Source organism: Mesomycoplasma molare (assembly GCF_024918955.1).
GTDB classification, from domain to species: domain Bacteria; phylum Bacillota_I; class Bacilli_A; order Mycoplasmatales; family Metamycoplasmataceae; genus Mesomycoplasma_A; species Mesomycoplasma_A molare.
Genome location: NZ_CP103423.1, coordinates 346,029 through 461,371 on the forward strand (window position 1 = coordinate 346,029; position 115,343 = coordinate 461,371).

The 115,343-nt window shown below is 24.0% G+C and carries 101 protein-coding genes, 2 tRNA genes, 1 other RNA gene and 1 riboswitch (2 of these 105 cut by a window edge); of the genes, 79 read left to right on the plus strand and 25 right to left on the minus strand.

The genetic code is table 4. From position 1 onward, the window contains the following. Positions 1-194, plus strand: a transfer-messenger RNA (tmRNA) gene (ssrA, locus tag NX772_RS01620); it begins 185 nt to the left of the window's first position. Between the two features lie 22 nt (positions 195-216). Here the strand turns inward: ssrA and NX772_RS01625 are convergent. After that, positions 217-465 (minus strand): hypothetical protein, encoded by a 249-nt coding sequence (locus NX772_RS01625; protein ID WP_027123664.1) that lies wholly within the window; start codon positions 463-465, stop codon positions 217-219. A gap of 228 nt (positions 466-693) precedes the next feature. Between NX772_RS01625 and NX772_RS01630 the strand changes: the two genes are divergently transcribed. The 15 genes from NX772_RS01630 to NX772_RS01700 all read left to right on the plus strand — a co-directional run bounded on the left by NX772_RS01630 (position 694) and on the right by NX772_RS01700 (position 14,849). Next, positions 694-1,476, plus strand: a complete 783-nt coding sequence (locus NX772_RS01630; RefSeq protein WP_240532013.1) for a DeoR/GlpR family DNA-binding transcription regulator — start codon at positions 694-696, stop codon at positions 1,474-1,476. A 9-nt stretch (positions 1,477-1,485) separates the two neighbouring features. After that, a complete protein-coding gene (locus NX772_RS01635) occupies positions 1,486-1,908 on the plus strand; it encodes a Dps family protein (RefSeq protein ID WP_027123662.1) in 423 nt (140 codons plus the stop codon). A gap of 117 nt (positions 1,909-2,025) precedes the next feature. Further along, complete coding sequence (rpmF, locus tag NX772_RS01640; protein ID WP_027123661.1) at positions 2,026-2,220, plus strand: 50S ribosomal protein L32; 195 nt, start codon at positions 2,026-2,028, stop codon at positions 2,218-2,220. A gap of 109 nt (positions 2,221-2,329) precedes the next feature. Further along, positions 2,330-3,589, plus strand: a complete 1,260-nt coding sequence (gene glyA, locus NX772_RS01645; RefSeq protein ID WP_027123660.1) for a serine hydroxymethyltransferase — start codon at positions 2,330-2,332, stop codon at positions 3,587-3,589. After that, positions 3,579-4,964 (plus strand): MSC_0624 family F1-like ATPase-associated membrane protein, encoded by a 1,386-nt coding sequence (locus NX772_RS01650; RefSeq protein ID WP_027123659.1) that lies wholly within the window; start codon positions 3,579-3,581, stop codon positions 4,962-4,964. Before glyA ends, NX772_RS01650 begins: the two co-directional genes overlap by 11 nt. Beyond that, positions 4,948-5,445, plus strand: a complete 498-nt coding sequence (locus NX772_RS01655) for an MSC_0623 family F1-like ATPase-associated protein (protein ID WP_027123658.1) — start codon at positions 4,948-4,950, stop codon at positions 5,443-5,445. Before NX772_RS01650 ends, NX772_RS01655 begins: the two co-directional genes overlap by 17 nt. Before the next feature lie 444 nt (positions 5,446-5,889). Continuing rightward, on the plus strand, positions 5,890-6,303 hold the full coding sequence (locus NX772_RS01660; protein ID WP_259429401.1) for a hypothetical protein: 414 nt from the start codon (positions 5,890-5,892) through the stop codon (positions 6,301-6,303). Beyond that, positions 6,287-6,811, plus strand: coding sequence for an MSC_0621 family F1-like ATPase epsilon subunit (locus tag NX772_RS01665; protein WP_036450429.1), 525 nt, complete (start codon positions 6,287-6,289; stop codon positions 6,809-6,811). Before NX772_RS01660 ends, NX772_RS01665 begins: the two co-directional genes overlap by 17 nt. Continuing rightward, complete coding sequence (locus NX772_RS01670; RefSeq protein WP_027123655.1) at positions 6,804-9,191, plus strand: hypothetical protein; 2,388 nt, start codon at positions 6,804-6,806, stop codon at positions 9,189-9,191. Before NX772_RS01665 ends, NX772_RS01670 begins: the two co-directional genes overlap by 8 nt. Before the next feature lie 6 nt (positions 9,192-9,197). Next, entirely contained in the window at positions 9,198-10,721 is a 1,524-nt protein-coding gene (locus NX772_RS01675) for an MSC_0619 family F1-like ATPase alpha subunit (protein WP_027123654.1), read from the plus strand. A 2-nt stretch (positions 10,722-10,723) separates the two neighbouring features. After that, positions 10,724-12,127, plus strand: a complete 1,404-nt coding sequence (locus NX772_RS01680; protein ID WP_027123653.1) for an MSC_0618 family F1-like ATPase beta subunit — start codon at positions 10,724-10,726, stop codon at positions 12,125-12,127. Beyond that, a complete protein-coding gene (locus NX772_RS01685; protein WP_027123652.1) occupies positions 12,120-12,839 on the plus strand; it encodes a PQ-loop repeat-containing protein in 720 nt (239 codons plus the stop codon). Before NX772_RS01680 ends, NX772_RS01685 begins: the two co-directional genes overlap by 8 nt. 87 nt (positions 12,840-12,926) lie before the next feature. Beyond that, the gene (locus NX772_RS01690) at positions 12,927-13,478 is read left to right on the plus strand and encodes an inorganic diphosphatase (protein ID WP_027123651.1); all 552 of its coding nucleotides are present in this window, start codon (positions 12,927-12,929) and stop codon (positions 13,476-13,478) included. A 3-nt stretch (positions 13,479-13,481) separates the two neighbouring features. Then, the gene (locus tag NX772_RS01695; RefSeq protein ID WP_027123650.1) at positions 13,482-14,084 is read left to right on the plus strand and encodes a ribonuclease HII; all 603 of its coding nucleotides are present in this window, start codon (positions 13,482-13,484) and stop codon (positions 14,082-14,084) included. Between the two features lie 61 nt (positions 14,085-14,145). After that, positions 14,146-14,235, plus strand: a riboswitch (TPP riboswitch). A gap of 74 nt (positions 14,236-14,309) precedes the next feature. Continuing rightward, entirely contained in the window at positions 14,310-14,849 is a 540-nt protein-coding gene (locus NX772_RS01700; RefSeq protein ID WP_051542232.1) for a hypothetical protein, read from the plus strand. Positions 14,850-14,861: 12 nt separating this feature from the next. Here NX772_RS01700 and NX772_RS01705 read toward each other — a convergent pair whose 3' ends face one another. Beyond that, positions 14,862-15,680, minus strand: a complete 819-nt coding sequence (locus NX772_RS01705; protein WP_051542230.1) for a Cof-type HAD-IIB family hydrolase — start codon at positions 15,678-15,680, stop codon at positions 14,862-14,864. A 75-nt stretch (positions 15,681-15,755) separates the two neighbouring features. Here NX772_RS01705 and NX772_RS01710 point away from each other — a divergent pair, with 75 nt between their 5' ends. From NX772_RS01710 to NX772_RS01745, 8 genes are all read left to right on the plus strand, one after another. Next, the gene (locus NX772_RS01710) at positions 15,756-19,019 is read left to right on the plus strand and encodes an exo-alpha-sialidase (RefSeq protein ID WP_051542228.1); all 3,264 of its coding nucleotides are present in this window, start codon (positions 15,756-15,758) and stop codon (positions 19,017-19,019) included. A 296-nt stretch (positions 19,020-19,315) separates the two neighbouring features. Continuing rightward, positions 19,316-24,670 (plus strand): PDxFFG protein, encoded by a 5,355-nt coding sequence (locus NX772_RS01715; protein ID WP_027123648.1) that lies wholly within the window; start codon positions 19,316-19,318, stop codon positions 24,668-24,670. Between the two features lie 11 nt (positions 24,671-24,681). Beyond that, positions 24,682-27,747: an ABC transporter substrate-binding protein gene (locus tag NX772_RS01720; protein WP_027123647.1), complete on the plus strand. Its 3,066-nt coding sequence runs from the start codon at positions 24,682-24,684 to the stop codon at positions 27,745-27,747. Position 27,748: 1 nt separating this feature from the next. Then, positions 27,749-28,804, plus strand: a complete 1,056-nt coding sequence (locus NX772_RS01725; protein ID WP_036450426.1) for an ABC transporter permease — start codon at positions 27,749-27,751, stop codon at positions 28,802-28,804. Position 28,805: 1 nt separating this feature from the next. Next, positions 28,806-29,834 carry an ABC transporter permease gene (locus tag NX772_RS01730; protein WP_027123645.1) on the plus strand — a complete coding sequence of 343 codons (1,029 nt, stop codon included), beginning with the start codon at positions 28,806-28,808 and terminating at the stop codon, positions 29,832-29,834. Between the two features lie 7 nt (positions 29,835-29,841). Further along, entirely contained in the window at positions 29,842-31,065 is a 1,224-nt protein-coding gene (locus NX772_RS01735; RefSeq protein WP_036450423.1) for an ABC transporter ATP-binding protein, read from the plus strand. Then, the gene (locus tag NX772_RS01740; protein ID WP_027123643.1) at positions 31,055-32,392 is read left to right on the plus strand and encodes an ABC transporter ATP-binding protein; all 1,338 of its coding nucleotides are present in this window, start codon (positions 31,055-31,057) and stop codon (positions 32,390-32,392) included. Before NX772_RS01735 ends, NX772_RS01740 begins: the two co-directional genes overlap by 11 nt. Positions 32,393-32,395: 3 nt before the next feature. Beyond that, a complete protein-coding gene (locus tag NX772_RS01745; protein WP_027123642.1) occupies positions 32,396-34,132 on the plus strand; it encodes a hypothetical protein in 1,737 nt (578 codons plus the stop codon). 88 nt (positions 34,133-34,220) lie between these two features. Here NX772_RS01745 and NX772_RS01750 read toward each other — a convergent pair whose 3' ends face one another. After that, positions 34,221-35,948 (minus strand): DUF262 domain-containing protein, encoded by a 1,728-nt coding sequence (locus NX772_RS01750; RefSeq protein WP_051542226.1) that lies wholly within the window; start codon positions 35,946-35,948, stop codon positions 34,221-34,223. After that, positions 35,941-38,832, minus strand: a complete 2,892-nt coding sequence (locus NX772_RS01755; protein WP_259429402.1) for a DUF4116 domain-containing protein — start codon at positions 38,830-38,832, stop codon at positions 35,941-35,943. Before NX772_RS01755 ends, NX772_RS01750 begins: the two co-directional genes overlap by 8 nt. A gap of 285 nt (positions 38,833-39,117) precedes the next feature. Here NX772_RS01755 and NX772_RS03985 point away from each other — a divergent pair, with 285 nt between their 5' ends. From NX772_RS03985 to NX772_RS01765, 3 genes are read left to right on the plus strand one after another with little or no spacing between them, the layout of a single operon-like run. Further along, the gene (locus tag NX772_RS03985) at positions 39,118-39,234 is read left to right on the plus strand and encodes a helix-turn-helix domain-containing protein (RefSeq protein ID WP_416388937.1); all 117 of its coding nucleotides are present in this window, start codon (positions 39,118-39,120) and stop codon (positions 39,232-39,234) included. A gap of 59 nt (positions 39,235-39,293) precedes the next feature. After that, a complete protein-coding gene (locus NX772_RS01760; protein ID WP_259429403.1) occupies positions 39,294-39,584 on the plus strand; it encodes a hypothetical protein in 291 nt (96 codons plus the stop codon). Next, entirely contained in the window at positions 39,530-39,748 is a 219-nt protein-coding gene (locus tag NX772_RS01765; protein WP_259429404.1) for a hypothetical protein, read from the plus strand. Before NX772_RS01760 ends, NX772_RS01765 begins: the two co-directional genes overlap by 55 nt. Positions 39,749-40,375: 627 nt before the next feature. On the opposite strand, the gene NX772_RS01770 is transcribed toward NX772_RS01765, so the two are convergent. The 4 genes from NX772_RS01770 to ybeY all read right to left on the minus strand — a co-directional run bounded on the left by NX772_RS01770 (position 40,376) and on the right by ybeY (position 43,879). Next, positions 40,376-42,001: a DUF4116 domain-containing protein gene (locus tag NX772_RS01770; RefSeq protein WP_027123264.1), complete on the minus strand. Its 1,626-nt coding sequence runs from the start codon at positions 41,999-42,001 to the stop codon at positions 40,376-40,378. Positions 42,002-42,154: 153 nt separating this feature from the next. Beyond that, the gene (gene era / locus NX772_RS01775) at positions 42,155-43,027 is read right to left on the minus strand and encodes a GTPase Era (RefSeq protein ID WP_027123265.1); all 873 of its coding nucleotides are present in this window, start codon (positions 43,025-43,027) and stop codon (positions 42,155-42,157) included. 1 nt (position 43,028) lies between these two features. Continuing rightward, a complete protein-coding gene (gene cdd, locus NX772_RS01780; RefSeq protein WP_027123266.1) occupies positions 43,029-43,418 on the minus strand; it encodes a cytidine deaminase in 390 nt (129 codons plus the stop codon). Between the two features lie 2 nt (positions 43,419-43,420). Next, the gene (gene ybeY, locus NX772_RS01785) at positions 43,421-43,879 is read right to left on the minus strand and encodes an rRNA maturation RNase YbeY (RefSeq protein ID WP_036450126.1); all 459 of its coding nucleotides are present in this window, start codon (positions 43,877-43,879) and stop codon (positions 43,421-43,423) included. Between the two features lie 173 nt (positions 43,880-44,052). Between ybeY and NX772_RS01790 the strand changes: the two genes are divergently transcribed. The 5 genes from NX772_RS01790 to NX772_RS01810 all read left to right on the plus strand — a co-directional run bounded on the left by NX772_RS01790 (position 44,053) and on the right by NX772_RS01810 (position 48,403). Next, a complete protein-coding gene (locus NX772_RS01790; RefSeq protein ID WP_259429405.1) occupies positions 44,053-45,714 on the plus strand; it encodes an AAA family ATPase in 1,662 nt (553 codons plus the stop codon). Continuing rightward, entirely contained in the window at positions 45,695-46,969 is a 1,275-nt protein-coding gene (locus NX772_RS01795; RefSeq protein WP_027123269.1) for an LlaJI family restriction endonuclease, read from the plus strand. Before NX772_RS01790 ends, NX772_RS01795 begins: the two co-directional genes overlap by 20 nt. Before the next feature lie 121 nt (positions 46,970-47,090). After that, a tRNA-Ser gene (locus NX772_RS01800) sits at positions 47,091-47,181 on the plus strand. Between the two features lie 3 nt (positions 47,182-47,184). Continuing rightward, positions 47,185-47,270 (plus strand) — tRNA-Leu (locus tag NX772_RS01805). Positions 47,271-47,341: 71 nt separating this feature from the next. Continuing rightward, positions 47,342-48,403, plus strand: a complete 1,062-nt coding sequence (locus tag NX772_RS01810) for a hypothetical protein (RefSeq protein ID WP_027123270.1) — start codon at positions 47,342-47,344, stop codon at positions 48,401-48,403. Between the two features lie 38 nt (positions 48,404-48,441). Here the strand turns inward: NX772_RS01810 and NX772_RS01815 are convergent, their stop codons facing one another. From NX772_RS01815 to NX772_RS01825, 3 genes are read right to left on the minus strand one after another with little or no spacing between them, the layout of a single operon-like run. Further along, positions 48,442-49,254, minus strand: a complete 813-nt coding sequence (locus tag NX772_RS01815; protein ID WP_027123271.1) for an ABC transporter permease family protein — start codon at positions 49,252-49,254, stop codon at positions 48,442-48,444. Beyond that, a complete protein-coding gene (locus NX772_RS01820) occupies positions 49,239-50,162 on the minus strand; it encodes a sugar ABC transporter permease (RefSeq protein ID WP_027123272.1) in 924 nt (307 codons plus the stop codon). The genes NX772_RS01815 and NX772_RS01820 overlap by 16 nt, the downstream gene beginning before the upstream one ends. After that, complete coding sequence (locus tag NX772_RS01825; protein WP_027123273.1) at positions 50,155-51,324, minus strand: ATP-binding cassette domain-containing protein; 1,170 nt, start codon at positions 51,322-51,324, stop codon at positions 50,155-50,157. The genes NX772_RS01820 and NX772_RS01825 overlap by 8 nt, the downstream gene beginning before the upstream one ends. Positions 51,325-51,576: 252 nt before the next feature. Between NX772_RS01825 and glpO the strand changes: the two genes are divergently transcribed. Genes glpO through NX772_RS01855 form a run of 6 tightly spaced genes read left to right on the plus strand, consistent with a single transcriptional unit; the run spans position 51,577 to position 57,054 of the window. Continuing rightward, positions 51,577-52,734 carry a type 2 glycerol-3-phosphate oxidase gene (glpO, locus tag NX772_RS01830; protein ID WP_027123274.1) on the plus strand — a complete coding sequence of 386 codons (1,158 nt, stop codon included), beginning with the start codon at positions 51,577-51,579 and terminating at the stop codon, positions 52,732-52,734. 20 nt (positions 52,735-52,754) lie between these two features. Next, positions 52,755-54,272 (plus strand): glycerol kinase GlpK, encoded by a 1,518-nt coding sequence (glpK, locus tag NX772_RS01835; protein ID WP_027123275.1) that lies wholly within the window; start codon positions 52,755-52,757, stop codon positions 54,270-54,272. Between the two features lie 24 nt (positions 54,273-54,296). After that, the gene (locus NX772_RS01840) at positions 54,297-55,046 is read left to right on the plus strand and encodes an MIP/aquaporin family protein (RefSeq protein ID WP_036450146.1); all 750 of its coding nucleotides are present in this window, start codon (positions 54,297-54,299) and stop codon (positions 55,044-55,046) included. A 37-nt stretch (positions 55,047-55,083) separates the two neighbouring features. Continuing rightward, positions 55,084-56,067 (plus strand): dihydroxyacetone kinase subunit DhaK, encoded by a 984-nt coding sequence (dhaK, locus tag NX772_RS01845; RefSeq protein ID WP_027123277.1) that lies wholly within the window; start codon positions 55,084-55,086, stop codon positions 56,065-56,067. After that, entirely contained in the window at positions 56,058-56,663 is a 606-nt protein-coding gene (gene dhaL / locus NX772_RS01850; RefSeq protein WP_027123278.1) for a dihydroxyacetone kinase subunit DhaL, read from the plus strand. Before dhaK ends, dhaL begins: the two co-directional genes overlap by 10 nt. Before the next feature lies 1 nt (position 56,664). After that, positions 56,665-57,054 carry a PTS-dependent dihydroxyacetone kinase phosphotransferase subunit DhaM gene (locus NX772_RS01855; RefSeq protein WP_027123279.1) on the plus strand — a complete coding sequence of 130 codons (390 nt, stop codon included), beginning with the start codon at positions 56,665-56,667 and terminating at the stop codon, positions 57,052-57,054. 57 nt (positions 57,055-57,111) lie between these two features. Here NX772_RS01855 and NX772_RS01860 read toward each other — a convergent pair whose 3' ends face one another. Beyond that, positions 57,112-57,372 carry a hypothetical protein gene (locus NX772_RS01860; RefSeq protein ID WP_027123280.1) on the minus strand — a complete coding sequence of 87 codons (261 nt, stop codon included), beginning with the start codon at positions 57,370-57,372 and terminating at the stop codon, positions 57,112-57,114. Positions 57,373-57,477: 105 nt separating this feature from the next. Between NX772_RS01860 and NX772_RS01865 the strand changes: the two genes are divergently transcribed. The 4 genes from NX772_RS01865 to NX772_RS01880 are packed head-to-tail and all read left to right on the plus strand — an operon-like array spanning position 57,478 to position 62,746. Continuing rightward, positions 57,478-58,209, plus strand: a complete 732-nt coding sequence (locus NX772_RS01865; protein ID WP_027123281.1) for a leucine-rich repeat domain-containing protein — start codon at positions 57,478-57,480, stop codon at positions 58,207-58,209. A gap of 27 nt (positions 58,210-58,236) precedes the next feature. Continuing rightward, a complete protein-coding gene (locus tag NX772_RS01870; RefSeq protein ID WP_027123282.1) occupies positions 58,237-60,078 on the plus strand; it encodes a P68 family surface lipoprotein in 1,842 nt (613 codons plus the stop codon). Positions 60,079-60,089: 11 nt separating this feature from the next. Further along, positions 60,090-60,911, plus strand: coding sequence for an MAGa7180 family putative nuclease (locus NX772_RS01875; protein WP_027123283.1), 822 nt, complete (start codon positions 60,090-60,092; stop codon positions 60,909-60,911). Further along, the gene (locus NX772_RS01880) at positions 60,911-62,746 is read left to right on the plus strand and encodes a DUF2779 domain-containing protein (protein WP_027123284.1); all 1,836 of its coding nucleotides are present in this window, start codon (positions 60,911-60,913) and stop codon (positions 62,744-62,746) included. Before NX772_RS01875 ends, NX772_RS01880 begins: the two co-directional genes overlap by 1 nt. Positions 62,747-63,069: 323 nt before the next feature. On the opposite strand, the gene NX772_RS01885 is transcribed toward NX772_RS01880, so the two are convergent. From NX772_RS01885 to mraZ, 6 genes are all read right to left on the minus strand, one after another. Further along, positions 63,070-63,669, minus strand: a complete 600-nt coding sequence (locus tag NX772_RS01885) for a hypothetical protein (protein ID WP_051542149.1) — start codon at positions 63,667-63,669, stop codon at positions 63,070-63,072. 1 nt (position 63,670) lies between these two features. Beyond that, on the minus strand, positions 63,671-63,841 hold the full coding sequence (locus NX772_RS01890) for a hypothetical protein (RefSeq protein ID WP_156925612.1): 171 nt from the start codon (positions 63,839-63,841) through the stop codon (positions 63,671-63,673). 386 nt (positions 63,842-64,227) lie between these two features. Next, positions 64,228-65,328 (minus strand): cell division protein FtsZ, encoded by a 1,101-nt coding sequence (ftsZ, locus tag NX772_RS01895; protein ID WP_027123286.1) that lies wholly within the window; start codon positions 65,326-65,328, stop codon positions 64,228-64,230. Further along, the gene (locus tag NX772_RS01900) at positions 65,321-66,532 is read right to left on the minus strand and encodes a hypothetical protein (RefSeq protein ID WP_027123287.1); all 1,212 of its coding nucleotides are present in this window, start codon (positions 66,530-66,532) and stop codon (positions 65,321-65,323) included. Before NX772_RS01900 ends, ftsZ begins: the two co-directional genes overlap by 8 nt. Positions 66,533-66,545: 13 nt before the next feature. Further along, the gene (gene rsmH / locus NX772_RS01905; protein WP_036450134.1) at positions 66,546-67,445 is read right to left on the minus strand and encodes a 16S rRNA (cytosine(1402)-N(4))-methyltransferase RsmH; all 900 of its coding nucleotides are present in this window, start codon (positions 67,443-67,445) and stop codon (positions 66,546-66,548) included. After that, the gene (gene mraZ, locus NX772_RS01910) at positions 67,445-67,885 is read right to left on the minus strand and encodes a division/cell wall cluster transcriptional repressor MraZ (RefSeq protein ID WP_027123289.1); all 441 of its coding nucleotides are present in this window, start codon (positions 67,883-67,885) and stop codon (positions 67,445-67,447) included. The genes rsmH and mraZ overlap by 1 nt, the downstream gene beginning before the upstream one ends. Before the next feature lie 221 nt (positions 67,886-68,106). Between mraZ and NX772_RS01915 the strand changes: the two genes are divergently transcribed. The 16 genes from NX772_RS01915 to NX772_RS01990 all read left to right on the plus strand — a co-directional run bounded on the left by NX772_RS01915 (position 68,107) and on the right by NX772_RS01990 (position 82,449). Continuing rightward, complete coding sequence (locus tag NX772_RS01915; protein WP_156925613.1) at positions 68,107-68,574, plus strand: hypothetical protein; 468 nt, start codon at positions 68,107-68,109, stop codon at positions 68,572-68,574. Then, positions 68,555-69,238 carry a F0F1 ATP synthase subunit A gene (locus tag NX772_RS01920; RefSeq protein WP_051542150.1) on the plus strand — a complete coding sequence of 228 codons (684 nt, stop codon included), beginning with the start codon at positions 68,555-68,557 and terminating at the stop codon, positions 69,236-69,238. The genes NX772_RS01915 and NX772_RS01920 overlap by 20 nt, the downstream gene beginning before the upstream one ends. Positions 69,239-69,261: 23 nt before the next feature. After that, positions 69,262-69,543, plus strand: a complete 282-nt coding sequence (gene atpE / locus NX772_RS01925; protein ID WP_036450137.1) for an ATP synthase F0 subunit C — start codon at positions 69,262-69,264, stop codon at positions 69,541-69,543. 15 nt (positions 69,544-69,558) lie between these two features. Further along, a complete protein-coding gene (atpF, locus tag NX772_RS01930) occupies positions 69,559-70,119 on the plus strand; it encodes a F0F1 ATP synthase subunit B (protein WP_027123292.1) in 561 nt (186 codons plus the stop codon). 2 nt (positions 70,120-70,121) lie between these two features. Beyond that, on the plus strand, positions 70,122-70,679 hold the full coding sequence (locus tag NX772_RS01935) for a F0F1 ATP synthase subunit delta (protein ID WP_027123293.1): 558 nt from the start codon (positions 70,122-70,124) through the stop codon (positions 70,677-70,679). Further along, positions 70,680-72,242, plus strand: coding sequence for a F0F1 ATP synthase subunit alpha (gene atpA, locus NX772_RS01940; RefSeq protein WP_259429406.1), 1,563 nt, complete (start codon positions 70,680-70,682; stop codon positions 72,240-72,242). Further along, positions 72,242-73,102, plus strand: coding sequence for an ATP synthase F1 subunit gamma (gene atpG / locus NX772_RS01945; RefSeq protein ID WP_027123295.1), 861 nt, complete (start codon positions 72,242-72,244; stop codon positions 73,100-73,102). The genes atpA and atpG overlap by 1 nt, the downstream gene beginning before the upstream one ends. A gap of 10 nt (positions 73,103-73,112) precedes the next feature. Further along, complete coding sequence (atpD, locus tag NX772_RS01950) at positions 73,113-74,513, plus strand: F0F1 ATP synthase subunit beta (protein WP_027123296.1); 1,401 nt, start codon at positions 73,113-73,115, stop codon at positions 74,511-74,513. A gap of 1 nt (position 74,514) precedes the next feature. Further along, positions 74,515-74,889: a hypothetical protein gene (locus tag NX772_RS01955; protein WP_051542152.1), complete on the plus strand. Its 375-nt coding sequence runs from the start codon at positions 74,515-74,517 to the stop codon at positions 74,887-74,889. A gap of 93 nt (positions 74,890-74,982) precedes the next feature. Further along, the gene (locus NX772_RS01960; protein WP_027123297.1) at positions 74,983-76,089 is read left to right on the plus strand and encodes a hypothetical protein; all 1,107 of its coding nucleotides are present in this window, start codon (positions 74,983-74,985) and stop codon (positions 76,087-76,089) included. A 117-nt stretch (positions 76,090-76,206) separates the two neighbouring features. Beyond that, on the plus strand, positions 76,207-78,111 hold the full coding sequence (locus tag NX772_RS01965) for an ABC-2 transporter permease (RefSeq protein WP_240532007.1): 1,905 nt from the start codon (positions 76,207-76,209) through the stop codon (positions 78,109-78,111). Next, positions 78,111-78,821, plus strand: coding sequence for an ABC transporter ATP-binding protein (locus tag NX772_RS01970; protein WP_027123299.1), 711 nt, complete (start codon positions 78,111-78,113; stop codon positions 78,819-78,821). Before NX772_RS01965 ends, NX772_RS01970 begins: the two co-directional genes overlap by 1 nt. Continuing rightward, on the plus strand, positions 78,799-79,851 hold the full coding sequence (locus tag NX772_RS01975) for an aromatic motif membrane protein (protein WP_027123300.1): 1,053 nt from the start codon (positions 78,799-78,801) through the stop codon (positions 79,849-79,851). Before NX772_RS01970 ends, NX772_RS01975 begins: the two co-directional genes overlap by 23 nt. Continuing rightward, a complete protein-coding gene (locus tag NX772_RS01980; protein WP_027123301.1) occupies positions 79,841-80,683 on the plus strand; it encodes an aromatic motif membrane protein in 843 nt (280 codons plus the stop codon). Before NX772_RS01975 ends, NX772_RS01980 begins: the two co-directional genes overlap by 11 nt. A 9-nt stretch (positions 80,684-80,692) precedes the next feature. After that, positions 80,693-81,628, plus strand: a complete 936-nt coding sequence (locus tag NX772_RS01985) for an aromatic motif membrane protein (RefSeq protein WP_027123302.1) — start codon at positions 80,693-80,695, stop codon at positions 81,626-81,628. 2 nt (positions 81,629-81,630) lie between these two features. Continuing rightward, on the plus strand, positions 81,631-82,449 hold the full coding sequence (locus NX772_RS01990; RefSeq protein ID WP_027123303.1) for a hypothetical protein: 819 nt from the start codon (positions 81,631-81,633) through the stop codon (positions 82,447-82,449). Positions 82,450-82,481: 32 nt separating this feature from the next. On the opposite strand, the gene NX772_RS01995 is transcribed toward NX772_RS01990, so the two are convergent. The 3 genes from NX772_RS01995 to NX772_RS02005 are packed head-to-tail and all read right to left on the minus strand — an operon-like array spanning position 82,482 to position 85,592. Continuing rightward, positions 82,482-83,252 (minus strand): MAGa3780 family membrane protein, encoded by a 771-nt coding sequence (locus NX772_RS01995; protein ID WP_051542153.1) that lies wholly within the window; start codon positions 83,250-83,252, stop codon positions 82,482-82,484. A gap of 3 nt (positions 83,253-83,255) precedes the next feature. Beyond that, positions 83,256-83,954: a glycerol-3-phosphate 1-O-acyltransferase PlsY gene (gene plsY / locus NX772_RS02000; protein WP_027123304.1), complete on the minus strand. Its 699-nt coding sequence runs from the start codon at positions 83,952-83,954 to the stop codon at positions 83,256-83,258. A 12-nt stretch (positions 83,955-83,966) separates the two neighbouring features. Next, complete coding sequence (locus NX772_RS02005; protein ID WP_051542155.1) at positions 83,967-85,592, minus strand: TrkH family potassium uptake protein; 1,626 nt, start codon at positions 85,590-85,592, stop codon at positions 83,967-83,969. 71 nt (positions 85,593-85,663) lie between these two features. On the opposite strand from NX772_RS02005, the gene NX772_RS02010 reads away from it, so the two are divergent. From NX772_RS02010 to tsaD, 21 genes are all read left to right on the plus strand, one after another. Then, positions 85,664-86,353, plus strand: coding sequence for a potassium channel family protein (locus tag NX772_RS02010; RefSeq protein ID WP_036450140.1), 690 nt, complete (start codon positions 85,664-85,666; stop codon positions 86,351-86,353). Positions 86,354-86,426: 73 nt separating this feature from the next. After that, positions 86,427-86,561, plus strand: a complete 135-nt coding sequence (locus NX772_RS02015) for a hypothetical protein (RefSeq protein ID WP_259429407.1) — start codon at positions 86,427-86,429, stop codon at positions 86,559-86,561. 86 nt (positions 86,562-86,647) lie between these two features. Beyond that, the gene (locus tag NX772_RS02020; RefSeq protein WP_027123307.1) at positions 86,648-87,976 is read left to right on the plus strand and encodes an ABC transporter ATP-binding protein; all 1,329 of its coding nucleotides are present in this window, start codon (positions 86,648-86,650) and stop codon (positions 87,974-87,976) included. Position 87,977: 1 nt separating this feature from the next. Next, positions 87,978-88,826, plus strand: coding sequence for an ABC transporter permease (locus NX772_RS02025; RefSeq protein ID WP_027123308.1), 849 nt, complete (start codon positions 87,978-87,980; stop codon positions 88,824-88,826). Next, a complete protein-coding gene (locus NX772_RS02030) occupies positions 88,819-89,652 on the plus strand; it encodes an ABC transporter permease (protein ID WP_027123309.1) in 834 nt (277 codons plus the stop codon). The genes NX772_RS02025 and NX772_RS02030 overlap by 8 nt, the downstream gene beginning before the upstream one ends. Continuing rightward, positions 89,639-91,351, plus strand: coding sequence for a type 2 periplasmic-binding domain-containing protein (locus tag NX772_RS02035; RefSeq protein ID WP_051542157.1), 1,713 nt, complete (start codon positions 89,639-89,641; stop codon positions 91,349-91,351). Before NX772_RS02030 ends, NX772_RS02035 begins: the two co-directional genes overlap by 14 nt. A 173-nt stretch (positions 91,352-91,524) precedes the next feature. Then, complete coding sequence (pyk, locus tag NX772_RS02040; protein WP_027123311.1) at positions 91,525-92,949, plus strand: pyruvate kinase; 1,425 nt, start codon at positions 91,525-91,527, stop codon at positions 92,947-92,949. A gap of 226 nt (positions 92,950-93,175) precedes the next feature. Beyond that, a complete protein-coding gene (gene mip, locus NX772_RS02045; RefSeq protein WP_051542159.1) occupies positions 93,176-95,419 on the plus strand; it encodes an Ig-specific serine endopeptidase MIP in 2,244 nt (747 codons plus the stop codon). Then, entirely contained in the window at positions 95,409-96,857 is a 1,449-nt protein-coding gene (locus tag NX772_RS02050; RefSeq protein WP_156925614.1) for an MSC_0624 family F1-like ATPase-associated membrane protein, read from the plus strand. Before mip (NX772_RS02045) ends, NX772_RS02050 begins: the two co-directional genes overlap by 11 nt. Before the next feature lies 1 nt (position 96,858). Continuing rightward, on the plus strand, positions 96,859-97,392 hold the full coding sequence (locus NX772_RS02055; protein WP_027123313.1) for an MSC_0623 family F1-like ATPase-associated protein: 534 nt from the start codon (positions 96,859-96,861) through the stop codon (positions 97,390-97,392). Between the two features lie 3 nt (positions 97,393-97,395). Continuing rightward, positions 97,396-98,328 (plus strand): MSC_0622 family F1-like ATPase gamma subunit, encoded by a 933-nt coding sequence (locus tag NX772_RS02060; protein WP_027123314.1) that lies wholly within the window; start codon positions 97,396-97,398, stop codon positions 98,326-98,328. Further along, positions 98,321-98,797: an MSC_0621 family F1-like ATPase epsilon subunit gene (locus NX772_RS02065; RefSeq protein WP_027123315.1), complete on the plus strand. Its 477-nt coding sequence runs from the start codon at positions 98,321-98,323 to the stop codon at positions 98,795-98,797. The genes NX772_RS02060 and NX772_RS02065 overlap by 8 nt, the downstream gene beginning before the upstream one ends. Beyond that, positions 98,787-100,925: an MSC_0620 family F1-like ATPase-associated subunit gene (locus tag NX772_RS02070; RefSeq protein WP_027123316.1), complete on the plus strand. Its 2,139-nt coding sequence runs from the start codon at positions 98,787-98,789 to the stop codon at positions 100,923-100,925. The genes NX772_RS02065 and NX772_RS02070 overlap by 11 nt, the downstream gene beginning before the upstream one ends. A 1-nt stretch (position 100,926) precedes the next feature. Then, positions 100,927-102,459, plus strand: coding sequence for an MSC_0619 family F1-like ATPase alpha subunit (locus tag NX772_RS02075; RefSeq protein WP_027123317.1), 1,533 nt, complete (start codon positions 100,927-100,929; stop codon positions 102,457-102,459). Between the two features lies 1 nt (position 102,460). Then, complete coding sequence (locus NX772_RS02080) at positions 102,461-103,843, plus strand: MSC_0618 family F1-like ATPase beta subunit (protein ID WP_027123318.1); 1,383 nt, start codon at positions 102,461-102,463, stop codon at positions 103,841-103,843. Positions 103,844-103,864: 21 nt separating this feature from the next. Continuing rightward, on the plus strand, positions 103,865-106,399 hold the full coding sequence (locus NX772_RS02085) for a putative immunoglobulin-blocking virulence protein (RefSeq protein ID WP_051542161.1): 2,535 nt from the start codon (positions 103,865-103,867) through the stop codon (positions 106,397-106,399). A 23-nt stretch (positions 106,400-106,422) separates the two neighbouring features. Beyond that, positions 106,423-108,729, plus strand: coding sequence for an Ig-specific serine endopeptidase MIP (gene mip / locus NX772_RS02090; protein ID WP_408605426.1), 2,307 nt, complete (start codon positions 106,423-106,425; stop codon positions 108,727-108,729). A gap of 245 nt (positions 108,730-108,974) precedes the next feature. Beyond that, positions 108,975-109,061, plus strand: a complete 87-nt coding sequence (locus NX772_RS03990) for a hypothetical protein (RefSeq protein ID WP_465223510.1) — start codon at positions 108,975-108,977, stop codon at positions 109,059-109,061. 59 nt (positions 109,062-109,120) lie between these two features. Further along, positions 109,121-109,483, plus strand: a complete 363-nt coding sequence (locus tag NX772_RS02095; protein WP_259429339.1) for a hypothetical protein — start codon at positions 109,121-109,123, stop codon at positions 109,481-109,483. A 943-nt stretch (positions 109,484-110,426) separates the two neighbouring features. Further along, positions 110,427-110,618 carry a hypothetical protein gene (locus tag NX772_RS02100; RefSeq protein WP_027123553.1) on the plus strand — a complete coding sequence of 64 codons (192 nt, stop codon included), beginning with the start codon at positions 110,427-110,429 and terminating at the stop codon, positions 110,616-110,618. A 130-nt stretch (positions 110,619-110,748) separates the two neighbouring features. After that, the gene (tsaD, locus tag NX772_RS02105; RefSeq protein WP_027123552.1) at positions 110,749-111,702 is read left to right on the plus strand and encodes a tRNA (adenosine(37)-N6)-threonylcarbamoyltransferase complex transferase subunit TsaD; all 954 of its coding nucleotides are present in this window, start codon (positions 110,749-110,751) and stop codon (positions 111,700-111,702) included. A gap of 122 nt (positions 111,703-111,824) precedes the next feature. Here the strand turns inward: tsaD and NX772_RS02110 are convergent, their stop codons facing one another. The 4 genes from NX772_RS02110 to NX772_RS02125 all read right to left on the minus strand — a co-directional run. Next, the gene (locus tag NX772_RS02110) at positions 111,825-112,877 is read right to left on the minus strand and encodes a hypothetical protein (protein WP_027123551.1); all 1,053 of its coding nucleotides are present in this window, start codon (positions 112,875-112,877) and stop codon (positions 111,825-111,827) included. Positions 112,878-112,886: 9 nt separating this feature from the next. Then, positions 112,887-113,540, minus strand: coding sequence for a LemA family protein (locus NX772_RS02115; RefSeq protein WP_027123550.1), 654 nt, complete (start codon positions 113,538-113,540; stop codon positions 112,887-112,889). 111 nt (positions 113,541-113,651) lie between these two features. Then, positions 113,652-115,046 (minus strand): YbhB/YbcL family Raf kinase inhibitor-like protein, encoded by a 1,395-nt coding sequence (locus tag NX772_RS02120; RefSeq protein WP_027123549.1) that lies wholly within the window; start codon positions 115,044-115,046, stop codon positions 113,652-113,654. A gap of 119 nt (positions 115,047-115,165) precedes the next feature. After that, a protein-coding gene (locus NX772_RS02125) for a hypothetical protein (protein WP_027123548.1) crosses the window boundary here: on the minus strand, positions 115,166-115,343 show its 3' portion. It continues 548 nt past the right edge of the window; the window shows 178 of its 726 coding nt (coding positions 549-726); the start codon falls outside the window, past its right edge — the gene reads right to left on this strand; the stop codon is at positions 115,166-115,168.

Sequence of the window (115,343 nt, forward strand, 5' to 3'; positions counted from 1 at the left end):
TTTCTTTTTTATTATTCATTATTTTTAAAGGATATGTAGATGGATTTAACTAAAATCTACAGAAATTTTTAGTTAAATAAATTAATATGTTTTTGTTTATTTAAGTATTAATTTATTATTTAAAATAAACTAAACTGTAAACTTCTAATAAAGTTCATGTGTGGACCCGGGTTCAATTCCCGGCATCTCCACCATTTTTTTTATTTTAAAAATGAATTATTGGATTTTAGAATTCATTTCCAATAATTCATTTAAAGTTATTTCAGTATCATAATAAAATATATTTTCATCTCATGCTTTATCGCTTGAGCTTGCTCTATATTTTATAATTTGGGTGTTAGAATCTCACTCTAAAAAATGATAGTAAGTTTTTTTATAACCACATGATAAACTTTCTTCTTCGTCCTTGTTAGATTTGTGTGTAAACACTTTTTTAAATAATTCTTTAATTTCTTCTATTTTCATGACATCATTATAACATTTTTAATAAAAAATGAATATTAAAGCAAAAAAATAGCAAAAAAATGACTTTTTTAGTTTTACAATAAGATAAAAAATTAATTTTTTATATTTTTTATTTATTTTTTTAGCAAATTTTATTTTTTGTATTATTTTATTGAAAATAAATTTTAACACTTAAAGTGATATAATTTTAAATTATTAAAGTAATTATTCTAATATAAGTGAGGTAAAATGGAAGAAGTTAGAGGTAAAAAAATAATGTCTTTTCTAAAGCAAAAAGAGATTAACGAATATATTAGAGCAAAAAAAGTTTTAAAACCTATTGATATTGAAGAAAAATTTAATTTAACAAAAAGTACAACTAGAAGATATTTAATAAAATTAGAAGAAGAAGGATATATTAAAAGACCTTTTGGTGAAGTTATATATAACGAAAAAAAAAATCAAATTGATAAGTTAGCTATAGAGGAAGTGAAAAATAATCCTGAAGAAAAAAGAAAAATAGCAGAAACAGCTTCAGTTTTAGCAAAAGATTACTTAAATATTTATGTTGATGGTGGTTCTAGTTGTTTTTATCTTTTAGAATTTTTAGATAAAAGTGCTAACATTTATACTAATTCTATCTACAATGCTATGCATGCAATAAATTTAGGTTTTAAAAGTGTTTTTATGATTGGTGGACAAATTAAAAATAAAAGTCTTTCTACAATAGCGTTGGATTTAAATACAATTAAGAATTTTAAATTTCAAATTGCATTTTTAGGAGTTAATGGAATTGATGAAGAAGGGAGACTAACAACAACCGAAATTAACCAAGGGATAATGAAAAAACATATCGCTCAATATTCAGATTTAGTAGTTGTACTTGCGACTGAAGAAAAATTTGGTTATGGAACTTTCTATGATTTTACACCCACTAATAAAATGGTATTAGTTGTTACCGATTATACTAAAAGAAAAGACTTTGATGGTTTAAATTTAATAGTAGTTAAAAAACCAGAAATATTAAAATAAAGGAGAAATATGACAGAAGTAAATAGCTTAAAAAAAATACAATCTAGTTTACAAGTTTTTTATCAAAAAATAAATAATATTCATTGAAACATAAAAGGATTAGAATTTTTTGAAATTCATGAAGAAACAGATAAACTAAAAGAAGAAATTTTAGAATTTGTAGATCAAATAGCTGAAAAAATAGTTATGAAAGATCAAGATGCGCTAGGTAGTTATAAAGAAATTTTAGAATATTCTTTTATAAAGGAAATTGAATCAAGACAATTTAACTATAAAGAATCTTTAGAAATTCTAATTGAAGATCTAATAAAAATATTAGAATTTTCTGAAAATATAGAATGAAGTGCAAGGGTGCAACCTATATTTGACGAAGTTTTATTAAGTTTTGATAAGTGATTATGACAATTTAAAGCAATGAATAAAAATAATTAATTTATTTTATTTTTTGCATTTTTAATGTAAAATATTTATATTAAAAATATTTCAAATAATTAAGTAAAAATAAAATATATTTTTTAATAATAGTTATCATTACAATGGGAGGTAGAAATGGCTATAGTTCCAAAAAGAAAAACTTCTAAGCAACGTAAACACAAAAGAAGAACTCATGATGCTTTAACAGTTCAAAATTTAGTTAAATGTGCAAATTGTTCTAATGGAATCCAACAACACAGAGTATGTAGATTTTGTGGTTTTTATAAAGGACAAAAAGTTCAAGGTTTTACTGCATTAAATGATAGATAATATTTTGAATATAAATTTGTATAAGTAGAATATTAAAATAAAATTAAGGTATTTAACCTTAATTTTATTTTTTAAAGTAAAATTATATAAATAAAAGAGAGGTGATGATATGTATAAAAAAATTTCTTTAATGGATAAAGAAATAGAAAATGCAATTAATAAAGAACTTTTTCGTCAAGAAGAACATATAGAATTAATTGCTTCTGAAAACTATGTATCTGAAGATGTTTTAATGGCTACAGGAAGCATTTTAACAAATAAATATGGAGAAGGGTATCCGGGAAAAAGATATTATGATGGTTGTGAGAATGTAGATGCTGTAGAAACGCTAGCAATCGAAAGATTAAAAAAAATATTTAATGTAAAATACGCAAATGTTCAACCCTATTCAGGTTCTACAGCAAATGCTGCTGCAATAGCTGCGCTAGTTGAACCTAATGGCAAGATCATGGGGATGTCTTTATCCTCTGGTGGCCATTTAACTCACGGATATAATGTTAATTTTTCTGGTAGATTTTATCAATCTTTTTCTTACGATGTAGATGAAAATGGACTATTAAATTATGATAATATTTTAAAACTTGCCAAAGAAATAAAACCAGATCTTATTATTTGTGGTTATTCTGCTTACTCTAGAGAAATTGATTTCAAAAAATTTAGAGAAATAGCTGATGAAGTTGGTGCTTTTTTAATGGCAGATATTGCGCATATAGCAGGATTAATTGCTGCAGGCATGCATTCTTCACCGGTTGAATACGCTGATGTAATAACTTCTACTACTCATAAAACATTAAGAGGAGCAAGAGGTGGAATAATTATGACAAACAACGAAGAAATTTCTAAAAAAATTGATCGTTGAATTTTCCCGGGTTATCAAGGTGGTCCTTTATTTCATTCCATCGCAGGAAAAGCTGTTGCATTTAACGAAGTACTACAACCTTTTTTTAAAATTTATGCTAAAAATATAATTAAAAATTCAAAAGCATTTTCTAATCAATTCCAAAAATATAATGTAATTATTATTTCAGGAGGAACTGATAATCATTTATTTACAATTAATGTAAAACAATCATATAACTTAACAGGTAAAGAAGCTTCTTCAATCTTACAAAAAATAAATATTACTGTTAATAAAAACACAATACCTAACGATACTCAATCACCTTTTATTACCTCGGGTATTAGATTAGGAACAGCAGCTATGACTTCAAGAGGTTTTTCTGAAAATGAATTTAAAATATTAGCAAATATTATTAATGAAGCTCTAATAAATCATAAAGATGATAATAAACTAGAGGAATTAAAACTAAAAGTAAAGGAATTAGCAAACAAGTTCCCTATAAAAAAATCTTATTGAAATGAAAAATAAAACATTATTAGTTGAAGAAAATTATTTAGTAAAAAACGTATTATTTCAAAAACAGCAAAAATTTTTTTTGATTTTTAAAATAATAATATTACTAATATTTGCTATATATTTCAATATCAATTATGTAAGTTACGTTAATTTAATCAACATAACAAATAATTCTTTACCAACAAAAATTTATTTTTCATTTATTTACAGTTTCTTGAATTGATTAGCTTACTACTTTTTATTTAGAACTTATATAATTTTTACAGAAAATATTATAAAAATAAGATATTTTCTTTTTTGAGTAGTTTTATATATTTTCTTATCGTTAGTTTCTTTTATATTTGGATATTTTTTAATGTTTTTCAAAAATAACATAATAACAGAAAGTGAATTTAAGCAATATATTATAGTTATTTTGTGAATTATATTTTCGATTTTAGTCATTAATCTTTCATATGTTATTTTTAATTACATGTTAAATAAAAAATTCGAATGAAAAAAGAAATATAAAAATAAATGAATCTTAATTTCCTTTATAAGTAAATTTATTTATTGAATCTTTGCATTTAAAATATATAGTTCGTTGATTTTGTTTTTAGATTCCAATGAAAACATTCTAGATTTTTACGTAATTGACTTTTGAATAAATCATTGAAATTTAAAAGATTTAATTATAAAATTATTATGAATTATTTTTTTCGGAATAACATTTTTTCCGTTTGCTATTACAATGATAAACTTTTGAGAAACAAAGAAAAAAGTTAGAGACATTTCAAATTTAATTTTTCAAATTTCTTTAGAAACTCTATTTTTTTCAATCATTTGATTTATAATAAAGTTTAATGAAAAAATAAAATTATCGTTTTGAAATTATGTTTTTTTATTTTTTTGTATTTTAATTATCTTAGCGTTTTTAATAAAGTTATTTAAAAAGAACAATAAAACAACGAATTATTTTTTAAATGTATTTATGGTTTTGTCGCTTTTTATAATTTGAACGCTTTTTTACTTAATAAATATAATCTACGATTTAGATTCTAAAAAAAATATTGAAGGTTTATATTTAAGTGATGTTAATTTAATATTTAACTCAATTACATCTTTTTTTATCATTTTTTTCTTCTCTGTAAAAAAGAAAAAAATTGACAAATATAATAATATTTTTATTAAAGGATTTATAAGTATTTTACTAACGATTTTGACTTTTTTGTTTTATCTAAAATCAAATAATCTTTTTCTAGCTATTAATGATTTTTTAAACATAGATATTTTATTATATTCTATTATGTTGTTTTATATTAGTGTATTTTTATTAATAAATTCTTGAAACAATTTCTTAATTTTTAAAAATTTAAAAGTAGGTAAAAAAAATGAGATGAATATTTAAAAAAAATAAAGCCAAAGCAATTAGAAGAATTTTGAAAAAAGAAAATAATATTTTTTGAATTCTTAACGATTATAAAGAAATAATGAAGAAAATCGAAGTAGCTTCAATAAAAGATATAGCTAATGAAATTAAATTGTTTTTAACTCAACAGGAACAAAAGGAATTTGAAAATTTTATTGAAAGTATAGAGAAAAAAATCAAAGATTTACAAAGTTTAGATTTTGATGAATTTAAAATAACTTGATTGAAAAAAGAAAAGATAATAATTCCGGTGCTAAATTCAGAAAAGAATATTGAACAAGAAAGAATTGAATTAAAAGAAAATTTAGATTTTTTAAATATGTTTGAAAAACTAAAAAAAATAATAACATTTATTTTAAATGGTGAAAAATACTTTTTACTTTCCGATGGACTTCTTATAGTTAAAGAAAATGAAAATTATAAACTTTTATTTAATGAAACTAAGGTAACAATTATATAATGAAAAAAATTATGATTTAATTTTAAAAGATATCAAAATCTATATTCTATATTAAAAATATCAAGATTAAATACTATCTCTGAAATTTTTAAAATTAATAATAATTTTGAAAAAAAAATATCTTATATTTTCGAAATAAAAAAAGCTATAGAAAAGATTGAAAATAAACATAAAATTGAATCTTCTTTTTATAAAAATAAGAAAAATAAAAATAATAAAAAACTTTGAATCTATATTTCGGAACCTATTGAAATAAAAACTATAAATTACAATAAAATAAATGAATTATTAAAAGAAAAGATAGACAAAAATAAAGATAGAATAATAGTTATAGGGGAAATAGCTAACGCATTCGCTAATAAGGAAAATTTACAAGTAATTTTTAGTAAAAAAAATAATTTAAATAGTGAAATAAAATTTCAGATAGAGCAAATAATTATAAATTTGTTTTTAAATAAAGAAATAGACGAGGTATTTTTTATTTTAAATACAAATAGAATAAAGAATTGAATTACCAAAGTTATTCCTATGGATGAATTTGATTTCCAAATTAACAACTATAACATAAATGAACAAATTATATACAAGGATGAGCAAACTTTATTTCCAGATATTTTAAATATTCTAGAAAATTTATTTTTTAACTATATAAAATTAGTTGTAAATACTTTATTTGAAGAATCTATTTTTTTTAAATACAAGCAAAAATTGCTTTATGAAACAAAAAAAATGAATGAATTAGAGCAAAAAATATACTCAGTTCAACTTGCTAAAAAAGAAGAAAAACGAAAAGAATTAACAGAAGAAATAATTTTAATTTCACAATATACAAAGGAAGAAAATGATGAAAAAATATAGATCATTTCTAAAAAATAAATTTTTCTTTTTTAAGAAGAAAAAGCATTTTTTTGATCTAACAATAAATTTTTCTAACGGCGAAAAAGTTGTTTTTTCAAACAAAAGATTAAATATTTTTCTTTTTGAAGACAAGAATTATTTTAGTTTAAAAAAAAATATTTTTTCCTCTTTTAGTAATTGTATAATTAAAATAATTGATCAAAATAAAAGCATAAAAAACATTTATTTTCTAGTTGAAAAAATAATATTCTCATCAGATAATAAAGAAGCTAATTTGATTATTTTAGGTAAAGAAAAAGAACTATTATATTTCGATAAAAATAAAAAAATAAAACAAGAATTATTAAAAGAATATAAAGAAATTAAAGTAAATTATAAATATTTTTTATCAAAAACTAAGTTAGGTTTAGAATTAGAAGAGTTATATGATTCAAAAAATGTTTTTACTAAATATCAAGAATTAAAAATGATGAAAGGTTTAAAACTATATTATAAAAAAAATGACTAAAAAAATCTTTTCTAAAAAAACGTTTTTTAAAAAAATAGGACTAATTATTCCATTATCAGTCTCAATTTTTAGTTTTGTTTCTATGTCGGAAAACGCTTCTGTTGAAGATGAAAATGATTTAATAAGTTATAAAGAAAAAATAAAAACAAATATTGAAAATAGTTTAAAAAATAAAATAACATCTTTATATGAAGAAGCAAAAAATTCTCATAATACTAATTTTCCTACAAAAGAAAGTTATGAAAAGTTGAGATTTTATGAAAATTTAAGTAAAAATTTTTCATTAGTAAAAAATTCTTTTGAAGGTTTTTTTGAAAGAGATTTTCAATTCTTAATAAGAAAAACCTACATAAGTTCAACTTCCGGTGATCCTAATAATATAAATGACGAAAACACAATAATAAACACTTTAACCAAAGAAGAAAAAAAAGAAATATTAAATGATTATGAATTAAGAATTATTAATATTTATATTGTTTTTGATTCTTGATTAAAAAATCAAGAAAATTTTCCTATTTATGGGGAGGATTTTTCAATTTCAGATAAAGAAATTACAGAGATTGAAAGAAATAAACTTATACAACTATTATTTAAAATGGAAAATAGAATTAGAAATTTTTCTTCTGAAAATTTTATCGCAAAAGCTATTAGAGATAAACTAATAGAACATAGAACTAGAGATAGAAAAATAATTAGAGAAGAAAGTTTAAAAAGTGAAATGGCTTTCGGAAAAATATCAATAAAAAAAGAAGCTTTAGAAAAAAATGCTTTTCTTTTAAAAAAAAGTGATATTTTTATCGAAAATAAGAATAACTTATTAATATATTCAGATAATTTTAAAGTCGTCTCTATTAATGAAACTGAATCTACAGAAGGAAAAATTTTAGAATTAAAAACGACTGCAAGATTAAATAATGTTCACATAGAATTATCAGAAACCTTTGAATTTGATTTTAAATTTAATGATTACTTTAATTTATATTTAAATAGAATAAATGAAGATATTAAAAAAAATAAAACAATTTATTTAAAAAAAGAAGCAGAAAATAAATTATTTAAAGATTTAACTATCGAAGATTTTTATCATATAAAAAGCGAAGAAAATGATTATGATTTAGAAATTAAATCAATAGAAAAAGTAGAAGGTAATGAAGACTTATCTAAAGCAAAAATTAATTATAGCATTATCAAAAAATTTACTGAAAATGACTTTGAAGTAGTTAAACCAAATCTTATTGAAAATAAAATATTTGAAGACGCTATTATAATTCAAAATATAAGAACAAAAAAAGATTTAAATTTAGATCAGGCAAAAGAATTAAATGTTATATTGACTGATAAAGGAAAAAAAATAACAGCTTCTCAAGCTAAATATTTTACGCCTTTAGAACAAATTGCTTTTATTGAAGGTGATAGACAAGGGTTTATATATAAAATAAAAAATATTAGAAAAAAAGAAAATACCGATGGGACGATAGGGATAGTAGAAATAGAAATATCAAACGGTATAAATTCTAAAAAATACCAAAAAGAACTTGAAGGATTTTTAAATGAAAATTCGGCACCCCCTTTAAATGGAGAAAATAATTTAAGCGAAGAAGAAAAAAATGAAATTTATTCAAAACTTGTAGAAAATCAACCAGAAATATTTTCAAAATTTTTAGATAGCTCTAAATTTAAAAATTTATCAGAAAAAGAGAAAAATACTTTAGCAACAGCGGCGTTATTATTTAAAAATTTTTATTCAAAAGAAAATCTGGAAAAAATAATAAATAACTTATCTCAAGATGAAGAATTTGAAAAACTATCAAAAGAAGAAAAAGAATTAAAAATCAAAGAAGCTTTTAATTCAGAAATTTTAGAAATGATTATGGAAAATAAAGAAATTTTACAAAAATCATTCGATCTTTCTTCGGATAAAAAAATCGAGAATATAAAGGAATTGTTTGAAGATACTTTAAAAATTGATTCAAGTATTTCAAATGATGTAATAAATAAAATAAAAGAAGATAAAGAAAAAATATTAGATAATTTAAATAATTTAGAAGATAAAGAAACTATAAAAAAAATAATAGATAGCATTTATAAAATAAATGAAGAAGAAAGAAAAATTCTTTTTGATAATGGAAGCTCGTTTTTAGAAAATATAAATCCTTTCAAAGTTAAAAATATAAAAAATAAAGTAGAACAATCGATATTATGATCTATTTTAGCTATTTCAAGCACTACATTGATTACTACAATTACTTCTATTGGTGTTTTAATTGCTAAAAATAAAGCAAAAATAAAGAATAAATTATCTCTGTTTTTATCAATGGGAATAGTTTCGGGTGTTATAACAACTTTTGTTATTGTAATTTTATTAGAATTGTTGAGGTAAAATAAAATGAAAAAAAATAATCCTATTATAAAATCAATAAATAATTCCTTAATTGAAGTTGAAGGAGAGTTTGATTATGCTCAAAATCAATTTTTTAAAATTAACAACGACACAAATGCTTTCTTATTAGATGCTTCAAATAAGAAAGCAAATTTAATTATTTCTAATACTAATTCGAAAATAAATATAAACACAGAAATTGAAACATATTCCTTTGAAAGTATTGAAACAAAAGAATCGTATTTCGGAAACATAATTGATATAAACGGAAATTTATTAAATAAGGAAGAAATTAAGTTTGATTCTAAGGAAGATTTTTCTTATGGCCAAAGTAAAATATTTTCTACTGCAAGAGACATAAAATTTAGAGAAAAATTAAACACACCTTTAAAAACAGGATATTTTGGTATAGATTTATTCACTCCTATAGGAAGAGGGCAAAGACAATTAATTATAGGTGATAGAAAAACAGGAAAGACTTTTATTTCCTTATCTTCTTTAATAAATAATAAAAACGAAGAAAATGTTAAATTTATTTATGCATCTATTGGTCAAAAACAAAATTCTGTTTCAGAAGTATTTAGTATTTTAAAAAAGAATAATTGTTTATCAAAAACAATAATTATTCATGCTAGTCCTGATAATTCATATGAACAATTTTTACTACCTTATGTAGCAATGGCTCATGCTGAAAATTTAGAAAAAAACAATTTTGATGTAGTTTTAGTTTTAGATGATTTATCAAAACATGCAAATATTTATAGAGAAATTTCTTTACTAATTAATAAACCTGTTGGAAGAGAAGCGTTTCCTGGGGATATCTTTTTTATGCATTCAAAATTATTAGAAAGAGGTGGAAATTTTAAAAATTCTGGAAGTATAACTGTTTTACCAATAATTGAAACTAATTCTGGAGATATAACTTCTTTAATTGCATCTAATTTAATTTCTATAACAGATGGGCAAATTATTACAAATGCAGAATTATTTAATTTAGGAATAATTCCAGCAATCAACTTTTCAATTTCTGTTTCTCGTACAGGTGCATCTGTACAAGATTCAAGAACTTCAAAAATATCTAAAGAAATATATAAAATTTATAATACTTATCTTAAAAATAAAAATTTGACAGATTTGAATTTTAACATTTCAAAAACCTTTTCTAAAATTTTAAATCAAGGGAAAAATATAGAAAAATTCTTGATACAAAAAGATTTTGATTCTCTCTATAAAAATTCAGAGTTAATTTTAATTTCACAAATAATAAAGTGAGATATTTTAAATTGAAGCGATGAAAACAAAGAGTTAATCAATTTTATTTTTAGATGATTTAAAACAAATTGACTTTCAAAAAGCTTTCTAGATAACTATATGAAATGTGAATATGTAGATGAATACATTTGAAAAGAATATGTAATTCATTTATTTAATAGTTACTACGAATTTAAAAATATAAATAGAAAATTAAAGAATGAATTATTTTTTAGAAAAATTAGTAAAGAAATGATAAAGAAAGTTTTAGGAGAATAATGATAAAAGGCAAAATTATTAAAATATCTAGCGATATTATTGAAGTGCGATTTTCTAACGAGATAAAAATTGAATTAGAAATTGGTAAAATTTTGTATGATGAAACGAAAGATAATCTCCTTTTAATAGAAAAAATAATTTCTGAAAATCTAATAAGAGCAATTATAATAAGCTCCAAAAGCAATTTATATATTAATCAAGAATTGATTTTAGCCAATAGTAAATTAAAAGTTCCAGTAGGCGAAAATACAAAAGGTAATATTTTTAACATAAAGGGAGAATCTTTAAATAATCCAAATTTACAATTTGAATTTATCGATATGGATTCTACAATAAATAAACAAAATTTCAAAAATACAGAAAAAGTTTTTTTAGAAACAGGAATAAAAGTAATTGATTTTTTTACACCTATATTTAAAGGTGCAAAATTAGGTATTTTCGGAGGAGCTGGTGTAGGTAAAACTATACTAATGAAAGAATTGATCTTTAATCTTTCAAATAATAAAACAAATTCAGATAAAAAAATAACACCTATTTTTATTGGTTCAGGAGAAAGAATAAGAGAAGGTCAAGAATTATTAGAGGAATTAAAAGAAGCTCAATTTTTAGACAAATCTATTGTTTTTATTTCGCAAATGAATGAAACTCCCGGATCTAGAAACAAAATAATACCATACGGAATAACTGCTGCAGAGTATTTGCGCGATAATAATAAAGAAGATATTTTATTATTTATAGATAATATCTATAGATTTATTCAAGCCGGAAATGAATTGTCCGCTTCTTTAGGAAAAAAACCATCTTCTGCAGGTTATCAACCAACATTAAATTCTGAAGTTGCATATATAGAAGAAAGATTAAACCAAAATCAAAATGGAAGTATCACTTCTTTTCAAACAGTGTTTTTACCAATGGATGATATAAATGATCCTGGTTCAACAGCTGTATTTAGTCATTTAGATTCTGTTTTGGTTTTATCTAGAGATATAGCTTCTAGTGATATTTTCCCAGCTTTTGATGCATTGAATTCAAATTCAAATTTAACAACTGTAGAAAATATAGGAGAAAAACACTTTCATGTTTTAAGTGAAACTAAGAGAATTCTACAAAAATATAATGAATTAAAAGAAATAATATTGATTTTAGGAATAGAAAACTTAGATTATGAAAATTGAGTAATAGCTAAAAAAGCATTACAATTAATCAACTTTTTTTCTCAAAAATTGAATGCTGCATCGAATTTTATTAAAGAAAAAGGGGACTTTGTTCCTTTAAAAGATACAATTGAATCTGTAAAAAAAATAAATGAAGGTCTCTATTTGAAAAGAGATCCTGAAGAATTTTTTTATATAAAGTCAACAAATGAATTATTAACAGATGAGGAACTAGATAAAAAAAATGCATAGTTTAGTTATTATTCAAAATATAGTTGGTTTTATAGCATTAATTATCACACCTTTTTCGACATTGCCTCAGTTATATAAAACTTTTAGAGAAAAAAAAGTAGGAACCATAAGTTTTAGTACTTTTTGAATTCTTTGGATAGGTTTAATATCATGATTTTTTTATTCTATTTTTCAAAACGAAACTTCAATTTTTCTATTTTTATCTTCATTTTTAGATTTAAGTTTACTAAGTAGTTTGCTTTTTTTATTATATAAATATTCCAAAAATAAGCATTACATCTCAATGACTATATTTTTAGTAACAATTTATTTTTTCATTGTTACTATAGGAATATTAAAAATAAATAAAATAGTAGAATTTAGTAACTCAATTATTAACAGCATATTAATAAACATCGGTAGTTTTTGTATTGCTTTCGCTTCTCTTCCGCAAATTATTAAAATTTTTTGAAAAAAAGAAATTAAAGGGATCTCACTCTTTTACAAATCGCTGGTTTTTTTAGTTGAATTATCTTGATTTATTTATTGATTAATTGCAGGATTATTAGGCATATGAGATATTAATGAAGGAGTTTCTGTTCCGTTGCATGAAATGATTCAATTGATGATATGAGCAAGTTTAGCTGTTTTTATAAATCTTTTATTATTACTAATTTTGATTTTTAAAAATTGAGTGACTGCCTTTCTAAATCGACAAAAAACAAAATTTTAATATAAAAATTTTTTAAATAAAATACTTTTAAACTTAAAAAATTGTAGAAATTTCTAAAAAAATATTCTTTGTAATATAATTAAAACTATGAAAAAAATAGTTACAGTTAATATTGAAATCCCTAAAGGGTCAAATATAAAATATGAATACGATAGAGAAAAGCAACAAATGGTTGTTGATCGTATTTTAAGAGACGGTTTTAGATATCCGGCCAATTATGGTTCTTTAAGAGAAGCGTTAGATTGAGACGGGGATGAATTAGATGTTTTAGTATATTCAGAGGAATCATTTGTTCCTGGGGTTGCATTGAATGCCAGAATTATTGGAGCAATGAAAATGATTGATGATGGCGAAACAGATACTAAATTAATTGCTATTCATGAAGATGATTATCGTTTGGATAATATCAAAACGTTAGATGATTTACCTGAATGATGATTGAGAGAAGTGAAAATATTTTTTAGTACTTACAAAAACTGAAAAAGAGAAAATATTACTTCAGTAAGTGGTTTTGAAGGTATTGATTTTGCTATAAATGAATATAATGAATGTGTAGAACTAATGAAACAATACTCACATTTACCAAAAAAAGAATTCATAAAATTAATGAAAGAAAAGCATCCTGAAAAATATCTATAATCAATGAAAAAAGCTTTTGATGATAGTTTTATAAACGAAAATACTAAAATAATTGTTGGTTGTGACGAAGTTGGAAGAGGTTGTATTGCTGGTCCATTAGTTGCTACTTGTATTATTTTAAAAAAAGATTTTAATTCAAAATTAATTAATGATTCTAAAAAAATTAGAAAAGAAAAACATAAAAATATTGTAGAACTTATAAAAGAGAATTCTGTAGAATATCATACTGTTTTTATAGATGAACAAACAATAGATGAAATTAATATTTTAAAGGCTTCCAAATTAGCAATGGAAAAATCTTTAAAAAAATTTAAATCAAAAATAGATTTAGTAATTACAGATTTTATAAAATTAGATACAAAATTAAAACAAATTAATATAACTAAAGGCGATTCTAAATCTTTAACAATTGCTTCTGCTTCTATAATTGCAAAATACACGCGAGATAAATATATGAAAAAAGTAGGAAAAAAATTTCCTGAATACAATTTTGAACAAAATGCAGGATATCCAACTAAATTTCATAAAGAGCAAATAGAAAAATATGGTATAACGCCAATTCATCGTATAAGTTTTAAACCTGTTAAAAAATATTTAGAAAAATAGAAAATTAAAGAATTATAATGTTCTTTATTTTTTTTATTCCAATATGTGATAAAATAAAATTGTTATAGCACAGGGGTGCCAAGAGGCTGAGATTATACCCTATAACTTGATTTGGTTAAGACCAACGAAAGGAGTTGCTTTCTTTTTTTGTTGCGTCTAAACAGAAAGGAAAACGTGACAATTATAAAGAAAATAGTTTTTTCTGCTCTTATCTTATCGCTCATAATGGTGACTAAAATTATTGAATCATTTATCCCTGATTTACCTAATGGTTTAGGAAATATAGCGAAATTAAGTGAAATTACCATACTCTTAAGTTCAATAATTTTTGGACCTATTATTACTTTAATATCGGTTTTAATTTATATATCATTAATTAGTCCAATATTTAGTTCTTTCTTAATTTCCGGAATTTTTTACGTTGAAAAAATAGAATCTAGAATAGGCGTTTATTTTTTAGATTATTTCATTCCTTTAATACTAATTTCTTTAGTTGGGTTAGGTAATAAATTTAAAAATCACTATATTTATCTTTTTGCCTATTTAATGACTTTTTTAGTTCTTATTAGTCATTCAATAAGTGGAATTATATTTTTCAAGGAATATTTAGAACCTATAATAAAAAAAGATATATTTTACTTTTTATTATCGTTTGGATTGAATTTATTAGGTTATATAATATTTTTTGTAGGACTCCCTTTATATATCTATTTAGCTAAAAAATTAAACAAAAATTTTTCAAGCAAATTAAAATCAGGTTTTTAAACCTGATTTTAATTAATTCCCTGAATTATTTTTAGATTTTACTCTATCGACATAATCTCTCAAAGCTAAACCAACACCATTTTGATTATATGTTGATGTATAAAATTTAGCTTTTTCTCTGGTATTATCTCTTGAATTTTCCATAGCATAGGAAAAGTCGCTTATAACTAGCATGGATCAGTCATTTGGACTATCACCGATTGTCATTGAATTTTTAATATCTTCGTTGTAAATATTTTCACTAAATCATTTAGCAGCATTACCTTTAGAAGAATTGTGTGCAGTTATTTCAAGATGATTTTTTTTCATAAAAACAATATTAATTTTTTCATTTTTAATTTCTTCGTAAATTTTAGCAATATTTTCTTCTGAATCAAATAATTCCATTTTAACTACATTTTTATCGGTTTTATCGTTTATTTTAACGTTGGTATCGGAAAATAATGAATAAGCATATGAATATTTAAATTCTAGTTTGGGATTAAAAGTATAATAGTCTTTATCTGTTCAATAATTTAGTTGTGAATTAAATTTTTTTGCCATAGAGATAATTAATTCCTGTGTTTTTAAAGAAAAAGGATTAGTGTAAATATATTTTTTTTCTTGGTTATCAAATATAGCACCACCATTAGAGGTTATTAAGTATCTTACATTTAATTCACTAGCCAAATTTTGATGTCTATCAAAAGCAGGATTTCCAGTTGAAATAACAAATTCTCCTCCTTCTTTTTGAAATCTTAAGATGTCTTTTTTAGTTTCTACAGAAACTTTAAAATCAGGTCCATAAATTGTGCCATCGACATCCGAATAGCATATCATTTTTTTAATCATTATTTTATTATAATAAAAATTATTTATATTTTTAAATTTTAATTATTTTTTAATTTAAAGTGCTAAAATTATTTTGTGAAAAATATTAAAAATAAATTAAATAAAAAAACATCTTTATCTATAATAAAAATTTCCAGTTTACTATTATCTACCAGTTATTTAATTTCTTGTAATCAACAAGTTGTTGAAAATACAGAAAATGTAGATTTTAAAAATGAGATTAAATTTAATAATCCTCAAATTATTGACAAAAAAGAAAATAAAGTTTCTATTTTATTTTATGTTGATTCAACAAAAGAATTTAAAAATAATAATTGGCATTTGTTAATAGAAGATAACAATAAAAATAAATTTACTTCTTATAAACATGAGTTAGTTGAAAAAGAAAAAAAATTAATTTTTTATTTTGAGAATTTAAATTTTAACAGAGAATATATTGTGAGATCTATTTTTGATCAAGTTAATTCTAAAGACTTAAGTAGCAAAAATATTATTTTTTCTATAGAACCCTCTAATACAAAAATAGATTTAGAAAGAGTTTCTATTTCTTTTTTAAACACAAATGAAGTTGGTTTTAAAATTGGAGTACTAAGTGATGATAATTTTAAAATAGGAGAAAAGAATAAAGTAAAATTAACGTTTAGTTATTTTGACGATGAATATAATGAAAAATTTATTTCCATAAATTCAGATTTAAAATTTCAAAATAATAAATATTTTTTACAAGATACTTTAACAAATCTTGTTCCGTCCAAAAAATACACTTTAAGAAGTGCTAATTTTTTAGATAAGCCACTTTATACAAAGTTTAATATTAATAATAGTTTAAGTAATGAAATTAATTTAGGAAACAATGAAAATTTGAATATTAATTTTGTATCTCCTGCTAAGACTGAATTAGGATTAAACTCAAAATTAGATTATGATATCAGAGAGGCATTAATTACTAATTTAGATTCAGAAAAAAACAAAAAAATAGATTTTACTTTAAGTAATATAGCATTAAATAAAATAAAAATCGATTTTAACAATATAAATGATCAAGTAAAAATTAAATTTTCTAAGTCAACTGATAATTCTAAAGAATTTAGTTATGCTAACATTAAAAAATATGACGAAATTAATAAGAGACTTTTTTTCGATGTACAAGGCTCTAAATTAGGAGAAGAATATTTACTAGAAGAAATATTGATTCACGAAAAAGAAGAAGCTAATAATATAGATGAAACAATAAAATTTGATATTTCAAATTTAAATAAAAAACTTTCTATCGAATCTTTACTTTCTTTCAATATTGAAATTGACTTAGATAAATCATTTATTAAAAATATTGATAAATATGAAAAATATTCTTTTATAACTTTGAAAATAAAAAACGAATTAATTAATACAGATATAAACGATTTAATTAACGAATTGTTTTTAAACAATTTTTCAGAAGAAGAAAAAGGTGCTATAAAAAACAAATTACTTAAAATTATTGAAAATAATCTTTTAAAAATTTTAAATAAAAACAATATCAATATTGAAGAAAAAATATTAATTTTAAAATTTGATAATAATGCTGAAGATGTTTTTTATGAAGAAGATAATAATAAAAATTATTTTATAATAAATAAAAATCAAATACAAAATGATAATTCTGATGAAAATTCCGAAGAAATAGTGATTTCTAATTTCGATAATACATACAGTCTTAAAGTTGTAAAAAATCCTTTCATTAGTAATAATGAAATAGGTAAAATTTTAAAGCATGATGGTTTCGAAATTAAAAGATTAAGTAGTGAAACATTATTTGCTCATAATGAAGATAATTCACATTCATATAGAATACCTACAATTTTAAAATTAAAAAATGGAGATATTTTAAGTACTATAGATAGAAGGGTTGATAATGAATCTGATTATAATAATGAAATAACTCAAGTATTTAAAATTTCAAAAGATAACGGTAGAACATGATCAGAAAATAAGGAAATTGTGAAAATGTCTATTCCTAAAAAGAATGGTAAAGGAATAGTTATTGACGGGGTAATGACAGAAATAGATTACTTTGATGAGAAAAGTAATTCTTCAAAAACTAAGTTACATTATATTTTTGACGTTTTCCCAGGAACTAACACTGGAATACCTCATTTATTAGATGGAAATCCATGAATTTATGTTAATGATGTTGCTTATTTAAAATTATGAACAAAGTTAAATAATGGAAATAATTTTGATACTAGAGTTTCTGTTCTTAAGAAAGTAAATAATGAAAATAATTGATTTAGAAGATATATTTTACCCGAAGGAGTTAACTTTAATAGTTCAAATTTTAATGAAAATACTGTTTTAGAAGAGACAAAAACTTATGTAGATTTAAATTATGATCCAGCAACCAAGAGTATTTCTGGATCGGTCTATGAGAATGTAGATTTAGAAGATTTTTCGAATATAGAAAATTTAAAAAATAAAAAAACTAATCATAGTATATTAGATGAACCTAGAGATGCTTTTTATGCTATAGCTAAAAATAGTCATGTTGCAACGTTGGAAAGTTATGATAATGGTGAAACATGAGGAAATCTTCAGTGAATTGATATGTCTTTATCTAAAGAAAGAAAAAACCATAAATTTGTTGGTACTGGTGTAGGTAATAGTATACAATTAAAACATCAAAAGAATCCAGAAAATAATGGAAAAATTTTAATTCCTATGTATTCGGTTTCCAATAAACACTTCTTATACTACATATTTAGTACTGATTTTGGAAAAACATGAAGAAAGTTTGAACCTACAGGATTTAAAGAAAATTTATCTGAATCATCTTTTATAGAAACAGAAGATGGTGAAATTTATTGACTAGCTAGAAATTCAATTTCTTGAGGTAGAGAAGATCATAAAATGTATATTTCTAAAAGCACTGACGGTGGGCTAACTTGAACTAGTCCCGATAATACAACGAATAAGGGTAAAGAAATAATTTTAGGTAAGAATTATGATGGGAATGTATTTAGTGGTTTAAGTTATTTTAATTACAAAAATAAGAAATATTTTATTTTTTCTCTTCCAAAAAATAACATTAGAAGAAATGGAGCATTGTTTATAACAGATGATACATTTTCTAATTTTACAGAGTTATTTAAATATGACAAAAACGAAAGAGAACATTTTGTTTATAGTTACGCATTAGTTACAAAGGTAACAGAAGATTATATAGATTTTGTTTCTGTGTATGAAGCATCAGAAAAATTTAAAATAATAAATAATGGTTTTGATAGAAATAGACCCAATGGGGAAGAAATTCAAATAGATAGATTTAGATTATGAATAACAAACAAAGAATCACAAGCTTAATAAGAAACTAAAATTATTTACATTTTTATTAAAAAAGTGTATAATATTAAAATAAAAAAAAGAAAAGGAAAAAATGAATAAACAAATTAACAATACTATTTGTGTTAAAAAGGGTAATTCAATTATTATGACTACCTTTGTTTATTTATTTGTTTAATTTCTATTAAGTTAAAATATGTTTTTTAAATCATTAAAATAATTTCAAAATCTTTACTTTATAAGAAATTAGATAATAACTAATTTTCAAAAAAAGTAAAGATTTTATTTTTATTTTATTAATTAAGAAAGAAGTGAAAATGTTGAAAAAAAAGTTAAGTTTAACCGCAAAAGTATTAATTTCTAGTGGAATTATTTTAACAAGTAGTGCAGCAGCAATAGGGGGTGCTTTTTTATTTGCTAATCTTTCAGATGAAGTTAATGGTTCAAAATCGAACTTAACTTCTGAAGAATTAAAAAATGATTATTCTAAAATTTATGATAGCGATAGAAATTTAAAACCACAATTGAGTGTTAAAGATCCTTTAAAAAAACAAACAGTAGCATTATTGAATGAGGAAGGGACAGAATTTTGATTTAAAAATAACCCTAATACAAAATATAATTTTGAAGATTTTTTTCAAAAATATTATGAAAAATACGAAGAAAGTTTTATATTAGAAGTTAAATATGGATCATTTTCTTTTTATAATGAATATGTACTAGCAGTAAGACCAAAACAATTTATCGAATTTACAAAATGGTTTTTTACAAACGTTTCTTGAGGACCGGATTTAGTTACTTTAGAAAGCTTTAGATTGGTTCCTGGGGTAGAACAAAATGGTAATGCTATAACACTAGGTTCACACTCTACTTTACATAAGGAAGTAAGTGAAATAAAATTTTTCCCCGATGCTTTTTTTGGTTCACTACCCATTTACTCAGAACTTTCGGGTAGAGGTAATTCTACAGATTCTTTAACTTATTTAGGTTTTAGAAATTTACAAGATAAAAAAACTATAGATGTATTTTTAAAAAGTATTCCTTCAATAAGCGCAATAAAAAACGCTAATTCATCTAGCGAAAACAACGCCTTTCTTTCTTTATTAATACCTTCAAAACTGCTAAATAAAGAATTTAAAGTTTTACCAAATAGAACAGCTGGAGAAAACGGAAGAGGAACATTATTATTTAATAAAGATATAACAGAAGAAGAATATACAAAAATTTTAAAAGAAAATAAATTAAACATTAATAACTTTCCTTTTTCTTCTCTAGAAAAAGCTATTGTAACATCCACTAACTCTGTATTAAATGATTCTAATCCAGTTTTTACATTAGAATTAACATTTCCCAATTTAGATTCAAACAATAAATTAAATTTAAGAATGACAGAGGGGGAAATTAGTAGTAAATGATTAGTAAGTTACTATACTTTAAAATCCGAAATTGATAGAGATATTAAACATTTTTTAGATTTTTATGATGTAACTTCTTATAAAAATAGAAAAATCTTTGAATTTACAGAAAATAATAAAAAGTATTTTTATAAATCTAAAATTGAAGCTTTAAATAAAAATAAAACTCTAAAAAACTATAGTAATTTACCAGAAGATATAAAAGCAAAATTAGTAGAGTTAACAGTTAAAGATATTGACGTTGTTGATGCAAAATTACATATTACATTTGTCAATAGTCAAAACGAAGAAAATACAGTAATATATGACTCTAAAAACATAGATGAATTTGAACAGGAATTTGAATTTTTAAAAGAAGCTTTAGGTTATAAAGGTAGTTTAAACCCTGTTACTATATCATATGGACCTGAAAATCTTTCTTTAAAAGATGAAGACGGAAATCCTATAACAGGACTAGATTCTAGAAATTACCAAGTTTATTATGAAACATATTCAGGTATTATAAAATCAATTACAAAAAAATATCCTCATTTATTAAAGAAACAAAACGGTCCGCATATTGCTAAAAAACTTAATGACAAAGGTTATTATGAATACTCATTAGAGAATGGAGAATTTAGAGGCTTCCAAAGTTCAGATAGAATAGGTTTACCTTTAGTATTAGGAGCAACTTTAGACGATTTTCAAGGAATTTCTATTGACTTTTTAAAATATGTTACTGCCCATGAGTATGGACATCACTTTACTTTAGATCAAAATAAAGCTTTAAATACAGGTGAAAATGCACTAGTTATTGGTGGATTAGGAACAAGATCAGGAATAAATATAGATTCATATTATTCTAAAATCGGTTTAAAAAATTACTTACTAGCAAGAAGTAATCTAGATTTTGAAAGAGTAAATGCTTTTGGTAAACCATCAGAAAAAGGTCAATTTATTAGATTTAAATACATTAAAGATGACGGAAGTGAAGTAACTGAAAGTGATAATGATATTTGAGGAAATGCTAATCCTAAAGCTGATATTTATTCAGTTATAAAAAATAAAGAAAGAAGATTTTTACAAACATTTGAAGGTTTAGAAGAAGCTGCAAAACTAAGAAATGTAAAACTTAGAGATTTATTTTTAGCAAATTCTTTTGATGAACATTCTGGAACACTAAATCCTGAAATAAGCGGTTCTACAAAATCATTTGTTAAAAAAGAAATAGAAATTGATGGTGTTAAAAAAACAACTTATGTTGCTGAAACAGTAACTTTAAAAAATATTTTAAATGAATTAACAGATGGTAAAGGAAATAAAATATCTGATTTAGTAACCTTTACTAGTGATACTACTTTTGATCTAGAAATAGTTAAACTAGAAGAAAAAATAGCAGAAGATGGTACAAAACAAACACTTGCAAAAGAAATAAGAATGTTTAATGCTGATGGAACACCTGTAATCAATATTCCTTTAAATGAACCTTTAGATAAAGCTTCCTTAGATTTCATTAAAGAAAGAACTAATAGTATAAAAACTAGTTTAGAAAATACGGTAGTTACTACTTTCATAAGCTCGGGTTGAAATACAAGCAATTCTTTTTTAGGAGGTACTATTTCTCCTTCATTTAGAACTTTTTTATCAAGTGAATCTGGAAGTATATTAAAATCTAACTTACTAAACAGAAATGATAATTCTGAAATTAATCCCGAAAACAATAAATTACTAGAAGAAAACAATCCAAGAAATTCCAAAGAATATTTATCTATCAATTCTAACGAAGAACTTGGACTACAAGTTAATAATATAATTGAAGTAGCTAAAAATTTTGAAGATAATAGAAGTTCAGGTAGAGCATATGAGGGACAAATAGGAAACGTTTTAACATTTGTGAATGGCTCAAATGATAATTACAATTCAGAAATTAAATTTAGTTTCCCATTAGTTGCCAGAGGACAATCTAGATTTTTATTTAATATGTATCAAAATGGATTAGAAAATAATATAAAAACAGTTTCAGAAAATTTTGATATTCCAGTAAATGGTAAAATTCAAACTAATCCAGCTTATTTATTCGCAAGATTCGGTACTAATATTTTAAATTCGAATCAGTTATTTGAAAGTCCTGAATTTATATTTTTAAATGAACAAAATCAAATTTCATCTAATGATGAATTAAGAAATGCATTTAATAGTAAAAATATAGAAAAAATTAAATCTTTAGTTAATAAAATAGCATTTAATACTCCTTCTAAAAATTTTGAGAGTTCTGAAAACGGAACTAATTTATATTTTGCTTTTTCTAATTCTATATCTGTAATTGAATTAACAACAAATGCTAATAGAAAAGAAAAAACAATAGCATTTAATAATTTAAAAAACTTTTTTGAATTTGCATCTATAGACTTTTCAAAAGCTACATTAGTAAATGTTAAAACTAATTCTTTGACTTCAAAACAGGAACCAACTTTTAATTGAGATATTGAATATGTAAAAACAAAATTTAATTTTGATAAATTTAAAGAATCATTATTAGCCAATGAAAAAGAACAAGCTTCTAAAAAAGAGGAAATTAGAAATGCTTCAGAACAATTCATTGCGAATGAATTAATGAAAAGATTTAGAAAAACTCATTATTTTTTAACAATTAAGGATTTTAATCCTATAAAAGAATTAGTTAATAATCAGGCTATATTTTCAAAAGAATTTGGAATTGAAATGCATAACCCTGATTTTCTAGAAGGTATAGTTTTTGATTTAAATGCTTTTTCTAAAGTTGATCAGGAAATTAAATATGATGCCAATAAATTACAAAGTATTTTAAAAGATTTTATTATAAAAACTTTAGAACACGAAAATAATTTAAGCGAAATTTTAGAAACAATTAATACTCAAGATTTATATAGATTAATCGGTAATATAATTACCTGAAAAAATAACGGAATTGCACAAAGGATAACATTAGGAGAATTAGTTTTCAACTCTTTTAATAATGGAAAACCAAGTACAGATGTTATTAATTATAATTTAACAAGAGTTGAACCATCTATTTCAGACAAATTTACTGATTATATTTACAGTATTGCAGAAACTTTAACAAGAGATTATGTTCAAACAACTTATGTACCAAGTTTTTCTGATTTTGGTAATTTACCAAATTATTTAAAGGGATTAAGTGAAAGTAAAACCGGTTTAGATTATGTAGTTGATGCTACAGAATTAAGAATTTGAAATGAAAGAAAAAACAATTTTGACGTTTCTGCCTCAAGTATTTCTCAAGCTGGTAGAGCAATTAAATTTGAAGAATATATACCTTTAACTAAAAATATTTATATAGAAGCAGCAGAAACAATTGAGCAGTACAGACAAATAATTTCTATATATAGACAACAAGTTCAAGAAATTATGTTAAATTCTTCAGATGGTAGAGATAGAAGTAAAGAAATTGAAGAATTGGACAAAAAAATAAAAGAAATTACAAGCAAAATAAAAGAAGCAACAGACAGAAGATTTGATAAAGTAATACCTATTAAAAATAAAATTTATGGTTCTTATATTAGTAGAAATATAACTCCTAGAGACGATGATAAAACATCATCATACTTTGGGAATTTTATGACTAGAAATAATGGTTACTTTAAAGATAAAGTAGAAAAAGAAAAAATAGGTTTAGAGTTATATGACGATCAAAGAAATGAAATAGTTGACAATACTATAAGATTAAAAGATTTTGATGGTAATAAAATTAACACTAGAGCAAAAGCTTTTTTTGTATCTCAAGTGTTAAATTATGGTGTCGGAAATAGAAAAGTTTCGGGTCTTTTTAGAAATAAAGAAAAAGATGCAGTAGCTTTATATGGTTTTGTCAAAAACGAAGAAGCTAATAAGATAAAAAGAATTAGATTTACAGATATTTTTACAAATGAAGTGAAATATTTAGAAGTGAATTTTAAAGATACTAATAATCTATTTTATTTATCAAAACAAGGAGATATTAATTCAAAAGTAACACTTAATGACTTGGGTTATTCATCTTGGGTTTCTGATTATGGAATTATGGCGAAATATAGAGATACACTATTAAAACCTAAACATAAATATTTTGTCGATTTTGTGGATGAAAATAATAATTTTGTTTCTGAAGTTTCTTTAGGAGATTTAAGTAGTATTTCTGAAAACGGAAAAACAGACTTACAAGCTTCTATCAAGATGTATAAAAACGAAAGTAACAAAACAATCATTGATATAGATTATCAATTTAATATAACAGGTTAGAAAGGAAAAAAATGAATAAAAAACTTAGAAAAATTTTAATTAATTCTAGTGTAATTAATTTGCCTTTATTAGCCTTAATAGTTACTTCTTGTTCTAACTCAACCGAAAATAATTTTGTAGATAAAAAGATTTCTAAAAATTATGATTTTGGTTTAGCCACTGAGCCAATTAATAATTTAAATTATATTCGCTATAAATCTTTAGATAAAGTTTTACCAGCACTAATTGATCCTTTTGCTAAATCAGGACCTAGCGCTAATTTAAAATCAATAATAAATGTAAATGATTTTAATATGGTTATGATAGATACATCAAATACTAAAGATGAAAAAGGTAATGATTCAAATAATTTTAATGATTTCTTTAAATTAAAAAGCGAATTAGAAACAAATGATGGTTATGGTAGAGTAACTGGTTCGTTTTTAAGACTAGCAGATATTGGTTTTGTTGGGGGACTTGGCAAAAGTTCAATAGGTGATTTAAGAAGAAACGCTTCCATATACGCCTTTAGAAGTCCTAAGAATTCTAATAATTATTTTGCTTTTACAGGTTTTGTTAACAATAAACAAAATCTTTGAAGTAATGGAGATATTATAAGTGCTCAGGACTTAAGGGATTATTTAGAGTATATTTTGGATTTAAATACAGGTTCTCAAAGATTAGATCAAGTTCGTAAATATGGAATTAGAAGCACAGAAAGATTTATAAATGCTCAAAAAGATTATTTACAAAAATTTAATAAAATTTATCAAAACCCTTGAGGTCGTAGAAAATATATATTGAATGAAAGAAATGAGTATATTCAAGATCCAAATCAAGAAGTGTGAACATCACAAACCAAAGATAAACAAGGTAATCCTTTAGACACAAAAGAAGTCGAAGAAATAAAAGCCGCTGCATTAGATTTTGGTTTTTATACAGGACAACTCTTTTTAGACTATTCTAATGAAATAATTAATGCCAATTTAAAATATAATCCTAGTTTTAAATTAGCATTGCGTAATGAAAGTCAAAAGTTTAAAATTTTAGTTAATGAAAATGCAAAAGATGAAAAAGATAAATTTCAAGATATTACTTTAGTTCCAAATGTATTTGTGAATCCGTATCAAGAATTTTCACAAACACAAGATAATATTTTTGCTAAATATAAACAATTAGCAGAATCGGAAAATAGTTTTTCTTTGATTTTTGATGAAAACAAAACACCAAGTATTATATATTTAATTGCAAGTATTTATACTAATTTATACCCAGCAAATAGAAAATACATTGAAACTGTTGCTGGCGGAATTGATAAATTTGGTTCAGAACCAAAGAAATTTTTAACAAGTGGAGCATTTAAAATAAATCAAGATGAAATCATATTAGGTCCACAAGGACAAATCGTTTTAGAAAAAAATAAAGATTATTACGATTCTAAAAATACAATTTCTAATAAGATAAAAATCTACTTCTCAACAGATAGAAATACAAATGCTACATTTTTTGAAGATGGTTATATTTCTCAAACATATATTCCAGCTTCAAAAATAAATAAATATTGATCAAGTGAAGAATACAAAAATTATTTAAATAAAAATCAAGGTTATGGAACAATTGCTTATGGTTTTAATTTAGATAATGAAACAAATGCTAATAGTTATATTCAAGATCAAGATTTAAGAAATGCAATTTACTATTCAATAAATAGAGAAGATGCTATAAAATACGTTGGTTGAGACTTTTCATTCCCCGTAAATACTTGAACTTCTTATGGTCAATATAGAACATTCGATGGTAAAAACATTGAAACTTATTTTGGAGATTTAAGTTCGAATGCAAAAAATAATAAAGAATTTCAATTACAAAATTATGACTTTTTAGTTCATTTATCAAAAGGATATACTTTTGAAAAAACAATAAGAGGTGATTTTGCTTTTGATAAAGAAACAGCTCAATATTATCTAGAGCGTTTTAAAAGTAAACACCCTAATTTAAAACAAGTTCATCTAACATTTTTAAACAATTCTTCAGATGAACAAAAAAAAGCTGGACTATTTTTGAAAGAATCAGTTTTAAAAGTTTTAGGTTCATATGTTAATATTGAATTAAAAAGCTTACCAGAAAATACTTTTGCTTCCTTTATAGAAGAAGGTAAATATGACATAATTTATCAAAATTATGATAAATTAGGTGGTTCAGGTGCTCATGATTATGTTTCGGTATTTTTTGCTAATGATGAAATTGATAGCTTATTACAAAAAAATATAGCATTTAAAGAAAATCCTGTAGGTTCTTACACTTATGGTGAATATATAGCTAATTTATTGTTAGATCAAATTGATAGTAAATCATCAAATCAAGAAAAAATTCAAAATATTTTAAATTCTTATTTACTAAATATAGATAATAAATTGAAATCTATTGATGAATTAAATAGCGAATATACTTTATTAAAAAATAAAGAAAACCTTTCCAATTTAGAAATATCATCATTCGCTTCTAAATCTAGTTTATTATTAAGTGATGCATTTGCTAAAGAATTAAATGAAAATGAAGTAAAAATATATAACGCATTTTTCATAAAAAGTGCATTAGAGTATTTTTTAATTAATAATAACAACATTAAAATCAGTCGTCTCAAAAAGATGTACATTAATTATATAACTAACTTTTTTACCGTTGATCAAATTGCAAATATTACCAAAGATACAAAACAAAGATTAAAATTCAATCAATCAATAACTAAAGAAAATTATGTTTCATTAGATTTTTGAAATAAATTTATTGAATTATCACTGCAACTAAATACAGAAAATAGAAATAATTATTCTGATAGAATTTCTGCTTTCTTTTCCGGAAATTTCACTGAAGCTGAATTTAAAGAAGGTTGAACTCAAGAATTAGTATACTTATTTATTGGAGAATTAGAAAAGATTATAAGAGATGGTGCTTTTGTGGTTCCTTTAATGGAAGTGGATACTAATTGAGAAATAACAAAAGTTGCGGGTGTAGATTCTTTATATACATTCGCTTTACAATATGCCTACGATTTCACTAATCCACCATTAGCTGGATTACCTAGAAAGAGAGTTTAAAATGGAATTAATAAAGAAAAAAATAGATAATAAAAAGTATTATTATGATAATAATTTAGTTTATTTTACTAATAATAGAAATAAAGATTTGTCTTTAAAAGACAAGTTTTTAGCTATTGATTCTCCTTTTCTAAAAACCTTTATAAGATTTTCAAAAATTCTCTTAGAATTCTTTATCATTGGATTAATTGTTATTACAATAACTTTCTTTTTAATTAATGCAGTTCCTGGATCAAATACCTTAACAGCTGGTTTAGATGAATCCGCTAGAAAAGCTGTTGAAATTAAATATGGATTAAATTTACCTATTTTCCAAAGATATCTAAACTATTTAGCCGGTTTATTTAAAGGTGATTTTGGTATTTCTCTATCTTTATTTCCAGGTCAAGAAATAAATTCATTTATTTGAGAGAGATTTTATAAATCATTTTTAATTGGAATTTTTTCCGTTGTTTTAACTGTTTCAATTGGGATTTCTATCGGAATATGAGTTGGTAAAAATCCAGGGGGCGTTCTTGATAATGTATCAACCTTTTTAGTAAGTATCTTTTCATCAGTTCCTTCAATAATTTTTGCCTTAATATTAGTATTTTTAGGAAGATTAATTAGATTACCTTATATTTTCGATCATAAAGATTTATTTACATATATTCTACCCGGATTAGCTCTTTCGTTAGGAAGTATTATTGTTTATATAAAATATATAAGAACAGAATTAAATCGAGAACTTAATTCTGTGCATGCTAAATTTGCTTATCTTAAAGGTTTATCTAAAAGTAGATTTGTTTGAATGCATGCTTTAAAACCTTCTTTATTCCCGATAGCAACATTTTTCCCTGCTGTAATTTTTGGATCATTTATTGGAAGTATATTTATTGAACAAATTTTCTTTATTTCCGGTTCAGGAGCGACATTATTACAAGCTATTCAAACAAAAGATTATAATGTAATTTTATTTTTAATTGTTATTTACTCTTTCTTAACAATTATTTCTTATGCTGCTCGTGACATCTTGTATGAAGTTATTGATCCTAGAATTAGAAGAAAGGGAGCTTAAAATGTCACTTTTTAATAAAATAAAACAAAAAATCTTTCAAAAAAATAATGCTAAAAAAGAACTAGATGAAATAGATAGGGAGACCTTAAAATTAGCTCCTAACCCAATGCTGCAACCATTTCAATATCAAGCATGAAAATTAGTCGGTAAAACTTTTGATTACCACATAGATTCGCAATTAAAACCACAATCTAAAAAATTCAAAGAATTTGTTTATCGTTATTCAAATAATTCTTCTGGAGTTTTAGGCGTATTAATAATTTTTGTACTTATAATATTAGCTTTAATTATTCCTTTTACAACTTTAGACCCTAATTTAAGTGATGTAAATAATCGCTCCTTAACATTTAATCAAACCGATTCAAATGGTATTTATCATTTATTTGGAACTGATAGTTTGGGAAGAGACTTTTGAGCTCGTTTATGACACGGTTTAAGGTATTCATTAGCACTAGCTTTTGTTGTAACATTTATTGAAGTATTTATAGGTTTAACTTTCGGAATAATGATGGGTCAATTTAATAAATTTGATAAATTTCTAACTTTCATTATTAAAATTTTATCCGTTGTTCCTACTATATTAATTTTAATTTTAATTACAATTATAGCTAAACCGACATTTTGAGTAATTGCTTTATCACTTTCTTTAACATCTTGAACAGGTATGGCTAACCAAATTCGAGCACAAGTAAAAAGAGCAAAAAATTTTGAATGAGTATCAGCATCAAAAGTTTTAGGAACACCAATTTATAAAATTTTGTTAAATTATGTACCTGTAATTTTACCAATATTAATTACCCAATTAGTTTTTACAATTCCTGGAGTCGTTTTATCAGAAACTTCTTTATCTTTTATAGGATTAGCAATAGAAGATATTCCTACATTAGGTAATTTGATTTCTGATGGACAAAAGGATTTCCCAACTTATTTAAGATATGTTTTTGTGCCTTCTACATTTTTAGTTTTAATTACAACTAGTGTTCAATTAATTGGATCTAGTGTACAAGATTCTTTAAGAAGACAAAGATAGAGGTTTTATGAAAAAGAATTATAAAAGAACATTAAAATATTTTTGGCTTAGAATAAAAAAACAATATTCAAAAATTAAAAAATATCTTTTTAATTTTTTATCTAATAAAAGAAACAAAAAAAGTTTTGATTTAGAAAAAATTCTATCTAATGCTAAATATAAAACTTTAAAAAGTGGGGAAAAATTAAAAATTGCAGCTCAAATTGATGATATTCATTTATCTTTTTTAAACCCAGCAAGACCTGGAGAAAAAAATAAAGTCTTAAGAGGAACTTCTTTAAAAATTTATGAAGGTAAAGTTCATGCGATAATTGGAGAATCAGGATCAGGTAAATCTGTTATTACTTCTTTACTTTATGGTTTACCAGGGAATAATGCAGTAATTGATTCGGGAGAAATAAAACTTTACAATAATAATGTTGAAAAATTTTCATTAAAAGATTGAGAAAAATCGAATTTTAGAGGAAGAATCGTTTCGGCAGTATTTCAAAATCCTATGTCTACATTAAATCCAACAATGAAAGTAGGAGATCAAATCATTGAAGGAATGCTTTTAAACAAAATTGTTAAAACTAAAAAAGAAGCTTATGATAGAGCTGTTGAGTTTTTAAAGTTAACAAAAATAAATGATCCAGAAGCGGTAATGAAACTTTATCCTCATGAAATGTCTGGAGGGATGGTTCAAAGAGTTGTAATAGCAGCTATTGTTGCTTTGGAACCTAAAATTCTAGTAATGGATGAGCCAACAACAGCTTTAGATCCTACAGTTCAAGCTCTAGTTTTAGACGTTGTTAAAAATTTACAAGAGAAATTAAAATTAGCAATAGTTTTTATTACCCATGATTTAGGAGTTGTAGCTTCTATTGCAGATTATATTTCCATTATGTATGCAGGTCAAATTATAGAAGAAGGAACATCAGAAGAAATTTTACGTTATCCACAACATCCTTATACATGAGGACTTATATTAAGTATGCCAGATTTAAATAAAGGAGAAAGACTTTCTACTATTAGAGGAAGCGTTCCTTCTAATTTAAACAATATTAAAGGTGATGCTTTTGCTGTGAGAAATGATTTTGCTTTAGGAAGAGACTTTGAAATTGAACCAGATTTTTATTATGTTTCAGAAACTCATAGAGTTAAATCAGCTCTTTTAGATAAGCAAGCTCCTAAATACAATCCACCAAAAGTTATTCAAAAATTGTGAAAGGAATATTTAAATGAAAAATAGTCAATCATCTGAAAAAACTTATTTAATCAAAAAAAATCCTTTCTTTAAAAAAAGAATAATTAGAAAAAATGTTAAAGGTCTAGAGGAGATGTTGGAACCTAAACATAATGAAGAGATTTTAGCTAAATTAAGAAATGTTGATATTGTTTATGGTTCAGGTAGCAAGGAATTTAAAGCTGTTTCAGATATTAATTTAAATATTTATAAAGGTGAAGTTTTAGGATTAGTAGGTGAATCAGGTTCAGGGAAAAGTACAATTGGAAAAACACTCGTAGGATTAGTTCCTTATTCTTTTGGTGAAATATCTTTATTAGATAAAGTTTTACCTAAAAAAATGACTAGAGGTTTTAAAATTGGTAAAAAACTAAAAGAATACAAAAAAATTGAAGAGTTTATGGTTCAAAAAGTTCAAATGATTTTTCAAGATCCAGCTAACTCATTAAACCCTCATGCTACAGTAGAAAAAATAGTTTCTGAAGGATTAGTTAACTTTAAAAATTCTAAAGAGATATATCTTTTTAATTTTGATCAGGAAGCCAAAAAAACAATTTATGATTTAATAAAAAAAGACCAAAACTTTAATAGTCAATTTTATATTGAATTTGAAAAGGAATTAGATTTTAATATAGCACAAAACTCTTCTATAAGTTATAACTGTCTTTTTGAAAAACTTTTAACTAAATTAGAAGAAGATAAAAAAAATGATTTAGTTCTAAAACTAAAAGAGCTAAAACTAAAAAGAGATAATCTTAGTTTAATTACAGAATCAGAAGCAAAAAAAGAATTAGTAAAAGAAATTTTAAAATCTGTTGGATTAGATGATTCGGTTTTACCAAGGTATCCTTTAGAGTTTTCAGGTGGACAACAACAAAGAATTGGTATATCTAGAGCAGTAGTTTTAAGACCACAGTTACTAGTTGCTGATGAGCCAATTTCTGCGCTTGATGTTTCAATACAAGCGCAAGTAGTAAATATTTTTAATGATTTAAAAGAAAAATATAATTTAACTATTTTATTTATAGCTCACGACTTGCGTATGGTGGAATATATTTCAGATCGAATCGCGGTAATGAACAAGGGAAGAATTCTAGAAATAGGAAAAACAGAAGAGATAATGAATAAATCATTACACCCTTATACTAAAAGTTTATTAGATGCAGTGCCTTCTATTCATGGCAAAAAAGGAAGTTTAATAGGCTATGTGTATGATGCTAATATGCATAAATATGATAAAAATAATCAACCAGAATGAATAAAAATTAATGATGATCATTATGTTTTAGCTACAAAAGAAGAAATAGAAAAATGAAAGAAAGGAAAATATTAATTAATGAAAAAAAGTAAAAAAGCTTTTTTATTATTAGCAGGATTATCTCCTATATTAACTGTTGTTTCATGTCAAGTCCAAGAAACTATAAATTCTAATAATGGATCGAACAACGCTAATAATAATGATAATAATAAAGCTTCAGAAAGTAATGAAGATATTTTAAAACAATTAATAGATGAATTAAATTTAAAAATTTCTTCAAATAAAAAATTAGAATTTCAGTTATCTTTAATAGAAAATAAAGCAAATAAAGAAAAACTTTTAGAAATTCAAAAATCTTTTAATGATTATCTTTCTAATCTTAAGATAGAAACTATTGAAAAATATGCAAATAAACTAGTTGAAAATAAAGAAGCTTTAATTTCTAAATTAAATCAAAGTGAAACTGAAAATAAAATTAATGAATCTAAAAAAGAAATCATTAATGAATTAAATAAACAGAAAGAAAGTGAATATAATTCTAAAAAAGCAGAATTTTCAGAAAAAATAGAAACTACTAGAATTGAATCTAGAAAAGATAAATTAAAAAAAGAACTAGAGAAAGTTTTAGTATACACAGATACCTTTGCTTTTGAAGAATTTTTAAATAAAGAATTAGAATTAGATGCAACAGAATTTGCTAAAATAGAAAAAGCTAAATTAGATCGTTCTAAAATTTTAGCAAAAGCTTATATAGAAATTTTAGAAGAAAGTAATAGACCATCTTTCGAAACTAAACTAGATGAAGCTAAAACAGAAGAAAATATAAATTCTATTATTTCAGAAATTAAAAATTCATTAAATCAAACTGATACAAATGTCTTATCAAGATTTAAGAATGTTATTTTATCATGAATCGAAAAATTAACGGATAAAAAAGCCGATGATAAAATCACTACTTTCGAATCAAAAGCTAATAAAACAAATGCAACATTCGAAAATCATGTTACTACATTAGGTGAGGTAATTTCTAGATATTCAAAAGAATTAGAAACAATAAGAACAAGAGCTTTAACAAGATCTAAATCACTTTCAAGATATGATTCTGAAAAAGGCGCTCAATTTAGTATTCAAGCAGAAGAATTTACTGATAAAACTAGTCTTGAAGAATTTTCTAATAATATTTTAACTGAAATTAGAAAATATAAACCATATATAGAACTAGAACCTTTATATAATCCAGATAATGATCCGAAATTAGAAAATAAAAAACAATTAACATTTGAATACTTAAAGGATTTTTTCATAACATCTGCATATACCTCAACTAGAGTTAGCTCAACTACAACTTTCGCTGATAAAGAGTATAGATTAGAAACTCAAAGAACATCTAGAAATAACCAATTAATTAAATCAGGAAAACCAGAAATAGTTAGAACATATGATTTAACTGCAGAAGATAAACTTATTAGACAAAAATTATTTGAATTAAAAGAAGCAGTAATTGAAGAATTTTATGGAACTCCACAAACAGTAAATGCTTCAGAACCTTATAAGCAATATTTCTTTAAAAATAGGTTATCAGAAGATACATATAGAACTACAAGAATTAATATTTCTAGATTATTATATACAATTGATAAGGCGATAATTGACGGATATTTTTATGAAGAAGTATACATAGCGTTAAGCGGAACGGATTTAGATGGTAATATTCTTAAAAAAGAAGCCAATAGAGCAGGAAATTTCACAGAAAAAATTCCATTTGATTTTAATGAACTAAAAGAATTTTTAAAAGGGATTAATAATTTACGTTAAAAAAACAAAATCTAGATCTTATCTAGATTTTTTTTAATTAAATTTATAAAATTCAGAACGTATAAAGTTAATAAAGTGTTTTTTTTGGCTATTTATTTAATATTTCTCAAAGTCCTTCAGTTATAAACTTAGTTCTTTCTTCAATTTTGTCATTGTTTCAATTTTCTATTTTTGAATTAGAAAGGTTTTTAAGAACTTCAATGTTTGAATTTTCATATATCCCTTTCTTAATTGTGAAACAATCATCACTAGCTTTAATATTAGTAGATTTTTCTATAGGAATTTTATTACCTATTTGTTCTATAAACTCTTTTTCTGTTTCTTTATCAGTTGAATAAGCAATTCAACTTTTAGGTTTTATATGTTCTGTTTCTCAAATTTTTGGTAACAAATCTTCTTGTTTATATAAATGATAAGTAACTGCTTTTAAAATCATTTTTAAAATATTATTGTGTGGAATTTTAACTTTTTCTTTAAAAATCTCATAGTTAATACTATTAGTTAAAAAAGAATTTATATTTAAATCTCTTTTAAAAATCAAATTATTTAATTGAACAATTCTTGGTTTTATATAGTTAATATTAGGTTGATCTATGTATTCTAATAATATTCAAGCGCTAAACTTTTTTAAAAATATTTCAAATTCTTTTTCTGTTGTATCATCATTTTCTAATAACTTATCGTAATTAGTTAAAAAGAAGTTAACTACAGGATATTTTCAAAATTCATTCGGATAAAAAGTCAGTATATCTAGCGATTTAAGTATATTTTTATTTTTAGTTCATTTAAATTTTTGATTTTTATCTTGTAAATTTTCATGCAATTTAAAAATGATGTGTCATAATTCGTTGATTTTTTCTAAAGATTCAATTATTTTATTATGTAGATTTGCATCTTTTTCTTCTTTAAAATATTTTAAAAAGAAGTTTCTTACACCTGGAGTAGTAGACTTGGTATCATTCTTGGTTGCTCTTATGTAAAACATATAGTAATAAAATAAACTTTGCATTGATTCATTTACATTTTTAGAACTATCTTCTATATTTTTTCAATTTGATATAAATTGATCTTTTTCTTCTTTATTAACTAAACTTTTATATATACTAGATTTAAAAATATCAGAATCAGAAAGTAACATTCCTCTATTATTTAATGTAAAAAAGATAGTTAATGCTGTATCTTGAGAATTAGCAGTTATAGGAAATACAACCACTTCATGAATAATTATATAGAAAAAATTATATATTCCTTCAGCTTCATTTTTCATTTTTTCTTCTATAAGTTTTTCTAATTTTATGTAATTTTTTGAGTAATTATCTTTTGCTTTTTCTTTAGCTTCTCCTGTAATTAAAATATTTTGAAAAATTTCTTCTTCTTTTTTATTTATAACTTCTGATTTAATTGTTAAAGAATTTTTATCAATAGTTCTAGAAATTTTATTATTTATTTTTCAAATACAAATCTCTATATCTTTAGATAATTGTTTAGCTTCTTCAGATTGTTGAGAAGAATTTTCTAAAATTTTATGTATTGCCCTTAATAGTAATAATAAAGATGTTATTCTTTGTTGACCATCTATTATTTCATTTTGTTTTTCAGAATTTATAAAAGAAACTATAGAACCTAAAAAATAGTTTTCTTCTTTATTTAAATCGTTTTTACTTAAATAAAAGTCTCAAATATCATTAAAAAGAGTCTCTACTTGTTCTTCAGTTCAAGAATATGGTCTTTGATACTCAGGAATTAAAAATTCCTTTTCTTGACTTTCGCTTAATAAATTAAAAATTGTTTTTTTATTTTCGTTTATATTATTCATTTTTATCCTCTTTATTTTTAAAGTTTATTTCTATGTTTAATATATCTTTAAGATTTAAATTTTTATTATTTACAAAAAATATAGGTAAGTTAACTTTTTTTATTAATTCTAATAAAAATTCTTTATCATTCATTATTTCATAAGAAGTGAAAAAAAATACTAATTCATTTATTTTAACAGCTTCTAAAATAAATTCTCTATCACTTTTTAATGAATCAGACGCATATTCTAAAGCTCTTCCATCTTGTTTCACAGCTTCCAACACAATTTCTCTATTACTTTTGAATTCATCAGATACATATTTTAAAGCTCTTCCATCTTGTTTCACAGCTTCCAACACAATTTCTCTATCACTTTTTAACGAATCAGATGCATAATGTAAAGCTGTTCCATTTTGTTTGACAGCTTCTAAAACAATTTCTCTATCACTTTTTAATGAATCAGACGCATATTCTAAAGCTCATCCATTTTCTTTTACAGCCTCTAAAATAAATTCTCTATCACTTTTTAATGAATCAGAAGCATATTCTAAAGCCATTCAATTTTGTTTCAGAACTTCCAATACAATTTCTCTATTGTTTTTAAATGTATCAGAAGCATATTTTAAAGCTCATCCATTTTCTTTTACAGCCTCTAAAATAAATTCTCTATCACTTTTTAATGAATCAGAAGCATATTCTAAAGCCATTCAATTTTGTTTCAGAACTTCCAATACAATTTCTCTATTGTTTTTAAATGTATCAGAAGCATATTCTAAAGCCATTCAATTTTGTTTGACAGCTTCCAACACAATTTCTTTATCACTTTTTAATGAATCAGACGCATATTCTAAAGCATTTCCTTTTTCTTTTACAGCCTCTAAAATAAATTCTTTATCACTTTTTAGTGAATCAGACACATATTTTAAAGCTCATCCATCTTGTTTCAAAGCTTCCAACACAATTTCTCTATCACTTTTTAATGAATCAGACGCATATTCTAAAGCTCATCCATCTTGTTTCACAGCTTCCAACACAATTTTTCTATCACTTTTTAACGAATCAGATGCATAATGTAAAGCTGTTCCATTTTGTTTGACAGCTTCCAACACAATTTCTCTATCACTTTTTAATTCATCAGACGCATATTCTAAAGCAGTTCCATCTTGTTTCAAAGCTTCCAACACAATTTCTCTATCACTTTTTAATTCATCAGACGCATATTCTAAAGCTCATCCATTTTCTTTTACAGCCTCTAAAATAAATTCTCTATCACTTTTTAACGAATCAGACACATATCTTAAAGCAATTCCATCTTCTTTTAAAGCTTCCAATACAATTTCTCTATCACTTTTTAACAAATCAGACACATATTTTAAAGCCATTCCATTTTGTTTGATAGCTTCTAAAACAATTTCTCTATCACTTTTTAACGAATCAGACACATATCTTAAAGCCATTCCATTTTGTTTGATAGATTCTAAAACAATTTCTCTATCACTTTTTAATTCATCAGACGCATATTCTAAAGCCGTTTCATTTTCTTTTACAGCCTCTAAAATAAATTCTCTATCACTTCTTAATTCATCAGACACATATTCTAAAGCAGTTCCATCTTGTTTCAAAGCTTCCAACACAATTTCTCTATCACTTTTTAATTCATCAGATGCATATCCTAAAGCTCATCCATTTTTTTTCACAGCCTCTAAAATAAATTCTCTATCACTTTTTAGTAAATCAGACACATATCTTAAAGCCATTCCATTTTGTTTTACAGCCTCTAAAACAATTTCTCTATCACTTCTTAATTCATCAGACGCATATTCTAAAGCAGTTCCATCTTGTTTCACAGCTTCCAACACAATTTCTCTATCACTTTTTAATGAATCAGATGCATAATGTAAAGCTGTTCCATCTTGTTTTAAAGCTTCCAACACAATTTCTCTATCACTTTTTAATTCATCAGACGCATATCCTAAAGCTCATCCATCTTGTTTTAAAGCTTCCAACACAATTTCTCTATCACTTCTTAATTCATCAGACGCATATTTTAAAGCTCATCCATCTTGTTTTAAAGCTTCCAACACAATTTCTTTATCACTTCTTAATTCATCAGACGCATATTCTAAAGCATGTCATTCTTCTTTTACAACCTCTAAAATAAATTCTCTATCACTTTTTAATGAATCAGACGCATATTCTAAAGCATTTCCTTTTTCTTTTACAGCCTCTAAAATAAATTCTCTATCACTTTTTAATGAATCAGAAGCATATTCTAAAGCAGTTCCATCTTGTTTTAAAGCTTCCAACACAATTTCTCTATCGTTTTTTAATGAATCAGGAAGTAAATAAAATATTTCAATATCTTTTTCGATATGAGGAATTGCTAATTCTTTATTTTCTAACAACTCTTTAAAAAAGATCACTTTTGATATATCCTCATCTTTTGAAATTATTTTTTTTATTTTATCTAATTTTCATATTTCGTTATTTAAAAAAGAAAGTATAAAATAGTATTTTTCATAATTCTGAATAATAAAGTTTTTATCATTTATTATTTTTTTTGAAATATATTCTTTCAATAGAAATAAAATAAGTGTTTTTATAATTCCATTATCTTCATTAAACAGAAAAAATTCTTCATTATAATTAATGCTTAATTCATCAAAAAGCGCAATAATAAATTGTTCTTTTTCAAATAAAAGCGGATCAATATTTTTCCAATTATCTACAAATTTATTATTTTTAATTATAAAAATTTTTGAACTAATAAGTTTTACAATGAAATCAATATCATTTGATGTACCGAATGTGTGATAATTAATTTCGTTGTTAAAAATATTGTTTTCCTCACAAAAATTAACTAATTCTTTTTTTACTTTTTTATAAAGTTCTTTGTTTTCCATGTATTTCTCCTTTATTTCATTTTAAACAAAAAAAAAAAAAAAAAGAAGTATTTGGGAAAAATAAAAAGTATTGACCTATTTCTTGATGTCAATACTCCCTGAATGCAAAATCAAGTGCACCACTATAATGTAAAATTAAAAAGTGGTTGCACTTGATTTTTTAAATAAAAAAACTACCTATAAAAATTTAAGACAACATACTTTTTATTGAAAGGATCATATGAATTATAATACAACAAAGCATTATTCGCATTTAAATGCTGAAAAAGATTTTTAATAGAGAAATTGTTTTATAAAAAATATTCAATTAGACAAATTGCTAATTTTCTTAATGTCAATCACTCAACAGTGTCAAGAGAATTAAAAGAAATTCAAATTTTTACGGATTTTATGATCATTTAATAGCAAATGAAAAAGCCAAAATAAGACATAAACATAAAAGATTGTTTTTCTTTTCTCAAATGGATGATTATAAAGAATTTAGCAAACTTATTAAAGATAATTTTAACAAAGCAACATGCGGAATAAAAATGACTTACAATCTAATAAAAGAAGGGGTCAAAAACATTAAAATCCCTTCACTAAGGACTGTTTTTAATTGGATTAATACAGGAAAATGAGTATTAACTAATAAAGATAGATTAAGAAAGCACTATACAAAAGGCGGAAAAAGAAAAATAACGTTATTGAAAGACTTGTGCAGTCAAAGTATGTATTTCCTATTTGAGCTAGACCAAAACATATTGATTTAAGAGAAACATTTGGTCATTGAGAAGGGGATTTAGTTATAGGTAAAAAATCCGCAGGCCATTCTAGTCTTTTAACTTTAGTGGAAAGAAAAAGTAGGTTGGGAATAATTGTAAAAGTTTCAAGTAAAAACCCTTTTACATTAATAAAGTTCTTTATGAAAGAATAAATACACTAGAATTACCTGTTGAAAGTATTACTTTTGATAATGGAATTGAATTTAATGCGGTTGGAATATTAGCAAAAAATTAGGAATTAAAATTTATAAAACTGATAAATACGCTTCTTTTCAAAGAGGAACTAATGAAAATTTTAACGGACTTATAAGAAGAGTTTATAAAAAGGGACTGATTTTAATAAAGTCTCTCGAGAAGAAATATTAAATCTTGAAAAAGAATAAATTTTATGAATAGAGACATACTAGAAGGAAAATGCGCTTTTGACGTATATGAAGAAGAAATAGAAAAATTAAATAAATATTAATTAAAACTATTAAAAATTACAAGATTATTACAAGAAAATAATGAAAGGGTCGAAAAATTTTGCCCCATAATTTTTATTAACTTCATTAATAAAAAACCGCTTTACAAGCGGAATTAAAAGAAGGGGATATCCCCTTCACCCCCTTAATAGTAAATAGGGGGTATAAAATATTGTAAATTGTAGTACAATGTTTTTATAATAAAAACTACTGGTGGACTTCAATTTGCATTTTAGGAAAAAGTATTGACCTATTTCTTGATGTCAATACTTTTTATAAGTAGGTAAATATCATCTAATTAAATTCAAATTTAAACTATTTATTATTTATGTTATCAAAATCAAATCTTAAATTTATTATGTCTTTTAGTTTGTAATTTATGTTTATGTAAAATAGAGATTCTAAAAAATTATTTTTAATAGCTTCTAAAGAAATATCTTTATCGTTTTTTAATTCTTTGGAAGCAAAATTAAAACTTGCTGAATTATTTTTAATAGCATTTAAGACAACTTCTTTATCATTTCTTAGAGTATCGGAAACATATTGTAAAGAATTACCATTAATATTAACTATATTTAAAACGAATTGTCTATCATTTTTTAAGTTATTTGATGCGTATTGAAATGATCTACCATAACTTCTAACAGCTTCTAGTACAATTTCTTTATCATTTTTTAACTCATCAGAAGCGAATTCTAAAGAATAACCTTCATTTTTGATTGCTTCTAGAACAACTTCTCTATCATTTTTTAATTCCTCAGAAGCGAATTCTAAAGAATTACCATTTTCTTTGACAACTTTTAAGATAAAATCTTTGTTACTTTTTAAGTCATCGGAAACATAAAATAACGCTTCTTCATCATCTTTTATAATATCTAATAAAAAGTCTTCATCATTTTCTAAATAATCTAAAGCAAATTCTAATGCAGGAGTATAATTTTCAACCGCTTCTAAAAGAATCTCTTGATCTTGTTGAAATTCATCAGAAATTTCTTCTAAAATAGAACCATCACTTCTAATAGCTTCTAGCACAACTTCTCTATCGCTTTTTAATTCATCAGAAGCAAACTCTAAAGCTTTCCCGTTATTTCTAACGGCTTCCAACACAACTTCTTTATCATTTTTTAGATTATTTGATACATATTCAAATGACTCACCATCACTTCTAACAGCTTCTAGCACAACTTCTCTATCATTTTTTAATTTGTTAGAAGCGAATTTTAAAGAATAACCTTTGTTTCTAACAGCTTCTAAAACTATTGTTTTATCATTTTTCAGTTCATCAGAAGCAAACTCTAAAGCATTTCCATTATTTTTAACAGCTTTAGAAACGATATTTTTTTCTTGTTTAAAATCATTTGTAACATATTGTAAAATTAATCCTTGTTTAGAAACCATTTCTAAAACAAATTCCTTATCTGTTTTTAAGTTTTCAGCAAGATAATGAAAACGTTTTGGATTTTCTTTGATTAATTCAATAATTAATTCCTTATCTTTTTTTTCTAGATTTTTATAATCTGGAATAGTCATTTTAATATCTTTAACTTTTTGAAAATCTGATATTTTATATTTTCCATCACTTAAAAAAGTGAAATATATATAATAACTTTCGTTCATATTTGAAATTGTTTTTATATCATCTAAAATATTTTTAGATATATATTCTTTTAAAAAAATCAATATTAATGTCCCATATTGGTTAGTAGATATTTCATCAAGTAATATTTCAATAAAATATTCATTTTCAAATAAAATAGGACTAATATATTGTCAATTATCCACTAATTCATTTTCTTTAAATAAAAAATCTTTTGAAGTAATAATTTCTATAATAAGATCAATGTCAGAAAGATTATTATCCACTTCTTTAAAAATATCATTTTTATTACAAAATTCAATTAATTCCGTTTTTACTTTTTTATAAAGTTCTTTATTTTCCATTTTTTAACACCTTTCTTTTATTATTTTAGCCAAATAAAAAAAAAAAAAAAAGAAGAATTTATTGAAAAAGATATAAAAATATGGAAAATTATTGAATTTTTATTTAATTTTTTTTAAATAAAAATTGAGCACTATTATTTAGTACCCAATTGTTTAGTATCCCATTTTTTTAATAATTTTTTCATTATTAACTCAATTTTTACTTACCTTAACATTAGTTGTTAAATTTATCTTGGCAGAAAAGTTTTCTTCTAATTCTTTTCTAGAATTAATACCTATTTGTTTAATCATAGAACCATTTTTGCCAATAACTATACCTTTTTGTGAATCTCTAGAAACATAAATTGTTGCATTAATTTGGAAAAAATCTTCAGATTCTTCTATAAAATCATCGATTATAACAGCAATATTATGTGGTATTTCGTCCTTTAATAAATTAATTGCGTTTTTTCTTATGATTTCTTTTGCCATAAATCTCATACTTACATCTGTTATATCTTCAGTTGAGTAAAAAGGTTCAGATTCATAAGCGTATTTTTTTATTTCTAAAATTAAGTCATTTATAGTTTGTTTGTAATTAATTGAAGTTCCTAAAATCAAATTAAAACCATTATTTTTTAATTGAAAAGCTTTATTTTCTAATATTTTTTTGTCCTCAATTTGATCAACTTTTGTTATTAATGCTATTTTATTTTTAAAATTTTTAATTTTATCAATAATCATTAAATCACCTTTTCCAATTTCTTGATCAGCAGGTTGTAAAAATAAAATTAGATCTGCATCTTTTAGAGAATCATAAGAATTATTGTTTAAAGCATCACCGAGTTTTTGTTGACTTTTATGAATACCTGGAGTATCTATAAAAATTATTTGATAATCATTTTCATTATATATTCCATTAATTTTATCTCTTGTTGTTTGTGGTTTTGGACTTACAATTGACAAATTGTAATTTAATATAGAATTTAATAAAGAAGATTTACCTACATTTGGTCTACCTATTATAGCAACAAAACAAGTTTTCATACTAGGCAATAATATCCTCTGGAGCTATTCAATATGGAACCAATTCTTTAACAGTATTAACTCTACATTGACCTTCAATTCCGTATTGAAAAACTTTAGCATCTTGTGGCATTAACTCTGTCATAACTTGTCTACAACCAGCGCAAGGCGCTATAAAATCTTTTTTCTTTGAAATTATATGAATTTCAACAATGCTTTTAGGTTTAAAACCGTATGAAATTGCACCAAATAATGCACTTCTTTCAGCACATAACCCTGATGGATATGCAGCATTTTCTACATTAACTCCATTTCATTCTTTTTCATCTTTATCTTTTAATATCGCAGCTACAGGAAAATTTGAATATGGTGCATATGCATTATCTAATAATTTTTTTAATTTTAAATACATTTTTATCTTGTTATCTCCATTTTTTTCATAATATTATCAACATGATAATTCATTTTATCTTCTTCTTCTTTTGTTAAATGATCAAAACCAAATAAATGAGCAATTCCATGAGCAAATAAATAACAATATTCTCTTTTGATAGAATGTCCATATTCTTTAGCCTGAGATCTTACCTTTTCAAAAGATATAATAATTTCACCTAAAGGCAAATAATCTAAAAAACTTAATTCATCTCAATTAGTTGGAAAAGATAAAATATCTGTTTCTTTATTTTTGTTTCTATATAAATTAGAAATTTTTTTAATTTCTTCATTATTTGTCAAAAGTAAATCAACAGAAATTTTCTTTTTTGAATTAAATTCTTTTTGAGCCAATTCTAAGATTTCTTTAAATTCTTTTAAAAATCTAAATTTATAATTTGTAGCATTAGAAAAATTTAAAATGTTTTTTTCAATTATCATAACAAAATTATAAAATATTTTTATTTTTTATAATTAAAATATATAGTTTAATTTAATTTAATTTATAATTTATCTAAGTTAATAAATATAAAAAAAGAATTAATGTTTAATGTTATTATATTTATTTAGCTTTAAACGTTAAAATCTATTTGTAACAAAAAAGAAGGTGAAAAATGAAAAATATTATAAAAGAACAAATAATTAACGAATATAATAACAATAATTATAATTATGAAGATAAGAAAATAAAATATGATAAATTTAAAAATTTATATAGCAAAGATTCCATTTCATCATTAGAGGGTAAAGAATTGTTATATAGATTTTTTGCACCAAAAAAATTTTTTGAAACTAAAAGGTCATTATATAAAAGTTTAATATATAACTTAGAATTCGTTTATAAAGAATTTGGTAGTTTAAGAGGAGTTTCTTCATATAAATTTGATTTGCATTTTTCAGAAAAAAATAACTCTTGAATAACTAGCTCTAAAGAAAAAGTTAGTGAAGAAAAGGCGATAGAAATAACTACTATAATACGGGATTCATTAGTTAAATGATTTGATTTAATTGAAAATACAAGTTTTAGAACTATAGAAGATTATGAGAATTTTAAAAATTTAAAAAATTATAATTTTTCTTTGTTAGAAAAATGATGAGTATTAAAATATCTTCACATTTTATATCCAGAAAAATTTAGTTGTTTTTATACAAAAAGCAATTTAGATAAAATTTTAGATAAGATGGAGATAAAAAAAGGGGAAAATAATTTTATAAAAAACGGTCAACTTGCATTAATAGCAAATGAACTAGAGATTCATAATGTGTTTTTAAATGACATTTTATTAAAATTAAACTTATTTACTGAAACAAAAAAAAAAAAAAAAAGTAAAACTAAACTTAAAGATGAAATAGAAAATATTAAACAAGACTTTGTAAGTGAAAATGAAAAAGGGGAAAATTTAATTATTTATGGAACACCTGGTTGTGGTAAGTCATATTATGTTGATAATGTTTTAACTAAGAATTATAGCAACAAAATAAGAACTACATTTTATCAGGATTATAGCAATACTGACTTTGTGGGACAAATCTTGCCAATCGTTGAAAAAGAAAGGGTTTCATACGAATTTAATCCAGGTCCATTTACTCTAGCATTAGAAATGGCTATATTAAATCCTAATGAAAGAGTAGCTTTAATTATTGAAGAACTTAATAGAGGAAATGCATCTAGTATATTTGGAGATATATTTCAATTACTAGATAGAGATGATAAAGGTAAAAGTATTTATCCAATTGTAAATACTCATATTATTAAATATTTAAATAAAAATAATAATTATGAACTTAAGGAGATAAGAATCCCGTCAAATTTATCAATTTTTGCTACAATGAATACTTCTGACCAAAACGTTTTTACATTAGACACAGCATTTAAAAGAAGATGAAAATATAAAAAAATAATAAACGAATTTAAACAAGATCATAAATTTAAGGATTTATATGTTCCTGGCGCTGATATTACGTGAAAGGACTTGGTAGTTTTAATTAACAATTATATGGTAGAAAATACTGATAATTTTAATAATGAAGATAAACAAATTGGTATCTATTTTATTAATCCAAAAGGAATGAGATCTAAAATAGAAATAAAATCATCAGATGAAGAAATTGAAGAATTTGCTTATAAATTTTTAGAATATTTATGATCTGATGTGGCAAAATTTCAGAGAGAAAAATGATTTGACCCAACAATAAAAACCTTAGATCATTTGGTGCAAAAATATAAAGAAAAAGGTTTAGAGGTATTTAATAAGAATGTTATCGAAAGAGAGTAAAATAGATAATAAGTTTAAAATTTTTTATCATTCTGTTACAAATAAAATTAACGATTCATTTGTTGGTTTAAAAATAAAAAATAATAAAATTGATTTTTATTATCCAGAAACTTATAATTTTGATGATAAAGCATCAATTGAGGAAAATAGAAAAGACATATTAGAGATTTTAAATACTATTTCAATAGCAAATTCATTATCTAATCCTGAAGCGAAAATAGAATCTTCATATTCAAATGACAATATATTACCTTTACCGTCTATTTTATGAATTATTAAAGACTATCTAGTAAATGGTTTATACATTAATAGAGAAAATGTTTTTGAAAAAAATCAAAAAGGTAAAATTGATTGAAAAAGAACTATTAATAATCAGCCAATGATAAGTAATCGCAATGTTATTTATAAAGATATAGTAGTTTTAAATAAAAATAAATTAGATAATATAATTGTTGACATTCATAAATATTGTGTTAAAAAGAGTATTGATTTATTTGGATGACTTTTTAACATTAACAATTCTTTTTTTATCGAAACAAAGCCTCATACAAGAGAAATTAAAAAACTATATAAAGAGATACTAAAGAAAGAATTACATAAAACATTTAACGATTTTAAAAAAGTTAGACTAACTCATCTATTGAATATTATAGAAGGTTTAGATGGAGAAAAAAATAATGAAGAAATCGTTTATGGAGTTGATAAGTATTCTTTTATTTTTGAAAAAATGATAAATTATATATTTGGGAATAAAAAAGCTAACAATTATAATCCATCAGCAAATTGATTTTTCGAAATAGAAAACTTTACAAAACCTTATAAAAGTAGTGAACTTAGACCGGATACTATTTTAGAATATGAGAATTATACCTATATTATAGATTCAAAGTTTTATAGATTTGGATATACAAATGACAAAAGTGATTTGCCTAAAATATCATCTATACAAAAACAAATTACATACGGTGATTATATTAAAAATAATAAATTGATTAATAGTGATAAGATAAGAAATATTTTTATTTTGCCATATAATAAACAAAAAAATTCTTTGAATTTATCAAATAATTTGGAATATATTGGTTTTGCTAAATCTGATTATAGAGCAAGCAAACATAAACATGAAATTATACATACCTTTTTAATTGATTTAAAATATCTTATTAATATTTGAAATAACAAAAAATATCACGCAAATATAAAAGATTTAATTATTAAAATTTCAAACGTTGAAAACCAAATTAATAAATTATAACTATTGGTCAACTAAAAATAGTTATTTTTAAACTATTAATCTGTGATTTTTATTTAGTTATAATAATAAAATTATAAAATGTTTTTATTTTTTATAATTAAAATATATAATTAAATAAAATGGAATAGTACCCAAGAGGCTGAAGGGGATACGTTGGAAACGTATTAGGAGGGGCAACTCTCGCGCAGGTTCAAATCCTGTCTATTCCGCCATTTGCTCAGGTGGTGAAATGGTATACACGCTAGATTGAGGTTCTAGTGCAAGAGATTGCATACGGGTTCAAGTCCCGTTCTGAGCACCATATCACACAAATGACCTTATTAAACTATTCTTTTGGGATAGTTTTTTTGTCTTTTAAGCGAAAGGACCAATATGAAAAATTTATTATCTTTTTTAAAAACAACATTATTGTTATCTCAACCTATTTCTGTGGTTTATAACACTGAAAATACAGTTGTGAGTTATGATAAAAATAGTCAGAATATTCATAATGAAGAATATTTTGCTACTTTTTTAAATTCTTTTAATCCTCCCGATAGGTACAAAGAATTTAAAGAATTATCTTATTTTTATAAATACTATGAATTTTTTGCTAAAAATATGAGTCGATCAATGTCGATAGATTATGAAATTTTGAAAAGAATTTTAGAAACTAATGATGAAGTTGAAGAATTACCATTTTCCAAATATATAGATAGTTTTCCTAACCTGAAAAATTATGAAAACAATTTTCAAGATTTTGAACTAAGTTGATCAAGTTTTTTCCCTCTTTTTAAAAAAGAAAAATTTAATTATTTAGAATATTTAACTAATTTTTTAAAAACAACAGTTAATGATGAAAACAATTTTCAAAATAAAATTAAAAGGGAAAAAGTGTTTAGCGAGTATATCACCAAACAAACGGAAGACCAATTGTTATTAAGGGTAGTTTTATTAGAATTTGAAGCTCTTAAATATTTAAACGAACATAAAGATGACGAGAAAGTAGTGCAATTAGTATCTAAAATAATAAATATAACAACAGGAACTAATCCTAGCTCACTAACTTTAAATAGTACTTTAAATGAATTTAGACCTATAATTACAGAATTAAGAACACATTTAAATAAAAATATTGTTGAAGACATCTACCAAGAAATCAAATTAAATTTTCCCCCAGAGGAAGTAGAACCTAAAGAAGAAACTACACATGCTGTTCCTGAAGAAAAAAATGATGGTTCAAAAGAAAATCCTGAAACTCCTGAGGAAAAAAATAGAGAGAAAGAAAACACGGAAATTTCAGATCCAAATAGTAATAATAAAGAAAAAGAAGAAATTAAACAAACAAATAAGCCATTTAAAAACATTATGATAGGAATTACTGCCTCTTTAATTTCTATAGTTTCATTAGTAACCATAAGTTTTTTTATTTTGAAAAAAAGAAAAAGAAAATAAAAATAATAAAAGTAACAAATGTTTAAACTCGTTACTTTTTATAAATCAATTTTTGTAATTTGTTTGCTAAAAATAAAGTAAATAGTGATTGGAATGAAAATAGAAACAAAAGCTCCAGCAGCTTGTAAATTTAAAAAATATCCTCCCGTTGGTATAGGAGCGTAGTATCTAAATCATATTGCTAATGTTTTATCTTCAGATCCTGATAAAAGAAAATTAACCCAAAGAAAATCATTTCATGTAGTAATAAAGCTAAAAACTACTAACATAAAAAAAGAATGCTTCATTTCTTTTCAATAAATTAGTTTTAATTGTTCTAAAAAATTTAAATTATCAATAATTATTATTTTATAATATTTGTCTTTGGTTTTTGTGTAATTAAAAAGCATATTATTTAATAGAAAAAAAGAAAATAAAGAATTTGAAATTAAAGAGAAATAGTTTAAATTAGAACTAATATTTAAAATATTTAAAATATTTTTTAAAGATAAAAAAATAGAAAATTCAGGAATAATAAATAAAATCATTAAAATTAATTGAATAGTTTTTTTAAATTTATTGGAAAAATTATAAAAAGAAATAATAAATCCAAAATAAATAATCATTCTTATTATTATTAAAACAAAACTACTTATAAGCGAAATTAAAATAGCCTTTCAAAAATCAAATTCTTTCAAAAAAGAATAATTTTTAAAATTTCACTCATCTATAATTAAAGAGTATTCATTATTTAAAAATGATTGATTACTTTTTAAAGAAACAAGAATTAAAAAGTAAATAGGAAAAAAAATAAAAAATAATAACAAAAATAATAATAAAAAAATTATTGTAACTTTTATAATTTTTTTCATTTTTTCTCCCTCATTATATAGATTACTTTCTTTAATATTTTTATGCTAATATAAAAACAAGAAAAAAGAAAGAATATATAAATTAAAATAATAAAACTTGCAGCATATGCTTTATGTGGATCAATTTCTATTCCTCCATTAATAGGATTAATTAAATTAATTATATAACTTGCAATAGTTTGAGCTTCAAGGTGCTCAATTTTTTCTTCTGGTAAAATGGAACCAGGATACAATAAAAAACTAAAAATGGAATTTGTATAAAAAATTAATTTAAAATATTTTTGAAATTCTTTAATATAAATATTTATAAATTTGTCTTTAAAAGTTAAATTATCTTGAAAAAATGGTAACTTATATTTTGTATTTAATTGTAAGAATGCAAAGGTGAAAATTACTATATTAAAAGGTAATGATCTTCATACTTGAAAAATAAAATAATAAAGTAAAATACTAATCCTTTCATTTCCGTTTAAAAAACTTTTATTTGAATTAAATAGTTTAAAAAATAAATTCTTTTCCCCAAATAATATTAAAAATGCAATTCCTATAGCAAAATTAGAAATAAAAAATTGTGAATAAATTATTCTCAAAAATAAATTGTTTTTCTTTTTTATTAATAATTTAGCAAGATTATAAGAAAAAATAAAGGAAACTAAAATAGAAAAGAAGGTAGGAACAAAAAATAAAAAAGAAGAATTTTTGATAGATATATAGAAATTATTATCATTAAAAACTTTAACAAAATTTTCTATCCCAAAACTATAAGATGTTTTTTTGTATTTAGCAAAAACAATAAAAGATTCATAAAATGTTTTCAATAAAGGTAAAATTAGAAACAAACTTATAAACAATAAAAAAGGAATAAAGAAAAATAAATTTTTAACTTTTGCTTTAATGTTTTTATTCATTAGTTAATTTTATTCCTTTTGCATAATCTATTGAGTAAGAAATCATTTCTTTTAAATAAAAATCACTTTCTTTAGATGCTATTTTTATTATATTATTAGTTTCTACTTCTTTAACGTGATAAATATAAAAAATAGGTAGCCTTTCTATTTTTATAATTTCACCTTTTTGACTGTAAATATCTTTTTTATCAATTTTTATATCTTGAGACTTAATAAATATATCATTGTTATTTCAAAAAAATTTATTTATTGGTAAGGTACTAAAAAAATCTAAAACAAAAAAATTATTTGGATTATTTAATACTTCTTCAACTCTATTAAATTGTTCTATTTTTCCATCTTTTAAAATTAATAGATAGTCACTAATTTTTATTGCATCACTTTGATCATGCGTAACTAGTAATATGCTTAAGTTAAATTCTTTTTTTATTTTTACTAATCAATCTAAGCTTTTTTCCTTTATTTTAGGATCAAGAGAAGAAAATGATTCATCTAAAAGGAATAATTTATTTTTTTTAATTATTGCTTTTGCGAAAGCAACTCTTTGTTTTTGTCCTCCTGAAAGATTTTTAGTTTTTAAGTTTAAAATATTTTCAATTTCTAAAATTTTTGAAATTTCATCAATCTCTTTTTTAAATTCTTTTTTAATACTTATAAAATTTAAAAATTTTTTAGTCTTTTTGTTTTTAATAATCATGGAAAATAATAATTTAAAATATAAAAAAGCAAAAAGTATTTTTTCTTTTTTACTTTTTTCATTATAAATATAATGATTAAAAAATTTTAAATTTTTTTCTTGAATTTTTAAATTATTGTTAATAAAAAAATCGTTTATAAGTTTTATTCTTGTTTTTTTTCTTCATTTAAAAGAATTTTTAGCGCTAAGAAAAATATTATTGAATACGGAAATTTCTTCATATAAAATATTGTTCTGCAAAATATAACCAATTTCATCTATGCTTAGATCGTTTTTGATTTTTATTTTTCCTTTTATATTATTTTCAAAACCGGAAATAACATTTAATAAGGTCGTTTTTCCTGCTCCGGAGGGTCCTACAATAGAAACGATAAAATTCTCTTTTATTTCTAATTTAGGAATATCAATAATATTTTTATTATTTTTTATAACTTTTAAATTTTCAATTTCAATAATATTTTTCACATAAAAATTTTACCAAAACATTATTTAAGTTATTTAATAAATTAATTCATTAAATTTTAATAATAAAAGTTATTAAAAATTCATTTTTTAATATTTTAAATAAGTAATTTTGAACAAAATATTATATTTTAATGCTTAAAATTGCATTTTTTATGCTTAAATATTCATATTTTTTTAAAAAAAATGCATTTTTTAGAATCTTTTAAAAAAATAATGTTAAAATTAGTTTACTAAAAAAATAGGAGGTATACTATGTCAAGTAAAAGATATGATGTAATCATTATAGGTGGTGGAATTATAGGAGCTTCTATTGCTTATGAATTGTCACAATATAAATTAAGTACTTTACTTTTAGAAAGAAATCCGGTATATGCAGATGAGACTTCAAAAGGTAATTCTGGGGCAATTCACGGTGGTTTTGATCCTGATCCAGGTAAAATAGAAGCTAAGTTAAATGTATTAGGAAATGAATTATGAAGAGAAAAAATATTTAAAAATTTAGATTTTCCAAAAGTTCAAGTAGATTCACTTATTCTAGCTTTTAATGAAAAAGAAATGGAACACGTTAATATGCTATACGAGAGAGGTTTAACAAATAAAGTTCCAAAAGAATTCTTAAAAATAATTTCAAAAGATGAAGTTCTTAAAAAAGAACCGAATGTAAACCCTACCGTTTTAGGGGCTTTATTATGTACAAGTTCATGAGCGATAGATCCTGTTAGAGCAACTTATGCTTTCTTAGGAGCTAGCGAACAAAACGGAACCGAATTAAGAAATAATTCAGAAGTAGTTGATATTAAATTTGAAAATGACGAATTTAAAGTTACTTTAAAAAATAAAGAGGTTTTAATATCTAAAGTTGTTATTAATGCCGCAGGGCACTATGCTGATATATTAGCTGAGAAAGCTGGTTATGGTGATTTTAAACAAACAACAAGACGTGGTGAATATAGAATTTTATCCAGAACAGAGGCAGGTATTGTAAATTCTATTTGCTTTAAAGTTCCTACAATACATGGAAAAGGAGTGATTGTCGCTCCAATGCTAGATGGTAGAGTTTTAGTAGGTCCTACAGCTGAAGAAGGAGTTCCTAAAGAAGAAACAAGACTTGTAACTAAAGAAAAATTTGATTTAATAGGTGAAATTGGAAAAGAAATAATTCCATCAATTAGATTAGACAAAACAGAAATTACATTATCAGGTTCTAGACCTATAGATATTGAAACAAATGATTTTGTTATTAGATCAGCGAAATTAAACAAAAAATTCATTAATGCAGCAGGTATGCAATCACCAGCAATAGCTTCTGCTCCTGCCATAGCGATTGAAATATCTAAACTTGTAGAAAAAGCAGGATTAAAATTAGAAAAAAATCCAAATTATAATCCAAATTATAAAGTTAAATTCTAATATTTTAGTTAAGGAGAAATATGAAAGATAAATATGTAGTTACATTAGATTCTGGTACAACTTCATGTCGTACTTTAATAGTGGACCATTCAGGTAATATAAAAGCTACCAGTCAAGCAGAATTCACACAATACTTCCCAAAATCTGGTTGAGTAGAACACGATCCTTTAGAAATATGAAACGTGCAACTTTCAACGATGCAAAGTGCTAAACACAAAGCGAAAATTAAGTCACATGATTTAATAGCTTTAGGAATAACAAACCAAAGAGAAACAATTGTTTTATGAGATAAAGAAACAGGACTTCCTGTTTATAATGCTATTGTATGACAAGATAGAAGAACTACTGAATATTGTGAAAGCTTAATTTCTGAAGGATGATCAGAAAAAATTTCAGATAAAACAGGTCTTATTATTAATCCATATTTTAGTGGTACTAAAATTAGATGAATTTTAAAAAATGTTGAAGAAGCTAAGGCAAAATTAAAATCTGGGAAATTATTAGCAGGAACAATTGATACATGGTTAATGTGAAAATTAACTGATGGTGAAGTTCATGCGACCGATGTTTCAAACGCTTCAAGAACAATGCTATTTAACATTCATACACTAGATTGAGATCAAGAAATTTTAGATCTTTTTGAAATTCCTAAAGAAATTCTTCCAAAAGTAAAGGCTTCTTCGGAACATTATGGTTATGTTAAACCTCATCATTGATCAAATAAAGCAAAAGGTGAAGTGCCTATTACTGGAGTAGCAGGAGATCAACAATCAGCTTTATTTGGACAATTATGTACTGAAGTAGGTATGGTTAAAAATACATACGGTACAGGATGTTTTACACTAGTTAATACAGGTACTACACCTATAAAAAGTAAAAATAAATTATTAACAACTATTGCTTGAAAATTAGGAAATCAAGAAACTGTTTATGCCTTAGAAGGTTCTGTGTTTATAGCGGGAGCTGCAATACAATGACTAAGAGACTCTTTAAGAATTTTATATAATTCAGCAGAGTCAGATTTCTTTGCATCTTTAGTAAATGATGATCAAAGAGTTTATGTTGTTCCTTCATTTACAGGACTGGGTGCACCATATTGAGATTCATATTCAAGAGGAGCAATTTTCGGTCTTGAAAGAGGAACAAAAAGAGAACATATAATAAAAGCAACTTTAGATTCAATTGCTTATCAAACAAATGATTTAATTAAAGCGATGGAAAAAGATTTAGAGAAACCAATTATTTTATTAAAAGTTGATGGTGGTGCTTCTAATTCAAATTATTTAATGCAATTTCAATCTTCAATTTCTAATTTAAAAGTTGAAAGACCAGCAAATATTGAAACGACAGCTTTAGGAGCTTCATACCTTGCTGGTTTAGCGGTTGGTTATTGAAAAAATATAGAAGAAATTAAAAAAATGAGTAAAGCAGACAAGATTTTTAAACCTCAACTTTCACAACAAGATATAGACTTTTTATTGAAAGGTTGAGATACTGCTGTTAAAAAAACTTTAAATTGAACAAAAGATATCGAGTAAAAAGGAGAATTAATAATGGATTTAATGAAAATATTATCCGAATTTTTAGGTACATTATTTTTAGTTCTTTTAGGAAATGGTGTTGTATATAGTGTTTCAGCTAAAAGAATGTTTGCAAATCAATCAGGTAAATGAAGCGTTATTACTTTAGGATGAGGATTTGCTGTTATGGTAGGTGTAATAATAAGTAACGCATTAGGTGGGAGTGCGCATTTAAATCCTGCTGTATCTATTTTTGATGCAATTGCTTCAAAAAGCGCTTTTCCATTGGTGTATATTCCTGCTCAATTTTTAGGAGCGATGGTTGCGCAAGTTATTTTAAATTTCATTAACTGAAATCACATTAAAGAAACAGATTTAGCTACAGTTAGAGGAGCTCATGCAACTGGACCAGCTTTCTCTGCAAAAGAAAAGGGAACTATCTTTAATTTTTCATATGAATTAGTTGGAACATTAGTTTTATTAGGAGTTATATTAGCTTTTGGTAAAGGTTCAAACGCTTTATCAACAACCGGAATAGGTTTATCATCTTTAGGACCATTACCTGTTACTTTTTTAGTAATGGCAATAGGGATGTCATTAGGTTCATCTACTGGTTATGCAATTAACCCAGCAAGAGATTTAGGACCAAGATTAGTATATTTTGCTATGGAAAAATTACTATTATCTAATAGAAAAGAAGAACATGTAGGAGCAAACTTTGAATATTCATGAATTCCTGTAGTAGCACCTTCATTTGCAGGAGTAATAATAGGATTATTTGCCTTAATATAAAAATATTTAGAAATTTTATCTATCTTATAAGGAAAAAATGAAAAAATTAATTAATAATAAAGAAAATATTATTGAAGAAATGATTCAAGGAATCATTAAAACAAATAAAAACGTGCAAAGAGTAAACGGATTTAATGCAATTTATAATAAAAATTTTGATAAAAATAAAGTGGCGTTGATTTCCGGAGGAGGTTCAGGTCATGAACCTGCTCACATGGGCTTTGTAGGAAAGGGAATGTTAACCGGAGCCGTAGCGGGAGAGGTTTTTACCTCACCAACTCCGGATCAAATTGAGAGTGTTATTAATGAACTAGATTCCCAAAAAGGTACTTTATTAATTATCAAAAACTATACAGGTGATAAGTTAAATTTTGAAATAGCTCAACAATTAGCTCAAGCAAATGGTAAAAAAGTAGAAACCGTTCTTGTTAACGATGATGTTGCTGTAGAAAACTCTACATGAACAATAGGTCGTAGAGGAATTGCGGGAACAATTTATGTTCATAAAATAGCTGGTGCTCTAGCTGAAAAAGGAGCAGATTTAAGTGAAGTAAAAAGAGTTGCTGAAAAAGTAATAGAAAATGTTAGAACTTTTGGAATATCTTTAAATTATATTTATATTCCTACAACAGGTAAAAAATCTTTTGAATTGGGAGAAAAAGAAATTGAATTCGGTCTTGGAATTCATGGTGAACCAGGTATAAAGAGAGAAAATATTAAATCTTCAAAAGAGATAACAGAAGAAATGTTAGACTTAATTTTAAAAGACTATAATTATGATAATTCAGAAATCGCTCTTATGATTAATGGTTTAGGCGGAACTCCTGAGATGGAATTATTTATTGTAGCTAACGATGCACATAATTATTTAGCTGAAAAAAATATTAAAATTTTCCAAACAAATGTTGGTAACTTTATGACTTCTCTAGAAATGCAAGGAGTTTCTATTAGTGTTTTAAAATTAGATGAAGAATTGAAAAAATTACTTGAAGAACCTACAGAGGTAAAAAATTGAAAATAGAAGAATTGAAAAAAGTTTTCCAAACAATTTATAATGAATTAGAAGAAAAAAAAGATTTTTTATCCCTATTAGATCAAAATATAGGCGATGGAGATCATGGTGTAAATATAGTAAGAGGTTTTAAAGAAGTAATTCAATCAATTACTACAGAGGTTGATTTAAGTTCGTTTCTATCTATAGTCGGAAGAACTTTAATGTCAAAAGTAGGTGGTGCATCCGGTCCTCTATATGGTATGGCATTTATTAATGCTGCTAATAATTTGAAAAATAAAACAGAATTAGGATTAGAGGAATTTAAAATTTTAGTAAAAAGTTTTTCTGCTTCTTTAGAAATGTTGGGAAAAGTAAAAATTGGCGAAAAAACCATGTATGACGTTTGAAAACCTTTATCAGAAAAACTAGATTCTATTAACGAAATAAATGAAAAAAATAAACTGGAATTAATTGATTTTGTAAATAACTCTGCTTTAGCTACAAAAGATTTAATCGCCACAAAGGGTAGAGCTTCATATTTAAAAGAAAGATCTAAAGGAACAATCGATCCAGGTTCAGCCTCTTCAAATATAATTTTAGCAAACATAATAAAAGAGTTATAAAATGAAAAAGATGTTTATTATTATTTCTCATTATTTCCAACTAGCAAAAACAATTGAGGAATATTTAACTAAAATGTTACCATTAAATGAAGAAATGTTAAAAATAGTAGCTTTAGGTGGAATTAATAACAGAACAGAGTTAGGAACTGATCCTACAGAATTAATGGATGTTATAAATTCTAATAAAGACATAGAAGAAGTATTTATATTTTCAGATTTAGGATCAGCTACTTTATCAGCAATTTCTGTATCTTCTATGATTGAAGATAAAAAAATATACGTTTCTAAAGGATCTATAGTAGAAAATTCATTTTCAGCATATGTATTAGCAAATTCAGGTGCTAGTTTTGAAGAAATTAGCAAAGCTTCTGAGGAAGCAATTCAAAAGTAGTTTATCAAATAATAAAAATAAAAGGCGTCCCTTTTATTTTTATTATTTGATAAAGATTTAGTAAATAAAATATATAGGAGTTACTGCTTTTGAATTAGATTCTTTAGCGACTGGATTTTCTCATTTTTGAACTAGACCGTCTTTAGTTTTTATTTCACCTGAAGAACTAGTTAAAGATTTAAATGATCCTATAATAGAAGCTACAGAAGTTATTATAGCAGGAACAAATGGAGCAATCGCTGCAAAACCTGCTGCTCCTCCGATTTTTTCTAAATCTTCATTATTTATTTTTACAAGTAATTTATTTTCTCTTTTCATTTTTCCTTTCTATTTTAATATTTCTCATTTTTTGATTTTTTAAATAAAAAAGAAAAATAAAAAAAATATATGCTTTTTTTCTAAAAAATATAAAATTTAATAGATATGAAAAAAATTGCTGTAAATGATAAAGAAATGATCTTAAAAAATACAAATTATTATAGTAATCAAATTTTAGATCTTTCCGAACTAGAAAACCTGAATGAAATTGATAATTTTGTTTTTGCGGGTAAAAGTATAAAAACATTAATTTTACCTAGTTCATTAAAAAAAATAGGAGATGCTGCTTTTTTAAATTGTGAAATTGAAAATATAAAATTTAATGGACAATTAGAATATATAGGAGATTCTGCTTTTGAATCTAATAATATAAAAGAAATTGATTTTTCTAAAGGAATCCAAACAATTTCTTTATTTGCATTTTCTAATAATAAAATAAAAAAAATAGTTTTTCCTTCAAATCCAACAAGTATTAAAGATTATGCTTTTGAACTAAATTCTATAGAAACAATAGTTTTTAATAGTCAAGATATAAAATTTGGCCACAATGTGTTTGAATCATCAAATATACAAGAAATTATAATTAATTTAAGTAAAAAAGAAAATTTTGATTTTTCAAAAATAATATTAAAAAAAATAGATAACGAAAAAGAAGTTGAAGATTATTATGAAGTTAACGATATTGACATTAAATTTTTAAATTCATTAAATAGTTTTATGGATTTAACCAATGTTAAAAAAATAGAAATAAATAATACAAAAAGTCAAAATAGTCAAGAAAAATATTTATATTTCTGAATTGATATTTCAGGGAAAATCATATTATTAAGTTCTTAAAAAAATAAAAATATATAGGAGAAAAAAATGAAAAAAAGTAAATTAAAATTTTTATCATCTTTAGTGGGATTAACTTCAAGTGCATTGTTGATTTCATGTAATAACGAAGGCAAACTCACTTACAAAACAGAAAAAGCACAAGATCAAAAAATAGTTTTAGCAACAGCGCAATCAAAGGTTTTTCCTTTAATGGTTGCTTTAAAAGAAATAATTCCTCTTTATAACGAACAAATGAAAAATGAAAAGGATTTTCTAGAAATAGAATTAAGAGATTCATCTATAACAAAAACTAATTCTGAATTAGAATTATCTATTCAACAAGCTAATTCCATAAAAACAGACTCGCCAGATGTAGCTAATATTATTTTAGGCAATCAAAATACAGCATTTTTAATAAATACTTTCGATAAAATTTTAAATACTAATAAAATATTGCCAAATAATTTATTTCTAGATAAAATCTTAAATACGCACACTAATGTAACTGGTGAACAACTTAATAGTAAAATTTTTAATTTACCTTTTAATATCGCTGATATAGATGCTCTTTCAGTTAATTTTACGCTTTTAAAATTATTATTTGATTTTATAGAACAAGGTCAAGGTAATATAGATAAAGAAACAGAATTTTATAAAATTGCTCAAGAGAAATGAAATGAAGAAAACGCTAATAAAATAAATTCTGTTTTTAAAGCTTTAAAACTTAAAGAATCAAATGTTTATAGCAATCTTACAGTAAATAATAAAACATTTTCTTCTATAAATTCAATTCTAAAATTCACTAAAGAAGTGTTTAAAGGTTTAATTATTGATGAAACTAAAATAAAGGGTGATGAACTAGATTTTCAAATTTTTACAATTGATTATCAAAAAGACACTTTTTTAAAAGATCTTAATAACAATTTACAAGGTAAAAAAATATGAGAATTAAAAAACTCAAATAATCAGGAAACTCTTTCAGATATTAAATATCATATAGAAGATGATAAAGATTTACAGGAAAATTTTGTTTCAAATTTTAATAAATACTCAGATGTAGAAAAAAAATCTTTTATTAAAGATTCAAAAGAAAAAACTTTCTATGATATTAAATATGCTAATAATAAAAATGAGTGAGCTTCTTGACAAATCAGAAATTATGAAACTGTATTTGCGTTTGCAGCAGCTGTTGGATATGAACAATCCGTTTTAAGTCCTTCTACAATAGCTTGATTTGCAAATAATAACGAAGAAAAAGCATCTCAAATGTTTGCTAGCGAAAAAGAAGTAGAACTGTTCCCACAAATTACAAAAAGTAATGATGGAGATAATTTTGAAACTTATTATGAAGGAGGTTCTAGTTTAATACCAGTTTCTGTTGATAATGATGGAAAAGAAGACAAAGCAACACTTTTATTTTTAAAATGATTATATACAGGTGAAGTAAATTACAAAAATTCTAAAATTAAAGTAAGTGATTTAATAATGGAAAAATCAGGTTATGTTTTACCTTTAAAATCTAATTTTACAGAAGAAAATAAAGAAAAATTAAATGTTAAATTGGAAAATCTAAAAAATAATATATTAGATTTATCTAATAAAATAAAAAATAGCACAAACGAAGAAGAAAAGAAAGAATTAAAAACTACTTTGAATGAATTAATAACAAAGAAAAATTATCTCAAAGCTTATTTAGTTTCATATAATAGTTTAGATAATTTCTCTAATTCTGAACAAGACTATTTAAATTATTATGCAGATGCTAAAACTTCTAGAATTTTAAAAGAAATATCAGATAGATTAGAAGAAAGTACTTTAAAAAATAATTCAGTAAAAAATTCCGGTCAAGCTGTATTGAAAAAAATAATCGAAATAATAAAATCAAAATAACAGAGGAAAAAATGGAATTAAAACAAAGAAAATATTATAACAAAAAACATTATTTTATAGATAAAGAACATAAAATATTAAGACTTGATCCAGAATTTCATAATAATTTATTGAAAAATAAAGGAACTTGAAACGGTTTTAAAAAAATTGGGGGTTCTTCCATAGGAGATGTTTTATTAACAGATTCTTTTAAATCTCAATTTTTAGCATTTGTAAGAATAGCAAAATTAGACATGCCTATTTTAGATACTAAATATATAGATGCCGGAGTTGCAATAGAACCAAAGGTAATTGAAGTAATTAGAAATAAAACAAATAAAGAAATCGAAACTTTTCCTCCAGAAAAATACTCTTATGACTATTTTAAAGGTAAAGATGACATAATCGGTGGTATACCTGATGGTTATATAAAAGATTTAAATATGATTTTAGAAATCAAAACAACACAATTAAAAAATTTAGAAAAATGAGAATCAGGAGAACTTCCGTTAGCATATCTAAAACAAGGTCAATTATATTCCTATCTAATGGGTTGTGATACTTTCGCTATTGTTGCAACTTTTTTAGAACCTCAAGATTATGATGATCCGAAAAATTATCCTATTGAAAAAAGAAAAATAAGAACATATAAATACCAAACAAACGTACCTCAAATTGAAGATGATATAGAAAAAATAAAAGAATGATACAACTTTTATACCGAAAAAGGATACTCTCCACAATATAACGAAAAATTGGATGGAGAATTATTAGAATATTTAGAGTGTGAAAATGAAGAACAATGAAATAATCTTTTAGATAAATGAAAATTACAAGGTAAAGTTAAAATATAGTGGAAAAAGAATTAATTACTTATAGACATTTTCATCGACTTATTACAGGACAAAAATTTTTTATTTGAAATAAATTATCTGATCATTTTTTAGATTTAGAAGAAGATGGTGAAGATCACGAACATTTTTGAAATCCTAATCACGCTATTGATATAACTAACAAAAATAATATATCGATTGTAGAAGCAAGAGAAGAAGTTTTTTCTACTATAGAAAAAGCTTTTTTAGATTATATTTTAAATAAATATGGAAAAGAAAATGTTTATGTAATAAAATCAAAAACAACAGAATTAGCAATTCAAGAAACACAAGAAATAATAAATAAAAAAACGCATAAAATCATTTTATATCCTGTTTTTATTTATAAAAATGCTATTGCAAAACCTACTTTTATAGATTTAGAACAAGGAAAGATTTCCTTACTAAAATTAACAGGTTCAACAAAAAGAAAAGATATATTAAAAGCTTACTGAGATTTTTGAATAGTGAATAAAACAATAAAATTAAATAATATTTCTTTTCACTTAATTGATTATGTTTTAAATCCTAAAAAAAATGAAAAAAAATTTATTGAAATTTTTTATTTAAACATAAATAAATCTAAAAAGAATTTAGGCATAAAATATAAAGAAATTTATACAAAAGAAGAATATAAAAAATATAAAATTATTGCAGGACAAATAGGTTTAATCCCGGAAGAATATGATAAATTAAAGTCAGGTAATTATAAACCAATAAATAAAATTTATGACATAGTTTCTTCGATGTATATGGAAATTAATTCTAAAAAAGAAGAATATTATGATTTTTTAGAAATAAATGATGCAATTGATTTAATAAATAAGGCAAAAGAAAAAGAAGAATTGGAAGAATTATCTGAAGTAGATAATGGATTTTTTGAACCAAATCCTGATTTTAATGAAATTTTAAAATTAAAAGCACCAATTTTGCAAGGATATAGTGGAAATATTTTTAAAAAAGAAAAAATAATAGAATTAATTTCCAAAAGTAGATACGAATCAATTGAAAATCAATTGAGAGATGATTTTTTATATAATTCTTTAAATATAAAAGAAAAAGTTAAAATTTTTAAAAGTAAAAAATTAGAGGAAAAAATAAAGATCTTAAATAATGATGAAAATAGAATAATTTGATATGACTTTGAAGGATTTTCTTTACCATATCCACCGTTAGATGGAGTTTTACCATATAATCAAATAGTTTTTCAATTGTCAATAAAAGAAACCCATAAAGGAAGAATTGTAAAAAACAATTTTGATATTGAAAATATTGTATATGATCCTCAAAAAATTTCTATTCAATCATTTGAAGAAATAATAACGAAAATTTACTCTAATAAAGCGGATTACTTTGTTGTTTATAATAAAAACTACGAAAATACTAGAATTAAAGAAATGATTGAATTAATTAGAACTCAAGATGAAGCAAAAGCTAAGAAAATGCAAATGTATTTTGAACATATTGAAAAAAACACAATTGATTTAGCTGATTTCTTTAGTGGTTATTCTTCAAAAGGGAATTTACCTATGATTTTTATCCCGGATTTAAAAGGTTATTTTAGTATTAAAAAAATAGAAAAATACATAACAAAAGAACAAATACCACTCGCTCATCTTATCACTCCTTACCAGGAACTTAAAGTTCAAAATGGTACTATGGCAATGAGTAAAGCGATTGCTCGTTATGTCGGAAATATAGGGGATAAAGAGTGAGAAGAAACTAAAAAAGAATTGAAAAAATATTGTGAAAACGATGTTATGGCGATGATAATGGTAAAAGATTTTATAAATTGAGCTTTTAAAAAATATAAATAAAATCAAGTAATTAACTACTTGATTTTTTTAATTATAAAAATTTTTAATCACTTTTTTATTTTCTTAATCATTCTATAAGGAAATAAATATAAAAACATTCATTTTTATAAGAGTTTTTTAGGATAAAAAATTTATCAAATGTCTACTTTTGTATTTCGACATAGCTATTATTTGTTTTAAAATCTATCGCTAAAAAACTGTTTTGCACATTAAAACTTTTTTTCTTTAGGAAATTTAAAATATAAAATAGAGAAAAAATTAAACTTAACCACTTTTGATTTTACATTGTAATAATATCTTTGAATTTGAATATCTGTTTTATTCTATTTATTAAATCAAATTCTATTTTTTGTTTTATGTAAGGAATTGTTATATTTTTTAAAATCAGCTTTTTCTTTTATTTCATTAATTGATATGGAATTTATATTTGGAATGTGTTCTTTTTCAATAAATATTAAATATTGTCCTGAAATAACTCATTTTTCTGCATCTCTATAGAAAATATGGTGAATTTTAACACTATCATTATTTACTTCAACTGAATCTATCGGTTCTCTAGAACTATAATTTGAATAATAAATAACATGATATTTATTTAAAAAATCTTTTTCAAAAATTTTATTAAATTGGCTTGAAAAAGTTTCTCAATTTTCATTAATTTTATCCTTTTGTTCTTGAAAATTCATCTTTGAAATAATTGTGTTTTTAAACATATCATTATTTTCTATCAAAAAAGCAATTTCCCCATTTCTAATATCAGTAGAATTTCATAAATTATTATCTAGTTTATAAATATTTTCGCTTAAATTTTCATTAGCATCATAATGCTCTAAATTAAAATCTTCTTGTAGTTGACAAGAAATTACTGAAAATAAAGGAATACTTAATAAAGTATTTAATAGGAATATTTTTTTTAGTTTCAAATTAAAACCTCACAAAAGAAAGTGCTATATGAAATTCATCTGATTCAGAAACTTTTTCGTAAGGTGATACTTGAAATAGATATTCTTCTGTTTCTGGTGCTTCAACATCAACATTGTGTAAAAGTCTGGCTTTAGTTGCTAAAACAACATTATTTAATAAATCTAACTTCATTTATTTTCTCCATCTTAAGTAATTATTTTTTATATCACTATAAAAATTATAAACAAAAAATATGAATTAATTCCAAATTTAGAGTTCGAAAATTTCAGAACATAGTTTTACTAACTTTATTGATAAAACCGCTTTAAAGTTGAACTAAAAGAAGGGATATAGCCCCCCCTTCTTAATCTTCTTATAACTCGTTTAATATAAAAAGTAGTTATAAAATATCATAAATTGCAGCACAATTTTTTTATAATAAAAACAAGTGTGTATTTCAATTTAGGTTTTAGAAAAATCAAGCACTGTCACCATTGTAGTTATGTGCTTGATTTTTTTATAACACTTTAAAAAAATGAACTTTTATATTTAAAACTTCTAAGACATCGTTTTAGATATTAATTTTTCAAAAAGTGAGGTAAATTTTCCACTTCTTCTAAAGTTGTTGAATTTTCAATAATATCTTGATTTTCTTCTAATAAATACATTCAATCTTTATTTGAATCATCTTTGTTTGTAAAAACATTTTCTAAATTATTTTGTTTATTTTCTAAATCTGATGATTTATTTTTTTTATCCATACCAGAAGCAATTAAAGAAATTTTTAAATTTTTGTCATTAGAATCACTAATCATTAACCCCTGAATTATATTTACTTTTTCTCCAGCAGTATTTTTTATGACTTCTAAAATTATATTTATTTCTTGTAAGGTTACATTAGAACCTGTAATGTTAACAATGATTTCATCGGCTCCCATAATAGAGTTTTCTAATATATTTGAAAAAATTACTTTTTCAACTGCTTTTTCTGCCCTATCTTTTCCTGTAGCGCTAGCTGAATTTATTAAAATTTCACCTTTATCTTTTGTTACTGTTAATAAATCTGCAAAATCTACATTTTGAATACCTGTAAGAGTAATAATTTCATTTATAACATTAATTATTTTCTCTAAAATTTTGTTAGAAAGTTTTAGAGAATGATCAATAGAAATAGTTCCATAATTATTTAAAAGTTTTTCATTAGAGATCACAATCATTGAATCTACATTTTTTTTCAATTCTTTTAATCCAATTATAGAGTTTGACTTAATTTTTTCACCTTCATTTTCAAAGGGAATAGTAACTACCGCAAGAACTAGTGAAGCATATTTTTTAGCAATTTTAGCGATTACAGGTGATGCTCCCGTTCCAGTTCCCTTTCCCATTCCGGCGGAAATTATAACTATATCTGCATCTTTTATCTTTTCTTCGATAATTTCAGAACTTTCAAATGCGCATTCTTTTCCGATTTCAGGATTTCTTCCTGCTCCAAACCCTCTTCTCTTATTTGAATCGCCCAATTGAATGACGTTTTGTTCTTCAAAATCTTTTAAGGCTTGAGAATCAGTATTAAGAGCAATATATTCAATATTATCTACTTTGTTTGAAACTAATGGTTTAATAGAGTTATTTCCACACCCACCAACACCTAAGACTTTTATTTTAATATTATTATGCATGTTTTATCCTTTTATTAAAAAATTTATAGAATAAATTAAATAATTTATTAGTTTTTAAAAATAATTCATCTGACGAATAAGGTTGAGTGTGAAGAAGATTAGAATTTGTTTTATTTTTAGAAAAACTTTTATTTTCTTTTTCTATTAAATTTATTCCAGTTAATATATATTTTATTTCAAATTTATAACAAGATATTTGATTATTATTAAAATTAATAAATTTATGTTTAAAATCAAAATAAATTAGTTCTTTTAAAAAAGAAAAAATATTGTCAGTAACTACTAAAAGAGTAAAATCTTTAATGTTTAATTCATTGTTTTTAGCAATGTTTATTATTTCTTTTTCTATAACTTTTTTAATAAACTCAGAAGTTATTTTTTTTATTTCTTCTAAGTTTATATTTATTCCTGAAAACATAAAATTTTGACTTAATAAGTTTAAATTGTTATTAAATAGTTTTATAAATTTAGAAAGGATATCTTTTTTTATATTTGCTTTTTCTGAAATAAAAGTAATTAATTTGTCGAAAGAAAAGTCAATTTCTTTATTTAAAAAAATATGTTCATTATTTGAAATTATAAAAGATGAGTTATTTTTTCCTAAATTTAAAACAATTCTTTTATTTTTATTATAATGATATTCATTTATCATTTGATTTATACTTTGATTATAAGTAATAATTTCTTTAATCGAAATATTTAGTTTATTTAAAATATCTAATATTAAATTTAGTTTTTTATTTTCTGTTGAATGTATTAAATAGCATCCATTTAGTGAATGTGCATTTTTTCCAAGAGGAGAAAAAATACTTTTCTCATCATTATCTAAGGTATAAGATAAAGGTTTAATTGAAATTATGAATTTTTGGTTATTTAAAAATGTAGCTTTAGCTAATTCTAAATTTTTATCTATTTCTTTTTGATTAATAATTTTTTTAGAATTATCAATTAAAGTGTGTTGACTAAAAAAATCACTTTCAAAATAAAAGTCATTGTCTAAGAAAAGAAATGTTTGTTTAATGTTTGTTTTTAATTTGTTATTTAATATAAAAAAAGTATCTTTTATAAATAACTCAATATTAATTTGATTTTCGTTATTTTTTTCAAATATTAAAAAATCTTGATTTCCATTTTTTTCAAATGCAAAAATTGAACAATTAAATTTTTTATCTATTTTAATAACGGTTTTTATATTTCTTTTCATTTTGCCCTTTTATTTACTTTAGTTTTGTCAAAACTCTTAACTTTGCACTTCTGCTTCTTTTGTTTAAATTTAATTCTTCTTTTGAAGGAAGAAATGATTTAGATTTTCATGTTTTTTCTACCATAATTGGTAGCTTAGGATCAATATTATCTTGCTCCAATAATGATTTAAAAAATTTCTTTACAATTCTATCTTCGATTGAATGAAAAGTAATTATTAATAATTTTCCATTTTTGTTAAGAAAATTAATTGCTTGATTTAACAAAATATTTAATGAATCCAACTCGTTATTTACAGCAATTCTAATTGCTTGAAAAACAGCTTTTGCAGGATTTTTTATTCTTACAATTTTAGCTGGCAGTGATTTTTTTATAATCTCTACTAATTCAAGCGTTGTATTTATGGGTCTATTTAAAATAATGCCTTTAGCAACTCTTTGAGGGAGCATTACATCTGCATTATTTTTTAATAATGAAATTAATTCTTCTTCCGAATAATGGTTTACTATATAATGAGCATCTAATGTTTGATTTCTATTCATTCTCATATCTAGCCTAGCATCTTTATTGTAAGAGAAACCTCTTTCAGCTTCGTCTAGTTGAGGGGAGGAAACACCCAAATCAACTAAAATACCATCTATTTTTTTAATATTATATTTTTTTAATTCACTTTCTAAATTTTGAAAATCGCTATGTATAAGTGTAAAGTTATTAGAAATTTTGCTTAGTTTTTTTTCACTTTCTTTTATAGCATCAAAATCTTTATCAAAAGCATAAAGATGGCCTTTATCTAATTTTTTTAAAATTTCAGAAGAATGTCCCGCTCTTCCTAGAGTTAGATCAACATAGATACCATTTTTATTAATTTTTAAATTTTCGATCACTTCTTCTAATAAAACTGGAAAATGCTTCATTATAACTCAACTCCACTTTCGAATAATTTAATTTGAAGTTTTTCAATTTCATCATCATCTTGGAATTTTTCTTGCTGTTTCTCATATCTATCTTTAGGTCAAATTTCTAATTTTTCACCTACTCCGATTAGATATATATCTTTTTCGATAGCGGATTGAAGTAGTAAGTTTTTAGGTATAACAACTCTTCCTGATTTGTCAAAAGTTGCTTCAATAGTATTCCCGAAAAAAAATCTTGTAAACTCTCTAAAATCTTTATTTAAAGAATTATTTTTTTTCAACTTATCTCTTAAAATATCAAATTCACTTTTAGAGCGAATTTCAATAATTTTGTCAAGACCAAGAGAAATATAAAAAACTTCCCCTAATTCTTCTCTGAAATTAGAAGGAATAACAATTCTATTTTTTTCATCAATACTTTTTTGATGGCTTCCAAACATTGCCACTCCCTTCCACTATCTACCACATTATAATACTTTTTTATTATTTTTGTAAAAAAAATATTTTTTATTTTTCGAAAAAATAACAATTTTAAAATCTAAAAAAAGCATAAAACTATAAAAAAATTTTTTTTATTGCTTTTTTCAAAAAAAAGAAAGTTTTTATAAAAAAAGGAGTAAAATTTTTAAAGACTTGAGAAATCTTGTCAATTGGAGTCGTATTGAAAGAGAAAATAAGAGAATTTTCTGATTTAATATTTGTATATTTTTTTATATATTTATTAATATTATTAATTTTAATTTCGCTTATCACATTAAATTATTCACTTTTACTAGGTTGAATATTCTCGTTTTTTTCTACTATAATCACATTTTTTTCAAAGATATTTTTAGTAGAAAATTTAAAGAAAATTAATCAAAAAATAAGAAGTAAAAGAAAAAAAATTATTTATGTGTTAGGGATAATCTTTGGAATTTTTTCTTTGATGTTTCAAGGAATATTGTTATTTTTAATAATATTAATTAATAAAAATACTTTAAATAATAATTCTAGTTCAATAGAAATAGTATCTTACCCTATAAATATATTTAGTTATATTGTTGGTATTTCTTTATTCTTGCCTAGTATTATTTTTGAAAGAGTTTTAAAAAAAATAAAGGAGAAAAAGAATGGAAAACTGATTAAGTAATTGAAATCAACCACAACTTTTTACTCTTTTTATAATGGTTTTTTTAATTATGATATTTTCTATTGTTTTATATTTTCAAATTAAAAAAACTAAAAAAGATAAAGCGCCCTCCGCTATTGTTTATTTAACAGAACAATATTTTGGAATAGTTGAAACTTTGGTTGATGAAAGTGGAGCTGAAGGTAAATTAGCTAAAAATATAAAGCCTTATATTTTTACACTTTTAACTTTTTTACTTTTTGGTAATTTATTATCTTTATTTGGTTTGGAACCGATAGGTAGTACTTATTCAATTACATTAACATTAGCTTTTGTATCATGATTAGGTATTTACGTAATCGGAATAACCATGCAAAAACTAAAATTTTTTAAAAAATATATGAATCCTCTAGAAATAATTTCTATTCCAGCACCATTAATTTCATTATCTTTTAGGATGTTTGGAAATATCATTGGTGGTTCCGTAATGTTGATTTTATTTTATGCAGGAACACAATATATTTGGTCTTTATTACCAATAGGAAATTTAAGTGTGTTTAATATACCTGCTACACTATTTATGGCGCCATTGGTATTTTATGTAGATATATTTGGAGTGGTTATTCAAGCATATGTTTTTACTTTGTTAACAACAACATATTGAGTTTCTAGCTCAAAGGAATAATTTATAAATAAAAAGGAGAAAAAATGACAAATCAATTTGTAGAAATAGCATCAAAATTAAATAATGATGCAGGAAGTTCAACAGGAGTAGGTTTAGTTGCTATTGGAGCAGGACTAGCGATGATTGGAGCTTTAGGTGTTGGAGCTGGTCAAGGGTATGCAGCAGGAAAAGCTGCCGAGGCTGTCGGAAGAAATCCGGAAGCAGAGAAAAAAATTAGCAAATTAATGATCATAGGAGCAGCTATCGCGGAAACTTCTTCAATTTATGCATTACTTATTGCAATTCTTTTAATTTTTGTTTACTAATAATTTACTAATAATATGATAAATAGAATTATAAAAAATTTTAGTTCAGATGGAAAAGTAGATGTAGAAAATGATGTTTCAGCATTGTTTAAAAATATTTTTCCTAATCCATGAGTTGTTTTAGCGACAACTATAGCATTTATTATTGTATTCATTTTTTTGTTTTTTTTCATTTTTAAACCTCTAAAAAAGGTTATAGAAGAAAGAAGAGAATTTATTCAAAAAAATATTGATGAAACAATTACGAATAAAGAAAAATCTATTAAACTTGAAGAAAAAAGAAATATAGAATTATGGGAAGCTAGAATAGCTGCAGCAGGAATAATTAATCAAGCTAAAATAGAATCTGAAAAAATAGCTAATCAATATATTTCTAATGCGAAAAAAGAAGCTAAAAGAATCATTGAAGATGGACATATTAGTGTATCTCAACAACAAAGAAAATTTGAAGAAGAATCCAGGGAAGAAATTATAACTGTGGCTACAAAATTAGCATCAAAAATCTTAGAAAAACACGTTAGCCACTATGAAGAAAAAGAATTAATTGATAAACTGTTAAATGAGGTTTATGAATAAAAATGCATTTAGACAAGATTGAAAAAATTAATGGATATGCACTAGCAATTTTTCAAATAGCCTTAGAAGAAGAAAAAATAAAAGATTATTATAAACAAACTGAAAAATTAAAAAAAATTTTTACTAAAGAAAAAGAATTATTACTTTTTTTAAAAAGTTTTGAAATAACATTAGAAGAAAAAGAAAATTTCATTGATACTATATTTAAAACTGAAATTGAAAATAATTTATTAAACGTAATAAAGTTATTAGTTAAAACTCATTTTATTGATTATATAAATGAAATATTTACTAAATTTGAAATAAAAGTTTTAAAATATTTAAACATGAAAAAAGCTTATGTTTATTCTGTTTATAAATTAGACAAAAACCAAATTTCAAAAATCAAAAAATTTATTGAAAGTAAAATAAATAAAAAAATCATTCTTAAACAAAAAATTGATAAAAGCTTAATTGCTGGTTTAAAAATAATGGTTGATGATTTAGTTTTTGAAAACTCAATTTACTCACAGTTGAAAGAAATTAAAGAATTTGTATTAAAAGAAGGGAGCGTGAGATAGATGTCATCAAAAACAAGTAATATTTCAGCTCTAATAAAAGCTCAAATAAAATCTTATGGTAAAAAGATAATTTCTAATGAAACAGGAAAAGTAATTTCTGTAGGTGATGGAGTTGCGCTTGTTTCCGGTTTAGAAAAAGTCGGTTTAGGAGAATTAGTAGAATTTCCTAATAACATATACGGAATGGCTCTAAATATAGAGTCAGATTATGTTGGTGTTGTTATTATGGGGAAAGAAAATGATGTTGCAGAAGGTGACATTGTTAAAAGAACAAAAAATATTATTTCTGTGCCTGTCGGAGAACAAATGGTTGGCCGTGTAATAGATGCGCTTGGTAGACCTATAGATGGAAAAGGATCAATCGACTTTAATAAAAGAAGAGAAATCTTTGTGCAAGCTCCAGGGGTAATGAAAAGGAAAGAAGTAAATGAACCTTTAAAAACAGGAATTTTAGCAATTGATTCAATGGTTCCGATTGGGAAAGGTCAACGTGAATTAATTATAGGTGACAGACAAACAGGAAAAACAGCAGTTGCAATAGATGCTATTTTAAATCAAAAAGGGCAAAATGTTCATTGTGTTTATGTTGCTATAGGGCAAAAAAATTCAACAGTGGCTCAAATTGTGAATAAATTACAAAAAAGCGGCGCAATGGAATATACTACAGTAGTAGTTGCTGGTGCATCAGAATTAGCTCCTTTACAATACATCGCTCCATATTCGGGTGTAACAATTGCTGAAGAATGAATGTATAAAGGAAAAAATGTTTTAGTAGTTTATGATGATTTATCAAAACATGCCGTTGCTTATAGAACACTTTCTCTTTTACTAAGAAGACCACCAGGTAGAGAAGCTTTCCCAGGAGATATTTTCTATCAACATTCATATTTATTAGAAAGAGCTGCAAAACTAAATTCAGAAAATGGTGGTGGATCAATCACAGCGTTACCCATTATTGAAACACAAGCAGGAGATATTTCTGCTTATATTCCAACAAATGTTATTTCGATAACAGATGGGCAAATTTTTATGAAGGAGTCTTTATTTAATTCAGGACAAAAACCTGCAGTTGATGTTGGATTTTCTGTTTCCCGTGTTGGTTCAAGTGCTCAAACAAAAGCTATGAAATTTGTTTCTTCTTCTTTAAAATTGCAATTAGCTCAGTATAATGAATTAAAATCATTTGCTCAATTTGGTTCTGATCTAGATGAATCTACCAGAAGAATTTTAGACCATGGATCTAAAGTATATGAATTATTAAAACAATGACAATATATTCATTTCTATCAAAATGATCAAGCTATTATATTACTATCTGTTAAAGACAGATTTATAAATCCTATACCAAAAGATTATATTCTTCAATATAGAGATGAATTAGTTAAATTTATAAATAGTGACACTAAAGCTTTAGAACTAAAAGCAGAACTAATAAAAGAAAGAGCTTTTAATGACAATTTATTGCTAGAATTTAAAAAATTAATAAGAGATTTTGTATTGGAATTTATAAATAAAATCCCTAATTATAATCCTGAAGAACATCCTTCAATTCCGGAGTTATAATGCCTTCAATTCAAAAAATAAAAACAAGAATTAATTTAATTGAAAATACTAGAAAAATTACCAAAGCAATGGAATTATTATCTAGTGCAAAACTAAGAAAAGCGAAAAACAATTTTTCTTCAATTCAAGAATATGCTAATTCTATAGAAAATATTTTGGATACTGTTTATGAAAAAACAGATGTAAAAAACAATTCTTTTTTTTCTAATAAAGAAAAACAAAATAGTATTTATATAATTATTACATCAGATTTAGGACTTTGTGGTGGTTATAACAATAATGTTTATAAAATAACAAAGAACAAACTTAAAAATGATGATAAATTAATAATTTTCGGCAATAAAGGAATCTCTTTATTTAAAGATTATGAAAAAAATATAATTAAAAAAATAGGTAACTATGGAGATGATTTAAACTATTTGATTGTTAGAGAAATTATAGATTTAGTTATAGGTATGATAAAAAATAAAGAAATAGGAAGCATTAATTTAGTATATACTAAGTTTATTAATAGTGTTACTTTTGAACCTTTTATTAAACAATTATTTCCTTTAGAAAATTCTGCATTAGAAAGTAATAAAACTAAAAACAAAGTTAATGATAATATATTATTAGAATTTGAACCATCTCCAGAAGTAATTTTAGAAAATTTATTACCATTATACTTAGGATCTTTTATTTATAATGCATTGGCTGAGTCTAAAATTTCAGAAATGTCATCAAGAAGATCGGCCATGGAAAATGCTTCAAATAATGCTGATGAAATAACAAATAATTTACAAATAGTTTTCAACAGAGGAAGACAGTCTTCTATTACACAAGAAATAACTGAAATAATAGGTGGAAATACAAGTAAATAGAAAGGAATCTATGATCAAAAAAAATATTGGTAGAATTATTCAAATTTTAGGTCCAGTTATTGACGTAAAATTTGAAAAAGGAAAATTACCTGCATTGCTAAATGCTTTAGAAGTAAAACTTGATTCCGATAAAAAAATAGTTTTAGAAGTAGAACAACACATCGGTGATGAAGTTGTTAGAACTATTGCTATGGATATGACTTATGGACTTTCTAAAGGATTAGAAGTAGAAGATACTGGTAAAGCTATTCAAGTTCCTGTAGGAAAAGAAATTTTATCTAGAATGTTTAATGTTTTAGGAGAACCAATAGATGAATTAGGGCCTGTTAATGCGAAATTAAAAATGCCTATCCACTCTACTCCACCATCTTATGAAGATCAAAAATCAAACTCTGAAATTTTAGTAACAGGTATTAAAGTTATTGATCTATTAATTCCTTATGTTAAGGGTGGAAAAATTGGTTTATTCGGTGGAGCTGGAGTAGGTAAGACAGTTTTAGTTCAAGAACTTATAAATAATATAGCTACACAACATGGTGGTTTATCTGTATTTGCCGGAGTAGGTGAACGTTCTAGAGAAGGTAATGATTTATACTACGAAATGAAAGCTGCTGGTGTTTTAGATAAAACAGCCTTAGTTTTTGGACAAATGAATGAGCCACCCGGAGCAAGAATGAGGGTAGCATTAACAGGACTAACAATGGCTGAATATTTTAGAGATAAATTAAATCAAGATGTGCTTTTATTTATTGATAATATATTCAGATTTACTCAAGCAGGATCAGAAGTTTCAACTTTATTAGGGAGAATACCATCAGCTGTTGGTTATCAACCAACATTAGCAACCGAGATGGGTCAACTACAAGAAAGAATCACTTCAACAAGAAATGGTTCCATAACTTCAGTTCAAGCAGTTTATGTTCCTGCTGATGATTTAACAGATCCAGCACCTGCTACAACTTTTGCTCATTTGGATGCTAAAACAGTACTAGATAGAAATATAGCAGCATTAGGTATTTATCCTGCTGTAGATCCTTTAGCTTCAGGTTCTAGAATGTTAGATCCGTTAGTAATAGGTGAAGAGCATTATAATGTAGCAAGAAAAGTTTTAGAAATTTTACAAAAATTTAAAGAATTACAAGATATTATTGCTATTTTGGGTATGGATGAATTATCTGAAGAAGATAAGAAAACTGTTTCAAGAGCTAGAAGAATTAGAAACTTTTTATCTCAACCATTTTTTGTAGCAGAAAAATTTTCAGGAATTTCAGGAAAATTCCTTCCTTTAGAAGAAACTATAAGAAGTTTTAAAGAAATTATAGAAGGTAAACACGATTCTTTACCGGAAGAAGCTTTCTTGTACGTTGGTTCTATAGAAGAAGCAATAGCTAAAGCAGAAAAATTAAAATAAAATGGCAAAAAAAACAAAATTAAAAATTATCACTCCCAATGGAATATTTTTAGAAAAAGAAATTGATATTATTACTATTAAAACAACAGAAGGATATAAAGGATTTCAATACGGCATTCAACCAATTGTCGCCTCATTGGTTCCGTCTAAATTTAATATTAGAATAGATTTAAAACAAGAGGAACTATATATATTATCAGGTATAATTTATGCTGAAAAAGAATTTATTAATATAATTACTGATTCTATATCTTATGAAAAAACTATTTTAGAAGGAAACTCTTATAGTAAAACTAATAACTTTAAAACATCTATAGAAAATATTGAAAAAGAAATAAAATTAAAAAAAGAAATAGAAAAAACTAGAAATAATTAAAAATAAAAGAACCAAACGTTAATATTGTTGGTTTTTTTATTTTTAATTATTTTTTTAGTATAATGTAAAATATAAAAAAAGAAAGAGTATAAAATGAAAAAAAAGTATAAAAAAATATTTTTTTCGTTTTCAACAGTTATTTTACCTTCTTTTTTTGTTATTTCTTGTGAAAAAAATCAATTAAATGATGAAAATTTATTTAATGAAAAAATAGATTTTTCTAAAATAATTGGAAAAAATAATTCTATTATAATTAATGAAAATGTAAACCTAGAAAAAGAAAAAACAAAAATCGAAACTGAAGAAAAAGAAAACGAAAAAGAAATTAATAAAGATAATAATACTTCTAACAATGTACCTGGTAATGAAATCAATGATAAAAAAGAAGACGCGATCGAAAAAAATGATGCTGATTCAAGTTCTAGTGTAAATAATTCAACTTTAGTGTTAGATAATGCTCAATTATTTTTTGACGATGATTTAGAATCATTTTCATTAGAGGTAAGAACAAATAAAGAAAATTTAGATTTTAGAGAAGCACAAAAATTTTATTTTACATATAAATTATATAATGTTGAAGGTTCTGAAGAAGAAATTATAAGAAAGCCCTCATCTTTTGATTCTGATAAGTCCTCAAAATTAATTTTATTTATTGAAAATGAAAAAAACTTTAAAAAACTTAAAATTCAATCAGTAGAATATTTAAAAGATCAATTAGACATTTCTAATATAAATCAAGAACTTTCTTTCCCGAACAAAGAACCTAAAGAAACTATTGATGGTGAAATGAATAGTGGAAATCATAGCGAAGGAGACGAATCTTTAGATTCAAATACTTCAACAACAGGAGAAGATTCAGATGCAATTTTAAGTGTTAGTTCTATCTCAGTGGAGGTAGATGAGTTATTACAAAATGAAGCCACTCTAAGTTTAAGACTAAATAAAGAAATTGAAAAAGAATCTGCTCAAAATATTAAAATAAAATTAAAAAAATATATAAATACAACAGAAACAGAAGAAGTAGAAATAGAATATACAATTAATCATCCAATAAAAACAAATAAAACTAATTTAGTCAGCGCTGATTTATTTGATTTAGAATACAATACAAAATATGAAATTAGTAGTATTAAATATGATTCTAATTTTATAACATTCCCAAGTTCTAACGCAATATTTCAGACAGGAGCAGAAGAATAATATAATGAGTAAATATAACTAATATTTTTAATGTTGGTTATATTTTTTTAATTTAAAAATAAAATAATTTTAAAAAAACGAGATTCGTATTATAATATTTGTAAAAACATATGTAGAATGGAAGAAAAACTAATGAAGTCATTTTGAAATTATGTTGCCTTCATACACAAATTAACAATAAAAAAGAAAAATACAATAATAATTCCTTTAATATGATTAATAATAGCGACCGCAGTAACATTTTCTCTTTTTTCATTAAATTTTGAAAAAAATACTAAAGTTTTAATATTTTATATTATTATTTTTGTTGAATTATTATTAACTGTTTTATTTTCATCAATAAAATCAATAAATATTTTTAAGGATTTAGAGGACGAGGGGATAGAATTATTAACTCTTTCTAAACCTATTTCGAGAAAAAAAATTATATGAGGCAAAAGTGTTGCCAATTTATCTTTTGGAATTTACTGAGCTTTATTAATGGTTTTTGTAAATTTTCTAATACTTTTATTAGGGTTAAAAGACTATGATAGTTTTGTACTAGGATTCATTTCTTTTCCTGTATTTTTAATATCATATATTATTTTTAGTAACTTAAGTTCTCTTATTGCTTTTAAAGTAAATGCAAAAGTTGCAATTACTTTGCCTCTTGTGCTTTTTAGTCCCTTAGTTCTAGGTGGAACTATTATTTCTTCAAAAACAACTTCAACAAGTAATAATATTGCATTTTATTTAAACAATAAGTATGAAAATAATCCCTCCGGAAACATAGCAAACATAGAAAAATTTTATTTAAACAATAAAGAAGATACTTTCTATATAATACCTAATGGAAGCGACAAAATAAAATTAAGAACTGATCAAATCGAATATTTAAAAGAAGCTTTTAAAATTTCACGTAACTCAGCTACTGAATGACAAATATATTCTTATTTATCATTGCCTTATCAATTGGTAGATTATTTCAATATAGAGAATATAAATATTTCAAACGCTTTAACGTCTGAAAAAATAACAAATTTAGACGATTACATTTATTATAAGAATAATGATAATTTTGCATATAACTATGATTTAAATACAAAAGTAAATTTAAAAAAATATTTTATAACAGACAAAATAATAAGAACAAATAATAAAGATAATAATGAAATTGTTGAAGAAAGAGTAAACAAACCTGTATATTTAGTTCCTGGTTCTTTAAAATCATTTAGTCAAATCGATCATCTTATAAATACCAATATTATTTACGCCAGAGAAGGTGCTGAGGATTTTGCGCAAAAATTCCCTGAAGATAAATTTGTTCACTCAGCTACTGACAATTTATTAGGAGAATTAAAGTGAACATACATTAAAGAATTATTAGAAAACGAAGTTTTTCAATATTATGCTAATATGATAGCTAAAGAAATTTTTGTAGACTTAAAAGATGATTCTTTAGAAAATATAAGTGGAATTAAAAATGTAATTTTTGATGTAATATCTAAAAAATTAAAAGATGAAGAATATGAATTATTAAAAATTAACGATATTAGAGCTACTATTTTAAATAAAGATTCTCTCGAAAATGGAAAAATAAAAACAATAATAGAGAAAAAAATTTATTTGGCTACAGCTTTTATTTATTATCTTTACTTTAAATATAATAACACCTACATCGCTGACGCAATTTTGTATAACGAAGCAAATAATAACTTTGATCCTCATTCCTATTCTTTATTAATTGATAATTTTAGATATAGAATAGGAGGTTTTAGCAAATATGTTGCTAAGCAACAAATAGAAGAGGAAGAAATAACAGATAGTGAAGGAAATAAAAAAAAGGAAAGAAAAGTTAAAATAAGATATGACATTGAACCATCTAACAACTTTTTATTTCAACCTTTAGAAGAAGTTTGACAAGTATCTAGAAATGGTATTCCTACAGTTAATAAAAATTTATATTTTTTAATTTGAATTAGTTTCGCGATAATATTCGTATTAATAAATAATAGATTATATTTCAAAAAGGATTATAAATAATGGAAAAAAATATTTTAGAAGTTAAAAATTTGACAAAAATATATTCCAATAATAAAGAAAAAACAGGTATTTTTGATTTAAATTTCGATGTTAAAAAAGGTTCTTTTCATGCTTTTATAGGAGAAAATGGAGCGGGAAAAACAACAACAATTAAAACAATTATTGGCTCATATATTAATTTCAGCGGTAATGTTACTATAAATGGAATTGATATAAGAAATTATAAAAGTAGACAAGCATTAGGTTATATACCTGAAAATGCAATATTCCCAAAAGAATTAACAGTTTTAGAATACTTAAGATATTTAGGTCAGTTGTTTGGCTCTGATAAAAAAGAATTAGATATAAAAATAGATAATTTGCTTAAGGAATTCGAAATTGAAGAACTAAAAAATAAAAAACCATTTTATTTTTCTTCAGGTCAAAAGAAAAAAATATTATTAATACAAGCTCTATTAAATGAACCAGAAATAATTATTTTAGATGAACCTGCTGCTAATTTAGACCCAACTGCAAGGTTTCAGTTATTTCATTTACTTAAAAAACTTCATCAAAAAGGAATAACAATTTTTATAAGTTCGCACATTTTGAGCGAAATAGATAAATTTGTAGATTCTCTTACTCTAATACATAAAGGAGAGATTGTTTATTCCGGATTAAGATACACTGATTTGGAAACAATTTTTTATGAAAAAGTTATTAAAGTATAGTTTATTTTTAAATTTTAGTTTTTTAAGTACGTCCTTTATTGTTTCTTGTAAAAGTAGTGAAAACTACAATAAAAATGATTACTCCCCTTATAAAGATTTGATTGAAGAAAACGTTATTTTGAACGATCAAATTAAATCTTTTACAAATAAACATTTTTTCAAGGGCGATGATAAAAATATTAGAGAGTTTTTTACTCAACAAATTAGAGTAGAAAAGAAATTCAAAAATGAATTAAATATATCTTTAACATTCGCTCCTTTATTTATTCCTAATATTTTAAATATAGCTTCAGAATTTCAACTAAAACACGCAATTAATTCAGTAGATGTTATTTCTGATACTTTGACACAAAGATGATTTTGATATATACAAAATATTAAAAATTTTAGTTATGTGTTTAATAATTGAAGATCAGACTTCAAAGATTATAAAAATAGTGAAGGTCAAAACGATAATTCTGATAGGGAAATTTTTACTAAAATTTACGATGATAAAGAAAAATTATTTAGATCTTTTAAAAATTATGAAATTAAAGAATTTAGTCCAGAAATAAAAATTGAAAACATTAAAACTGATAAATTATTTGACTTACAAATAGTTTTTTTAAGAATGGAAAATCAAGATAAAAACAATATTTTGATACCAATATTTTTATATAAAAAAGCAAAAAATGGCGATGTAAAAATTTCAATAACAGGAGAAATTTTTAGTTTTAAAAATAAGATAGATATTTGAAATAATGAAATTTATAATAAATTAGCAAATTATATTTCCGAAGGAAGAAAATACTTTGCTCAAAAAACAGTTGATTATCAAAGAAAACTTTTTGAATCAGAAAATAAAAATGGATTAGAAAAATTCGATGAAACTAAATTTTTAATAGACTATAATGATGTTAATTTTATAAAACATTATGATAAAAACAATTATACAAATTCGTTTTACTATGCAATTAATAAATATAATGATGAAAAAAATCAAGAAAATAAAATATATAGATATAGTTGAGGCTTTATAAATGAAAAATAAATTAGTGAAAAAAGTAATGCCATTACTTTTTATATCATTTTTTAATTTAATATCTTGCGCTAATTATTCTAATCAGTTTTATCTAAATTCTTTGGTATCAAATGATGATTCTGTTGCATCTCCTTCTACTAATAATGAAAAAAATATTCATAATTCCATAATTAATAATTTATTATCTATGGCGTTTAAAAATAATCAAGAAAAGATTTTAGACTATAAAAATTCTCAAAATAAAAATTCAAAATCATTATTTAATCAATATAATAATATATCTAAGTTATTTTTTGCTAGTGAAAATAAAAAAGAATTTGCTCAACAACAACAAGATTTTTTTACAAAAAACTGATACTTTATTTTAAATAATTTAGATAAATTTCAATTTAATTTTGTTGAATTTGTTACTTCAGATTTGTCTAAAAATTACTCAACAAGTGAAGAATATAAACAAAAAGTAAAAATAAAAGAATTAAATAACAAATATGAACCTTTTACATTTGAAAATACTTATTTAGAAAGTTTAAGGGAAGGGGTAGAATCTGCTGAATTAGGGGATTCTTTAGTATATTATATAAGGAAAAATAAATTAGTATTTAGAGTTTTGATAAATAATTTAAGAGCCCAGGGGAATGAACCAGAAGTACTATTAAAACCACTAAATTGAAACTTTAGTGAATCGAAAGCAAATATAATTTCTCCTTTATTAATTTCTAATGTTGTTCATCAATTATTTATACATAATTATCCAAGTGGTAAAGATGAGTTTGAAATTGAAATGGTTGAAAAACAAAAATATGGATCTCCCGTTTTTGTTTTTCCTACTTTAAAAGAATAGGAGTTGAAAATGAAAAGAATATTTAAAAAAATTATTTTTTCACTTTTTTTATTATTTAGTTTTTGTTCAGCTTCATGTTCTCATCAAAAAGAAATTGGTGTCAATTCAAAAGAATTAAAAGATTTAGTTGTTTTTAATGAAAGAGAAATTAAGTGAAATAATTTTTTAAATAAATCATATGTGGATACTATTTTAAAAATGGTTTTTAACAATAATGAAAAAGAAAAAGAAAAATATATAGAATCACAAAAAAAATTAGATGATAATTATTTAGAAGAATTAAAAACATGAGTGAGATATTCTAATAATATTGTTTTTCCTTATGATAAAACAGAAAGATTTATTTTATCTTCTTCGGGTCAAAAAAGAAACTTTGTTACTTCGTTTGGTAGCGAAAAATTAGATGAGTTATATAATAAAAATTGACTATTTTTCTTATTTAATCTAGATAAATTTGTTTTTTTACAATATCCAGATGTTTCAACATCAGATAATGAAAATAAAGAATTAATTGATGAAATTGAAGCTTCGAAAAGAATTTATGATGATTTTTATGTATCTCAAAGCAATGAAATTATTGACTATGTTATTCAAAAATATAATATAGAAGTGAACGAAATAGATAATTCTGAATTATATGAGGATAGAATTTTTTTGTTAACTAAAGATGGTCGAATTATTCGATTTGATATTTCAGGAAGTAAAACAAATGACAAAATAAATATTAGAAACTCATCATTGCATAGTTATTTATACTCATATCCCAAATTAATAAAAAGTGCTAATAAATTAAATGATTTTGATTTAAAAAAATACGTTGAAGTTGTAAAAGAATGAGGAGATTTTGACTATAAATTTAGTGAGTCAAAAAAAATCATATATATTGATGAGTATGGAAATAGGGAATTTAGATACACATTAATAAATATTAAGGAAGAAAAATAATAGTGAAAAAAAAATTTTTAATAAGTACATGTCTAGCTATTCCTTTTATACTTTTTACTTCATGTATAAGTCAACAACATGAATCAGAAATTGAAAGAAATAGAGATGAGGGTAATGAAAATAACAAAAACGTTATAGAAATAGCTAAGAAATTAGAAATTCAAGATATTTCTAAATCAATTTACGATAAAAAAATTAAATGAGATAATTTTGTAAGTGAATTTAATAATTTAAATATTGAATCAAAAACGTATTTTTCTGATTTTGAAAAACTCATTAATAAAAATTGAGTACTTTTTATCTCTAATCTAGATTATTTTAGATTTAAGCAACAACCAAATAACAAATGATTTTTACACAAAGAAACGGAAGAAGCCAAATATTCAAATTTTTATAAGCACAATATAGGTTTAACAAAAAATGATGAAGAGTCATTACCACATCATACACATGTAAAATTTCCTACTAATTTATTAAATTCACGAACATTTAAAACTTTATCTTATACATCTAAAAAATTTATTTCAGAGAAAACAGGTAACCCAAGCATTTATGTTTCTTTCGGTAGAATAGTTATTAATTTTGAAAAAAGAAATGATAAAATTTATATATCACCAAATTTTCTTTATTTTGTAAATAATAAAGGATCTTATTCAGGATCTTTAGATGAAGAATTATTAGATATTGTTATAGGTATTTTAAATATACCTGAAAATGGATTTAGTCAAGAATTATCAAATATTATAGATCGTACTACAAAAGAAATTGGATATCCTGCAAATCTTTTTTTAGAAAGTAAAAATAACAAAAATATACGTTAAATAACGTATATTTTTGTTATTTAGATAAATAATTATTTTCTATTTAATTTTCTCTTAAGATCTTTAATATAACAAATATTTTTATCATATTTTATTTTATAGGTAAATTTTCAAAATAAACTTAAAGAAATAGGAATAAATATACCTGCTATGAAAGAAAAAATATCTAGAAAAATTATTAAAATTATATTTCCGCCTTTATAGAAAAATGGTTTAGTGAAATTTAAAAATGAATATATAACAACTCCGTCCTTATATTCATCTTTAAAATATGAATAGCTTGAAAAGTAAAGAATAAAAGCAAACATAAAATAAACAAAAACATATAAAGAAGTGTTGAATAATAACTTATTATCTACAACAACGCTTTTTCTTATTAATCATAATCCTATAAAACCTAATACCGGATTTAAAAAATGAGTTATTAAAGAAACTATTGAATTATAAACTTTAGTTCAATCTGAAGTAAAAGCAATTAGTGTTCAATAAATTAAAAAGGTAATAGTTATAATAGAAGTTGCTGAAAATAGCATTTTTCTATATTGCATATTAGGAAAACAAGCAACTAATATAAATGTTAAACCTAGGAAAATATTGGACTGATTTGTAAAATAAAATAGTGGAGAAGCATTTTGGAAAACTACTTCCATTTTCAAAGTTTTAGTTTTTGCTGATAATGAAACAGGTCTAAAATTAATCATAGCTTCCATGATAAAAGCTGTTGTAGTTAATAAAATAAAAATTCCAAATAAAAGAAAAATTAAATTAATTTGATTTTTTAGATTATTTTTGATTTTTTGCATTTTTTATCCTTTCTTGTTAAAAGTGATTTTATTTTCTTGTTTTTTAACTAATCTAATTATATTTTGCTTATGAGAATAAATAACAAATAAGTGTGAAATTAAAATAATTAAAGGGTTAATTCAATAAAATGATTGATAAATTTTTCAGTTAAAAATACCTATAAAACTTAGTGTCATTCAAGGTATAAAACCTATAGCAATTAATATTAGCGGAACTACGATAGAACCTAATGAAACAAATTTAGTAAAGTAAACAATGCTTAAAAACAGAATAACACCTATTATAACTACAATAAAATTAAAACCACAAAATAAACCTAGTAAACTAGCAGCACCTTTACCGCCTTTAAACTTAAAAAATATTGGTCAAATATGTCCTATAACAACACCTAAACCTGCAATTTGTGGTACTAAATATTTTAGTGATTTATCGTATATATTAGATTGAGTTTGAATGTGAACGATTCATGCTAATATAACCACGAATAAAGCTTTAAAAATATCAAATAAAAATATTGGTAAAGCAAATTTTACTCCATAGACCCTAAGTGCATTTGTAGAACCCGCATTTTTAGAACCTTTATCTCTTATATCTTCATTTTTTCTTCTCTTACTAAAAAGAATAGATAAATTTATTGAACCTACTAAATATCCAATAAATATTGCTATAAAATTTGTTAATATAATATAAAAAAAATCCATATTGCCTCCTTATTATCCAATAGTAACATCCTCTTCAATGTATTCAAACTTTGTAAATTTATGATTATGACTTCCTCAAATAAGAATTGTCGAAGAAATTCCTAATTGACCTATAAACATAATAAAAATAAGAGAAATTTTACTTAATGTATTCAAACTTGAAGTTATACCTGTTGAAAGACCAGTTGTACCAAAAGCCGAAGTAACTTCAAATAAAACATTTGTTATTCCGTAAGTTCTTCCCAAGCCTTTGTTTAATTCTGTTGCGCCATCTCATGCTATTTTACCACCAAAAGTTGAAAAAGATGTTGTTAATACTAAAACAGCTAAAAAAGTTAGAATAAATGAAATAATCAATACAATTGATGATTGATTTACCGTTTCATCTTTTATTTTTCTTTTGAATAAATGTGTGGAATTTTTACCTCTCATTCTAGAAATTAGATTTAATAATATTATTGCTAATGTTGTAGAACGAATTCCTCCACCGGTTGATGATGGTGCTGCACCTATAAACATTAATACAGATAAAATAATTAATGAAGGATCACTTAAATTGTATAAATCAAAAGTTGCAAAACCTGCACTCCTTGTTGAAAAAGAAGTAAAAAAAAGCGCAAATATTTTATCAAAGTTACTTCCATAACTATATCCTATATTTATTCCATTACCTCAGTATAAAGGATCTGAAAAAGATAAATTTCAAAATGTTCTTTGATCTTTACTAGTTAATTCAAAAGTTAATAACAATGCTAACCCTACAATAGCAACACTAAAATAAGTAACTAAAGAAATTTTAGAAAACAAAGTAAATCTATATTTACTTCTTCTTTTAGAAGTAAAAAAAGAAGTTATAAATCTATAGATATCATAAATTACAGGGTAACCAATTCCACCTAGCATAAATAAGAATAATAGTCATATTTGTAAAAAATAGTTCCCATAATAAGGTGCTAAAGAATTTTTTCCTATCATGTCAAATCCAGCATTATTTAATGCTGTAATAGAATGAAATATAGCAAATCTTAAAGATAAATTAAAATCATATTTAGGATTGTTGATATTATTATTTGGGATAAAATTTCCTTCACTGTAATAAAATAAAAAAAATAATATAAACGAAGAAACAATAAGAATACTAAACATAATTGTTATAGAAACAATTATAACCCTTCTTATATCGCCGATATTATGAGAACTACGTTCAAGTAAAAGCACATCTCTAGCAAAAATCCCTAATTTCACACCAAAAATGTAGTTTAATATATAAACTTTTATTGCAAATATTCCAATTCCACCTATAAGAATTAAAATTGCTATAATCATTTGGCCAAATATAGTTCATTGTTCATAAGTGTTTTTAACAACTAGCCCGGTATCACTAAAAGCAGAAGCCGAAGTGAATAAAGCGTCTATATAAGAAATATCTCCTGGATTTACTTGCGAAATATCTCAATATAAAAGTAATGAACCTATAATAGTAATAAAGATATAAGTCAAAAATAAATATCTAATTTTACCTATTTTTCTATTAAATCTTGAAACAAAATGAACAATTGAAATATAAACATTTTTTAGCTTAAATTTATTGAATTTCCGCTTTCTTCGAAGGAATTTTCAATTATTATTCTTTTTCATATTAAAATATTTTATAATATTTTTAAAAAAAGAAAATTTTTTAATTTAAAATTGGCAAAAGAGGAATAAAAATGAAAAAAAATAAAGGAATTTGCGTTATAGGAGCAGGAAGATTTGGACAGTCAGTTATAAAGCAATTGCACAAATTAAATAAAGACGTTATAGCGATTGATAAAAATCAAGAAAATTTAACTCCTATAAAAGATTATACAGTGGCAAATTATATTGCAGACGCTTCCGACTTAAAATTAATGGAATCTTTAGGAATTCAAAATATTGACACAGTAATTGTAGCTTTAACGGAAAACGTAGAAATAGTAGCTTCTTTATTGGAGTTAAAGGTAAAAAATATAATTGCTAGAGCTAAAAGTCATAGATACGCTAGAGTTTTACAACAAATAGGTGTACAAATGATTATAAGACCAGAGGAAGAAGCGGGAGTTAGAACTGCATTATTTGCAACTAATAAAAGTTTTATCAAATACACTAATGATTTGCAAGAATTAGGTGATGGGTATGTTGTTGGTTCTGCGGTTTTAACTAGTGAAGCTTATCATGGTTTAACTTTGAAAAAAACAAATTTTACTTCTCTTAATGTAATTGCTGTTATGGTTAAAAGAAAAAATAACTCTTATTTACCTGATGGAAATTTTAAATTACTAAAAGAAGATTTAATAACTTTTATAGGAAAAATTGATGATGTCACTAGAGTTTTTGAAATGATATCAGAAAAAGAAAGTATCGAGTCTAAAAAAGAATAATTCAGTTTTTTTTAACTTTGCTTAAAATACAGAATTTAAAATTGATTTTTTTGTATTTTGGTATAATTTCACTATGAAATTTTTAGATATAGTAGTTTTGAGGATTAAGTTATATAAATTTCTTAGTTTAGTTTATTCTGAACTAAGATTTTTAGCTACAGAAACTTCTCAAGATATATTTGATAATTATCCCATTTTTCTTCATTAGAGAAGGAAATTTTTCCTTTATATAATGAGGTTTTTTTAGAAATTTTAAAAATAAAATATTTTATTATATAGAAAGGTTTTTAGTTAATGGAAAAAGAAAAAAAGAAAATTCTTATAGAACTTAAAAACGTAGATAAAGAGTTCGGAGATAAAAAAGTTCTAAATAATGTTAATTTAAAAATAGAAAAAGGTGATTTCGTAACACTTTTAGGACCTTCAGGTTCAGGAAAAACAACAATATTAAGATTAATAGGTGGTTTTGAGTGAACTACACGTGGTGAATTTAAGTTTAATGGTATAGATATAAAAGATTTACCAGCTAATAAAAGAGATGTTTCAACAATTTTTCAAGATTATGCTTTATTCACTCATCTAACAGTTTCAGGAAATATTAAATATGGTTTAAAACTAAAACGTTATCCAAAAACTGATGTTAAAGAAGAAGTTCTTAAAAAATTAGATGAAAATAAAGTAAAATGAAGTTTATATGCAAAAGAAAAAATGTTGGAATTAGATAAACAACAAGAAGAATATATAAATGAATTGAATAATTCTAAACTTTCTAAATTAAAAAAAGCAAAAATCCAAAGATGATTAGATGATTCTGATTTTAAATATTCATATTGAGAAAATTATGTTCATGCAAAAACTGAACATTTTGAAAAAAGACATCTAACAAGAAAAATAACTAAGCAAGAAATGGAAAAAGAAGTTTCTGAAATCATAAAAATTGTTGGTTTAGAGGGGAATGAAAATAAAAACATTAATGAATTATCAGGTGGTATGAAACAAAGAGTTGCTCTTGCTCGTTCACTTGTAATTGAACCTGAAATTCTATTATTAGACGAACCACTATCTGCATTAGATGCTAAAATTCGTCAAAAAATGCAACAGCTATTAAGATCTGTTCAAAAAAAATTAGGAATTACATTTATTTTTGTTACACATGATCAAGATGAAGCTTTAGAGCTATCAGATAAAATAGCTGTTATAAGAGATGGAGAAATTGAACAATATGATTCTCCTAAATTTATATATGATTATCCTGTAAATAAATGAGTAGCTAATTTTATTGGAGACTCAAACTTTTTTGAAGCAGAATTTATTGAACCAGGGAAAGTTATGATTTTGAATCATGTAATCGAAACTATTCATAATAATTTTGAAAAAAATGAAAAATTAGATGGATTAGTTAGACCAGAAGATATAGTATTATCTAGAAAAATTAAGAGTCATTATCATGGAACAGTTGTCAAAAGTACCTATAAAGGATCATATTATTTTATAGAAGTTAAAATTGGAGAAAAAATTATTTTAGCTGAAACAATTGAAAATTTCGAATTAAATGAAGAAGTTTATGTTCACTGAACAAAAGAAGCGCTACATTTAATGAAAAAAGATCGCAAAGGCTTTTAAAATGAAATTTAATTTTATAGGAAAAATAAAAGAAAATCTAAATCCTAGGTTATCTTTGTCCATACCTTATATTTTATTTTCAATTGTTTTTATTTTACTACCACTTCTATTATTATTTATCAAAGCATTTACACCGGTTATTTCAGATGAAGGTGAAATATTTGATAATCATTTATTAACAAAACAACCCGAAACATGAATTATAATGACTAGATCATTAGTTGTTGGTTTGGTAACTTCATTAATTTGTTTGATAATTGCTTTACCTTATGCTTTTTATGTTTCAACTTCTAAATCAAAGTCATTTAAAATTTATTCTATATCACTAATAGTTTCTCCATTAATAATTTTCACAATAGCAAAAACTTTTTCATTAAGAGCTTTATTTGTGACTATGTTTGATGAAAGTGAATTGAACAATTCATGATTTATGATTGTCGGATTAGTTTTTTTAAATTTACCTTTTATGATTATTCCTTTATATACAGTTTTCAGAGATATGCCTAAAAACATTTTGGAAGCTTCAGCTGATTTGGGTTACAATAGAATACAAACATTATTTAAGGTAGTTTTACCTTACGGTTTAAAAGCTATTTTTTCAGGAATAGGCCTTGTTTTCTTAATGGCAGCAACCTCTATAATTATTTCTGATAAACTTCTTCCAAACGGAGGACAAAACCAATTAATTGGGAATTTAATTAATTTAAATGCTAATCCTTCAAATCCGTTTGATTTAGCTAGATCTTCATCTTTAGTTCTTATAACAATTTTAGTTATGATGGGTATATATGGAATAATTTATTTCTTCCCTATTTTATTAATAAAAATGAAAGGAATGAAGCATGTCTAGATTAGTTGATTTTTTTAAAAAACATGAAATTATTAGAAAAAGCTATATTTGAATAATATTAATTTTATTTTATATTCCTATATTTTTTGGTTTAATTTTTTCTTTTAATAAACCTTCAGATAAAGACTTAATTTCTACAACTTGAAATACTTTTAGTTGAAAAGGTTATCAAGATTTAGCTTCATCCGAAAGAATAGTTTCTTTAGCTAATTCATTTATTATTGCCGTTTCTACAGCTATTATAGTAATTTTAATTTCGATGATAACAGTTTTTGCTATTTGGAAACAAAAAAGTAAAAGTATAAAAACATATATAAATACAAGTTCTAATATTCCCTTAATAAATCCGGATATTATTACAGCCATATCTTTAGCAATTCTTCTTTCATTATTATTTGGTATTTTAAAAGCAACCGAAGAGGGTGTGTTAAGAGCAATAGTTAGTCACGTGACCATGACTTTACCATACGGAATTATGTTGCTATATCCTAGAAGTGAAAAGTTTTCCAAAAACCTTTTTGAAGCGTCGCTAGATTTAGGATATGGAAGAATAAAAACTTGATTTAAAATATATTTTACTTATATGTCACCTGCTATTTCATTTGTGTTTATTATAGTTTCATTTTTATCCTTTGATGATTTTATTATAACTAGAATAACTTCTAATACATCAACAATAGGTGTTGAATTATATCAAGGTACATTTAAAACATGAGCATTAGCATTGGGAGCAATAATGCTTATATTTACAATTTTAGGAAATGCTTTTTATATCTGACATAAAACACGTAATTTTAAAAAAGGAGTAAAAAATGGCGCTGTCTAAAAAAATAAAAGGTACAATTGCTGTATCAACTTTAATTATTGCTCCTATGGTTGGCGCTGTTTCTTATGTAAAAGCGACTAGTAATTTTAAACCCATAATAATGAATTATCAAAATTATATTTCTACCGATATAAGAGATTCTTTAAGTGAAAATTTTAGTTATAAAGAATTTGGAGATGTCTCAGAATTTTCGAAAGCAATAGAAGATAATAGAGTAATTGGTGGTGTTGGATCTGATTTTCAAATTGTAAGAATGGCTCAAAAACAATTACTAAGAAAAATAGATTTTGCTAGATTATTCAAAAGTAATGAAGAAGTAGCAAAAGGTTTTAGAAACGATAATAATGTTTCTAACGAACAATTTATTGCTCAAAAAAGAAAAGCTATAGAAAAATTGCTAAGAAAAGAGACTTTAGAACATTTAGATAATTATAATCAATTTATGTATATATTAGGGGATGAGAAAAAAGGAATAATTGATATAGATAAAGATGGTATCCAAGATCAATTGTGAGAATTTATAATCCCTTATTACATTCAAGATAAAGTTTTCACTTACACAGTTGGTGATTACGATGAAAATGGCGAAAAAAAGCCTCTAAAAGAAGCTGTTAAAAACTGAAGTGAAGAAAGAAAAAAGGAAATAAGAGAAAAAGGTATTCGTTTTGAAAAACAAGATGTAATATCTATTGGTAAAACGCTACAAGAAAACGGTTATAAATATTTTATTTGAACAGAGTCTATGCGTGATAATTTATTAGCAGGTAGCGAAATTGTTAATAATCCTAATTTTAAAAATAATGGTTATACAGGTGTAGCGGATGAACAAAACTACAAAGAACAAATCAAAAAATTTCTAGAATTAGTTGAAAATACCACTTCTGCACCTTTGTCTAATACTGAAATAAATAGTGTAAAAAGTTCTGGATTAGAATTACTAACAGCTTTAATTGATAAAGGTGTTAAACAAGAAGTTGGATTTATATATAACGGAGATGCTTTGGATGCTCTTAATGGTAATGATAATTTTGATTATATAGAAGATGGAACAAGTGTTAGAATTATTAGACCTAAAAACAATCTTACATTATTAGATGGATGAATAATAACAAAAGATATTGATGATAATTTAGCAAATCAACTTCTTGATGATTTATACGAAAATCTTTATAGAGGAAATGATTATTCTTTAGAACAATTAATTTTCGAATCATCAAAAAATGTTAGATATAATTATGTAGCTTCTGATGATGGCTATAAAGAAGAAAAAGGAAGAGCTTATACACTAGATTTTGAAAATGTTCCTAGTTTGAAAAATTTTGATTTTGTAAACTATACTCCAGCCTTTAAATCTACTTATGACTATTTCGAAAAATTTTACTTCAATGATGCAGCTACAACAGTTAAAGAAGAAGAAAATGGAGAAGAAATTACTGTTTTATTAAATCAAAATAGTGAAATATTAAAGACTGATCCAACAGAAAATAATATAAAAGTGGAAATTAGTTCAATTAGCTCTAAATTAGCGAGAAGCATTTATAAATCCCAAGCCAGAAAACAAACAATCTATGGATTAGAACCAGATGAAAATACTCCTGAAAATGAAATATACGAAGTTGACTATAAATTTATAGCTCCTTCCGGAGAAAGATTAAGTTCAGAAATTAAAACAGAATATATTTTGGCTACAAAAAAATAAATATAAAAATTAAAAATATAACAAGATTTTCTTGTTATATTTTTATATATAAAATTCATTTTTTGGCTTTATTTTAATGTAAAAATAATGTTTTGATATTATTTTAAAATAATGTATTTAAAAATATAAAAAAATAGTAAAATTTAAAATAATATTTAAGATTAGGAGCAAAAATGAATATTACAGATAAAAGATCAAAATTGATCGCTACTATAGGGCCTTCAACTCAGGACTATAAATTATTAAAAAAACTTGTAGAAAATGGAGTTACAACAATTAGAGCTAATTTTTCACATGGTGATTTTGAAGAACAAAATGCCAAATTTGAAAATGCTAAAAAAGTTTCTAAAGAATTAGATATCCCAGTTTCTATTTTATTGGACACAAAAGGTCCGGAAATTAGAGTTGGTAAAATGAAAGATGGAGCACAAACAATAGAAGCCGATTCTGAAGTAACAATTCTAACAAAAGAGGAAGATTTTAAATCTTTTTTAGGTACATCAAAAGAATTTTCTGTATCATACGAAATGGATAAAGATTTAAAAGTAGGAGATAAAGTATTATTTGATGATGGTAAATTACAATCATTTGTAACAAAAGTTACTCCCGGTAAAGTAATAGTAAAAATAGTAAACACTCATAAATTAAAATCAAATAAAAGAATTAATCTTCCTGGGGTAGAGTTTTCACTTCCATTTTTAGCAGAAAAAGACATTAACGATGTTAAATTTGGAATTGAAAAAGGTGTTAATTATATAGCTGCTTCTTTTGTTAACTCAGCAGCAAATGTAAAAGAATTAAGAAAATTATTAGATGAAAACGGCGGAAGCCATATACAAATAATTTCTAAAATAGAGTCACATGTTGGTATAGAAAGAATTGATGAAATTATTGCTGAATCAGATGGAATAATGATAGCTAGAGGTGACTTAGGTTTAGAAATACCTTATCAAGATGTTCCATATCATGAAAAGAATATTATTAGAAAATGTAGATTGGCTGGTAAACCAGTTATTGTTGCTACTCAAATGTTAGATTCTATGGAAAATTCACCACAACCAACTAGAGCGGAAGTGACTGATGTTTATTGAGCAACAGAATTAGGTGCCGATGCAACTATGTTATCAGGTGAATCTGCTCAAGGTAACTACCCTTTAGAATCTGTGCAAGTTATGACCACAATTAATAAAAGAGCAGAAAAAGAATTTTATAATAAATTATTTTATAGAGTTCAATTAGCGACAATTTCTAAATCTTCATCAGGAAAAAGAGCAGAAATAGCTCACAAATTAGCCCATTTAACAATGGAAAATAATATTAAATACGCAGTAGTTTTATCAAGAACTGGTGAATTATTAAAAATGGTTGCTAAATTTAGACCAAATACAGCTATTATAGGTATTTTGGAAGATGAAAAAATGATTGGTGGATTTGGGGTTACATCATCTGTATTTACTTCACTAGATTCATTAAAACTTTTCAAGGCAATTAAAAATAATCCTTCAAAAGCTAAAAAAGCTTTAAAACCATACGGAGCAAAAGAAGGGGATAAATTTGTTATTGTTGAAAACGATAAAATAACAGAATTTACATTTTAATATTTATTAAATATTCAGATTTTATTATTCTGAATATTTTTTTAAAATAATTTAAAAACTAAAATTTTGATAAAAAATATCACTATTTGTTTATTTTATATAATTTGCAAAAAAAAAAAAAAAGTAATACAATTTTAATATATAACTATTTTATATTTTTGTAAAAAGAAAGGAAAAAAGTTTAATAGTAAATAGTAGAGTTTTATAATAAGGAGCATATAATATAATGAAAAAAATTAAAAAAATATTATCTTCTATTTCTGCAATAGCATTTCTGCCTTTGTTATCTTCTTGTAATTTAGACAATAATTCAACAGATAAGGCTAGAGAATTAATCGATGATCCGGAAAGACTTGATGCTATTTTTTTAGAAAATACAGTTAATTCAATTAATTTAAATTTTGAATCTTTTTTAACTGAACCAGAAAGAAAAAAAGAAGAAGTTTATTTTACCAGTTTGCATGATACTGAAAAAGATGTTAAATTTAGTTTAAGCGGAGAAAATTCTGACAAAATAAACGCTAAAATAATTGCTTTTTTAGTTGATAGAGATAAAGAAAATTACACAATTTCTAATAGAACAGGAAAGGGAAAGATTTCTTTTGAATTTTCATTAAAGAGCAACCAAGAAATTAAGTATACAAAAATTTTTGAACTTTCAGGTTTTAAAACTAATCCATTTAATGCTGGAGCAGATGGTGTTATACCTAATAGAATAAATAAAGAAGATGATCTTTCTTTCCTAGAAAAATATGCAAATCAATTAAATCAAGATGAAAGATTTGAATTAGATAATAAAGAATATTCAGAATCGCTAAAGTTTTATTTAGGACAGGGGGAGAAATTTGAAATAAATAAATTTAGACCTGAACTTAAAATAAGCGATGAGAATTTAAAGGAATTTGATAAAATTGCAGCGAAAGCGAAAATTAATAATTATGAAGATGCAGCTGCAAAGGGATTTGCCTTACCTGTTTATAAAGAAAATGGAGAATATGATGGAATTTCCTTATATGAAGGTAAAGAAGTTGGTAAACAAGTTTCATGAGTTGATGCAATACAAAGAGATAAATATAGAATAAATGGACTTGCGAGATATTTAGTAAATCAAAAATATAAAGATGCAGCTTTACAAACTTTTCATGTAGGTATATCTAATAAAGTAAAACCAAATTCAAATGAACAAATAACAGAATACGGAACTATGTGAATTATGGATTTTGAAAAAACGAATAGTCCAGATTCTTATCCAACTAAATGATATTTTGGAACAAATTTACATGTAGCTGACAAAATAACAAATAATACATCCGCATTTAATATGGCTAGATTAAATCCAGATGCTCCTTTAAAAACTGTTTTTAAATTAATGAGTTTTGATGAAAATTTTACAAATTTTTCTTTTCCAATAGATAGTCAAAATCCTGCAATTAAAATGGTTTTTTCAGGTAGGGACTTTTTAAATACAAAACCTTCTGATTTTCTATCAGATGTTCAAAAAGAAAAGTATAAAGATAAAGAAGAGTTTGCTGATTTTGCAGTTATTGAAATAGATTTTTCAAAAATTAAATTTAGTGTTGGTGATTCATCTTCCTCTATTAGACAAGGATCTAATTTTGTAACTGATAATTATAAAGAAAAATTCGAAGCAAGTAAATTATCTGAACTAGCTAAAATAGTAACTAATGATTATGCTTCTAACATTTCTAAGCATATTAGATTTAAAAATAAATCATATTTAAAAGACTATTCTCAAATTGATTTTAAACTAGATTCTAGTAAAGAATATAATGGTGATTCTTTGTATATAGTAGGTTATCCAAGTTCTTATGAGGATTATTTTTTAGATAAAGTTGAAGACTATAAACAATACAATGAAAGAAAAGGTGATTTTAGTTTATGAACTAATTCAGAAGAAAGTTTATTTAATCGTTTAAATCCTTCTGAAAGCGATGAAGCAGAGACAAATCCTAGAGCTAAAAGAGGAAACTATTTATCTTATCAATTGGGCTATAGAACAATTACAGATAAACCGGGTATTGTAGATGAATTTTTAGTAGCGCATAAGTTAAATGGATTGTATAAAGGTCCTAATAACGAAGAATTAATAGCTATGGGTATGGCTTATTTACCAAGACATTATTCTCCTATAGGAGGTTCCTCAGGTTCTTCAATAAGAACACAAAATAATGAACTAATTGCTGTTTATCATGCTTCAAATAAAGAAGCAAAAACCGGTTTAGCAATAGCTTTTAGATCAGAAGGATATGATTATAAAGGGGCATTTGGTTCAGGTGCAAATAAATACTCTTTACCTCAATATGATTTAATTTATGGAGGTGGAAAAGATCAAAAAAATTCATATAGACAAGCACTAAAGGAAATATATAAAAATCAAAATAATTTTAGAACGAATTTATTTCCAAATGGATTAGATACAATTGAGGAAGGTTTTGAATTTGAAAAATAAATTGAGTCAAGAAATATTATTTAAAATTTCTAAAAATACTTTGTCTATAACTATGTTTTTAGGTTTATTAGTAATATTGCTATTTTATAAAATAACAATATTTGGCAATGAAGCATTTGCAGCGATATTTTTATCTGATCCAAATTCGCAAGTATCTAGACAAATAGATTTTTTATTAATTATTAAAGCTATAACTTTATTTGGTGTATTTTTTTATACTATTATAAAGAATTATGTAAATTTAAGTTTTAATAAAGAAACTATTAAATTATATTTACCATGATATTTAGGTTATTTCCTTATTACATTAGCTTCTTTTATATTATTTTTTACTTATAATCCATTTTTTACAATAGAAAATGTAAAAAATGATCATAATTTAATTTATAAAATTTATTATTTAACTTTTATTTTTATACCTTTAATTTTATTAAATGCTTCTAATTACTTTTATTTTTACTTTTCTAAAAAAAATAAAAATAAAATACGAAATCATAATTTATTTTCTATCATAATTTCAATAATTGGGCAAATAATTTTATTTTCTATATTTGTTATATTTATCTTTTTACTTATAGAACCAGAGATAAATATACCTCGTTATAAACCTGTAAGAATATTAGATGAAGGAAAAATTTACGTCTTTTTAAAAGATTTATTTTCTACAAAAGACTTTATAAATATTATATATGTCGTATTAATTTTTTTCTTTTTATCGTTTTTAATAGTTATGGTAAATTTTCCAAAAATTCAATTACTATTAAAAAAAGAATATAATAAAATTTTTTATAAAGCAGAATCTAATATCTTTATTTCTATATTATTTGCTATTATGCTTTGATTTATTTTTACATTATTAGAATTAGGTAATGAAAAACAAGTAATTGAAGCACCGATAAGTTATAATTTTATTGCTTTTACAGTTCATTTATTAGTTTTACTTTTTGTTTCGATTTTGTATTTTATAATTTTCGTTTTTAAAAAAGTTTTTTTCAAAATTCCAATAGCTAAAAATGTTTATTTTATGTTATCTCAACTAATAATTTGAATTTCTACTTTTATTTCTCAAAATTATACATTTGATAATAAAATAAATGGAATAATATTGTTATTTTCATCCATATTTTCGTTAATAATAATTTGAGTTTATCATAAGATAAATAAAGAAATAAATTTACATATTATTTTGAATTTAACTATTTTACTAATTTTAATTATTTTTAGTTTATTTATATACGGTATAAATGGGGTTTTATTAAAGTACAATAATTATACCTTATCTTCTTTTGATTTTAATTTTAGTTTAAATCAAATATTTATACTTTTAATTATTATTTCAATACTATTATCATTAGTTACATTGATGAGCACCATTTTTATACATATAATAAAATTAAAATGAATTAAATTTAAATGAAATAAAAGAAAGGGAAAATAAAATGATTACAAACATTTTTAAGTTTAAAAAAAGAAAAAAAGAGACAAAAGAAAATCCTTTACTTTTTCCTTTCTATGATATATATAAAAATTTTAATGAAACAATAAAAAAAGAAAATTTTATATCTTATGAAAGATTAATGTCTTCAGTTTTAATAAAAGTGGGTTTAGGTTTTGAAAGCAAAGAATATAAAGAATATAAGAAAAAAATTCAATCTTCAATTTCAAAAAAAGAAGATATAAAATTTGAATTTACAATTATTTCTTTTAATGTGGATAGAAAATTTGGTGATAAATTTCTGGTACCTATAGTAAATGATAAAATTAGTTCAAATGTTGATTCTATTGATTTAACTAAATCAAAAGAAGAAAATGAAAATAATATGTTAAAAATTTTAAATGAAGATGTTTTATCACTTATAAAAGAAGGAAAATACATAGAAATATTTGAAGGTTTAATACTTTTTCATTCTAAACAAGCAAATTCTCTAAAATTATTTTTTAAAGAAGAATTCATTTCACAGATTAGAAAATAAAATATGCATTTAAAAAAAATAATTCAGAAAAAAAATAATTTAGAGAAAATTAATTTAAAAGCAAATAGTGAAAAAAATATCCTTTTAATAACTATAATGAAATTGAATCAACAATTAAATTTTTATTTTAATAATTCAATTATAACAAGAGATGCTATAGAAAATTTAAACCAAAAATACAATATTCAAAATTATTTTATACAAAAAAAGCAAGATGCTAAAATATTAAATAAAATTGTTTCAAAATTGAAAATACAACAAAAAATAAAGACTAGAGAAAAAGAACTTTGAATTTATTTAAAAGAGGAGCAAAAATATTCTACGGATTCTTATTCTCGTTATGAAAAAATGATTTTAGAAAATGCAAGTAAAAAACATATTGAGTTTATTGCTATATATAAAAAAACTGAAGAATTTTTAAATAAAAATAATTTAAAAATTTTAAAGACTTTCGATTCTATAACAAATGAAACTGTAAGTTCTTTAGCTAAATTAATTAAATATTTATATGAAAATGAGGGTTTTTCAAGAATTAAATTTGTACTAAATACAAATAAAAATTTTGATAGTTTTTTCACAATTTTACCCATAGAGGAATTTGAAATAAATAAACTTATTACTAATAAAGAAAATTATTCTTCTTTGAAAAAAAATGATTTTAACATTTATCCTAATGTTGGTGAATATATTGAAAATAGTGTTGATATTTATATTGAAAACGTAATGCAATCACTAATAATTGAATCTATGTTTTATAGTGCAAAACTAGGGCTTGTACGAGTCAATAAAATAATAAAAGATTTAGAAAAGGAAATAAAAGCCGTAAAAAGAAAAATTATAAAAATTAAAAGAGAACTAGAAATAGAAGAAATAGTTATGTTAACTCAAAATAATAGTAAATTTTCTCTCTTATCTAAAGGTGAAAAAAATGAATAATAATAATAATAATTTATTTACTATTAAAATTAATTTTACAGATAATTCAATTTTTCAATCATGGAAAAGCGAGATATATTTTTTTCTTGAAGAAGAATATAAGTGAGAAAAAATTAAAAATAATTCTTTAGCTAGTTTTAAGCAGATATTAGTAAAAATAGTTAATAAAAAAGAAAATAAAAAAGAATATTTATTTCTAAAAAATGCAAATTTTTTAGTTAAAGAAAACCATATTTGAATAAATAGTTTAAACGAACAAGAAATCTATATTGACTCGAATACATTAAATGATTTATATAAAAATGAAATTAATTTAGTAAAACAAGAAATAGAATATTTAAATTCTATTAATAAAATTTCTCTTAATTTAGAAAATATAATTAAAGAAAGTAATTTTAAAGAAAAACTTTATAAGTTAAGATTAATAGAAAAATTAAATCTAAGAAAGAAGGATAAAGATGAAAAATAACAAAAAAAAGTTTTTAAATTCTTTATTTTTTTCTTTAGTTTTTGTTCCTTCTTTGACTTTTATTAGTGCAGAAACAGATTCAACTGTAACAACGCCAAAACCTGAAAGAAAAAAAAGTCCTCAATTTGATACTTTTGCGCCAAAAGTAAAAACTGCATTAGAAAATGGTTTTTCCCAAGCAATCGATGTTGCTATAAGTAATTTTGAACAAGATAAAAAACAACTTGAACAAGATGAAAATATTGATTATAAAACAAAATTACAAACTTTATATTATTTAGAAACATTAATCAATTTTATTAAAAGTAATAAAGCAAATATTGCGCAAAATCCTAAAGATTTTGATTTTAATGTAATTTTTCCGAATGTTTTTTCGAAAAAAGAAAATTTTCAAAAAGGAGATGTTAGTTATAATGGTATTTTATATGAAAATGTCATTTTTACTTCAGATCCTGATGATACAAATTATAAACCTTTAATTTCTTCAGTTAACGGTAAACAAGAATCTAAAACTACTGAAATTAACGGTTTGGTAAGTAATGAAGTAGATAAATATATTAAGCAATATGTGGATGGTCTAAAAAATAAGTTTGGAGAGATTCTTTTTAATCAAAAAGACATTCCCGAAACAATAAATTTTAAATCAGAAATTATAACAACGCCTGAAGGGAAAACAGTAAGCATTATAAAAGGTGAACCTCCTTCTGGTTTTAATAGTTGAGAGGATTATTTTAAGAGTAAGTATAAATCAAGATTTTTAACATTTGATTTGGAACAAAACAAAATCGATGAAGAAGAAATTGAAAACGAAGAAGTAACTGATCCTGAAAAACCAACTAATGAAATTCCTGATATCCCGCCTATTGAAGAAAATGATGATAGTAGTAGTTCAGATGTTGTAACGGGTCAACCATTCAATCCTAAACAATTTATAGAAAGATTAAGAGTTTTAGCTCCTGAGATATTAAGCAGACATGCAGGCAAAAGCATTAATCAATTAATGGATGATTTTAATACAACCCCTATAAGTGAAGATTTTTTCTTTTTTAATAATCCTATAAATACTCGTTTTAAATATGAAGTTACAAAAATTGAAGATAAAACTAACGAAGCTATAAATTCTTATTTAGTAACTGTTAGAATACAAGATTCTTTAAATCCAAAAGTATTTAGAACATATAAAACATATTTAAATAAATTAGAAGATAAAAATTTTCAAAAAGTAAATGAATCCTATATAGAAAATATAAGAAAAATATTTGTCAAACTTTATAAATCAATTGGTTTAGATGAAAAAATGGATTTTGATAAACTTGAGAATGCGGATTTAAAAAGAAGAATTATAACTATGATAAATGTTGTTACACAAGATCTATACTATACAAAAGATTTTGTTGAAAAACAATCTAAAATAATTTCTAAAATTTCAAAAAATATTAATTCGTTAAAACAAGGATTAGACGTTCTTAATGTTCAATTATTATCATCTTTAAAAACTTCAAGAATTCAATTTAAAGAGTTTTTTGCAATATTGCCAGAAGGTTATAAAAAACAAACACAAAGATTTGAGCAACTACTTTCACAACAAAAAGAATTATCTGATAATATAAAAGAAAAATTTAAAAAATATAACGCAAACTTAGATATTGTTAATAAATTGTTTTCAAGCATTAAAAAAGATATTTCTCTAATTCAAAAATTAGCTAATGCTCCTACCACGAATACCAATAAGTGATATGAAAATTATTTAAAATTACAAACAAAAATAAGTAGACAATTTAATTTGATAAAATCCTTTCTAAAAGATGAAACAAAACCAGAAGATAAAAACCCTAAAAAAGATGAAATTATAGTAAAAAATGAAAAAGATTTTTCAGATAATTACATTTTAAGTCAAGAATTATTGAAAAATAACCTAAAGTCACAAAATATTTTTTTAACAGTTATTTCTTCTATATTATCATTAGTCGGAATTTCTGGTGTTTCTTTTGTGGTATGGGACAAATTGCAGAAAAAACAAGCGAATAAAACGCTTTTAAAATCTAATTTAAGTATTTTAATTTTATCGATAGCTATAATAATTATTGCTTTAATATTAATTACAATAGGAATAGTGGGAGGAATATAAAATGAAACAAAATAATCCAAAAATAAGCGCTATATTTGACTATATAGTAGAAGTTTCTGGTAAATATGATTATAAGCAAAAACAAAATTTTACAACACAAGAATACCCGGAAGTTAGAATGCTTGTTATAAGCGCTTCTGAAGATAAAGCCTTTTTACTAGTTGATAATACGTTTTTAGATAAATTAAAAATTAATCAAGAAATAATAGAATTATTTATCGATAATGAATTAACAACTTCAAATGAACATTTTGGAAAAATAATTGATATTGATGGAAATGAAATTTTTCCTTCCCCAAAAATAATTAGCGGTGATTTTTACAAAAGAAAAAGTAAAATATTTGGTGATGCACATAATTTAATGACAGTTAAAACTCTTAATAAGCAACTTTACACAGGAATTATTCCTATTGATCTATTAATACCTATCGGAAAGGGTCAAAGACAATTAATTATAGGAGATAGGAAAACTGGAAAAACTCATATTGCAGTTAATGCTATTATAAATCAAGCAAGAAATAATATTAAGTGTATTTATGTGGCTATTGGTCAAAAAAGAGAAGATATTTCTAGACTTTATGAAATTTTAAAAGAGTATGATGCTTTAAAAAATACAATAATAATAGATGCCCCTGCTACAAGTGCCTATAAACAATATTTAGCTCCTTATATAGGTATGGCTCATGCAGAAAACATTTCTCAACAAGAAGATGTTTTAATAGTTTTTGATGATTTAAGTAAACATTCAAATATTTTTAGAGAAATTGCACTTTTAACAGATAAACCGGTCGGAAAAGAAGCGATGCCTGGGGATATGTTTTTTGCTCATTCTTCATTATTAGAAAGAGCGGGTTCTTTTGTGGGAAGAAAAACAATTACTGCCTTACCTATTTTAAAAACAATAGATGGTGATATCACAAGCTTAATTTCTTCTAATATTATTTCTATTACTGATGGTCAAATTGTAACAAGTGCAGACTTATTTGATAGCGGTAGATTACCGGCTATTGATATTGATCTTTCTGTTTCTAGAACAGGAAGCTCAGTTCAATCTAGGACAATAACAAAAATAGCGGGAGAAATAGGGAAAATTTATCGTTCTTACAAAAGACATTTAAAATTAGCTATGTTAGATTATGATTTTAATGTAGAAACAAGCAATCTATTATATAAAGGTAAAAAAATAGATAATATGTTTTTACAAAAAGGTTATTCATTATATTCTAATAATTTCATTTTATTGATGTCTAAAATAGTTCTTTGAGGAATATTAAAAGATATAAAAGAAGAACAAAAAGCAATGATATTTTTAAATGTCTTGATAGATAATAATATAGAAGCTAACGAAATTTTTAACAAAATAAAAAATAATGAACCTTATGATGAAAAAATAGTAAAAAACTTTTTTGCTTATGCTTTAATTCAGTACTCAAAAGCCTTAAAATTAAATTGAAAAATTGAAGTTGAACATAGTTTTATTGACTTTTCTGAAAAAGAAATGGAAAAATTACTAAAATTAACCGGAGATAAATAATATGAATGGAAAAATTACTAAATTTTGAAGTGATGTTGTGGAAGTGGAATTTAATAAAAATGAACTTCCTCCTTTAAACACAATTTTAACTCTTCATAATAATACAACTTATTTGCTCGTGAAAAGATTAATAGACTATAAAACTATTAGGGCTATCATAATTTACCTATCAAAAGATATTTCTGTTGGAGAAGAAGTTATCAATACAGGGAAAAGTTTTATGGTTCCTGTAGGTTCAGAGTCACAAAACAATATTTATAATTTTGAGGGAAAACCACTTTTAAAAGATAGAATAACTAATCCTAAATATGTTGAGATGAATTCTACAATTAATAAGACAAGAATTTTAGATTCTAAAATAGAAATAATCGAAACAGGAATCAAAGCTATTGATTTTTTTATGCCTATTATTAAAGGGTACAAATTAGGTATCTTTGGAGGAGCGGGTGTAGGTAAAACAGTTTTAATGAAAGAAATTATATTTAATGTTAATAAAAATAGTAGATCTACTTCAAATATTTTTATAGGATCCGGAGAGCGTTCTAGGGAAGCTATAGAATTATTTCAAGAATTAGAAGAATCTGATTTAATGAAAAACTCATCAATGTATATTTCAAAAATGAATGAATCACCAGGAGCTAGAATGTCTATTGTACCAATAGGAATAACAGCTGCTGAATATTTAAGGGATAAAGAGAAAAAAGATGTATTGTTATTTATAGATAATATTTATCGTTATGTTCAAGCAGAAAATGAAGTTAGTGCTTCTTTAGGAAAAAAACCATCAGTGGGAGGATATCAATCTACATTAGAAAGTGATGTAGCCAATGTTCAAGAACGTCTATTTAAAAATAAAGAAGCAGGAATAACTTCTTTCCAAACAGTTTTTTTACCAATGGATGATATAAGCGATCCTTCTGCTGTTGCTGTTTTTAACCACCTGGATGGAAACTTAGTTTTATCAAGAGCACAAACAGCTAAAAATATTTTTCCAGCATTCGATCCTTTAGCAAGTTCTTCAAATTCAGTTGATCCTAAAATAATAGGGAAAAGGCACTTTGATGCAATAATAGAAGCTAAAAGAATTTTAAAAACTTATAAAGATTTAGAAGATGTAATTTTAATATTAGGGTTTGATGAATTAGATGAAGAAAGTAAAAAAACCGTGAAAAAAGCTCTACAATTAGAAAATTTCTTTTCACAAAATTTTTTCATGACAGAACACTTCACTAAAGAAAAAGGTTCATATGTAAAGTTAAATGATACAGTAGAATCTGTTATTAGAATTTTAAATGAAGAATATATAAATCAAAGTCCCGAAATATTTAGTTATATAGGATCTAATTTAAATTTACCAACAGATGATGAACTAGGTTTAAAATAAAATATAATAGAGAGGAAAACTATGGCAAAAAACTTTTTTAAAGTACCTAAAAATAAAAAAATATTAGCTGTGGTAAGTACCACAATAATAGTTCCTGTATCTGGATCTTTAGGTTATTATTTGGCTACAACTGATAAAAAAGATAGTGCCGATAGATCTGAACTATTAAAGGATACAACTAGCACAATAAACACAGGACGAAATTTAAATTGAAAAGATGGATTTAATTCTCATCGTGATAATAATCAAAAATTAAAAGAGGAAGCAAAAAAACCAGAGAACACAAGTTCTAATTCTGAAAATGTGGATAAAAAAGAACCTGAAAAATCTGAACCTTCTTCTAGTGAAACAAGTTCAAATACAACCGTTGAGCCTGAAAAAACAGAAACAGTTCCCGAAAAAGAACTTGAAGAAAAAAAAGAAATTTTAGTTTCCCCTCCTTCTAAAGTAGATCCAGATCCTGAACCAGATCCTGAACCAGATCCTGAACCAATAGAACCTGATAAAACGATAATAGAAGAAGAAAAACCTATAGTTATTGAAGAAGAACCCCCTGTAAGTGAACCCGTTCCTAGTCCGGAACCTATTATTCCAACTCCAGAACCTGAAGAGAAGCCTATAGAAGAAGCTCCAAAACCAAATCCTGATGATTTTGTAATTGATTTTTATGGAGAAAAAATTCACTTAAAAGTTAAAAAGCAACCACCAAGAAATCAGGATATCCGGGATAAGCAAGCAGGGATAACAAATAGAATAGAATATATTAATCAAATAACTCCTGAATTAAGAGGAATAACTGTTACTGATAAAATCCGGGAAGCTAATAAAAAAAGCGCTAAAAGAGCTTTAGGAAGAAGTATAAGAAACGAATTTTTAAATGGTGGTGACTTTTTTAGATATGATACTATTAATAATTTACAAGATCTAGCAAACTTTATAGGTGAAGATCCTTCAAAATATTGAAGAATAATAATAGATAAATTCTCTAGATTAATTTCAAATGGAGATAAAGTTTATGATTTTTTAAAACCTGAAGGAAAGGCTATTTATTATTCAGAACTAAAGATTACTAAACAGGAAGAAGACGAAGCTCGTAGGGATTATACAGGAGAAAAAGAAAAACTTTTAAATGCTAAAAAGTTAAGAATAATTAGCTTACTAGATCAAGATAAATTTACTAAAACTTCATCAGAAGTTGAAAAAAATTTAGGTGAAGGATATGTTATAGAAGATGAAAATTCTAATATTTATATAAATGAAAATGGAGAAATATCATCATATTCATTTAGTCCTTTAATTAATAGTACTACTGCCAGATTAACAAGAGATAATTCTGAAAAAAGAGCATTTGGTTATAATAGTTATTATGGTAGAAATCCTGAAGATACTAGAAATGGTAATTATCCTGGCTGATCAAAAGAAAATGTCACAGTTAATTATATTAAATACGGAATTAAAACAAATGAGGGTATAAAAGTTGAAAAATTAACTAGAGATGAACCTGAAGAAGGTAAAAGAAATGAAGGAATAGTTGTTACAGTTGATGTTTCTGATTCTAGAGCTTTATATAAATTAAAAGATTTTATTAAAAAGTTAAAGGATGCTAATGAAGAAATAACTTCATATAGAATACTTAACATTGGAAAAAAAGAATCATCTACAGCAGATTTCTTTTCTATACTTAGAGAATTACCTGATAAATTGCCTCAATTAGAATTATTATTTGCTAATTATAATACTTCATTTTTATTAGCGATAAAAGATAAAGAAATTGATGAATTATCATTATTAACTACATCTAATTCTTTATCTGATTCTTGAGCAATTAATCCATTAGCTTTAAAGAAAGTAGCTTGGGTAAATACTGTCGACTACAATGTAAGTGGTGATTATTCTTCTAGAGCTACAATCGCAAGTAGAATTACTTTTAACTCAATAGCTTTTCATGATGTAAATATAGGTCCGAATAAAAACTTAAAAGAAATAAACGATGGTTTAAGGATGGTTTATTTTGTAAGAAACAATGAGCCGTTTTTCCAAGGATCATTTGGACCTGGTTTAAATCCAGATCATAAAGAAAGCGGTAATAGTTATCCTACTGGATTAGATTTATCTGGAGCAAAACAACTCAAATCATTAAAGGGGTTGGTTTTTAGAGACACGATTAAACCTTCAAATGGAATGAGAAAATTAAAAACTATAATTTTATTTAATGATAGTGATACTTTTTCTATAAGTGCCGATGAATTAAATGGAGCACAATTCAAGGACGTTCTTTCAACAGAAGGATTTCAAATGCCTAGAAGTAAAATAGTTTTTAGTAACGGAAAAACAACAAAGAAAATTAGAATTACAGTAGAAAATAATGTAACACAATTAAATCATGAAGGAATTGGTAATTTAAATACTTTAATTAATTGAAGTAATGGTACTTTTGGTTCTGATACTGTTTTTGAAGTAGAACAAGGAAATGATTCTCTTTATTCACAACTTCAATCATTAGGTAAAAAGGTGGTTAGAGTATCTAAAGGATCAAGAGGAATTTCATTCTCATAAAGAGGCGTTAATGAAAAAAAAGTATAAAAAGACATTTTAAAAATTTAAGTTTATTATCTACCAGTGGAATGGTTACTTTATTTGGTTTCATTTCTTGTGCTAACTTAGAAACGAGAGAAACTGAAAATTCCAATAATCAAAATACATTTAATTCAGTAACCGAAGAAAACATAGGAGAAATAGTAAATTCATTAGAAGTAGATTTTCAAAATTTTAGCGAAACAAATAAACCGAAAGATGATACATTTTTTTCAGAGTTTTCTAAAAATCAAAATTCTATTAGTGTAAATTTATCAGGAAAAAATAATGATCTTCTAAATGCTAAATTACTAGCCGTAATTCCTGATAGGGATAAAAATGGAATTGATATTTCTAATACAACCGGAAATGGGAAAGTTTTAATAGAATTTTCATCAAAAATTAATAAAAATATTAAAATAGAAAAAACAATTAATATAACAGGATTTAAAAAAATAGCAATAAACATCGATGAAAATGGTTATATAAAAAATAATCCTGCTGATTTCATTGATTTAGAAGATAAAGAAAAATACGTTTTAAGATATAACCAAAAAGAAAGATATGATTGAGATAATAAAAACTATCTTAACATTTTAAAACGTCAATTAGAAAATAACTCTCAAGCAAATGCAACAAATTTTAGAAATGATGCTTCAATAAATGAAAATTCAAAGCAAAAATTTGATGAAAAAGCAACAGAAGCTGGTATAGATACTTACGATAGTGCTAGTTTAAAAGGTTTTACAATTCCAACTTATAATGAAAATGGAGAGTATAAAGGTTTAAATATATTCGATCATGCCGAAATATTAAAAGGTCCTTCATGAGTGGATTCTGAAGGAAGAGAATTCAATAGAACTAAAGGAATTGCTCGTTATTTAACTAATGATTTTTATAAGAAAATAGGTCTTCAAACATTTCAAGCAACTTTTAATAGACAAGATGATGAAAACCCTAATTCATACAAACCAGAGTCTGGAACATTATGAATTTTAGATTTTCAAAAGACAGAGGATGGTTCATATCCTACAAAGTGATACTTTGGAACTAATTTACACGTAGCAGAAGCTATAACTAATAAAACATTTTCGTTTAGTTTAGCTAGATTAAACGAAAATGCACCTGTAAGAACAGTATTGAAGATAAATAACTTTGAGGAAAATATAACAAGATTTGGATTTCCGATTTATTTAGAAAATCAAGAATTTCAACCGCTTAAAGTTATTTATAGTGGAGAAGATTTTTTAAATAGCACTCCCAGTCAATTTTTAAACGAAAATCAAAAAGAAAAATTTAAGGATGTTGAAGAATTTGCTGATTTTGCTGTTATTGAAATTGACTTTAGCAAAATTAGAAGAGATGATGATCAAAGAGGAATAACCATAAGTGCAGGTAATAAAAATGATTCTCATGCTTACGGAGATGTTGATCCGAATAAAGCTTTAAGTTCTCCACAAGAATTAGCGAAAGCAGTAACAAATAATTATGCTTCTAAAACTGAGGATCATATTAAATTTATGTCCACTTCTTATTTAAAAGATTATTCTAGAATTGATAGAAACTTGAATTATAAAGAAGTACACAATAAAGATCAACTATATATATTAGGTTATCCTTCAGCTAGAGAAGATTACTTTTTAAAAGAATATGAAGACGATTATCAAAAAGAACACTCAAAAAATACTTTCAGTTTATGAACTAATGCAGAAACTAAATATTTTGATAATATTAAAAGAGATGAAGTTACAAACAAATATAATTTTTCTGAGGAAGAAATAAACAGAGGTAACTTTTTATCTTATGAAATAGGATACCGTTCTTTTGTTGAAAAACCAGGTGTTTTAGATGCATTCATATCAGCTACTAGAGTTGGTAAGGAATTACACATTTCAAAGTTAAACGGAAATAAAAAGCTAATTTTTTCAGGTTTATCTTATATGCCAAAACACTATGTTCCAATTGGTGGTTCATCAGGTTCTTCAATTAGAAACCAAAATAATGAATTAGTAGCTGTTTTTCACGCAGGTAACCAAAGCGCAAAGACTGGTTTAGCTGCTGCTTTTAGATCAGAAGGTTATGATTACAAAGGTATTTACGGTACAGGAGATAATAAATATAGCCTACCTCAATATGATTTAATTTATGGTGGTGGAAAAGATCAAAAAAATTCTTATCGTGAAGCCTTAATTAAAGCTTATGGAACTAGTTACAAAACAAATCTTTTTGGTGATAATATAAACGAAATTCCAGAAAAATTTAAATTCAAAGAAAATGATGTTGTAATAGATGCTAGAACTACTTCAAAATAACACAAAAACTTAGTTTTCACTAAGTTTCCCTGAATGCAAAATCAAGTGCACCACTATAATGTAAAATTAAAAAGTGGTTGCACTTGATTTTTTAAATAAAAAAACTACCTATAAAAATTTAAGACAACATACTTTTTATTGAAAGGATCATATGAATTATAATACAACAAAGCATTATTCGCATTTAAATGCTGAAAAAGATTTTTAATAGAGAAATTGTTTTATAAAAATATTCAATTAGACAAATTGCTAATTTTCTTAATGTCAATCACTCAACAGTGTCAAGAGAATTAAAAGAAATTCAAATTTTTACGGATTTTATGATCATTTAATAGCAAATGAAAAAGCCAAAATAAGACATAAACATAAAAGATTGTTTTTCTTTTCTCAAATGGATGATTATAAAGAATTTAGCAAACTTATTAAAGATAATTTTAACAAAGCAACATGCGGAATAAAAATGACTTACAACTTAATAAAAGAAGGTATTAAAAATATTAAAATCCCTTCGCTAAGGACTGTTTTTAATTGGATTAATACAGGAAAATGAGTATTAACTAATAAAGATAGATTAAGAAAGCACTATACAAAAGGCGGAAAAAGAAAAAATAACGTTATTGAAAGACTTGTGCAGTCAAATTATGTATTTCCTATTTGAGCTAGACCAAAACATATTGATTTAAGAGAAACATTTGGGCATTGAGAGGGTGATTTAGTTATAGGTAAAAATCCGCAGGGCATTCTAGTCTTTTAACTTTAGTGGAAAGAAAAAGTAGGTTGGGAATAATTGTAAAAGTTTCAAGTAAGAACCCTTTTACATTAATAAAGTTCTTTATGAAAGAATAAATACACTAGAATTACCCGTTGAAAGTATTACTTTTGATAATGGAATTGAATTTAATGCGGTTGGAATATTAGCAAAAAATTAGGAATTAAAATTTATAAAACCGATAAATACGCTTCTTTTCAAAGAGGAACTAATGAAAATTTTAACGGACTTATAAGAAGAGTTTATAAAAAGGGACTGATTTTAATAAAGTCTCTCGAGAAGAAATATTAAATCTTGAAAAAGAATAAATTTTATGAATAGAGACATACTAGAAGGAAAATGCGCTTTTGACATATATGAAGAAGAAATAGAAAAATTAAACAAATATTAATTAAAACTATTAAGAATTACAAGATTATTACAAGAAAATAATGAAAGGGTCGAAAAATTTCGCTCCATAATTTTTATTAACTTCATTAATAAAAAACCGCTTTACAAGCGGAATTAAAAGAAGGGGGATATCCCCCTTCACCCCCTTAATAGCAAATAGGGGGGTATAAAATATTAAAAATTGTAGTACAATGTTTTTATAATAAAAACTAATGGTGCACTTCAATTTGCATTTTAGGAAACTTAGTTTTCACTAAGTTTTTTATTTATTTTATTTTTTTAGTTATTGAATAAAATTTTAAACTCAATAAATTTTCCATTAACTACACTAATTGGCTCATTATTTGAATTTTGAGCATATTCAGGGGTTATATACATTATTATTTTTACAAATTGATTATCTCCAAAACTTTCTTTGATATTTTTTCATTTAATTAACCCGCTTTCTTAATATATTCTATATAATATAATTACTTATATTTATATTATATAAATTTAATGAAAAATGATTATACAAAGGTCAAAAGGAAAGGGAAAAATGGATAATAAAAACATAAAAGAAATGTTTTATCGTTTAGCTAAAGAAGAATTAGCAGCTAAAGGTATTAACGATTCTAAAGCTATAGAAGAATTAGTGAAAAAATATTATGATGATTTAAAAAATGTTAATGACAACAACATTAAAGATGACAGAGCAAAACAAGTTGAAAAAAATATCGATTTTAAATAATTAAAATTTAAAATACAAAATATTAAATTTTTAATGCTAGAGATTTTATTTATTCTAGCATTTATTTTTAAAATTTTTAAAGAGTATTGGGTTAAAATTTGTTAAAATAAATTCAAATAAAGGAAAAAATATGGTAATTTTAGGTATAGAAACATCACATGATGATAGTTCCTTAGCTATCTTAAAAGAAGGTAAAATTATAAAAAATATAATTTTTAGTCAAATTAATATACATGCTAAATATGGTGGCACTATTCCTGAAATTGCTTCTAGAGAACACGTTAATAACATTGCTTTAATATTAGAAGAAATAAAAAAAGAAATTGATTTATCAGAAATAGATATGATAGCTTATACAAAAGAACCTGGTTTAATCGGATCTTTACAAATAGGTTTTTTGTTTGCTAATGCATTATCTACTATTTTAAATAAACCTTTAATTCCAGTAAATCATTTAAATGGTCATTTTTTTTCAGGAGCAATAGATCAAGAAATTAGTTATCCTTCATTAGGTTTACTGGTCTCTGGAGGACATACTCAAATTCTTTATGCAAATTCCCCTTTTGATATTAAAGTTATAGGCGAAACTTTAGATGATGCAGTTGGAGAAGCATATGATAAAGTAGCTAGAAAGCTTCATTTATCCTTTCCTGGCGGACCAATAATAGATAAAATTTATTTCGATAACTTAAAAAATAATATAAATGCAGATGAAATAAAAATATCAATACCTAAAACAGAAGGAAAATATGATTTTTCTTTAAGCGGAATTAAAACGCAAGTTATTAATTTAATAAATACTTACGAAAATAAAAAACAAAAAGTACCTACTGAAAAAATAGCTATAAAATTTCAAGAAATTGTTATTAAATATTTAATTGAAAAATTTAAACTCGCTATTGAAGAATTTAATCCTAATTCTATCGTGTTGGCAGGAGGGGTTTCTGCTAATAAGTACTTAAGAGAAAAATTTAAATTAATACACAAAAATGCTATTATTCCTAAAATGGAATATTGCACAGATAATGGGGCAATGATAGCAAAAGCATCAGAAATAATGCTGAAAAATAAAAAAACTCTCTAACAAAATGAAAAGAGTTTTTTTAATAACTTTTATTTAATTTGTATTTTTATTTTCACTTTTGACCATATTTTTAATATCAAAAAGAGCTAGTGAAAATAAAAAAACAAACAAATTTTGTTTGTTTAATCGAGATAATTTGTTATATACATAATTGAAATTAAATAGTATAGTGTATAAATATCGATTAAAAAATCTTGATATAGTTCTGAAATAATTTTTTCAGAGTCTAATTTTGATTTTTTATAATCTAATATCATAAAATTAAAATCAATAGAGTATTCATAATATATATTATTTGAATCTGATGTTATTCATAAATTTGTAGCTTTTACACCTCGCATATCTTTTATTCTTTTTAAAGATAACTCCATAGATAAAGGTGTATACATTTGTCTAATTTTTAATTCATCATTTGTAATTGGTTTAAAAATTTTGTTAAAATTTTCATTTTCTAATTTAACTTTTGACTTTTTAGAAAATATATTTCCACCTTTTAAAAGAGAAAAAACGAAAGATTTTTCTTCTAGTTTTTTTGTAGAAATTTTTAATATTCCTTTGTGGAAAAATCTATCGACATATTCACCCTTTCTATTATATTCTCTCAGCAAGTAAATAACATTTACAAAAGAAACAGGGAATTTATCTCTAATTAGTAGAAATTGAGGCTCACTAATGTCAAAAATTGTCGCATTATAATTAACATTATTTCTATATAATTCGACTTCTTTTTTAGTTATAAATACTTCTCGAAATTGTTCTTCTTGTTCAGAAATAAAGCCAAAATATTTTATACTAGGTTCTAATTTTTTAAAAGCTTCTGTATACAATTCTTTTATTGGAATATTCTTTAAAATTGAATTTAGTAATTTTTCTTTTTCTTTTTGATAAATTCTTCAGAAAAAGAAAAAAATAAAAGATATTATTAGTGAAATAAGTAAAATCGCTATAAAGCCTATGAAATTATTTGTAAATAATAAAATAATAGAAATTAAAGAAAAAAATATTAAGACTCCTAAAAATATAAAAGTTATATTTTTTTTATTGTTTATTTCTTTAATTTTTTCAGAGTTATTAAAAGCTTCCTTAACTTTTTCATTAAATAACGGAAAAAATTCTAGATCAGCTAGTTTTTTGAATTCATCAAAATTTTTATAATTATCGACTCTTTTTTTCATTTCTTAAAATTATAAATCTTTCATAGAAACATCTTGTCTTTGATGAATATTTGCTTTAAATAGAGGCATAGAAGTTAAATTTAAACTTTCTGCTACTATTGAAGCGGGAAAAATGAATAATTGCTCATTAAATGATTTAACTTTTGAATTATATAGTCTTCTAGCTGCTGAAATTTCTTCTTCTAAATAAATTGACTCTTTCATTAGAGTTTCATAAAGATTAGAAGCTTTTAGATCTGGATATGATTCAAAAGCTACACTAATTTGTCTAGAAATTTTTGAAGATAATTGTTCAATATCTTCTCTATTATAATTTGTATTGTTAGAATTTATTAAAGTTCTTAATTTAGTTACATCTTTTAATAATGAAGATTCATATTCTTTATATGATTTAACTTGGTCTACTAATTTTATAAGTGTATCTGCTCTTTTTGCTAATTGAGTATCAATTGTTGAAGAAGCTTCGTTAATAGAGTTCTGCATTCTATTTAAATTATTTCTTTTTACCAAAAAATATATTGGTGCAAAAAGAAAAAATAAAGTTCCTAATACTCAAAAAATAATTTTGGTTGCTATTGAAACTTTAGCTTTCTTTTCTGAGTTATCAACTTTAGGTTCAAAACCACTTTCATCTTCGTTTCTTGGATTATAAATATTTGACATGTTTTCTCCTTTTTAATCTTTTCTAAATTATAATCTGATTAATTACTTTTGATAATTTACTAATAAAAAATACCCAATTTTGTTATAAAAAAGGGTATTTTATTTTAAATTTTATTTTAGTTTAAAAATTAAAGAACCTTCAGCTATTACTGATTGTTTAGCTTCTAAAAGATATGAACCTAATACATCTTTATTAATAGGAGGATGACCATATTCATCGAAAGAAGGCATTTCACTAGGATTTGCTTGATTATTTTGTTTAGTAAGTTTTTTATTTAATGCTAAAACTCTTAGCACATAAATGTTATTGCTTTTATCTCCTGTTGCTTCAGGTAATAAAAATTTATTTGCATTTTCATTATTTCTTGGTTGTTCTGGATCCATACCATAAGATGCATATGGACTAATGTATGAAGAATTTAAAATGTTATTTGTTACATTTTGACTATTAAAGTTTTCTTCTGTAATAACTACTTTATTTCCTTCTGTTGGGTTTTCAATATTTATTCTTCCTCATAAAATTGAAACGAAGTTCTTTTCTCTGTTTGAATCGCTATAATCTTCTAATCAAACCAAATAAGAACTTGCTCCTTCAATCTTATTTCATTCAAATGGGATAGTTTTTAAATTTTCAGTATTAGATTCATTACTTTCTTTAAAATACCCATTTTTTAATAAATTATTTTCTAATGCATTAGATTCAATATTTATTTTTCCTATATTTTCAGTAGCATATAAATTACCATTTGTTTTATTTTCTGGTCCGTAAGAAAAAGTTAAAACACCTTCAGAAATGATCTTATCTTTTGTTTCTGATAAGAAATTATTTAAATAAAAATTGCCATCTGAAGAACTTACATTTATATTTTCACTATTTAATGCATATACTCTAACTTCATAAATGTGCTCTGTAGGAGGGTTAGGACCAATATATGTTTTTTCATTCGCTTCTTGCCCTGAAGTAACCATTTGTTTTATATTACTATCATTTTTAACTGTTTCAGAATAATTATCTTCTAATTGTGTTTTATTAGCAGGAATATTAAAAATTCCTCAGTGAGTATAAACTTTACCAACAACTTCAGTTGCTGTTTTGTCTAACATAATAACGGCATAAGATTTTGCATCTTTAATAGAATTTCATGATAAGGGCAAACTTTGTCCTCTTGAAAGTGTACTTTCATCATGATGAGAAATATATTTTCTATCATTCAATACACCTTGCACTATAGCGGAAGAAGTAATTGTTAATTTAGTTTCAGATTTTTGTTCCTCAACAGAACCATTTGTTTCTTTTGAAGTTGATGTTTCATTACTTGTAGAATTGTTATTATTGTCTTTATTATCCTTTTTATTTTCTGTTGTTGGACTTTTTGTCTCAGAATTATCAGTATTACTACTTGAAGGTTGACTCAAAACCGGTGAACCACAAGAAACTAGAGTAACTAGCGATAAAGATGTTAAAAAAGTTCCACCAATAATAAGCTTTTTGTTTTTAAATTTCATTTATTCTCCTTTTACTTAATTTTTATGAAAAATTATACTATAAAAAGAAAAGTTTAAAAGCAGATAAAATGTAATTTTAGAATAAACTTATTATTTATTTTTTATTTTAGATATACTTTTTACATTAACATTTCAATCATTAGATCTAAAACAAAAATAAAAAAGTTTTTTGCTATTTTTTTGTTTAATTCAATATCTCCAAAAAGCGATTTAATTAGGAAAAATGAACCATTTTTGTATTGAGCGACATCAATATTTTTATTTGAAAAAACAATAAAGTAGTTATTTGAATCATGT